Source organism: Brevibacterium sp. 50QC2O2 (assembly GCF_024580675.1).
GTDB classification, from domain to species: domain Bacteria; phylum Actinomycetota; class Actinomycetes; order Actinomycetales; family Brevibacteriaceae; genus Brevibacterium; species Brevibacterium moorei.
The window spans coordinates 230,687-346,029 of record NZ_JANIJZ010000001.1; the positions used below are offsets into that span (position 1 = coordinate 230,687).

Annotated in this window: 81 protein-coding genes, 1 tRNA gene, 2 pseudogenes and 1 CRISPR repeat array (2 of these 85 running past the window's edge); of the genes and pseudogenes, 58 read left to right on the forward strand and 26 right to left on the reverse strand. The window is 67.2% G+C overall.

What is annotated here, in order from left to right; translation table 11 throughout:
- The 3 genes in view from NQ038_RS00970 to NQ038_RS00980 are tightly spaced (each overlapping or abutting the next) and all read left to right on the forward strand, a layout consistent with a single transcriptional unit that may run on beyond the window.
- Positions 1 to 806, forward strand: the final stretch of a protein-coding gene (locus NQ038_RS00970) for an HSP90 family protein (protein ID WP_257061500.1). The gene continues 1,045 nt to the left of window position 1, outside the view; the window shows 806 of its 1,851 coding nt (coding positions 1,046-1,851); the start codon falls outside the window, past its left edge; it ends in the stop codon at positions 804 to 806.
- A complete protein-coding gene (locus NQ038_RS00975) occupies positions 799 to 3,753 on the forward strand; it encodes a hypothetical protein (protein ID WP_257061502.1) in 2,955 nt (984 codons plus the stop codon). Before NQ038_RS00970 ends, NQ038_RS00975 begins: the two co-directional genes overlap by 8 nt.
- On the forward strand, positions 3,750 to 5,372 hold the full coding sequence (locus NQ038_RS00980) for a class I SAM-dependent methyltransferase (protein WP_257061504.1): 1,623 nt from the start codon (positions 3,750 to 3,752) through the stop codon (positions 5,370 to 5,372). The genes NQ038_RS00975 and NQ038_RS00980 overlap by 4 nt, the downstream gene beginning before the upstream one ends.
- A gap of 7 nt (positions 5,373 to 5,379) precedes the next feature.
- Here the strand turns inward: NQ038_RS00980 and NQ038_RS00985 are convergent, their stop codons facing one another.
- Complete coding sequence (locus tag NQ038_RS00985; protein ID WP_257061505.1) at positions 5,380 to 6,744, reverse strand: hypothetical protein; 1,365 nt, start codon at positions 6,742 to 6,744, stop codon at positions 5,380 to 5,382.
- A gap of 85 nt (positions 6,745 to 6,829) precedes the next feature.
- Between NQ038_RS00985 and topA the strand changes: the two genes are divergently transcribed.
- On the forward strand, positions 6,830 to 9,712 hold the full coding sequence (gene topA / locus NQ038_RS00990; RefSeq protein WP_373456758.1) for a type I DNA topoisomerase: 2,883 nt from the start codon (positions 6,830 to 6,832) through the stop codon (positions 9,710 to 9,712).
- Between the two features lie 64 nt (positions 9,713 to 9,776).
- On the opposite strand, the gene NQ038_RS00995 is transcribed toward topA, so the two are convergent.
- Positions 9,777 to 10,532: a lipoate--protein ligase family protein gene (locus NQ038_RS00995; protein ID WP_257047973.1), complete on the reverse strand. Its 756-nt coding sequence runs from the start codon at positions 10,530 to 10,532 to the stop codon at positions 9,777 to 9,779.
- A 68-nt stretch (positions 10,533 to 10,600) separates the two neighbouring features.
- Between NQ038_RS00995 and tmk the strand changes: the two genes are divergently transcribed.
- On the forward strand, positions 10,601 to 13,312 hold the full coding sequence (gene tmk, locus NQ038_RS15525; protein WP_257047974.1) for a dTMP kinase: 2,712 nt from the start codon (positions 10,601 to 10,603) through the stop codon (positions 13,310 to 13,312).
- Complete coding sequence (locus NQ038_RS01005; protein WP_257047975.1) at positions 13,309 to 14,469, forward strand: DNA polymerase III subunit delta'; 1,161 nt, start codon at positions 13,309 to 13,311, stop codon at positions 14,467 to 14,469. Before tmk ends, NQ038_RS01005 begins: the two co-directional genes overlap by 4 nt.
- 30 nt (positions 14,470 to 14,499) lie before the next feature.
- Here NQ038_RS01005 and NQ038_RS01010 read toward each other — a convergent pair whose 3' ends face one another.
- A complete protein-coding gene (locus tag NQ038_RS01010; protein ID WP_257047976.1) occupies positions 14,500 to 15,612 on the reverse strand; it encodes a M20/M25/M40 family metallo-hydrolase in 1,113 nt (370 codons plus the stop codon).
- A gap of 130 nt (positions 15,613 to 15,742) precedes the next feature.
- Here NQ038_RS01010 and NQ038_RS01015 point away from each other — a divergent pair.
- Both NQ038_RS01015 and NQ038_RS01020 read left to right on the forward strand, forming a co-directional pair.
- A tRNA-Thr gene (locus NQ038_RS01015) sits at positions 15,743 to 15,815 on the forward strand.
- A gap of 122 nt (positions 15,816 to 15,937) precedes the next feature.
- Entirely contained in the window at positions 15,938 to 16,801 is an 864-nt protein-coding gene (locus tag NQ038_RS01020; RefSeq protein ID WP_257047977.1) for a universal stress protein, read from the forward strand.
- 50 nt (positions 16,802 to 16,851) lie between these two features.
- Here the strand turns inward: NQ038_RS01020 and NQ038_RS01025 are convergent, their stop codons facing one another.
- Positions 16,852 to 18,645 carry a hypothetical protein gene (locus NQ038_RS01025; RefSeq protein WP_257061507.1) on the reverse strand — a complete coding sequence of 598 codons (1,794 nt, stop codon included), beginning with the start codon at positions 18,643 to 18,645 and terminating at the stop codon, positions 16,852 to 16,854.
- A gap of 153 nt (positions 18,646 to 18,798) precedes the next feature.
- Between NQ038_RS01025 and NQ038_RS01030 the strand changes: the two genes are divergently transcribed.
- From NQ038_RS01030 to NQ038_RS01040, 3 genes are read left to right on the forward strand one after another with little or no spacing between them, the layout of a single operon-like run.
- Positions 18,799 to 20,418: a carboxyl transferase domain-containing protein gene (locus NQ038_RS01030; protein ID WP_257047981.1), complete on the forward strand. Its 1,620-nt coding sequence runs from the start codon at positions 18,799 to 18,801 to the stop codon at positions 20,416 to 20,418.
- 5 nt (positions 20,419 to 20,423) lie between these two features.
- Positions 20,424 to 22,445 (forward strand): biotin carboxylase N-terminal domain-containing protein, encoded by a 2,022-nt coding sequence (locus tag NQ038_RS01035; protein WP_257047982.1) that lies wholly within the window; start codon positions 20,424 to 20,426, stop codon positions 22,443 to 22,445.
- Between the two features lie 2 nt (positions 22,446 to 22,447).
- Positions 22,448 to 23,668, forward strand: coding sequence for an acyl-CoA dehydrogenase family protein (locus NQ038_RS01040; protein ID WP_257047983.1), 1,221 nt, complete (start codon positions 22,448 to 22,450; stop codon positions 23,666 to 23,668).
- A 78-nt stretch (positions 23,669 to 23,746) separates the two neighbouring features.
- On the opposite strand, the gene NQ038_RS01045 is transcribed toward NQ038_RS01040, so the two are convergent.
- The gene (locus NQ038_RS01045; RefSeq protein ID WP_257047985.1) at positions 23,747 to 25,537 is read right to left on the reverse strand and encodes a phosphatase PAP2 family protein; all 1,791 of its coding nucleotides are present in this window, start codon (positions 25,535 to 25,537) and stop codon (positions 23,747 to 23,749) included.
- Positions 25,538 to 25,789: 252 nt separating this feature from the next.
- Here NQ038_RS01045 and cls point away from each other — a divergent pair, with 252 nt between their 5' ends.
- Positions 25,790 to 27,298 (forward strand): cardiolipin synthase, encoded by a 1,509-nt coding sequence (cls, locus tag NQ038_RS01050; protein ID WP_257047987.1) that lies wholly within the window; start codon positions 25,790 to 25,792, stop codon positions 27,296 to 27,298.
- A 19-nt stretch (positions 27,299 to 27,317) separates the two neighbouring features.
- On the opposite strand, the gene NQ038_RS01055 is transcribed toward cls, so the two are convergent.
- On the reverse strand, positions 27,318 to 28,118 hold the full coding sequence (locus NQ038_RS01055; RefSeq protein WP_257048028.1) for an HAD-IIA family hydrolase: 801 nt from the start codon (positions 28,116 to 28,118) through the stop codon (positions 27,318 to 27,320).
- 190 nt (positions 28,119 to 28,308) lie between these two features.
- On the opposite strand from NQ038_RS01055, the gene NQ038_RS01060 reads away from it, so the two are divergent.
- Genes NQ038_RS01060 through NQ038_RS01075 form a run of 4 tightly spaced genes read left to right on the forward strand, consistent with a single transcriptional unit; the run spans position 28,309 to position 32,172 of the window.
- Positions 28,309 to 29,301 (forward strand): ABC transporter substrate-binding protein, encoded by a 993-nt coding sequence (locus NQ038_RS01060; RefSeq protein ID WP_257047989.1) that lies wholly within the window; start codon positions 28,309 to 28,311, stop codon positions 29,299 to 29,301.
- 11 nt (positions 29,302 to 29,312) lie between these two features.
- Positions 29,313 to 30,512 carry a M20/M25/M40 family metallo-hydrolase gene (locus NQ038_RS01065; RefSeq protein ID WP_257061509.1) on the forward strand — a complete coding sequence of 400 codons (1,200 nt, stop codon included), beginning with the start codon at positions 29,313 to 29,315 and terminating at the stop codon, positions 30,510 to 30,512.
- 11 nt (positions 30,513 to 30,523) lie between these two features.
- Positions 30,524 to 31,402: an amino acid ABC transporter permease gene (locus NQ038_RS01070; protein ID WP_257058732.1), complete on the forward strand. Its 879-nt coding sequence runs from the start codon at positions 30,524 to 30,526 to the stop codon at positions 31,400 to 31,402.
- Positions 31,399 to 32,172, forward strand: coding sequence for an amino acid ABC transporter ATP-binding protein (locus NQ038_RS01075; protein ID WP_306427584.1), 774 nt, complete (start codon positions 31,399 to 31,401; stop codon positions 32,170 to 32,172). Before NQ038_RS01070 ends, NQ038_RS01075 begins: the two co-directional genes overlap by 4 nt.
- Before the next feature lie 99 nt (positions 32,173 to 32,271).
- Here the strand turns inward: NQ038_RS01075 and NQ038_RS01080 are convergent, their stop codons facing one another.
- On the reverse strand, positions 32,272 to 34,224 hold the full coding sequence (locus NQ038_RS01080) for a gamma-glutamyltransferase family protein (RefSeq protein ID WP_257061512.1): 1,953 nt from the start codon (positions 34,222 to 34,224) through the stop codon (positions 32,272 to 32,274).
- A 144-nt stretch (positions 34,225 to 34,368) separates the two neighbouring features.
- Between NQ038_RS01080 and NQ038_RS01085 the strand changes: the two genes are divergently transcribed.
- Positions 34,369 to 34,914, forward strand: a complete 546-nt coding sequence (locus NQ038_RS01085) for a type 1 glutamine amidotransferase domain-containing protein (protein ID WP_257061513.1) — start codon at positions 34,369 to 34,371, stop codon at positions 34,912 to 34,914.
- 232 nt (positions 34,915 to 35,146) lie between these two features.
- Here the strand turns inward: NQ038_RS01085 and NQ038_RS01090 are convergent, their stop codons facing one another.
- The 9 genes from NQ038_RS01090 to cas3 all read right to left on the reverse strand — a co-directional run bounded on the left by NQ038_RS01090 (position 35,147) and on the right by cas3 (position 57,225).
- Positions 35,147 to 35,467, reverse strand: a complete 321-nt coding sequence (locus NQ038_RS01090; protein ID WP_257061515.1) for a hypothetical protein — start codon at positions 35,465 to 35,467, stop codon at positions 35,147 to 35,149.
- Positions 35,468 to 35,479: 12 nt separating this feature from the next.
- Positions 35,480 to 47,716: a CRISPR direct-repeat array (repeat unit 28 nt; unit sequence GGATCATCCCCGCTGGCGCGGAGGCAAC).
- Positions 47,717 to 47,771: 55 nt separating this feature from the next.
- A complete protein-coding gene (cas2e, locus tag NQ038_RS01095) occupies positions 47,772 to 48,143 on the reverse strand; it encodes a type I-E CRISPR-associated endoribonuclease Cas2e (RefSeq protein WP_257061517.1) in 372 nt (123 codons plus the stop codon).
- Entirely contained in the window at positions 48,143 to 49,087 is a 945-nt protein-coding gene (cas1e, locus tag NQ038_RS01100; protein WP_257061519.1) for a type I-E CRISPR-associated endonuclease Cas1e, read from the reverse strand. The genes cas2e and cas1e overlap by 1 nt, the downstream gene beginning before the upstream one ends.
- Before the next feature lie 96 nt (positions 49,088 to 49,183).
- On the reverse strand, positions 49,184 to 49,915 hold the full coding sequence (gene cas6e, locus NQ038_RS01105; protein WP_257061521.1) for a type I-E CRISPR-associated protein Cas6/Cse3/CasE: 732 nt from the start codon (positions 49,913 to 49,915) through the stop codon (positions 49,184 to 49,186).
- Positions 49,905 to 50,642 (reverse strand): type I-E CRISPR-associated protein Cas5/CasD, encoded by a 738-nt coding sequence (cas5e, locus tag NQ038_RS01110; protein ID WP_257061524.1) that lies wholly within the window; start codon positions 50,640 to 50,642, stop codon positions 49,905 to 49,907. Before cas5e ends, cas6e begins: the two co-directional genes overlap by 11 nt.
- Positions 50,642 to 51,748: a type I-E CRISPR-associated protein Cas7/Cse4/CasC gene (gene cas7e, locus NQ038_RS01115; protein ID WP_257061527.1), complete on the reverse strand. Its 1,107-nt coding sequence runs from the start codon at positions 51,746 to 51,748 to the stop codon at positions 50,642 to 50,644. Before cas7e ends, cas5e begins: the two co-directional genes overlap by 1 nt.
- A gap of 60 nt (positions 51,749 to 51,808) precedes the next feature.
- Entirely contained in the window at positions 51,809 to 52,462 is a 654-nt protein-coding gene (gene casB, locus NQ038_RS01120) for a type I-E CRISPR-associated protein Cse2/CasB (RefSeq protein ID WP_257061529.1), read from the reverse strand.
- Positions 52,452 to 54,128: a type I-E CRISPR-associated protein Cse1/CasA gene (casA, locus tag NQ038_RS01125; protein ID WP_257061531.1), complete on the reverse strand. Its 1,677-nt coding sequence runs from the start codon at positions 54,126 to 54,128 to the stop codon at positions 52,452 to 52,454. The genes casB and casA overlap by 11 nt, the downstream gene beginning before the upstream one ends.
- Positions 54,129 to 54,165: 37 nt before the next feature.
- Positions 54,166 to 57,225, reverse strand: coding sequence for a CRISPR-associated helicase Cas3' (gene cas3 / locus NQ038_RS01130; RefSeq protein WP_257061533.1), 3,060 nt, complete (start codon positions 57,223 to 57,225; stop codon positions 54,166 to 54,168).
- A 376-nt stretch (positions 57,226 to 57,601) separates the two neighbouring features.
- On the opposite strand from cas3, the gene NQ038_RS01135 reads away from it, so the two are divergent.
- From NQ038_RS01135 to NQ038_RS01160, 7 genes and pseudogenes are all read left to right on the forward strand, one after another.
- Complete coding sequence (locus tag NQ038_RS01135; RefSeq protein WP_257061535.1) at positions 57,602 to 57,895, forward strand: helix-turn-helix domain-containing protein; 294 nt, start codon at positions 57,602 to 57,604, stop codon at positions 57,893 to 57,895.
- A 50-nt stretch (positions 57,896 to 57,945) separates the two neighbouring features.
- A pseudogene (locus NQ038_RS15530) lies at positions 57,946 to 58,161 on the forward strand (HipA N-terminal domain-containing protein); the annotation flags it as partial.
- Between the two features lie 153 nt (positions 58,162 to 58,314).
- Entirely contained in the window at positions 58,315 to 59,175 is an 861-nt protein-coding gene (locus tag NQ038_RS01140) for a type II toxin-antitoxin system HipA family toxin (protein ID WP_257061537.1), read from the forward strand.
- Entirely contained in the window at positions 59,162 to 59,728 is a 567-nt protein-coding gene (locus NQ038_RS01145) for a TetR/AcrR family transcriptional regulator (protein WP_257061539.1), read from the forward strand. The genes NQ038_RS01140 and NQ038_RS01145 overlap by 14 nt, the downstream gene beginning before the upstream one ends.
- A gap of 134 nt (positions 59,729 to 59,862) precedes the next feature.
- Complete coding sequence (locus tag NQ038_RS01150) at positions 59,863 to 61,224, forward strand: hypothetical protein (RefSeq protein ID WP_257061541.1); 1,362 nt, start codon at positions 59,863 to 59,865, stop codon at positions 61,222 to 61,224.
- Positions 61,221 to 62,714 carry a M20/M25/M40 family metallo-hydrolase gene (locus tag NQ038_RS01155; protein WP_257061544.1) on the forward strand — a complete coding sequence of 498 codons (1,494 nt, stop codon included), beginning with the start codon at positions 61,221 to 61,223 and terminating at the stop codon, positions 62,712 to 62,714. The genes NQ038_RS01150 and NQ038_RS01155 overlap by 4 nt, the downstream gene beginning before the upstream one ends.
- A complete protein-coding gene (locus NQ038_RS01160) occupies positions 62,707 to 63,594 on the forward strand; it encodes an alpha/beta fold hydrolase (RefSeq protein ID WP_257061546.1) in 888 nt (295 codons plus the stop codon). The genes NQ038_RS01155 and NQ038_RS01160 overlap by 8 nt, the downstream gene beginning before the upstream one ends.
- A gap of 3 nt (positions 63,595 to 63,597) precedes the next feature.
- On the opposite strand, the gene NQ038_RS01165 is transcribed toward NQ038_RS01160, so the two are convergent.
- From NQ038_RS01165 to NQ038_RS01175, 3 genes are all read right to left on the reverse strand, one after another.
- Positions 63,598 to 65,004 (reverse strand): amidase, encoded by a 1,407-nt coding sequence (locus NQ038_RS01165; RefSeq protein WP_257061548.1) that lies wholly within the window; start codon positions 65,002 to 65,004, stop codon positions 63,598 to 63,600.
- A gap of 102 nt (positions 65,005 to 65,106) precedes the next feature.
- Positions 65,107 to 65,487, reverse strand: coding sequence for a hypothetical protein (locus NQ038_RS01170; RefSeq protein WP_257061549.1), 381 nt, complete (start codon positions 65,485 to 65,487; stop codon positions 65,107 to 65,109).
- A 117-nt stretch (positions 65,488 to 65,604) separates the two neighbouring features.
- A complete protein-coding gene (locus NQ038_RS01175; protein ID WP_257061551.1) occupies positions 65,605 to 66,096 on the reverse strand; it encodes a DoxX family protein in 492 nt (163 codons plus the stop codon).
- Between the two features lie 184 nt (positions 66,097 to 66,280).
- Here NQ038_RS01175 and NQ038_RS01180 point away from each other — a divergent pair, with 184 nt between their 5' ends.
- From NQ038_RS01180 to NQ038_RS01195, 4 genes are all read left to right on the forward strand, one after another.
- On the forward strand, positions 66,281 to 67,252 hold the full coding sequence (locus NQ038_RS01180) for a polysaccharide deacetylase family protein (protein WP_257061553.1): 972 nt from the start codon (positions 66,281 to 66,283) through the stop codon (positions 67,250 to 67,252).
- 88 nt (positions 67,253 to 67,340) lie between these two features.
- Positions 67,341 to 68,951, forward strand: coding sequence for a class I adenylate-forming enzyme family protein (locus tag NQ038_RS01185; protein WP_257061555.1), 1,611 nt, complete (start codon positions 67,341 to 67,343; stop codon positions 68,949 to 68,951).
- Positions 68,948 to 70,297, forward strand: a complete 1,350-nt coding sequence (locus tag NQ038_RS01190) for a beta-ketoacyl synthase (protein ID WP_257061557.1) — start codon at positions 68,948 to 68,950, stop codon at positions 70,295 to 70,297. Before NQ038_RS01185 ends, NQ038_RS01190 begins: the two co-directional genes overlap by 4 nt.
- A gap of 85 nt (positions 70,298 to 70,382) precedes the next feature.
- The gene (locus tag NQ038_RS01195) at positions 70,383 to 71,612 is read left to right on the forward strand and encodes an acyl-CoA dehydrogenase family protein (RefSeq protein ID WP_257061561.1); all 1,230 of its coding nucleotides are present in this window, start codon (positions 70,383 to 70,385) and stop codon (positions 71,610 to 71,612) included.
- An 18-nt stretch (positions 71,613 to 71,630) separates the two neighbouring features.
- Here NQ038_RS01195 and NQ038_RS01200 read toward each other — a convergent pair whose 3' ends face one another.
- The 3 genes from NQ038_RS01200 to kynU form a co-directional block, all read right to left on the reverse strand.
- Positions 71,631 to 73,277 carry an NAD(P)/FAD-dependent oxidoreductase gene (locus NQ038_RS01200; protein WP_257061563.1) on the reverse strand — a complete coding sequence of 549 codons (1,647 nt, stop codon included), beginning with the start codon at positions 73,275 to 73,277 and terminating at the stop codon, positions 71,631 to 71,633.
- A gap of 95 nt (positions 73,278 to 73,372) precedes the next feature.
- Positions 73,373 to 73,948, reverse strand: coding sequence for a hypothetical protein (locus NQ038_RS01205; protein ID WP_257061565.1), 576 nt, complete (start codon positions 73,946 to 73,948; stop codon positions 73,373 to 73,375).
- A 130-nt stretch (positions 73,949 to 74,078) separates the two neighbouring features.
- A complete protein-coding gene (kynU, locus tag NQ038_RS01210; protein WP_257061567.1) occupies positions 74,079 to 75,416 on the reverse strand; it encodes a kynureninase in 1,338 nt (445 codons plus the stop codon).
- A 96-nt stretch (positions 75,417 to 75,512) separates the two neighbouring features.
- Here kynU and NQ038_RS01215 point away from each other — a divergent pair, with 96 nt between their 5' ends.
- The 12 genes from NQ038_RS01215 to NQ038_RS01270 all read left to right on the forward strand — a co-directional run bounded on the left by NQ038_RS01215 (position 75,513) and on the right by NQ038_RS01270 (position 92,468).
- Positions 75,513 to 76,784 (forward strand): M20 family metallopeptidase, encoded by a 1,272-nt coding sequence (locus NQ038_RS01215; protein WP_257061568.1) that lies wholly within the window; start codon positions 75,513 to 75,515, stop codon positions 76,782 to 76,784.
- Between the two features lie 287 nt (positions 76,785 to 77,071).
- Entirely contained in the window at positions 77,072 to 78,739 is a 1,668-nt protein-coding gene (locus NQ038_RS01220) for an L-lactate permease (protein WP_257061571.1), read from the forward strand.
- 161 nt (positions 78,740 to 78,900) lie between these two features.
- Complete coding sequence (locus NQ038_RS01225; protein ID WP_257061573.1) at positions 78,901 to 79,803, forward strand: CoA ester lyase; 903 nt, start codon at positions 78,901 to 78,903, stop codon at positions 79,801 to 79,803.
- 82 nt (positions 79,804 to 79,885) lie between these two features.
- A complete protein-coding gene (locus tag NQ038_RS01230) occupies positions 79,886 to 80,554 on the forward strand; it encodes a peptide deformylase (protein WP_306427585.1) in 669 nt (222 codons plus the stop codon).
- 118 nt (positions 80,555 to 80,672) lie between these two features.
- Positions 80,673 to 82,184 carry an amino acid permease gene (locus NQ038_RS01235; RefSeq protein ID WP_257061574.1) on the forward strand — a complete coding sequence of 504 codons (1,512 nt, stop codon included), beginning with the start codon at positions 80,673 to 80,675 and terminating at the stop codon, positions 82,182 to 82,184.
- A gap of 29 nt (positions 82,185 to 82,213) precedes the next feature.
- On the forward strand, positions 82,214 to 82,735 hold the full coding sequence (msrA, locus tag NQ038_RS01240) for a peptide-methionine (S)-S-oxide reductase MsrA (protein WP_257061576.1): 522 nt from the start codon (positions 82,214 to 82,216) through the stop codon (positions 82,733 to 82,735).
- 79 nt (positions 82,736 to 82,814) lie between these two features.
- Entirely contained in the window at positions 82,815 to 83,930 is a 1,116-nt protein-coding gene (locus tag NQ038_RS01245; protein ID WP_257061579.1) for an Ltp family lipoprotein, read from the forward strand.
- Between the two features lie 8 nt (positions 83,931 to 83,938).
- On the forward strand, positions 83,939 to 84,523 hold the full coding sequence (locus tag NQ038_RS01250; protein ID WP_257061580.1) for a nitroreductase family protein: 585 nt from the start codon (positions 83,939 to 83,941) through the stop codon (positions 84,521 to 84,523).
- A complete protein-coding gene (locus NQ038_RS01255) occupies positions 84,520 to 85,884 on the forward strand; it encodes an MFS transporter (RefSeq protein WP_257061583.1) in 1,365 nt (454 codons plus the stop codon). The genes NQ038_RS01250 and NQ038_RS01255 overlap by 4 nt, the downstream gene beginning before the upstream one ends.
- 220 nt (positions 85,885 to 86,104) lie before the next feature.
- Positions 86,105 to 87,454 carry a family 10 glycosylhydrolase gene (locus NQ038_RS01260; RefSeq protein WP_257061586.1) on the forward strand — a complete coding sequence of 450 codons (1,350 nt, stop codon included), beginning with the start codon at positions 86,105 to 86,107 and terminating at the stop codon, positions 87,452 to 87,454.
- A gap of 128 nt (positions 87,455 to 87,582) precedes the next feature.
- The gene (locus tag NQ038_RS01265) at positions 87,583 to 91,587 is read left to right on the forward strand and encodes an efflux RND transporter permease subunit (protein WP_257061588.1); all 4,005 of its coding nucleotides are present in this window, start codon (positions 87,583 to 87,585) and stop codon (positions 91,585 to 91,587) included.
- Positions 91,584 to 92,468 carry a CPBP family intramembrane glutamic endopeptidase gene (locus NQ038_RS01270; RefSeq protein WP_257061598.1) on the forward strand — a complete coding sequence of 295 codons (885 nt, stop codon included), beginning with the start codon at positions 91,584 to 91,586 and terminating at the stop codon, positions 92,466 to 92,468. Before NQ038_RS01265 ends, NQ038_RS01270 begins: the two co-directional genes overlap by 4 nt.
- A gap of 79 nt (positions 92,469 to 92,547) precedes the next feature.
- On the opposite strand, the gene NQ038_RS01275 is transcribed toward NQ038_RS01270, so the two are convergent.
- Positions 92,548 to 93,198, reverse strand: coding sequence for a VOC family protein (locus NQ038_RS01275; protein ID WP_257058175.1), 651 nt, complete (start codon positions 93,196 to 93,198; stop codon positions 92,548 to 92,550).
- A gap of 149 nt (positions 93,199 to 93,347) precedes the next feature.
- Positions 93,348 to 93,836 (reverse strand): inorganic diphosphatase, encoded by a 489-nt coding sequence (locus tag NQ038_RS01280; RefSeq protein WP_257058177.1) that lies wholly within the window; start codon positions 93,834 to 93,836, stop codon positions 93,348 to 93,350.
- Between the two features lie 169 nt (positions 93,837 to 94,005).
- Here NQ038_RS01280 and dacB point away from each other — a divergent pair, with 169 nt between their 5' ends.
- The 15 genes and pseudogenes from dacB to NQ038_RS01360 all read left to right on the forward strand — a co-directional run bounded on the left by dacB (position 94,006) and on the right by NQ038_RS01360 (position 109,610).
- Positions 94,006 to 95,484 (forward strand): D-alanyl-D-alanine carboxypeptidase/D-alanyl-D-alanine-endopeptidase, encoded by a 1,479-nt coding sequence (gene dacB / locus NQ038_RS01285; protein WP_257061600.1) that lies wholly within the window; start codon positions 94,006 to 94,008, stop codon positions 95,482 to 95,484.
- Positions 95,485 to 96,591: a zinc-dependent metalloprotease gene (locus NQ038_RS01290; protein WP_257048176.1), complete on the forward strand. Its 1,107-nt coding sequence runs from the start codon at positions 95,485 to 95,487 to the stop codon at positions 96,589 to 96,591. It abuts the gene before it with no gap.
- Positions 96,578 to 97,786 carry a tRNA lysidine(34) synthetase TilS gene (gene tilS / locus NQ038_RS15335; protein ID WP_373456759.1) on the forward strand — a complete coding sequence of 403 codons (1,209 nt, stop codon included), beginning with the start codon at positions 96,578 to 96,580 and terminating at the stop codon, positions 97,784 to 97,786. Before NQ038_RS01290 ends, tilS begins: the two co-directional genes overlap by 14 nt.
- Before the next feature lie 41 nt (positions 97,787 to 97,827).
- On the forward strand, positions 97,828 to 98,379 hold the full coding sequence (hpt, locus tag NQ038_RS01300) for a hypoxanthine phosphoribosyltransferase (RefSeq protein ID WP_257048177.1): 552 nt from the start codon (positions 97,828 to 97,830) through the stop codon (positions 98,377 to 98,379).
- Between the two features lie 167 nt (positions 98,380 to 98,546).
- Positions 98,547 to 100,577, forward strand: a pseudogene (gene ftsH / locus NQ038_RS01305) (ATP-dependent zinc metalloprotease FtsH); the annotation flags it as partial.
- A gap of 530 nt (positions 100,578 to 101,107) precedes the next feature.
- The gene (folE, locus tag NQ038_RS01310; RefSeq protein ID WP_257061602.1) at positions 101,108 to 101,671 is read left to right on the forward strand and encodes a GTP cyclohydrolase I FolE; all 564 of its coding nucleotides are present in this window, start codon (positions 101,108 to 101,110) and stop codon (positions 101,669 to 101,671) included.
- Positions 101,672 to 101,763: 92 nt separating this feature from the next.
- Positions 101,764 to 102,609: a dihydropteroate synthase gene (gene folP, locus NQ038_RS01315; protein ID WP_257061640.1), complete on the forward strand. Its 846-nt coding sequence runs from the start codon at positions 101,764 to 101,766 to the stop codon at positions 102,607 to 102,609.
- Positions 102,606 to 103,547: a 2-amino-4-hydroxy-6-hydroxymethyldihydropteridine diphosphokinase gene (gene folK, locus NQ038_RS01320; protein ID WP_257048180.1), complete on the forward strand. Its 942-nt coding sequence runs from the start codon at positions 102,606 to 102,608 to the stop codon at positions 103,545 to 103,547. The genes folP and folK overlap by 4 nt, the downstream gene beginning before the upstream one ends.
- Before the next feature lie 54 nt (positions 103,548 to 103,601).
- A complete protein-coding gene (locus NQ038_RS01325; protein ID WP_257048181.1) occupies positions 103,602 to 104,120 on the forward strand; it encodes a DUF3180 domain-containing protein in 519 nt (172 codons plus the stop codon).
- Positions 104,117 to 104,698, forward strand: coding sequence for a PH domain-containing protein (locus tag NQ038_RS01330; protein WP_257061604.1), 582 nt, complete (start codon positions 104,117 to 104,119; stop codon positions 104,696 to 104,698). The genes NQ038_RS01325 and NQ038_RS01330 overlap by 4 nt, the downstream gene beginning before the upstream one ends.
- A 6-nt stretch (positions 104,699 to 104,704) precedes the next feature.
- Positions 104,705 to 106,522, forward strand: coding sequence for a PH domain-containing protein (locus NQ038_RS15340; RefSeq protein ID WP_306427586.1), 1,818 nt, complete (start codon positions 104,705 to 104,707; stop codon positions 106,520 to 106,522).
- A gap of 42 nt (positions 106,523 to 106,564) precedes the next feature.
- The gene (locus NQ038_RS01345) at positions 106,565 to 107,455 is read left to right on the forward strand and encodes a Rossmann-like and DUF2520 domain-containing protein (RefSeq protein WP_257048184.1); all 891 of its coding nucleotides are present in this window, start codon (positions 106,565 to 106,567) and stop codon (positions 107,453 to 107,455) included.
- A 20-nt stretch (positions 107,456 to 107,475) separates the two neighbouring features.
- The gene (lysS, locus tag NQ038_RS01350) at positions 107,476 to 109,008 is read left to right on the forward strand and encodes a lysine--tRNA ligase (RefSeq protein WP_257058191.1); all 1,533 of its coding nucleotides are present in this window, start codon (positions 107,476 to 107,478) and stop codon (positions 109,006 to 109,008) included.
- Positions 109,009 to 109,060: 52 nt separating this feature from the next.
- Positions 109,061 to 109,303: a hypothetical protein gene (locus NQ038_RS01355; RefSeq protein ID WP_257058193.1), complete on the forward strand. Its 243-nt coding sequence runs from the start codon at positions 109,061 to 109,063 to the stop codon at positions 109,301 to 109,303.
- Positions 109,269 to 109,610: an Lsr2 family protein gene (locus tag NQ038_RS01360; RefSeq protein ID WP_257048187.1), complete on the forward strand. Its 342-nt coding sequence runs from the start codon at positions 109,269 to 109,271 to the stop codon at positions 109,608 to 109,610. Before NQ038_RS01355 ends, NQ038_RS01360 begins: the two co-directional genes overlap by 35 nt.
- Here the strand turns inward: NQ038_RS01360 and NQ038_RS01365 are convergent.
- Both NQ038_RS01365 and NQ038_RS01370 read right to left on the reverse strand, forming a co-directional pair.
- Entirely contained in the window at positions 109,604 to 110,398 is a 795-nt protein-coding gene (locus NQ038_RS01365) for a response regulator transcription factor (RefSeq protein ID WP_257061607.1), read from the reverse strand. The genes NQ038_RS01360 and NQ038_RS01365 overlap by 7 nt on opposite strands.
- Before the next feature lie 64 nt (positions 110,399 to 110,462).
- On the reverse strand, positions 110,463 to 111,722 hold the full coding sequence (locus NQ038_RS01370; RefSeq protein ID WP_257061608.1) for a sensor histidine kinase: 1,260 nt from the start codon (positions 111,720 to 111,722) through the stop codon (positions 110,463 to 110,465).
- 205 nt (positions 111,723 to 111,927) lie between these two features.
- On the opposite strand from NQ038_RS01370, the gene NQ038_RS15535 reads away from it, so the two are divergent.
- The 3 genes from NQ038_RS15535 to NQ038_RS01380 form a co-directional block, all read left to right on the forward strand.
- The gene (locus NQ038_RS15535) at positions 111,928 to 112,044 is read left to right on the forward strand and encodes a PLDc N-terminal domain-containing protein (protein WP_373456762.1); all 117 of its coding nucleotides are present in this window, start codon (positions 111,928 to 111,930) and stop codon (positions 112,042 to 112,044) included.
- A 357-nt stretch (positions 112,045 to 112,401) separates the two neighbouring features.
- The gene (locus NQ038_RS01375) at positions 112,402 to 112,788 is read left to right on the forward strand and encodes a hypothetical protein (protein ID WP_257048193.1); all 387 of its coding nucleotides are present in this window, start codon (positions 112,402 to 112,404) and stop codon (positions 112,786 to 112,788) included.
- Positions 112,789 to 113,016: 228 nt separating this feature from the next.
- Positions 113,017 to 115,343, forward strand: the 5' portion of a protein-coding gene (locus tag NQ038_RS01380) for an ATP-dependent Clp protease ATP-binding subunit (protein WP_257048194.1). The gene runs 211 nt beyond the window's last position; the window shows 2,327 of its 2,538 coding nt (coding positions 1-2,327); it begins with the start codon at positions 113,017 to 113,019; its stop codon lies beyond the right edge, outside the window.

The window sequence follows — 115,343 nt, forward strand, 5'->3', positions numbered from 1 at the left end:
TGGGGCTCAAAGCGGTGGCCGTCCACGACGAGGAACTCGCCGACCTGCTGCTGCCGCACCTGCGGTTCGAGACCTCGGCCGGCCCCGCCCTGCTGACGGACCTGGTGCGCGCCCACCCACGGCTGCGCTACACGACCAGTGTCGACGAATTCCGGCAGCTCAGCCCGCTGGCCGCCCCCGACGCCCCGCTGGTCAACGCCGGCTACGTCTACGACGAGGCCCTGCTGCACCGGCTGCCCGAAATCGTGCCGGGCGCGGTGGTGGTGCCGGCCAGCGCGACGGAGCTGGTCGACGCCCTGGCCGAACCGCCGCTGGCCGAGCGCCCGGCGGTCACCGCCTTCGAGGCCCGCTGCACCGCGGCCCTGGACGATGTGGATACCGGTGTGACGGTCCGCTGCTTCGCCCCGGCAGACGTCGCGGCCGTCTACGTCGTCGACGGCCAGGTGCTCGAACAGACGACCAGGGCCGAGGTGGCCCGGGAGTCCGGCGGCCTGTTCGGTTCCCTGCTGAGCAAGTTGGCCGCGGCCCCGGCCGGGCCCGTGGGCCGCCTGTGCCTGAACTGGCACAACCGGCTGGTGCGCACCCTGGCCGAATCCACCGGACCGGCCTTCGCACCGACGGTGCGGGTCCTCTACGTCCAGGCGCTGATGGCCGGTCGGCGCAGCCTGGAGCGCGGCGACCGGCGGATTCTGGACCGGGCGCTGACCGACATCGTGACGCTGAGCGTCGAGAGCCCGGACCCGACGGGCAACGGGACCGGGGACGGGACCGGGGACGGGACCGTCGAGGGGAGCGGTGATGAGTGAACAGAACATGGGCCCGGCCGAGCTGCTGGCCCGCGTCGACGCGCTGCCCTTCGGCCCGACCGGTCGTGCACTGCTCGACGAGGCGCTGGAACTGGTGCGGGCGGCCGGGGACGAGGAGACCGAATACCGGGTGCGGATGCGCCTGGTGGCCTTCGCCGAAATGGGCGGCGACGTCGACGGCGTGCTGCAGAACTTCGCCTGGTGCGTCACCCACAACGAGTCCGACCCACAGCGCTTCCCGACAGTGGTCGACGACTGCGATCTGCTCTGGTATTACAAGTGGATCCCCGCGACCCTGGCCACCAATCCCGCCTTCCGGCTGGCCGACGTCTCCGATGCGCTGGCGGACATGGAACAGCGCTACCGGCGCGAGGGCGTAGGCCTGTCCGGGGTCTACCAGGCGCGCTTCTCCCAGGCCTACCGGACCGGCGATCTGGACATGGCGGAGGAGTACAGGCAGCTGTTGACCATGACGCAGCGCGATGAGTACAGCCACTGCGAGGCCTGCGAGCGCGCCGAACTGGTCGACTACTATCTGGAGCGCGGCGACGAGGCCAGGGCCCTGGAGTACTACGACGAGATCCTGGCCGGGCAGTTCAGCTGTGGTGAGGAGCCCGAATCCGTGATGGCCTCGGTCCTGGTGCCGCTGCTGCACGCCGGACGCGACGATGACGCGCTGTTCGCCCACCGGGCCGGCTACCGGATGGCCAAGGAGAACGATGCGCTGCTGCCGGTGGTGGCGGCGCACATCGAGTTCTGCGCCCTGACGGGGAACCTGTCCCGGGCCCTGACCCTGCTGGAGCGCCACCTGCCCCAGCTGGGCCACGACGCCCTGGACGTCGGCGGGCACTTCGGCGTGCTGACCCATCTGCTGACCGCGCTGCGGATCATCGCGGCGGCAGGCCACGGCTCGCTGACCGTGCGCGGCTCCGACGACCCCCGTCTGGTGCCGGTGCTCGGCGAGCACTCGGGGCCCTACACGGTGGACCGGCTGGCCGAGGTCGCTGAGGTCACGGCGGATCGGATCGCCACGGCCTTCGACCGTCGCAATGACAACGGGCGCTTCCATGCGCGCCTCGACCTGGCACGGGTTCGCGTGGGGCAGGGCCGGGACCTGCTCTTCGGTATCCAGGTGCCGCCCGCGGCCCCACAGCCGGCCGCCCAGCCGCAGGACGCCGCCGGCTGGGCCGATCTGGTGGCCTGGCGGCTGATCGACGGGGACCTGGCGGCGGCGGACCGGGCGCTGCGGGCCGCATTCGCCCTGGACCCGGAACCCGCTGACCGGCTCTATCTATGGCAGCTGGCCTGCGAACTGCACACAATCGCAGCGGACGCCGGCGCCCTGGACGATGAGTCCCTGGACCTGAGCCGGATGGCGCGCTCGGCCGACATCGCCCACACGGTGACGATGCGCGTCGCCGCCTATGAGGCCCTGGGCCTGCCGGCCGAGGCCGCCTTCGAGCGGGCATACGGGCACCTGGCCCTGGGCGGGCCGGACGAGGACAAGGCGGAGGAGATCGGCCGGATCCTCGAAACGGAGTCGGAGTCGACCGAAACCGGACGGGGCCGGGCACGGCTGCTGCTGGCCCAGGCCAGGAACTTCCGGGCCCGCTCCGGCGACCGCTCACTCGACGACGCCACCCGCGGGCAGATGGAATCCATGGCCTACGAGTTCTACCGCACGGCGCGCCTGGTCGCAGCCGCGGCCGGCGATGCGGATGCGGTGCGCACGGCGCTGACCGGTGCGGCCTGGCTGGTGCCGATCGACGCAGATGAGGGCAGGACCCAGCTCGAACTGCTCGACGCCCTGGCGCAAGCGGACCCCCGCGGTCCGCAGGTCTACGACCTGGTCTATCTGCGCGCGGTCGCAGCGGCGGAGATCGACGGCGATGCCGAGGCGGCGGCCCGCCTGGCGGGCCAGGCCGCGGACGTGGCACTGGCGCACCGTGGCCTGCTGCCCCTGCACCAGGTCACCGGATTGCGCGCCCGGCTGCTGTTCAGCCTCGACCGCGGGCCGCAGGTGGCCGCCGCCCTGCACGTGTTCAATGCCTCGGCCAGGGAGGCCGGGCAGCCGGCGGACAGCCAGATGGTCGTATGGGAGGCCGAGAGCCTGCTGGGGGCCGGAATGGCCGAGGACGCGCTGGACCTCCTGAGCGACCTGGCCGACGGGCTCGAGGCCGATGAGTCGACGCTGCCGGGGGAGACGGCCCTGTCCCAGTACTGGCTGGGGGTGGCGGCGAACGCCTGCGAGTACTACCAGGCCGCCTACACCGCGTGGCTGCGTTCCCTGCTGGTGTCCCAGGCGGCCTCCGAACAGGCCCCGGAGCATCAGGACGCGCAGTTCGCGATCTCCTTCGGCGTCAAATCGGGCAGGCAGCTGATGGACCTGGCGCTGCGCGCGGAAGAGGAGGCGGAGGCCAGGCGGTTCGCCGCCCAGGTGCTCGAGCTGGCCGCCCGCTCGGCCGATACGACCCTGCTGGTGGCGGCCAAGCGCCACGTCGGCCGGGTGCTGGGCGAACTTGGCGATGAGGCCGGACTCGAGCTGCTGCGCACGGCGCTGGAGGACTCGCAGGAGGCCGGGCTGCATCCCTGGTACATCGCCGATGCCCGCGACACCTACGGGCGGACCCTGCTGCGGCTGGGCCACACGGATGAGGCGGTGCCCCAGCTGTTGCAGGCCGCCGATGGCTATCTGGGCACCGGTGACGAGGAGAACGCGGCCTATGCCGAATACGCTGCGGCCCAGGCGCTGATCGCCGCGGACCAACTCGAGGATGCGGCGAACGTGCTCTCCGGTGCCCTGGACAAGGTGGTGGGTGTGCCTGGGCCCGCGCGCACCGCGATCGCCACCGTCTACGCCGGCGTGCTGGCCACGCTGGGCCGCAATGTCGAGGCCGGGCGGATCCGGGCCTATATCGACGTCGACGAACCGATGGAAGAGGCATGATGGCGGAATCGGCAGAGGTCCCGGCGGATAGCACCCCGGCCACCCCCGCGGTGCCGGAGTCGGATAGTGGCACCCTGGCCGCGCTGCGTGGCGTGCTCGCGGACGCGAACTTCACCCCGGCTGGGCTGCGTGGGCACTGGGGCACCCGGATCGAGGCGGCCCTGGAGCGCAACAACGCCGCCCCGGCCCTGTGGTTCACCCGCGGGGCCAAAGCCGGACTGCCCGTGCTGGCCCGGCTGTTCGTGCTCGACGCCGGAGTCGACTGGGCCGCGGCGGAGGCGACCTTCGGCGCCGACCTGCTGCGGGACCTCGGCGGCGCCGGCCTGCTGGTCGAGGGGCCCGACGGCATCCACGCCACCCTGGACCTCAAGCCCTATGCGGTGCCCGTTGGCGTGCCCCGGTACTTCCCCGACGGTCGGCCGGCCGGCGATGTGCTCTACCTGTTCTCCGACCACGGGACGTTGACCCGCGGCGAGGTCGCGGGCGATTTCGTGCTGGGCCTGGGCGGGGCCGGGCGCACCCTGGTCGAGATCACCCCGCGCCGGCCGGTCGAACTGGCGGCCGACATCGGCTGCGGCTGCGGCATCCAGGCCCTGCTGCTGGCCAGGCATGCCCGGCGCGTGGTGGCCACGGACGTCTCCGAGCGCGCCCTGGCGATGACCCGGCTGGGCGCGGGCCTGGCGGGGCTGGACAATGTTCAGACCCGGTTGGGCTCGCTGTTCGAGCCGCTGGACGAACCCGTGGACCTGCTGGTGTCCAATCCGCCCTTCGTCATCACCCCGCAGGGCCACACGCAGACCCTGGAGTACCGCGACGGCGGGAGGCCCGGCGATGAGCTGATGCGCGCGGTCCTCTCCGGCGCGCCGGAGCACCTGCGTCCCGGGGGACAGGCGGCCTTCCTGGGCAACTGGGAGTCCGATCCGCTGGCCTGGATCACCGCCGACGACACCGACGTGATGATCATCGAACGCGAACGGCTCGACGCCGTGGCCTATGCCGAGACCTGGATTCGCGATGGCGGGGTGCCGCGTGCCTCACGGCGCTGGAACGCCGACACGGCCACCTGGCTGGAGGACTTCCGCGCTCGCACAGTGTCCGAGGTGGCCTTCGGCTGGGTGCGCATGCAGCGGGCCGAGGACGCAGAGCCCAGTGGGAGCGCCGAAAGTGCAGAGTCCGGCGAGACAGTCGGCGCGGGCGAGCCGCTGCGCCACCTGGAAGTCATCAGCGGGACGCTGGGCGCGAACAACGCAGGGCTGGCACTGCACCTGGACACCCGGCTGGCCATGCTGCAGTGGCTGGCCGGTGTGGACTTCGCGGAGCTGGTGGGCACGAAGTTCCTACGCGCAAGCGATGTCACGGAGCACCGGCACTTCACCCCGGGCGCCGAGGAGCCGACGATGATCACCCTGGAGCAGGGCACGGGATTCGCGCGGACCTTCGACACGGACACAGCGCTGGCAGGGTTCGTGGGGGTGGCCGATGGGACGCTGACCCTGGGCCAGGTGGGCGCGGCGCTGGCGCAACTGTTGGGCGTGGACGCTGCGGCCCTGACCGCGCAGTTGGCCGAACAGCTGCACACCCTCATCCCCGCCGGCATCGTCTACCCCGCGGGGGAGTAACCCGGAGTCAGTCGCGGACCCAGTGGCCGGGATCGGGTTCGTCGCACCAGCGCCAGGTGACGGTGCGCCCCATCCGCTGGGGTAGGTCGTGCAGCCAGAAGGTCTCATCGGGATTCCAGCCGGCCATGACGGTCGCCTCATTGCCGTGGCCGATCCGCTTGTCACCTGGCAGCCAGCCCATTCCGCCCACGGGCAGGGCGCGCCCCGCGGTGCGCAGATAGCCCGCCAGGCTCACGTGCACGGCATCGTAGTGTTCGGCCACCTGCTGCCAGTCCGGGATGAGCCAGCGGACATCGCGGCCGGTGGCCAGGTACCAGACATTGCGGCGGGAGGCGGAGACGTCCAGGGGGAAGCGCCGGACCAGGACGACCCAGTCCTCGGGCGTGTGGATCTCGTGGATCCGCATGGCCGAACCGACCGGGGGCAGGCAGGCGGTGACCCGTGCGGTCTCCGGGTCGAAGGAATCCTCCACCAGATACAGTTCGCTGGGTCCCGGCGCCAGGGGATACGGGCCCGAGGTGGTGGTCAGGTTGCGCGGCGGGCACGACCACCATTCCCCGCCGGCCATCGCGCCGGGATCGCGTTTGAAGTGTTTGCGGTCCCGTTGTTCGGCGTCGACGGTCTGGGACCACCAGTCCAGGAGGATGGCGGTGGCCGGCTGCGGATTGAGTTCCGACTTGGCAAGGGCCTCGGAGCCGGTGCCCGCTGCGGAGTCCGTGCCGGCTCCGGTTCCGGCCTCGGCCGTATCCTCGTCCTCGATCCAGTCGACGGCGAACTGCTCACCGGGATCGCAGACGGCCTCCCAGCCGTGTAGCGCGCCCGAGTCCACCAGGAGCCCTGCGACCCGGCGCAGGCATGCTGCGACCCGTGGGTTCTCCGCCAGCAGATCGTCCCCGTCGGGCTCCTGCCAGTAGCGGGCGTTGTTGATCGCAATGCCCCAGGCCTCGTCGAGCATTCCGGCGGTCGCCGCCGGGGCGAATTCGCCCAGCAGCCGCAGGGCGCGGCCCAGTGCCGCGCCCGCGGCCGCCGCGGACCGCTGTGGGTCGGGGTCGTCATCCGGGTCGGGGGAGAGGGCCTCGGCCGGCAGCATGCTGTAGAGCAGGCCGGAGCCCGGGCCGAAGAGGCCCCAGTCGCGCGGTTCGCGCGTCGAATACCGGACCACGGTGGAACCGGCGCCCGGATCCAGCGCATATGAGGCCTCGCCCACGGTGGAGAACAGCTCCTTCAGTTCCCTGCCGATGCGATCGAGCGGCTCCCCTGAGCCGTCGGAGTGCGCGGCGAAGACCCGGCCCAAGGCCACCTGGAGGAACTCGAGGACCAGCCTGCGGCCGCGCGGGCCGTCGAGCAGATCCGCACCACTTAGATCAGCCATATGGCCAGCCTACCTGCGTGGAGGGTGAGTGTCCCGCGTTCGCCAAGCGGGTACCTTATATATAGGGTGGGCTGCGGACGCACCAATGCGCACCAATCCGTGTCCAAGAAAAGTCGAAAGGAACGCAGTGCCCACAACTGCTTCTCATCCGCGTCGCCTGGTCATCGTCGAGTCGCCAACGAAGGCGCGCACGATCGTCGGCTATCTGGGCGACGGCTACGACGTCGAGGCCTCGGTCGGTCACATCCGCGACCTGCCGCAGCCCTCGGAACTGCCCCCGGAGATGAAAAAGGGCCCCTACGGCAAGTTCGCCGTGGATGTGGAGAACGACTTCAAGCCCTACTACCGGGTCGACCCCGGCAAGAAGAAGAAGGTCGCGGAACTCAAGCGCCTGCTCAAGGACGCCGACGAACTCTATCTGGCAACCGATGAGGACCGGGAGGGCGAGGCGATCGCCTGGCACCTGCTCGAAGTGCTCAAGCCCAAGGTCCCGGTCAAGCGCATGGTGTTCCACGAGATCACCCCCGAGGCCATCCAGCGCGCCCTGACGAACACCCGCGAGATCGACGGGGCACTGGTCGACGCACAGGAGACCCGCCGCGTCCTCGACCGCCTCTACGGCTACGAGGTCTCGCCCGTGCTGTGGCGCAAAGTGGGATCCGGCCTGTCCGCCGGCCGCGTGCAGTCGGTGGCGACCCGCCTGGTCGTCCAGCGCGAACGCGAGCGCATGGCCTTCGTGTCCGCGTCCTACTGGGACCTGGACGTGGAACTCAAAGCCCCCGACGGCACGGTCGCACCCAAGGACGCCGCACCCTTCCCCGCCCGCCTGACCAGCTACAACGGCACCCGGGTGGCCACCGGCCGCGACTTCGACGACCGTGGCAAGCTCAAGGCCAAGTCGGATGTGGTGGTGCTCGACGAGGCCATCGCCACCGGACTGGCCGAAGCGCTGAACGGCCCGGCCCACGATGCGCTGAGCGTTTCCGGGCTGGAGACCAAGCCGTACTCGCGCAAGCCCGCGGCGCCCTTCACCACCTCGACCCTGCAGCAGGAGGCCGGGCGCAAACTGCGGATGAGCTCGCGCCAGGCCATGCGGACCGCGCAGTCGCTGTACGAGAACGGCTACATCACGTACATGCGTACCGACTCGTCGATGCTCTCAGGGCAGGCGATCAGTGCTGCGCGCAGCCAGATCTCGGAGCTCTACGGCCCCGAATACGTGCCGAACTCCCCGCGCGTCTACGCCGCGAAGTCCAAGGGCGCGCAGGAGGCCCACGAGGCGATCCGGCCCGCCGGCGATTCCTTCCGCACCCCGGCACAGGTGTCCGGCAAACTCTCCGGCGACGAATTCCGGCTCTACGACCTGATCTGGAAGCGCACCGTGGCCAGCCAGATGGCCGATGCCAAGGGCAAGACCGCCACGATGCGGATCGAAGCGCAGCTGCCGGCCGGAGCGGACGGTGCCGAGCGCACCGCCGGCTTCACCGCCTCGGGCACGGTCATCACCTTCCGCGGTTTCCTGGCCGCCTACGAGGAGGGCCGCGACCAGGAGCGCTACGACGCGTCCAAGGGCGAATCCCGCCTGCCCGAGGTCGCCGAGGGCTCCGCACTGTCCGTGGCCCACGCGGCCCCGGCCGGGCACCAGACCGCCCCGCCGCCGCGCTTCACCGAGGCCAGCCTGGTCAAGCAGCTCGAAGAGCTGGGGATCGGCCGGCCCTCGACCTACGCCGCGATCATCTCGACGATCCAGGACCGCGGCTACGTCCGCAACCGCGGCTCCGCCCTGGTGCCCACCTGGGTCGCATTCTCCGTGGTGCGCCTGCTCGAAGGGCACTTCGGCGACCTGGTGGACTACCAGTTCACCGCCGACCTGGAAAGCGACCTGGACCATGTGGCCAGCGGTGAGCGCCGCGGCGCGGACTGGCTGGCCGACTTCTACTACGGCGACAAGTCCGCCGGCCACCCCGGCCTCAAACCCACCGTGGACGATCTGGGCGATATCGACGCCCGTGAGATCAACACGGTGCGCATCGACGACGGAGTCGCCCTGCGGGTGGGCCGCTACGGGCCCTATCTGGAGGTCACGGCACCCGCCGGCGGTTTGCAGGAGGGCGACGATCCCAAGCGCGTATCCGTCCCGGACGACCTGGCCCCGGACGAACTGACGCGCGAGAAGGCCGCCGAACTCATCGCCGGCGCCGGCGACGGGGACCGCGAACTGGGTGTGGACCCGGCCTCCGGGCACACGATCGTGGCCAAGACCGGCCGCTTCGGCCCCTACGTCACGGAGATCATCCCCGAAGCAGAACAGGGCAAGGGCAAGAAGAAGGTCAAGCCGCGCACCGGATCGCTGCTCAAATCCATGGACCTGGGCACCGTCGACCTGGACCAGGCGCTGCAACTGCTGAGCCTGCCCAGGGAGGTGGGCAAGGACGCGGACGGCGTGGCCATCACCGCGCAGAACGGCCGGTACGGGCCGTACCTGAAGAAGGGCACGGACTCGCGCTCGCTGGAGACCGAGGAGCAGATCTTCTCCATCACCCTTGAGGAAGCGGAGAAGATCTACGCCCAGCCCAAGACCAGGGGCCGACGGGCCGCCGCGGCTCCGCTCAAGGAGTTCGGCGCCGATCCGGTCAGCGAGAAGCCGGTGGTGCTCAAGGACGGCCGCTTCGGCCCCTACGTCACCGACGGGACGACGAACGCCACCCTGCGCAAGGACGATTCGGTCGAGTCGATCACCCCGGAGCGTGCCTTCGAGCTGATCGCCGAGAAACGCGCCAAGGGCCCGGCGAAGAAGCGCGGGGCCGCGAAGAAGGCACCGGCGAAGAAGACGACCACCAAGAAGACGACGGCCGCGAAGACGGAGGCCGAGAAGAAGGCCGCCCGCTCGGCCGCCGCGAAGAAAGCCGCCGCGACCCGGAAGGCCAATGCGGCGAAGAAGGCGGCCGAGGCCGCGGGCCAGAGCTGAGCACCCCCGCGCCGGCGGGGTCCGCCCCGTCGGCCCGGGCCCTCGGGTGCCCGCGCGCCGGAACTCAGCCGCGCGGCAGCCGCTGCCGGTCGTTGTACGGCCGCGCGGCGGCCAGCTCCGCCGCGGTGAAGTCGCCTGCGACCAGGGTGTAGTGCTCCCGGTATGCGGCCAGGAGTGATTCGTGCACCTGCTCGACCGTCACCTCCGGATGGATCTCGTCGATCGCCCCGCCAGTGGCCGGATCCCACTCCACACCCAGGGCCGCCTCGATGTCGGTCAGTGCCGCGCGCACCCGGGCGGCGTCCGTGACGATGATCGACGAGGAGAACAGCCAGCCGCGGTTCGTCACCCGCTGGGCCGTGCCGATCGCCTTGATCCGCCCCGCCACATTCACACTGTGCTCACCCGGGCAGTACTCGCCGGGGATCTCACCCATCTGGGCATCCACCCCCACCGCGCGCAGGGCCGCGGCGTACATCAGCCCGAACTGCGTGAACCGCTCCTGCGTGCCGGAGAGCAGATCATCGGCCGGCTCCACATGATCGACCACCAGGGAACCCTCCGTATAGACGGCGACCCGCCCGCCCAGGGTGCGCAGCGCCGGGGTCAGCCCGTGGTCCAGCGCGGCCTCGATCGCGGCGGGGAAGCCCGGCAGGAACCGGTCACGCGCGCCGAACACCGCGGTGGGCGCCGGACGGTAGATCCGCAGGGCGGCACCGCGCTCGCGGGAGCGGACCCGGTCCAGCAGGACACGGGCCAGGGACAGAGCGGTCAGGGGGTCCTGGCTGCCGATAGGCAACAGTGTGAGTTCGGGTAGCACGCTTCAAGCGTACCCATCCGGCGCGCTGTGCGGGCTCTACGTCCGTGCTGCCAAGTAGGCTTGGAGTCGTGAGTACTTTAGAGCCACCGGTGAAGCGCACGACCCTGGGCCATCTTGTACTGGAGACCAGCTCCTGGCTCGTCGTCGTGACGACGGCCGCGCTGTGCTATTGCATCGGCGGAATGATAGGGATCTCAGGGGTGCTGTGGCCGGCGCGACTGGGCGGGGTCTGGCATGCGCAGACCTCCGGCGGATTCGACTTCTCCACCGGCACCTGGTGGCTGCTGATCGCAGCCGTCGTGCTCAGCGTGGGCTTCATCGTGCCACAGAAGGTCTTCGAACAGATGCTGCCGGCGGTGCGTTCGAAGGTGCTGACCGGCTTGGGCGCCGCCACCGGCGTGGTCGCCGGGGTCTTCGCCTTCGTGCCCAGCGCCTGGCTGGGCTGGACGGCCTGCCTGCTGCTCGGCGCGCTGTTGGCGGCGGTGACCCGGCACGTCCCCCAGCTGCATCGCAAGCCGTGGCGCACTGCCGGGATCGGCGTGGGCGTCAGCCTGTTCGTCCTGGCCATCGCCCAGCTGGCGGTCGGCACCGGTGCAGCGGCCGGCACGCTGTCGTGGCTGCTGGCGCTCGGTGCCCTCGGCGTATTGGCTGGTTCGCTCCTGGTGTTCCTGTCCCCGGACGTGAACCCTGCGGATCTGCCCCAGCCCACTGCTGCGATCAACACGCGCCAGGCCCTGCCCGGCACCCGCGCGCCCGTTGACATCGCCAATCCCTGGGTCTGCCATCTGTTGGTCGCCCTGCTTGCCGCGGGCCTGGTGCTGGCCCTGCCGGTGGTCACGGAGAACGGATACGGGCTGGCCGGCTTCGCCCTGGCGGTTCTGGCGATCCTGGGCGGTTGGGCATCCGGCTACGAGGTCGGGCCGACCTTCGCACCGGGCATGTCGCGTCCGCGTCTGACATCGTTGGCACTGGTGGCGGCCGGCCTGGCCGGTGTCGGCACCGGCGTGCTGACCGAGCTCTCCGGCCTGGTGCTGATGAGCTTCCTCGCCGCATTCTGTGTGGGGGTGGGGCTGCGCGCCCAGCCCTACCCGATCAGCCGCCGCTACGGCTTGGCCGCCGGTGGCCTGCTGGGCCTGGTGCTGGCGGCCCTGCTGCCGCGTTTCGACGTGGCCTTCAATGCGGACTTCACCTGGAGCATGACCCCGGCGATGGGCACGCACATCCTGCTGGGCCTGGCCGCGATCGTTGCCGGCGTCATCGCCCTGTTCACCTTCGCCCCGCAGGGCATCCGGGGGATCGGCGTGGACCTGGTCCACGCCTTCACCCCGTTGCGCACGGCGGTGGCGCAGGCCGCTGCACAGAAGACAGGGGAGGCGGGTGTCGATGACACCGCCGATTCCGCCGAGGACGCGGCGACCACCGTGCTGTCGGCCGGGCACGGGTCCTCTGCAGACTCGGCCGCGGGGTCGGCGGCCGGGCCCGCTGCGGGTCCCTCCGCAGGTACGGCGGCTCCGGAACATCCCGGTGTCTTCATCACCTTCGAGGGGATCGACGGTTCGGGCAAGACGACCCAGCTGCGCTTGCTGGCCCAGCACCTCAAGGACAACGGACTGGACGATGTCGTATCCACCCGTGAACCGGGCGGGACCCCGGCCGGGGTGCAGATCCGGCAGGTCGTGCAGGGTGGGGATCCGGTGGCTCCGCGGGCGGAGGCACTGCTCTACGCAGCCGACCGGGCCGACCACGTGGCCTCCCTGGTGCGTCCTGCCCTGGAACGTGGGGCGGTGGTGCTCGGCGATCGCTACACGGATTCCTCCATCGCCTATCAGGCCGCGGGCCGGGAACTGTCCGCCGAGGACATCGCGGGGCTCTCGGAGTGGGCCACCCTGGGGCTCCGGCCCGATCTGACCGTGCTCATCGACGCGGATCTGGCGGCGGCGGGCAAGCGGACTGCCGAACGCGGGGAGGAGAACCACTTCGACCGCGAGGCCGACGACTTCCGCACACGCGTGCGCCGGGCCTTCCGGGAACTGGCCCAGGCCGACCCGCAGCGCTATGTCGTGATCGACGGGACGCGCGGTGTCGAGGAGGTCGCCGCCGATGTGGTGGGTGCCCTGGACCCGCTCATCGCGGCCCGGATCGCCGATTACGAGGCTCCCGTCCCGCTCGGCGATGACGCCGCGGAGCCGGAGCCGGACTCCGAGCAGGTGACCGAAACAGGTTCCGAAACCGATTCCGGGGCCGGGTCTGAAACCGATTCTGAAACCACGGAGGTCGACGAGGAGATCGAGGACCTGGACTCCGACGTCGAACTCGAGGACCTCGAAGCCGAGGTCGACGAGCTCGAGGGTGAAGTCGAACGGGATCCGGACGACGACTATCTGCCGGAGTTCCTGCGCGAGGGCATGGACCCCGAAGAGGTCCACTGGGCCTCGCAGGTGGCCACTGACCGCATTATGGAACGGGGAGAGCGCGCGGCGGGGTCCGAATCCGGGGAACCGGACGGGGCCGATGAGCCGGTGGATGTGGACCCGGCAGACGCGGGCCCGGTGGATGTGGAGCCGGAGGAGGCGGAGCCCGAACCCGCGCAGCAGGCGGGGGAGGCCCCGGCCCCGGAAGAGCCGGAGGAGGCGCCCACCACGGCGCTGCGGCCCCGCTTCGATTCCAGCCGGCTGCGCGCGCAGGCGCAGATCGAACGGCAGGCCAGGGAACGACTGCGCCAGGCGAAGCTGCGCCAGCAGCAGGCCAAGAACACGCGCGAAGACGGTGACCGTCAGTGAGCGTCTGGGGTGAACTCGTCGGCCAGTCCGCTGCGATCGACGTGCTGTCCCACGCCGCGCACGCCGCGGCCACCGGTAGCGCGGGGATGACCCACGCCTGGCTCATCACTGGCCCACCGGGATCCGGTCGGTCGAATGCTGCGCGCGCCTTCGCAGCGGCCCTGCTCACCCCGGACGAGGGTGCCGCGGATACGCCCGCCGCGCGCCGGGCCCTGGCCGGGACACACGAATCGATGACCGTCATGTCCACGCAGAAGGCGCTCATCACGATCGACGAGGTGCGCGAACTGGTGGGCACCGCCCAGACGGCACCGGTCAACGCCGATTGGCGCGTGATGATCATCGAGGACGCGGACAGGATGACGGAGCGCACCTCGAACGTGTTGCTCAAATCCATTGAGGAACCGCCGCCGGCCACCGTGTGGATCCTGTGCGCGCCCAGTCCCGAGGATGTGCTGACGACCATCAGATCGCGCTGTCGCAATGTCAATCTGCGCATTCCCCCGGTCCAGGCGATCGCGGATCTGCTGGTGTCACGCGACGGCGTCGATCCGGAGCGGGCACGGTGGGCGGCCGCCGCGGCGCAGAACCACATCGGCCGGGCCCGGTACCTGGCCAGGGACCAGGACGCGGCGCTGGACCGCGAACACGTGCTGGGCATCCCCGGGCGGTTGAAGTCCGTGGGCGCGACCGTGCGCCTGGCCGCCAAGATGGTCGACCTGGCTCAGGAACGCGCGGCAGCGCGGACCGCGGAGCGCAACGCACAGGAACGCTCCCGGCTGTTGACCACCCTGGGGGTGGAGGAGGGTAAACCGGCGCCTCCGGCCCTGCGCGCCCAGGTCAAGCGCCTCGAAGAGGAACAGAAGCGCAGGGACGCCCGCGCCCGCAGCGATGAACTCGATGCGATGCTGCTGGAGTTGCTGTCGCTCTACCGCGATGTGCTGCTGTTCCAGCTGGGGCGCACCGATGGCTGGATCAACCTGGGCTCGGAGGAGCGGATTCGCAAACTTGCCCAGGACGGGGACGCCGAGTCCACCCTCAAGCGCATCGACGTGCTCGGCCTGGCGCGCCGCCGACTGCAGACGAACACCGCTCCGCTGCTGATCATGGAGGCGGCCTTCATCGGCCTGTCGAATCCCTGGCTCAGCGTGGACTGACCCGCCCGTCCCCGCGCAGGTGTGCGGAGCTCAGCCCAGCAGCTGGTCGACCAGGTGGGCGACCAGTTCGACGCGGCGCGGGATCCACTCGATCAGCGCGTGTTCGGTGTCGGCGTGCGAACCGCCGCCCACCGTGCCCAGCCCGTCCAGGGTCGGCACGCCCAGGCCCGCGGTGAAGTTCCCGTCGGAGCCGCCGCCCACCTCGACCTCGGCCAGGGCCGGATGCCCCAGTTCCCCTGCGATCCTTGCGGCGCGTTTGAACAGGGGCAGGGCCAGGGCACGCTCCAGCGGGGGCCGGTTGATCCCGCCGTAGAGTTCCAGCCCGGCCCCGGGGATCTCCGGGCGCAGCCCGTGCAGCAGGCGGTCGACCAGCACCTGTTCGTGCGCGGTCTGCGCGCGCGAGTCGATTGCGACGGAGGCCTGCGCGGGAATGGTGTTCGTGGTCGTCCCCGAGGTCATGACGGTGGGGGTGACCGAGGTGCCGTCGGCCGTCTGCCGGTCCAGGGCGGCGATGCGCAGCACCTGGGCGGCGACCTCGGTGGTGGCGTTGATGCCCTTCTCCGGTTCGACACCGGCGTGGGAGGCCCGACCGGTGATCTCCAACCGGTACAGGGCAACGCCCTTGCGACCGGTCTTCACCGCGCCCTCCCGGTGGCCTTCGCCGCTTTCGAACACGAGTGCGGCCTCTGCGCCGGCGGCCTCGGCCTCGATGATGCCGCGCGAGGACACCGAGCCGATCTCCTCATCGCCGGTGATGAGCAGGCTGACCCCGTCCAGGTTCCCGCGGTTCGCGCGTACGGCGGCCAGGGCGTGCAGGGCGATGAGGTCCCCGCCCTTCATATCGTCGGTACCGGGGCCTCGGACCACACCGGCGCGAATCGAGAAGGGAATGCGCGCCAGTGTGCCCAGCGGCCAGACCGTGTCGTGGTGACCGATCAGTACGACACTGCGCGGGCCCGAGCCGAAGCGCCAGAGCAGGTGTGGGGCGTCGCCGGGGGTCAGGACCCGGGGCGCGGCACCCAGCAGCGAGGCGCCCACACGTGCCACCAGATGGGCGGAGCGCGACAGTGCTGCGGGGTCCGAGGTGGGGGATTCGCATTCGACCAGGGTCTTGAACTGGGAGAGGAAGAGCTCGAGGTCCATTCGTCCAGTCTACGGGGCACTGCGTCGGTGGGGCATGGCCCCGGCGCGCTGCGCCCGACTCGCCTGTGGTCGACATCTCAATTCGCAGCTTTGACCTGGAGGCAGCTGAGCCGATAGAGTTATCTGCGTTGCCGCTTTAGCTCAGTCGGCAGAGCGTCTCACTCGTAATGAGAAGGTCGTGAGTTCGATTCTCACAAGCGGCTCGGCAATCCGAACCCCGGCACCATGATTCCATGGTGTCGGGGTTCTGTCGTGCCGGCGCCTGTTAGGATCTGTTGCGTAGTGCTCTGCTGCATAGTGCAAAGGCGTAACCGGGAGGCTGTCCGTGGGCAACGGCAAGTTCATCGTCGTCGGAATCGACGGATCGCAGGCATCGCGGGAGGCCGCCTGGTGGGCAATGAAGGACGCCAGGTCCACCGGGATCGAAGTCCGGTTGGTCGCGGTGGTCGACGAATCCCAGCTGGAGCGGGCCGACGCCCGGCTCGAGGAGCTGGCCGACGAACTCTCCACACACGCCCCTGAAGCGGTCTTCACCACCCTGGCCACCACCGGCGATCCGGCCGAGGTGCTGGTCGACCTGGCCGCGGATGCGACCCTCCTGGTGTTGGGCGAACACGGCAAGGACGAGGCCGAGCCCGGCCGTCTGGGCACCGTGGCGGCCGGTATCCCCGGGCATGCTCTGTGCAGTGTGCTGATCCTGCGGCAGACGCCCGGGCAGAAGGCCGAATCCGAGGTTCCCGACGGCCATCCGCGCGACCGCAAGCCGGTGGTCGTCGGCTTGGACACCTCGGTGTACTCCGCGATCGCGACCATCGATGCCGCGATCTACGCCCGGGTGCTCGGCGTGCCGCTGCGGGTGCTGACGGTGATCCGCGAGGACGAACCCGGCGATCTGGTCGCCACGCAGGTCGAATTCGACCTGGCCTGGTTGCGCGCGGAGGTCCCCGGCGCCGTGATCGTGCACGAATACGTGCCGGCCGCGGGCCGCACGCCCGCCGAGGTGCTGGTCGAGGCCGGCGATGAGGCCTCCGGGCTGGCCGTCGGAAAGCGCGGTATGGGGCTGTTCGAGAGCATGCGGGTACAGCTGGGGCGGACCTCGGCCGCTGTGTTGCGCGATGCGCGCTCCAGCGTGCTGTTCGTGCCGTACCGCGAGGACCGACGTTTGGAGACCCGGCGCGAGGTCCGCTGAGGCGATCCCTGCACATCCCAGGCGTCGGCGCGCTGGGATGTGCAGCCCGCTCAGTGACGGGGGTTGCGGCGGGGCCGACGCACCAGGTGTCCCAGCCAGGCCCTGGTCACCGCGTTGACCACCAGCAATGCCACGCAGGCGTAGACCAGACCCGGCACCGCCACCGCGCGGTAGGCGGAGAGCGAGAAGCCGCCGGTCGTCGCGGACACTACGGTGCTCAGGGTCCGCCACCCGAAGTGTCCATGGGGGAACGATCCCAGGAGGTTCCGTGGGAACTGGTCGGAGGTGATCTGCTCGATGAACCACCAGCCGGGCACCAGCGGCAGGATGCCGAAGGCACTGCTGAGTGCGCACATGACCAGGCTGATACTGAGGAACCCTCCGATGGTTCGCCCGAACACCGCGTCGATGGCCAGCACCGACCAGGCCGTGAGCGTGGCGACCACCAGGCACACGATCACGCACAGGAGTGAGGCGATGAGCGGGGTGAAACCGCCCAGCAGTTGTCCGCCGGTGTTCGCGAAGCCCCCGGACCAATTGCCCAGATAGCCCAGCAGAGCCCACACCCCCAGCAGGGCGAGGGTGAGGATGCCGACCGTGCCCAGGCTCAGCAGCTGTTTGGCGCCGAACGCGGTACGCGGATCGACCTGTGTGTCGACCCGCGCGTCGACTGCTGCCAGTTCGCGGGTGGCCGGACCGGACTCATGCCCCGCTTCGAGAGCACCGGGGGCGGTTTCGTGTTCGGGCTCGGAGGCGTCGGGGGCGGCCTCGTACCCACCGTATGTGCGGCGGACCCTACGGCGCACCAGCCAGGCCGAGGCGAAGCCCGCGGTCAGCGCACCGGCCACGAGCAGCAGCGGTAGGGCGCTGCGGAAGGCCAGCGTGAGCGAGTCGGCGTGCTGCTCGGGCGAGACGGTGATCGGTTCGCCGTCCTGTCCCTGCGCACCGGGCGTTACGGTATCGGACGTTTCGGTGCCGGATGTCGTCGTGCCGCTTGTGGGTGCCGCTCTGTGCCCGCCGGCCACGACAGCGGCGTCCGCGCTGGGACCCGTATTCGCACGCGCCGGCCCTGCGACCTTCTTCACCGTGAAGTCATAGGCCTGTTCGAAGGCGTTGTAGCGGGCCGTCCGGTCGGCCTTGCATTCGACGTTCGGCTTGTCGATGACGCCGGCACAATCCCATTTCAGCGCGATCAGGCGGATTTCCTTCTGGCTCTCCCGCAGGGCCGGGGCGATTGTGTCCTTCCGATACGCATCCAGGTCGAAGCCGTCCTCGGCTCGGGCATCCGGCCCGGCCAGCAGGTCCATATGGTGCGTGTAGGCCTGCGGATAACGTTCTTGTCGAGAGACTCGGTCGATCGTCTCCGTCATCGTGTCGGTAAAGCCCTTGGGGAAGACGAGCGCGGCGGCCACACTGCCATCGGCCACCAGCTTCCTGGCCTGCTTCGGCTTGACGACGGTGACCTCGGTCCTGCCCGCCGGCTGGGCCTTCAGCTTATCCGCGAAGGTCTGGGAGAAATTCCTCCACTGGGGCTTCGCATCCATGGTGGACAGCTCCCGCTGTTCATCGTCGATGCCCACCGCGACCCGGTAGTGCCCGGCCGCGTGGTCCTTTCCGCCGGTGCCGTTCCCGCCATCCCGGCCGGCCTGCTGAGTGTGCCCGGCCGCGGCGGCCGCCTGGTCACGGGCATCGTTGCGGATCTTCGCATCGGCCCGGAACGTGGTCAGCGGAATGTAGAGCAGGGCCAGCAACACCATGACGATGAGCGAGGCGGCCAGTGGAATAAGCGCGCTGCGGATACGATTCGCGAATATCTGACGCAGGAGGCCGCTGGATGAACGCATATATCCAACTTTATGTGCTCGTCTCCTGTGTGCTGTTGGCAGCGGTATCGGTCGTCTCCCGACGAACTGGCCTAGACTCGGGACCAGGAGCCCACCGCACGACAGGCACGGGCCCCTGCACATACCTGGACACACCCTCGTACAGGAGAGTCAATGAAGACCCTGGGGACATCGGTGGACACCCACGATCCGGCCGTCAAGGCCAGGCGGGCCGCCCACACCACACTCATCGAAGCACTGCGCACACGCCTGGAGGCCACCGCGCGCGGCGGCGGCGAACGGTCGCGGCAGCGCCATCTGGACCGCGGCAAACTCCTCCCGCGCGAGCGCGTGGAACGGCTGTTGGATCCCGGCGCGCCCTTCCTTGAACTGAGCCCACTGGCCGCCAACGGAATGTACGCAGACGCCTCACCGGGCGCCGGCATCATCACCGGGCTGGGCCGGGTCGCCGGGCGGATCTGCGTGATCGTGGCCAATGACGCTACCGTCAAGGGCGGGACCTACTACCCGATGACCGTCAAGAAGCACCTGCGCGCCCAGGAAGTGGCCCTGGCCAACCGGCTGCCGTGCATCTACCTGGTCGACTCAGGCGGAGCGAACCTGCCCAACCAGGACGAAGTGTTCCCCGACCGGGACCACTTCGGCCGGATCTTCTACAACCAAGCCACCCTGTCGGCCGCCGGCGTCCCCCAGCTGGCCGCGGTCCTGGGCTCGTGCACCGCCGGCGGCGCCTACGTCCCCGCGATGAGCGACGAGACCATCATCGTGGGCGACCAGGGCACGATCTTCCTCGGCGGCCCGCCCCTGGTCAAGGCCGCCACCGGCGAGGACGTCACTGCCGAGGACCTGGGCGGCGGCGCCCTGCACTCGCGCGTCTCCGGCGTCACCGACCACCTGGCGGCGAACGACGGACACGCACTGGAGATCATGCGCGACATCGTCTCCACCCTGGCGCCCCAGGACGCCCCCGCCTGGCAGCGCACCACCCCGCAGCCCCCGGCGGCCGATCCGGAGGAACTCACCGCCGTCGTCCCCGCCGACCTGAAAACCCCCTACGACGTGCGCGAGGTCATCGCCCGCCTGGTCGACGGCAGTAGCTTCCACGAATTCAAAGCCGAATACGGCACCACCCTGGTCACCGGCTTCGCCCACCTGGACGGCCACCCCGTGGGAATCGTGGCCAACAACGGCGTGCTGTTCGGCGAATCCGCACTCAAGGGCGCCCACTTCATCCAACTGTGCGATCAGCGCGACACCCCGCTGATCTTCCTGCAGAACATCACCGGCTTCATGGTCGGCCGCGACTACGAAGCCGGCGGTATCGCCAAACACGGCGCCAAAATGGTCAACGCCGTGGCCTGCGCACGCGTCCCCAAACTCACCGTCATCATCGGCGGATCCTTCGGCGCGGGCAACTACGCCATGTGCGGGCGCGCCTACGACCCCCGCTTCCTGTGGATCTGGCCCCACGCCCGGATCTCCGTGATGGGCGGGGAACAGGCCGCCGGAGTGCTCACCACCGTCAAACGCGCCCAACTGGAAGCCCGCGGCGAAACCCTCGACCCCGCCGCCGAGGCCGCCCTGCGCCAACCCACCCTCGACCAGTACGAACACCAGGGCGACCCCTACTACTCGACCGCCCGACTCTGGGACGACGGCATCATCGAACCCGCCCAGACCCGCCAGGTCCTGGCCCTGGCGCTCGAAGCCTGCCGCCACACCCCACTGACCAGACCGGGCAACGCCCCCGGCTACGGCATCTTCAGGATGTGACCGCCATGTTCCACACAGTGCTCATCGCCAACCGCGGGGAAATCGCCCTGCGCGTCATCACCACCTGCCGCCGCCTGGGCGTGCGCACCGTCGCCGTCTACTCCGACGCCGACGCCGAGGCCGCCCACACCCGGGCCGCGGACCTCGCCGTGCGCCTCGGCCCGGCCCCGGCCAAGGACTCCTACCTCGACATCGCCAAGGTCATCGCCGCGGCCCGGGCCACCGGCGCCCAGGCGATCCACCCCGGCTACGGCTTCCTGTCCGAGAACGCCGACTTCGCCCGCGCCTGCGAAGACGCCGGAATCGTGTTCCTGGGACCCGACTCCACCGCGATCGAAACCATGGGGGACAAGATCGCGGCCAAACAGGCCGTCGCCGCCCGAGGCGTCCCCCTGGTCCCCGGTGTGGCCCGGGCCGGGCTGAGCGATGCCCAACTGGCCGCCGCAGCCATGGACATCGGCCTGCCCGTGCTCATCAAACCCTCCGCCGGCGGAGGCGGCAAGGGCATGCACGCCGTCCACCACGAAGCCGAACTGCTGCCCGCCCTGGCCGCCGCCCGTCGCGAGGCCGCAGCCGGCTTCGGCGACGACACCCTGTTCCTTGAACGCCTCATCGCCCACCCCCGCCACATCGAAGTGCAGATCCTGGCAGACTCCCACGGCACCGTCATCCACCTGGGCGAACGCGAATGCTCCCTGCAGCGCCGCCACCAGAAGGTGATCGAAGAAGCACCCTCGGCCCTGCTCGACCCCGGCACCCGCGCCAGAATCGGCGAGGCCGCCCGCCAGACCGCCCTGGCCGTGGGCTACCGCGGCGCGGGCACCGTCGAATTCATCCTCAGCGCCGATCGGCCCGAAGAGTTCTTCTTCATGGAGATGAACACCCGCCTCCAGGTCGAACACCCCGTCACCGAAGAGGTCACCGGCCTGGACCTGGTCGAACAGATGCTGCTCATCGGCGCAGGCGAACCCCTGCACATCACCCAGGACCAGGTGGACCTGCACGGCCACGCGATCGAGGCGCGCATCTACGCCGAGGACCCCGCCCGCGGCTTCCTGCCCACCGGCGGCCGCGCCCTCGACGTCTGCCTGCCCGCGGCCACCGCCTTCACCCGGGCCTCGGCCCAGTCCCAGGGCAACGGCATCCGCGTCGACGCGGGACTGAGTGCGGGCCAGCCGATCGTCTCCGCCTACGACCCGATGATCGCCAAGGTCATCGCCCACGGCCCCGACCGCGCCACCGCCCTGGCTCGGCTGGACTACGCGCTCGCCGGCTGTGCGATACCCGGCATCACGACCAATATCGACTTCCTGCGCAAGCTGTTGACCAGGGACGATGTCCGCGCCGGAGACCTGACGACGGAAATCATCGACGGTCTTTCCGCTACGGAACTCGAACACGCGCCCGGGCCGATCGACCGCCTGTTCGCGGCCGCCGCGGTGGTGTCCACGGGCGGTGGGGCCGGGGCCGATCCCGCCTGGGACGGGGAACTCGCCCCGCCCGCTCCGGTGAAGGCCGGCGCATGGGACCGGCCCACCGGCTGGCGGTTGGGCCGCCCGCCGCACACCACGGTGCCGCTCCTGGAATCCGGGGAACCGGTGGCGGTCGACTATCCGTACCCGGACCTCGGCGCTGCGACGGCCACCCCCGGCTGGTCGATGACGGTCGACGGGGTGCGCCACACCGCGCGGATCTGGGCCAGGTCCGCCGATCGCCAGATCTGGGTGGCGAGTGAGCGCGGCGTCTATTCCTTCGTCCGGCCCACCGCGGACGCGAATCTTGATCCGGGTACCGTCGGGGCCGAACTCACCGCGCCGATGCCGGGTTCGGTGATCGCCGTCCACGCCGCCGACGGCGCACAGGTCACGGCGGGGCAGGCCCTGCTGGTGGTCGAGGCGATGAAGATGGAACACGTGCTCACCGCCCCCGTGGACGGGGTGCTGGCACTCGAGACGGTGCCAGGGGCCCAGGTGGCCCTGGACGAGGTACTGGCACGGGTCGTGCCGGAAACACAGAGCGAGGAGTAGTCATGGCCATCAGCTTCACCCCGGGAATGCTGCCGGAGGAGTACGAGTCCCTGCGCAGGTCCGTCGCCGATTTCGCGGACGCCGAGGTCGCGCCGGTCAGCGCCGAACTGGACCGGGCACACGCCTTCCCCTACGAACTGGTCGCCAAAATGGGCGATATGGGCCTGTTCGGACTGCCGTTCCCGGAGGAGTACGGGGGCATGGGCGGGGACTACTTCGCCCTGTGCCTGGCGATCGAGGAATTAGCGCGGGTCAACCAGTCCCTGGCCATCACCCTGGAGGCGGGCGTCTCATTGGGGGCGATGCCGATCCACCGCTTCGGCACGGACGCACAGCGCGCCGAACTGTTGCCACAGGTGATCGACGGGCGCGGCCTGGCGGCCTTCGGACTGACCGAGCCCGAGGCCGGTTCGGACGCCGGCGGCACCCGCACCCGGGCGGTCCTGACCCCCGGCTCGGGCGGGCAGGACGGCACGCCCGGTTCACCCACCGGCGGCGGCACGTGGACGATCGACGGGGCGAAGTGCTTCATCACGAACTCGGGCACCTCGATCACGAAGTTCGTCACCGTCACGGCGGTCACCGGCACCCGCACCGCAGCCGACGGCTCCCCGCGCCCGGAGATCTCCACCCTCATCGTGCCCTCCGGCACCCCCGGCTTCACCGTGGAGCCGGCCTACGACAAGGTCGGCTGGAACTCCTCGGACACCCACCCACTGACCTTCGCAGGGGTCAACGTGCCAGAGGGGAACCTGCTGGGACAGCGTGGGCGCGGGTACGCGAACTTCCTGCGGATCCTCGACGAGGGCAGGATCGCCGTGGCCGCGCTCGCAGTGGGCGCCGCGCAGGGCTGCCTCGACGAATCGGTGCGCTATGCGCGCGAACGCACCGCCTTCGGCCGGCCGATCGGGGACTACCAGGGCATGTCGTTCAAGATCGCGCGGATGGCGGCCCGGACGCAGACTGCCCGGGCCGCCTATTATGCGGCGGCCTCGCGGATGCTGGCCGGCCTGCCGTTCAAAACGGAGGCGGCCATTGCGAAGCTGGTGGCGGGCGAGGCCGCCATGGACAATGCGCGCGATGCCACGCAGGTCCACGGCGGGTACGGCTTCATGAACGAGTCCCCGGTCGCCCGCCACTACCGGGACTCGAAGGTCCTGGAGATCGGCGAGGGCACGACGGAGGTGCAGCTGATGTTGATCGGCCGGGAGCTGGGCCTGTAGCCCGCCGCAGGGCCTGGCCGCCGCACGCTATTACCCGCGCCCCGTATTACCGGTGCGCTGGATGAGCGTTGCCCGGTATCACCGGTGCGCGGCGGCCCGGTTCCGGCGCCTGCGGACCGTCAGCAGTACCGTGGCCCCGCCGATCACCAGCACCGCTCCGATGCCCACCGGTAGTCCGAGTTCGGTGCCGGTCGTGGGCAGTGCGCCGGTGTCCTCGCCACCGCCGGCGTTGTCACCCGCGGAGCCGCCGTCCCCGCTTGCGTCCCCGCCGGGAGCGGGCGCCGCGGTCGTCGCACTGGGCGCACTGGGCGAATCGCTGGGCTCGGTCGAGGCGCTCGGCCGGCCGGCGGTCACCACCGAGGCCGCCGGCTGGCCGGGCTCGACCTTCGTGACGGTGCCGGCCTCGTCGAGCGTGACCTTCGCGCTCTGCGCTGCGGGCAGGTCGATCCGGGCCCATCCCCTGGAACTGGAATCGAGCGGGTAGCCGGCCGGGGCCTCGGTCGCGGCCAGCACCGCGGTGCGCTGTTCCTCGTTGAGCTCGGGGAAGGTCGTGACCAGGAGGTTCGCAGCACCCGCCGGCACCCTGGGTGCCTCGTCCGCGGTCCGGGTTCCACCCGTATAGCTCGTCGCCCGGTCGAATCCGTAGGTCATGCGCTCCCTGTACACCTGCAGAGCGCTGCTGCGGTCGGTCACCGGGACGGTGGCGACGGCGTCGGTGAAGGCATTGGCGTATCCGCCGGTGCCATTGGCCTTGGTTGCGGTGATGCACGCGGCCAGAGTGTCCCCGTGGCCGTCGGCCTCGCACCTGTCGGTCAGGTAGTCGACCAGCTGTTTGCGGGCCGGCTGCAGCGTGTTCTCGATGTACTTCGCATCCAGGGTCGCCGCGGTGTGGGCATGGCCCAGGATCCGGCCGCCGATCACATCGAGTGGGTAGTGCACGCCGAGCGCGATGCGGTTGTTGCCGGCTTCCGATCCGCGCGTGGCGATCTCGGGTCCCAGCTCCGGCAACAGGACTGCCAGCAGCAGTGTCTCCTCATAGGCGAATGTGGTGTGCCCGGATGGGAACGCCTGTGAGATGCCCTCGGCCATGCCGTTGTAGTCGGCGGTGTGCTTCCTGCCGTGGGCGTCGGTCCAGTCGGCGATCCGCGCGGTTTCGAGGTCGGGGGCCAACCCACGCAGGTCGTTCTCGTTCTTCTGCCCCGCGAAGCCACGGTCGCTTAAGAATGGGCGCGGATAGTTGAAGTACGGCTTCGCCGCGCCGGTCGACGACTCGGCCAGAACTCCGTCGAACGCCTTCGCGGCCCGGTCCAGTTCGCCGCCTTCGACGCCCTCGCTGAAGTATTCGGCGAGCACGGGTCCGAGCGAGTCCGGCAGGGTCTCTTTCCAGTCGTAGTCGGCATCGACCAGCGCGCGGTGCGCCTGTTCCGTGTCCTTGGCCGCCCGGGTGTTGATCTTCTTGTACAGGTCGTCATTGGCGCCCAGGATCGGGGCACCGTGTGCGGTTACGCTGCCACGGAAGCCGGTTTCCCGCTTGGTGTCGGCGGTGCTGTCGTCGTAGACCAGCGGTGTCCAGTAGTCGTCGAATTCCCGCATGAGTTCGACGTTCTCGTCGACCTTGGCCGCCTTCGCCGTGGGCTCGGCCGGGGCCCCGGCTGTGGACGGGGGCGCGGTGGGCGCCTTCGTCGAAGTGGTGGCGTCGGCCGTCGGAGCGGTGGCGGTGTCCGTCGCCGTGCTCGTGTGCGAGGGCGTGTCGCCGGGCGCGGCGGTTCCCAGTCCGGCGGCAGTGGCGGGGACGGCCGTTCCTGCGAACATGATTCCGACGGTGGTTCCGATGGCCGCGATGCGTTTGGCCGAGTGCGGGGTGAGCATATGAGCATCCTCTTCTGTGGGAGTGGGCCAGCCCGCCGGCCGGTGCACGGCGGCTGCGTGGACACGCTACGACCGGCGGGTTAAGCGCACGGGGAGCACAAGGTGAACCGCGGGTGAACTATAACGTGGGAATACTGTGTGTGGTGGAATCACCATGCATCGGGACTGCCACGGGTGCACGCTTCCGCCCCCTTGGAATGCGAACCTGCGGCCGGGCGCATTCATGGCCGCTGCGGATGCGAAGATAGCAGGGTGGATCTCTTCGCTCTGCTGCCGTCCGGCCTCGAATCCGCCTCGATCTTCACCATCACGACCCTGATAGCGGAATACGTGGTCAAGATCGTGGCGATCGGCGTCGTTCCCGAAGACCGCAAACCGGGTTCGGGGACCGCCTGGCTGCTGGTCATCCTGTTCCTGCCCGTGGTGGGAATCCCATTGTTCCTGCTCATCGGCAATCCGTACATCAACCGGCGCCGGCAGCGGATCCAGGCACGGTCGAACGCGATCATGAAGCTGGGCACGGAGGACGTCCCCGACTATCCGGTCCAGCTGGAAGCCGCGATGCGCGCGGACCCGGCCCTGGCCTCGATCGTGGGGATGTCGCGCAGGTTGACCAGCCTGCCGATGGTCGCGGGAGTCAACCACGGACTGTCCGGGGACTACGAGGGCAATATCCGCCGGATGGCGGCGGCCGTCGACGCGGCAGACGACTACGTCTTCTGCGGAATCTACATCATGGCCCGCGATGCCACGACCGAAGTCTTCTTCGCAGCGCTGGAGCGGGCGGCGGCCCGCGGGGTCGAGGTCAAGGTGCTGTTCGACCACATCGGTTCGCGCAAGTACCCCGGTTTCAAGCAGTTGGGCCGTTCGCTGTCGGCCGCCGGCATCGAATGGCATCTGACCCTGCCGTTCATCCCGTGGCGCGGGCATCTGCGGCGGATCGACCTGCGCAATCACCGCAAGCTGCTGGTGGTCGACGGGCAGCGGGGCTTCATGGGCTCGCTCAATATGATCGATTCGAGCTATCTGCTGCAGAAGAACGTGCGGGTCGGCAGGCATTGGAACGACGTGCTGGTCGAGCTGTCGGGGGAGATCGTCGCGGAACTCGAAGCCGTGTTCGCCACCGACTGGTTCTCCGAATCGGGCGAGGAGATCGGGATCCGCGAGTACCGTCCGACCCAGGGCGCCGAGGCCGCCATGGGCGGGCAGGACAACGCCCTGCAGCTGATCCCCTCGGGACCGGGCTACCGGACGGAGCCCAATCTGCGGGCGTTCACCGCGCTGATCAACAATGCGCTGGACAATGTCAGGATCGTCAGCCCCTACTTCGTCCCGGATGAATCGATCCTGGCCGCGATCGTCACCGCCTGCTACCGCGGTGTGCGGGTGGAACTCTACGTCAGCGAAAAGGCCGATCAGTTCATGGTCGATTACGCCCAGTCCTCGTACTATCAGGCGCTGTTGGACGCGGGCGTGCACATCTATCTGTTCCCCAAGCCCGCGGTGCTGCACACAAAGGCCTTCACGATCGACGACCGAATCGCGGTTGTCGGATCGTCGAATATGGACATGCGCTCGTTCGGGTTGAACTATGAGATCAGCCTGCTGGCCTTCGCCGGCGATCTGGTCGCGCAGACCGTGGAGATCATCGACGGCTACCAGGCGAAGTCACGGCGCCTGATGCGGCCAGAATGGCACCACCGGCCCTACTGGCGGCGTTACCTGGAATCGGTCTTCCGGCTCACCTCGGCCCTGCAGTAGGGACTACCTCGAATCGGGACTACTGCGCAGCCGGTGGTGCGGCCGCCAGGGCCTGGGCCAGTTCGTCTACCCCGCCGACCACATGATCGGGACGGAAGGGGAAAGTGTCGACGTCGCGGCGGGAGCTGATGCCCGAAAGGACCAGGAAGGTGTGCAGTCCGGCCTCCATGCCGGCCATGATGTCTGTGTCCATCCGGTCGCCGATCATCGCGGTGGACTTCGAATGGGCCCCGATCTTGTTCAGGGCCGAGCGGAACATCATGGGATTGGGCTTGCCCACCACATAGGGCTCGGCGCCCGTGGCCTTCGTGATGAGACTGGTGATCGCGCCGGTGGCCGGCAGGATGCCCTCGGGGGAGGGGCCTGTGGCATCCGGGTTCGTGGCGATGAACCTGGCGCCGCGGGAGATCAGACGGATCGCCTTGGTGATCGCCTCGAAGGAATAGGTGTGCGTCTCCCCGACGACTACGAAGTCGGGATCCGCTTCGGTCATGATGAAGCCGGCGTCGTGCAGGGCGGTGGTCAGTCCGACCTCGCCGACGACGAAGGCGGAGCCGCCGGGGGCCTGATTGGCCAAGAAATCCGCGGTGGCCAGAGCCGAGGTCCAGATCCGTTCCTCCGGAACGTCCAGGCCCATGCCGTGCAGGCGGGCCGCCAGATCACGCGCGGTGTAGATCGAATTGTTCGTCAGCACCAGGAAGGGCGTGTCGTTGACCCGCCACTGCGCCAGCAGTTCGGCCGCACCCGGCAGTGCCTGTTGTTCGCTGACCAGGACCCCGTCCATATCGGTCAGCCAGCATTCGATGTTCTCGATCCCCATAGTCCCCATGGCCTCCAGCCTAGTGGACGTGCGCCACCGGTGGATTGCCCACGGGTGAATGCCGGGTGGACTGGTGAGCGTCGGATGGACCGCTGGGCGGGCGCGGGAGTGGACAAGTGCGCGGGCCGAAACATTGTCCGAGTAACATTTCCCGTGTCCCTCTCCATATATTCAACTCTTCAGGGGTGCCATGTTCACAACGCAGCGTTTCAGCCGTCCGTCCGACCGCGTCGCCGGTCGTCATCATCGGTCGAACCGCCGACACGCGATGAGCCTGGCAGCCGTCGTGGCAGCCGGCTCTCTGCTGCTGACCGCCTGCGGTGGTTCCGAGGGCGACAGCGGTGACACCAGCGCCGGCGACTCCGACATTCCGAAGGTCGAGTCCCTGGACAAGGTCGCCAAGGACGATGCGCTGGCCAAGCGCCTGCCCAAGAAGATCGCCGACCGCGGCACGCTGGTCGTCGGTTCGGATACGACCTTCCCGCCGGCGGAGTTCCTGGCGGGCAAGGACGGCCAGACCGCAGTGGGCAACGAGGTCGACATGTCCAAGGCGATCGCGGCCAAGCTGGGTCTGAAGCTTGACTTCCAGTCCTCGAGCTTCGACGCGATCCTGCCGGGCATCGGCAGCAAGTACGACCTGGGCTATTCGTCGTTCAACATCACCAAGAAGCGCCTGCAGGCCGTGGACTTCGTGTCCGCCTCCCAGGGAGGCACGACCCTGCTGGTCAAGAAGGGCAATCCCGACGGGCTGAAGTTCGACAATCTGTGCGGGCACAACATCGCCGTGCAGATCGGGACCACGCAGCAGGACGACACCGAGAAGATGAGCAAGAAGTGCACGGACGCCGGTGAGAAGGCCCTCAACGTCACCCCGCTCAAGATCACCACGGATGCCGTGACCCGCCTGTCGGGCGGCACCGTCGACGGCGTGCTGTCGGGGACCTCGACCCTGGGCTATGCCGCGACGCAGTCGCATGGCGCGCTGGAGACCATCGACGATGTCTACGCCACCGCGCAGACCGGCATCGCGGTGGATAAGAAGGACAAGGAATGGTCCAAGCTGTTGGCCGACACGATGAACGCGCTGATCAAGGACGGCACCTACGGTGACGTCATGAAAGCCTGGGGCCAGGAGGCCTCCATCATCAAGAAGTCCGAAGTCAACCCGGCGACGGACCTGTGATGGGGGAGCCGATGACCGAAACGAATCCGGCAGCACTGCCCGAGGTCGCCACTGAGCTGACCGCGATCGCGCAGCGCGAACCGCAGACCCTGGCCCAACAGATCGCGTTGAGCGAGATCCCAGCGCCCTCCTTCGCAGAGGGCCCCCGCGCCCAGGAGTTCGCCCGCCTGTTGGCCGCGGCCGGGGTGCACGACATCGAAATCGACGCATCCCACAATGTGATCGGCCGGCTGGGTCCGGCGGACACCAAGCTGCTGCTGACCGGCCACCTGGACACCGTGTTCGACCAGGACACGGATGTGCACGTGACGACCGATGAGGCCGGCGTGCTGCACGGGGCGGGCATCTGCGATGATGCCCGCGGCCTGGCCGCGGTGCTCAGCGCCGCCAAATCCCTGGCCGCCCTGGAGGACGGCCTGGAGACGGGCATCCTGATCGGCGCGAACGTGCTGGAGGAGGGAAAGGGCAACCTGGGCGGGATCACCGGCCTGCTCGACACCCTGGCCGGGCGCTTCGAGGCCTTCATCACCGTCGACGGCGCGAATCCCGAACGCATTGTGACGATCGGGCCGGCCTGCCACAGCTTCCTCGTGACCTTCACCGGCCCCGGCGGACACGCCTACGGGGATGCCGGCCGGGTCTCCGCCGTGCACGCGGCCGGCAGGGCCACCGTGGCCGTTGCCGACCTCGAGGTCGCAGCCGTTCCGAAGACCATTGTCAACGTGGGTGCGATCCGCGGCGGGGTCACGGAGACCTCGATCGCCTACCAGTGCACGGTGGAGATCGACATGCGCAGCGATGAACAGCCCGTGCTCGACGACCTCGTCGCCCGGGTGCGCCAGGCGATCGAAGCGGCAGTGGCCGTGGAGAACGACCGGGCGGACACCTCGGCCGGGGAGATCACCTATGAGATCGCCACGACCTGCGACATCCCCGGCGGCACCCTGCCCGAGGACGCGGAACTGGGCCGGGCGGCACTGGCCGGCTACGGCGCGGTGGGCCTGGAGCCCTACCTGGGGGCCGCTGCGACCACGGATGCGAACGTGCCGCTGAGCCGCGGCATCCCCGCCCTGTGCGTGGGCGGCGGCGGCGCGGCCGGGAACAACCATTCGACGAATGAGTACTTCGACCCGACCGACAGTCATCTGGGGCCGCAGGGCATCCTGTTGACCGCTCTGAGCTTCGCGGGATACCGCGCAGAGACCGTCTGAGGAGGGACACGATGGCATTTCCCGCCTCATGGCGCACACCCCGGCAGAAGGACGGGGTGGATCTGATCAATGCGCGTCCCGTCCGCCACCCGTGGCGGTACGTGATCGCGATCGTCATCCTCTACATCGCGGTGTGCGTGGTCGACGGCTTCCGCACCAATGAGAACTTCCACTGGGACGTCGTCGGGGAGTACCTGTTCGACCGGATGGTCATCAAGGCGCTGGGCTGGACCCTGCTGCTGACCGTCGTCGCGATGGCCCTGGGCATCGTCCTGGCGGTGGCGCTGGCGCTGATGCGGCAGTCGGCGAACCCGTTGGCCAAATGGGTGGCGAACCTGTGGATCTGGTTCTTCCGCGGCACACCCGTGTACACGCAGCTGCTGTTCTGGGGCCTGGTCGCGACCCTGTACCCCACGTTCACGATCGGCCTGCCGTTCGGCGGACCCACCTTCGTGTCCTTCGAGACGCAGAAGTTCTACTCGGCCGCCGTGGCCGCGATCCTGGGCCTGGGCCTGAACGAATCGGCGTACCTGGCGGAGATCTTCCGCGCGGGCTTCCAGTCCCTGCCCAAGGGGCAGTTCGAGGCCGCGGCCGCGCTGGGCCTGCCGCGGCGCCGCACCATGTGGAATGTGATCCTGCCGCAGGCCATGCGCGTGATCATCCCGCCGACGGGCAATGAGCTCATCGGCATGCTCAAGTCCACCTCGCTGGTGTTGGCCGTGCCGTTCACGTTCGAACTGACGTACGTGACGAACTCCGTGGCCAACCGCCTGTACCTGCCCGTGCCGATGCTCATGGTCGCGGCGATCTGGTACATCATCATCACCTCCGTGCTGATGGTCGGTCAGCACTTCCTGGAGAAGAAGTTCGGAAAGGGCGTGTCCGTATGAGCGGGGCTGAGAAGATGGTCGAGCTCAAGGGCGTGCACAAGTTCTTCGGCGAGCACCATGTGCTGCAGGGCATCGACCTTGCGGTGGCACCCGGCGAGGTCGTCACCCTGATCGGGCCTTCGGGCTCCGGCAAGTCGACGGTGCTGCGCTCGATCAACCTGTTGGAGCACGTGGAGGCCGGCGAGATCTACGTCGACGGCCAGCGGATGGGCTACAAGACGTTGGCCGATGGGACCCTGGCGGAGCTGACCGATTCGGAGATCGCCCAGCAACGGCGGCCGATCGGCATGGTGTTCCAGCGCTTCAACCTGTTCCCGCACCTGACGGTGTTGAAGAACGTGGAGCTCTCCCCGCGGCTGACGCAGAAGCGCAAACCGCGTGAACTCCGCGAGCAGGCGCTGGCCCTGTTGGAGCGGGTGGGTCTGGCCGACAAGGCCGAGGCCTATCCCGAACAGCTGTCCGGCGGGCAGCAGCAGCGCGTGGCGATAGCCAGGGCACTGGCGCTGAATCCGGACCTTATGCTGTTCGACGAGCCGACCAGCGCGCTGGACCCGGAATTGGTGGGCGATGTCCTGGAGGTCATCCGGGAACTGGCGGCCGACGGCATGACGATGCTCATCGTCACGCACGAGATCGGCTTCGCCCGCAGCATTTCGGACAAGGTGTTGTTCATGGACGGCGGTGTGATCCAGGAGCAGGGCAAGCCCGCCGATGTGATCGGCAATCCGCAGAACCCCCGCACCCAGGAGTTCCTCTCCAAGGTGCTGTAGGGCTGCCCGGTTGGCATTCGCAAACACGCCTTTGGCACGGAAACACGTCACTATACAGACGTGTTTCCGTGCCAAAGGCGTGTTTAGGCGTCTTACAGCTCAGCGGCCCGCGGCGTAGCCCTGAGCACCACGTGGATTGGCCGCGGCCTGCAGGTCACCGGTGGCGGGATCGCGGGTGATGGCGGACAGCCTGCCCAGCGCCCAGTCTCCGGCGCACGTGACCCGGTGGCCCCGGGCGCGCAGGCCGTCGATGACCGCTTCGCCCAGCCGGTCCTCGACCACGGCCGAGGCCGGGTCCCAGGTCCGCGGATAGAACGAGGCCGGCATCGCGTTCGTGTGGAAGGCAGGCGCGTCGATCGCCTGCTGTGGTTCGTACTCGCCCACCAGCAGCCGCAGCACCAGGAGCAGCTGCCACTGATCTTGCTGGTCCCCACCCGGAGTGCCCAGCACGGCGACGGTCTGCCCGTCCTTCTGGATCAGCGTGGGGCTCAGCGTGGTGCGCGGCCGTTTGCCCGGCGTCAGAGCTGAGGGCGCTGATTCGTCCAGCCAGGTCATCTGCAGGCGGGTGCCCAGACAGAAGCCCAGACCCGGCACCGTGGGGGAGGACTGCAGCCAGCCGCCCGATGGCGTCGCCGAAATCGCATTGCCCCAACGGTCCACCACATCGATATGGCAGGTGTCGCCGCGGTGCGTGCCGTCGGCGGCGGTCTGCACTGCGGGGTCGTTCGTCTGCATGGTCGGTTCGCCCGAACCCTGGCCAGCACCCGGAGCATGGGCGGCGGCGTACTGTGCCCACTCGTCCGCGGTGATCAGGGGCGGCGCGAAGGCACTGCCGCCGGGCAGCAGGGACAGGAGCTCCGCGGGCAGGGTGCCAGGGCGGAACTCGGCACTGGCGGTATCGGTGATGAGCGCGCGGCGTTCGGCCGTGTACTCGTCGGAGAGCAGGTACTCCAGCACCCGGCCGGTGGCGTCCGTGTCCGCATCGCCGTAGTAGACGTCGCGGTCGGCCAGGACCAGTTTGAGGGTTTCCAGGATCGTGTGCGCGCCCAGTTCGCTCGACGGGTCGAGGTGGTCGTCGGGGAATCCGTCGAGGATCTTCAGAGCCTGCAAGAGGATGGGGCCCTGGCCCCAGGCGCCGATCTTGGAGACCGTGTAGCCGCGGAACTCGACGCTGGCCGGGGCCTCGAAGGTGGAGCATTCGCGTGCCAGGTCAGCGGCGGTGATGACGCCGGCGTAGTCGCCGCCGTCGGCGTGGCGGTGCGGGGTCTTGACGAACTCGGCGATCGTCTGTGCGACCCGGCCGGTGTGCCACAGGTCGCGGGCGGCCTGGATGCGAGCGGCACGGGAGGTGGCCTCGGCCCCGGCGGAATCGGGCGCCGAGGCCGCGGCCAGTTCGCGCAGCACCTGCGCGTATTCGGGATTGCGCACGGTGGTGCCGGGCGCGGGGACCTGGCCGTCGGAAGTCAGCCACAGGTCCGCCGAGGACGGCCAGTGTTCGGTGAACAGGTCCTTGACCCTGGCGATGGTGGCGGTGGCCGAGGCGAGGATCGCATGTCCGTGTTCGGCGTAGTGGATCGCGTAGGCCAGGATGTCGGGCAGCTCCCAGCTGCCGTGGGTGATCAGCAGGTTCAGCCACATGTCGACCGAGGTGGGGATGGCCGCGGCCAGTGCGCCCGCGCCGGGCACGAAGTCCAGGCCGAGTGCCTTGTACGCCTCGACCGAGGCGCCGGCCGGTGCATCGCCCTGGCCCATCATGATCTGGGGTGCAGGGTGCGGTTCCGCGGCGGTGGGTGCGGTGGTGAGGACACCGGTCATGTCCCCTGCTGGGCCGTTGAGGTGCGGTTCGACCACGTGCAGGACGAAGGCGCCTGCGGCAGCGGCGTCGAAGGCGTTGCCCCCGCGTTCCAGCACGGACTGGGCGATGGCGGTGGCCAGCCAGTGGGTGGAGGCGGCCATACCGAAGGAGCCCTGCAGGCTGGGGCGTGTGGTGTGGGTGGCGGGTGGCGTGAACTGGGCGTTGGCGGGCGAGGCCAGTGCGTGGAAGAAACTCATGGTCAGAGCCTATAGGCAGGGTGTGACACGGGTGTGTCCGGTGTCACGATGTGGGTGGGGAATAGAGAATTCGGGGACCTTGCGTCTGTGGTGCGATGGGTGTTCCATGGTGGGACATACGAAACCGCGTGAAAGGAGTTCGTCATGGCAATCGCCGATAAGAAGGTGGCCTTCCTGCTGACCCGCGGGGTTGAAGAGGTCGAACTGACCGGACCGCTCAGTGCCGTGCGCGGGGCCGGAGCCCAGGCGGTTATCGTGTCGCCCTGGGACGACGGGCCGCTGACCGCGCTGAACAGTGATTGGCACAAGGGTGAGGACTTCGAGGTCGACGTGCCCGTGATCGCCGCGAAAGCGGAGGACTACGACATGCTGGTCATGCCGGGCGGCACGCTCAATGTGGACAATTTGCGGACCTCGGCACCGGCGGTGGAGTTCGTCAAGGCGTTCTTTGAGGCCGGAAAGCCGGTGGCCGCGATCTGCCACGCGCCGTGGATGCTGGCCGAGGCTAAGCTGGCGCAGGGCCGGACGCTGACCAGCTACCACTCGATCAAGCAGGACCTGCTCAACGCCGGGGCCAACTGGGTGGACCAGGAGCTGGTGCGCGACGGCAACCTCATCACCTCGCGGAGCCCCGACGACCTGGCGGTCTTCGATAAGGCCATCGTCCAGGAGCTCGAGTCGCTGGGGTGATGGGGTTGGTTGTGGGGTGACGCTTGAGAGAGCCTCGGCCGCGGGAGTTCCCGTGGCCGAGGTTTTTGGTGGGTGGGTATCCCCGCTGGCGCGGAGGCGGCGCGGCCAGCAAAGTCGCTGAGATCATTACCCATGGATCATCCCCGCTGGAGCGGGGCAGACAAAATCGACCGGGGCAACGAAGAGGAATCAGACAACGACGATCCCAATGGAACGTTGACCTACCTGAAGTTCAGTCATAAGTACGGGCAGACCTACGAAGTTCGCTGAGGATTTGTTCTAGCTTTCGGATGATGATTCCGCTGACGATCAACCCGATCGAGAACAACATCATTCCGATGCTGGGTTCGCCCGACGTTGACACTCCGATGATCGTCAACGCGATGCCGACGAGTCCGAGTGTCGTTATGACGCGCCCGGACCACATTTCCCGGGAGCGTTTGGCCCGTGCCTGTTTTGGCACTTTGCCTCGTCCTGGCGCTTGTGTGGCTTCGGTGCGTTCCTGCCTGCGCTGTGCCCGTTGACCCGCCTTGCGTGTTGCGCTTGTATCCATACCTTTGATTATGGATTATCCCCGCTGGCGCGGAGGCAACGACCGCGGCGATCCGGAAGAGTCTCAAGATCCAGGATCATCCCCGCTGGCGCGGAGGCAACTGGACCTACGAGCAGGCCTATAACGCCGGCCTGGGATCATCCCCGCTGGCGCGGAGGCAACCATGAAGTCGCTCTCCCGGATCGCGTGGAAGCAGGATCATCCCCGCTGGCGCGGAGGCAACTCATAGACGTTCGGGATGAACGAGCCCATGCCCGGATCATCCCCGCTGGCGCGGAGGCAACATCATCGAGACCGCGCTGCCGCCGTTGTCCCACGGATCATCCCCGCTGGCGCGGAGGCAACGCCTGACCCCGATGCAGTCCATGGCCCAGGTCGGGATCATCCCCGCTGGCGCGGAGGCAACTAGCCAGCCGCCTTCCGTCTAGCGGCCAGCCGCGAATCATCCCCGCTGGCGCGGAGGCAACTCGCCCCAGTAGTGAATGGTGATCCCGGTGGGCGGATCATCCCCGCTGGCGCGGAGGCAACCGTCGAGACGTTCGAGGAGGGCGCGGACGGCTAGGATCATCCCCGCTGGCGCGGAGGCAACGACCGGGGCGACGCTAAACCTGCCAGTTGGGAGGGATCATCCCCGCTGGCGCGGAGGCAACGCCTAGCCCGGATGGCGGCCGCCGCACACGCCCGGATCATCCCCGCTGGCGCGGAGGCAACCACCACCCCACGCGACCTCACCCGCCGCGTCCAGGATCATCCCCGCTGGCGCGGAGGCAACCCGAACCTCGGCCTGGGCGCCAACATCGAATCGGGATCATCCCCGCTGGCGCGGAGGCAACACGCCACCGCGTCCCACGGACCCCGGAGAGGTGGGATCATCCCCGCTGGCGCGGAGGCAACGTGCCGACGGCGTTCAGCGCCGGGCGGAGGACGGGATCATCCCCGCTGGCGCGGAGGCAACACTGCTTGCCGTTCGTACTTGCGAGCTCTGCCCGGATCATCCCCGCTGGCGCGGAGGCAACACCCTCGACGGCCTCAAGGTGTCGAAGGACGTCGGATCATCCCCGCTGGCGCGGAGGCAACTTAATCTTTGTCCTGATCCGCATGGCTCAGACGGGATCATCCCCGCTGGCGCGGAGGCAACAAGCCCATGGACTACGGGCGCAAGCCCGCGAGCGGATCATCCCCGCTGGCGCGGAGGCAACAAGCCCATGGACTACGGGCGCAAGCCCGCGAGCGGATCATCCCCGCTGGCGCGGAGGCAACGCTACACGTCTACCGCCCCGCGATGTGCGGGACGGATCATCCCCGCTGGCGCGGAGGCAACCGAAGGATAGGAAAAGCCCGTGTTATCACAGCGGGATCATCCCCGCTGGCGCGGAGGCAACTAGAGGTCGAATCCGTCGACGACCATGCGGCGGGGATCATCCCCGCTGGCGCGGAGGCAACTAGAGGTCGAATCCGTCGACGACCATGCGGCGGGGATCATCCCCGCTGGCGCGGAGGCAACGCGTCTCCGATGGGCTTCATCATCGGTGCGAGCGGATCATCCCCGCTGGCGCGGAGGCAACTCGGCGGGGGGGCCGGTATCCGGCGGGTATCGTGGGATCATCCCCGCTGGCGCGGAGGCAACCCGTTGCCGGGCCGTGGTGGCCATAGCTCTCCAGGATCATCCCCGCTGGCGCGGAGGCAACCTCGGACCGGTACTGGATATCTGCCCACATGACGGATCATCCCCGCTGGCGCGGAGGCAACTCTCCACGCCGAGCTGGCGGACGGGATTGCAGAGGATCATCCCCGCTGGCGCGGAGGCAACGCATATTTAGCGAGGCGTCGATTCGAGAACCCCGGATCATCCCAGCTGGCGCGGAGGCAACTGGGTGCCGCCTAGACGCTGGCCGGGCTGCGTAGGATCATCCCCGCTGGCGCGGAGGCAACAGCCCACTGGCACGTCGGCGGCCGTGGGCGCCAGGATCATCCCCGCTGGCGCGGAGGCAACTGGTTGGCGAGTGTGTCGAGGATCCGTCGGCGCGGATCATCCCCGCTGGCGCGGAGGCAACTAGCCGCGTTCGCTGGGCTTCGCGTGCATGAGAGGATCATCCCCGCTGGCGCGGAGGCAACGCTATCCGCTGCCCTGCTCGAACACGTCAACCAGGATCATCCCCGCTGGCGCGGAGGCAACATATGCCAGCGCGCTACGGGTGCGACTAAATGGGGATCATCCCCGCTGGCGCGGAGGCAACCGCCGCCTGGTTCGCCTGGTAGCGCTTCGCCAGGGATCATCCCCGCTGGCGCGGAGGCAACCACGCCGGCAGCACGCAGGGCAACGGTGCGACGAGGATCATCCCCGCTGGCGCGGAGGCAACGCCAGGTTCGGGCTCTTGAGTAGTCCGTCATGCGGATCATCCCCGCTGGCGCGGAGGCAACTCCCGCGTCTCGCGGGGTGACGCTACGCCGGCGGGATCATCCCCGCTGGCGCGGAGGCAACCGTAGTTAGCCCATCCAGATGCCCATGACACCGGGATCATCCCCGCTGGCGCGGAGGCAACCGCGAATGGGCTCTCGCCGCGTAGCACGTTCACGGATCATCCCCGCTGGCGCGGAGGCAACCTGTCCCGCTCGTCCGACTCGCGTTTGAGATGCGGATCACCCCCGCTGGCGCGGAGGCAACTACACGGCCCCAGCATGGAAGGTCGCCGCGGTAGGATCATCCCCGCTGGCGCGGAGGCAACGGGGCCACATCACAGGTCGCCAACGAGCAAGTGGGATCATCCCCGCTGGCGCGGAGGCAACCCCACCGGTTCCGTCCTGGTGTCCGAAGCGCAGGGATCATCCCCGCTGGCGCGGAGGCAACCATAGTGCAGACTCCAAGACGGTTAGGGTTGGCGGATCATCCCCGCTGGCGCGGAGGCAACACGGAATCGAGCGCGGGGCGGGCCATTTCCCGCGGATCATCCCCGCTGGCGCGGAGGCAACAGCGTCGAGGTAAGGCGTCCGAATACAGATGTAGGATCATCCCCGCTGGCGCGGAGGCAACCAGGGATTCCAGGGCGACGATACCCAACCGCCGGGATCATCCCCGCTGGCGCGGAGGCAACCGATTGCTCTTGATGCCTATCACGTCTGGCTTGGGATCATCCCCGCTGGCGCGGAGGCAACGGTTCAGAAGAGACCAAGGTATGGAAAGGAGACGGATCATCCCCGCTGGCGCGGAGGCAACTGGTCGATGCAGCAGCAGCGTTCGCTGCCGAACGGATCATCCCCGCTGGCGCGGAGGCAACGCGGCGCAGATCATGCGCCACCGGTCGTGGAGCTGGATCATCCCCGCTGGCGCGGAGGCAACTACTTGACCTTATGCCGGAATATAAGCGCGGCCGGATCATCCCCGCTGGCGCGGAGGCAACGATCCGCCGCTGCCACACATCCAGGGCCGAGGCGGATCATCCCCGCTGGCGCGGAGGCAACCCCTGCAATGAAATCAACCCGGTCAACGAGTTCGGATCATCCCCGCTGGCGCGGAGGCAACTGCTGGACGCGATTGGAGACTCCGGTGACGCCGGGATCATCCCCGCTGGCGCGGAGGCAACTGCGTGGGGTCGTATCCTCTGCCGATCAAAGCCGGATCATCCCCGCTGGCGCGGAGGCAACTCGTCTCCCGTGATCGGCTTGGACGCTGCCGTGGGATCATCCCCGCTGGCGCGGAGGCAACCGCGGGTCGGTAGCTCGCACGAACGGATCAGAAGGATCATCCCCGCTGGCGCGGAGGCAACGCAGTCGGTGGTATCAACTGGGCGGTCAACAAGGGATCATCCCCGCTGGCGCGGAGGCAACCAGAGATCGGCCTGTCCGCGGTGGCCGGTGGCGGGATCATCCCCGCTGGCGCGGAGGCAACTTGGTAATCTGCCGAGTATCGGCGCCGGCAGCCGGATCATCCCCGCTGGCGCGGAGGCAACCGTGGCGCAGTCTGGGGTTTTTGGCGATAGACAGGATCATCCCCGCTGGCGCGGAGGCAACCCGGGTCATACGCCGGGCCGGGACATTTACACGTGGATCATCCCCGCTGGCGCGGAGGCAACCACCGGACGCTGTTGATCACAATGTCCGTGCAGGGATCATCCCCGCTGGCGCGGAGGCAACCCGGGTGGCGGTGATTCCGGCCTGGTAGGCGTCGGATCATCCCCGCTGGCGCGGAGGCAACGTGTGGCTCATGGTCGGCCTGTACGACGTGGAGGGATCATCCCCGCTGGCGCGGAGGCAACGCCTCTTGACAAAGGTGACGACCGGGATCGGCAGGATCATCCCCGCTGGCGCGGAGGCAACTTAGTTGCGATCTCCGGAGGCGTCACGTACGGGGGATCATCCCCGCTGGCGCGGAGGCAACCAGCTGTTCTTCACCTCGCCCGTCCGCAAAGTGGGATCATCCCCGCTGGCGCGGAGGCAACGTCAGTCACTGGCGTGCTTCTTTCGGTAGGGCGGGATCATCCCCGCTGGCGCGGAGGCAACTTGCTGGCTCTGCCGCTGGTTTCTCGCATCCAGGGATCATCCCCGCTGGCGCGGAGGCAACCCCGTAGCGGACGACGTGCCGCCCGTGGACTTGGGATCATCCCCGCTGGCGCGGAGGCAACGTATTGGGCGATGCTGGCGGCGTAGTCGAGCTGGGGATCATCCCCGCTGGCGCGGAGGCAACATGGCTCCGCTGGGGCAGAAGGCCGCGGGCGCGGGATCATCCCCGCTGGCGCGGAGGCAACTGCGTGGGGTCGTATCCTCTGCCGATCAAAGCCGGATCATCCCCGCTGGCGCGGAGGCAACGGATCGGACTGGCTGCCGTGATGCCACCCCACCGGATCATCCCCGCTGGCGCGGAGGCAACTCGGGTATTTGCCGCCATAGAAAGCATCGTTGTAGGATCATCCCCGCTGGCGCGGAGGCAACCTTCGACTCGCCCTAGGAATCCCTGCCGGACAGGGATCATCCCCGCTGGCGCGGAGGCAACGCGCCGTAATCGCGGAACCCCTCGGGGTTAATGGGATCATCCCCGCTGGCGCGGAGGCAACTCGCCATGTCATCCACTCTCGCCCACGAGGCGGGGATCATCCCCGCTGGCGCGGAGGCAACGGCCTGCAGGCTATTACGTCGGCAGGTGGACGGGGATCATCCCCGCTGGCGCGGAGGCAACTATTCTTGAAGATTCCATGGCAGCTCCATCGGCGGATCATCCCCGCTGGCGCGGAGGCAACTATTCTTGAAGATTCCATGGCAGCTCCATCGGCGGATCATCCCCGCTGGCGCGGAGGCAACGTGAGGATCGCACGAACGGCAAGGGTGACCCTAGGATCATCCCCGCTGGCGCGGAGGCAACCCACCGTCAAGGAGAAGGAGAGCTTGGCTGCTGGGATCATCCCCGCTGGCGCGGAGGCAACGCGGCCAGGTATTCCCGGTCGCCCACGCGGGCCGGATCATCCCCGCTGGCGCGGAGGCAACTCGATATAACCACACCGGCCATCTTCCCCGCCGGGATCATCCCCGCTGGCGCGGAGGCAACTTGCCCTCGTGCGAGGCAATCGCGAAGTGGCGCGGATCATCCCCGCTGGCGCGGAGGCAACTTTACGGACGGGAAGGTGGTCCGGTTGTCGCCGGGATCATCCCCGCTGGCGCGGAGGCAACCAGACTGGGATGCAGGGCGAGACGAAAGCCTCCGGATCATCCCCGCTGGCGCGGAGGCAACTCACTGCCGTAGTTGAGCAGGCCGTTGGGCACAGGATCATCCCCGCTGGCGCGGAGGCAACTCAACGTCCTGCACGCGGCCCTTGGCGGCTGCCGGATCATCCCCGCTGGCGCGGAGGCAACAGTGATTCTCATGTGGGACGGTTTCCTTTCTACGGATCATCCCCGCTGGCGCGGAGGCAACCGCGGTCAGGTCCACCTTTTCGAGGACGATTCGGGATCATCCCCGCTGGCGCGGAGGCAACGAGTCGAGGGATTCGACGGCAGCCTTGACGTTCGGATCATCCCCGCTGGCGCGGAGGCAACGCGGGCTTCCAGCCGGGCTTGCAGGGGTCCGCGTGGATCATCCCCGCTGGCGCGGAGGCAACTCCACCTCCTGCAGGCTCTTAACTCCGGAGGTCGGATCATCCCCGCTGGCGCGGAGGCAACCTCGACAAGCTGGCGCGAGCCCTCGGAGACGCCGGATCATCCCCGCTGGCGCGGAGGCAACTCGTGGTCCTACGAGGAAGCCGCCAAGATCATGGGATCATCCCCGCTGGCGCGGAGGCAACCGCACCGGCGATGCGAAAGCCGTCATCTCCGGGGGATCATCCCCGCTGGCGCGGAGGCAACCGCTCGGATCGCTCATCCCACTGCGCAGCGATCGGATCATCCCCGCTGGCGCGGAGGCAACTTGATCGCCTCAGGCGTCAGGCGCGGCTCCGTCGGATCATCCCCGCTGGCGCGGAGGCAACTCCGGCACGCCCTCGGTGAAAGACACCCGGAAAGGATCATCCCCGCTGGCGCGGAGGCAACCGCAGCCGCAGGTGATTGCGCCGTACTCGTCCGGGATCATCCCCGCTGGCGCGGAGGCAACTGTCCAGGGTGTTTCCGGGCGGGACGGGAGCGGGGATCATCCCCGCTGGCGCGGAGGCAACGGTTTGGAAGTATGCGCTCCAGTCCGTGGGGCCGGATCATCCCCGCTGGCGCGGAGGCAACGCCTCCAGTCTGGAAAGACATACACGGCAGGTGGGATCATCCCCGCTGGCGCGGAGGCAACCCATCGTCTGCCCCTACGACCCCACGACGGGCGGGATCATCCCCGCTGGCGCGGAGGCAACCCACTCAACAATTTCTAGGCCCGTCTAGGGCCGGGATCATCCCCGCTGGCGCGGAGGCAACCCTGAGCGGCAGCGTATTGGTGGCCCGGTCCTGGGATCATCCCCGCTGGCGCGGAGGCAACGGCGGGTGGTTACGCCTTGGCGCGTTCCATCAGGGATCATCCCCGCTGGCGCGGAGGCAACCCTCGAATTCCACGGCCCGGTGTCTCAACCAGGGGATCATCCCCGCTGGCGCGGAGGCAACAAGCGTGCCGCTCAGATGCAGGCCGAGTTCGACGGATCATCCCCGCTGGCGCGGAGGCAACGCTGTCGAGCTGCTGATCGCCGATGGTTGGCCGGGATCATCCCCGCTGGCGCGGAGGCAACATGTGTCTGGTTGCGGGTCTGTCGAGAGACGCCGGATCATCCCCGCTGGCGCGGAGGCAACGCTCACTGATGTTCTCCGTTCAATCCTGCAGCCGGATCATCCCCGCTGGCGCGGAGGCAACTGCGGTGAAGTGAATAACATCACCTGCTTTTACGGATCATCCCCGCTGGCGCGGAGGCAACACGACTCCACCTGTATTGCGACCCGACAGTGCGGGATCATCCCCGCTGGCGCGGAGGCAACGGACGACGAGGACGCAGGGCATGTAGATACGTCGGATCATCCCCGCTGGCGCGGAGGCAACAGGAGGCCGGCCTGCAGGAGGTTTTTCAGGGCGGGATCATCCCCGCTGGCGCGGAGGCAACACTCTCGCCCACGGCGGCTGGAACAACCGCGCGGGATCATCCCCGCTGGCGCGGAGGCAACGCTGATGCATGGCAGGAGCTGGGACCGGTCCAGGGATCATCCCCGCTGGCGCGGAGGCAACTCTTTGATGGTGGCGACGTTGACGTTGACGATGGGATCATCCCCGCTGGCGCGGAGGCAACTTCCAATCCATCGGCGACTACCTCGGCCAAGGCGGATCATCCCCGCTGGCGCGGAGGCAACGCGTTCTCCAACATGTGGGCCGCCGTCGGCCGCGGATCATCCCCGCTGGCGCGGAGGCAACCGGGCTGCGTTGGGTCGGGCTCATCACAACCTGGGATCATCCCCGCTGGCGCGGAGGCAACCGAACCTTCCCGATATTGCCCTTGAATCCGACGGGATCATCCCCGCTGGCGCGGAGGCAACCTATGTTTTGTGTCGGGAATTACTTATCCGTGGGGATCATCCCCGCTGGCGCGGAGGCAACCGATATGCCGTCGTCAGTTCCGGCGTCGTCTGCGGATCATCCCCGCTGGCGCGGAGGCAACGTGGCCCGACATCACCGCCGGCCAGATCATCGAGGATCATCCCCGCTGGCGCGGAGGCAACTCCACGCCCTCCACCTCGTTGCGCTTGAGGAGCGGATCATCCCCGCTGGCGCGGAGGCAACAGTGCCCAGCACTGCCCGTCCTGCCACGAAACGGGATCATCCCCGCTGGCGCGGAGGCAACCCTAGCGTCGGGTCATACAACGCCGTAATGTTCGGATCATCCCCGCTGGCGCGGAGGCAACTTCCCATGGGAAAGATATGCCGTGCTTGACACCGGATCATCCCCGCTGGCGCGGAGGCAACTCCGGATCGATCCACCAGCCGACAGCGTTACAGGGATCATCCCCGCTGGCGCGGAGGCAACACAGCTTGCGCAAGCACTCGTTGAATGTAGGCAGGATCATCCCCGCTGGCGCGGAGGCAACGCGCTCAACCTGTTCAATACGCAGATCGGGCAGGGATCATCCCCGCTGGCGCGGAGGCAACTCTCGCTGGGAGCCGCCGTTGCCTGGGCTAGTGGGATCATCCCCGCTGGCGCGGAGGCAACAGGACGACCCGGTCGATGCGCGGGTTGGTGGCGGGATCATCCCCGCTGGCGCGGAGGCAACCCGAAGGTATCGAAGAAACCGAGGGGCAAGAGGGGATCATCCCCGCTGGCGCGGAGGCAACCCGGTCAGGGTTGGCGAACGCCCACGGCAGAGACGGATCATCCCCGCTGGCGCGGAGGCAACCCGGCCCGCACGGTCGCCCTCCCGGCGCCACAGGGATCATCCCCGCTGGCGCGGAGGCAACCCGACCACTGCAGTCCCGATAAACGTCAGGCTGGGATCATCCCCGCTGGCGCGGAGGCAACGACGCCGAGCTGCTAGCTGAGATTGCCCGCCGGGGATCATCCCCGCTGGCGCGGAGGCAACTCGGCCCTGAAAATCCACTCACCATCCCGAGTGGGATCATCCCCGCTGGCGCGGAGGCAACCTGGGTGCGATCTTCCTCAGCCCGGTGGCGAGCGGATCATCCCCGCTGGCGCGGAGGCAACCCAGGGCCGGCCCATCGGCTCGCCCTTGCCGTAGGATCATCCCCGCTGGCGCGGAGGCAACCTGACCGAGGTCGACAAGCCGCAGGTCATCGCGGGATCATCCCCGCTGGCGCGGAGGCAACCCGTGCCCGTTGACCGCGGTCGTCACCTCGGGGGGATCATCCCCGCTGGCGCGGAGGCAACTGCGGCCGTCGCAATGGAGCTACTGGGCTGTCGGGATCATCCCCGCTGGCGCGGAGGCAACCTTGGAGCCGGCCGCGGCCGGTGCACGCTGAAAGGATCATCCCCGCTGGCGCGGAGGCAACGGGAAGATGGCCGGTGTGGTTATATCGAGGTCAGGATCATCCCCGCTGGCGCGGAGGCAACGTCCAGTTGCAAGCGAACCTGGGCGGGATGCGGGGATCATCCCCGCTGGCGCGGAGGCAACTTCAGCGGCGCCGCCGCCAACGTCAAGAACACGGGATCATCCCCGCTGGCGCGGAGGCAACCTGAGTGAAGCCGTCCGTCATATCCTTGGACGCCGGATCATCCCCGCTGGCGCGGAGGCAACGCGGAGGCGTTGAGCATGGCTCACCACAACCTGGGATCATCCCCGCTGGCGCGGAGGCAACCCGAACAGGATCGCCGCGGCGGCCTCCTGCGGCGGATCATCCCCGCTGGCGCGGAGGCAACCGTAGGATATTGACTCGTTGTGGGGTCGTCAGCGGATCATCCCCGCTGGCGCGGAGGCAACGGTAGGGCGAGGTTACCCGTGTAGTTCCCGACGGGATCATCCCCGCTGGCGCGGAGGCAACTCCGATGGGCACGTGGACGCAGTGTTCGCAGCCGGATCATCCCCGCTGGCGCGGAGGCAACCGCGCTGGGGTGGACCCGGAGGCCGACTATCACGGATCATCCCCGCTGGCGCGGAGGCAACGACAAGTTCGCCCGCCGTACCACGGTGCGGGACGGATCATCCCCGCTGGCGCGGAGGCAACAGGCGGGATGGTCGATTAGCCCTTACTGAATCCGGATCATCCCCGCTGGCGCGGAGGCAACTTGCCGAAGATGCCCAGCACCCGGTTGAGGTTGGGATCATCCCCGCTGGCGCGGAGGCAACGTAGGCACACGCCCAGGCCCAGAACCGTCTCCGGGATCATCCCCGCTGGCGCGGAGGCAACAGCAGTGCCGGTGTCGCGATCTGCTTTCAGTGGGGATCATCCCCGCTGGCGCGGAGGCAACCCCGTACTCAATAGCCATACTGCACCCCTCATCGGATCATCCCCGCTGGCGCGGAGGCAACATGAACCCGAAGGATGCCGCATTTGCTGCCATGGGATCATCCCCGCTGGCGCGGAGGCAACAACGACACCGACGCCAGACGGTTTGGCCGCGACGGATCATCCCCGCTGGCGCGGAGGCAACTTCTTCGCAGCAGCATCCGAAGCCTTCGCAGACGGATCATCCCCGCTGGCGCGGAGGCAACGTCGGTGATGGTTACCGATCTCAGCGAACCGGAGGATCATCCCCGCTGGCGCGGAGGCAACATCGCGGGCTTGGATATCAGGGACAAGTCAACCGGATCATCCCCGCTGGCGCGGAGGCAACACACGGATTTCCACTCAGCAAACTGCGTGGCAGGGATCATCCCCGCTGGCGCGGAGGCAACTAAGAGCGAGCAATGATCACAAAGCTGAGAGAAGGATCATCCCCGCTGGCGCGGAGGCAACGCCGTCTACATGCACCCGAAGCCTGATGATCCGGGATCATCCCCGCTGGCGCGGAGGCAACTCTCGCTTATAGACGATATTGCCGTCTTTGTCCGGATCATCCCCGCTGGCGCGGAGGCAACGGATTCGTAGCCGACCGTGCGCCATGCCCGTACGGATCATCCCCGCTGGCGCGGAGGCAACTCTGTCTTGTGTCAGGCTTTACGTTACCAAGTGGGATCATCCCCGCTGGCGCGGAGGCAACCAATCAGCAAACTACAGAACCTCGCTGATCAACGGATCATCCCCGCTGGCGCGGAGGCAACGGGGCGTGAAAAAGGCCCCGGTGAAGGGGCCTCGGATCATCCCCGCTGGCGCGGAGGCAACTCCTTCAGGGCCGACGACTGCACCAGGCGCGGGGGATCATCCCCGCTGGCGCGGAGGCAACCGCGGTAACCGTGGCCTATGGACACGATACCCGGGATCATCCCCGCTGGCGCGGAGGCAACTCCAGCTCCGCCGGCGGACGCAGGGAATCATCGGGATCATCCCCGCTGGCGCGGAGGCAACGGCCTGGCCGGCTTCGAGGCTGGAGCGGCCGAGGGATCATCCCCGCTGGCGCGGAGGCAACGTGCTTCGGCTCGCTGGGTCATGACTGCCAGCCGGATCATCCCCGCTGGCGCGGAGGCAACGGCTAGGCGGGCTTTCCCGTAGGTGGCGTTGTGGGATCATCCCCGCTGGCGCGGAGGCAACAGCTACACGGCAGAGGACTTCGCTAAAGCGCGGGGATCATCCCCGCTGGCGCGGAGGCAACCAAGACTGCGGCCGCCGCTACCGCCATGATTCGGGATCATCCCCGCTGGCGCGGAGGCAACGGCTGGTGGAGCCTGTCGGAAAACGCGGAGCACGGATCATCCCCGCTGGCGCGGAGGCAACCTCGCCGGCGGGGGATACCTCAGTGCCGATGACGGATCATCCCCGCTGGCGCGGAGGCAACGCCCACGCGGTGTCGTTCCAGCGTTTCGGCGTGGGATCATCCCCGCTGGCGCGGAGGCAACCGATGAGCAGGCGGACCCTGTCCACGTCAGTTGGGATCATCCCCGCTGGCGCGGAGGCAACGCCCATGAGCTGATCGTGTGATGCAGCGCCACCGGATCATCCCCGCTGGCGCGGAGGCAACCTCGACTACGGCACCAGCAAATGGCTCTCCCAAGGATCATCCCCGCTGGCGCGGAGGCAACTACTCCATCGCCACGCCACAGTTGTCCCGGCAGGGATCATCCCCGCTGGCGCGGAGGCAACCCGGCGACCTGGCTGAGCTGGGCAACCGTGGTGGGATCATCCCCGCTGGCGCGGAGGCAACGCGTTGAGGATGCTGGCGGCCTGGCGGAACACGGGATCATCCCCGCTGGCGCGGAGGCAACACTTGCTGACCTGCAAGTTTGATCCTCAATACCCAGATTCTAGATGAGTTTGATCTCATATCCGGTTTCTGGACGCGAAGCTCCAACCGGTCTGCAGGCCGCCCTTGTCGCTATCGGCCAAACGCTCGCCGCGGCGTCGGATCTCCGTTTGTCCCGGGTCCGGGCGGGTGATGAGCTTAAGACCGTCGAAGTCGGTGACGGCCCAGGTATTGCCATGGGTTCGGAATTCCATTCCCTGCTCGTTTTGCGCAGACCACACCATCGACGCCCGGCCGGTTCCCACCCCGTCCACGATTCGATCCCAGATCTTCTCTCTGACTCGTGAAGATGCCTTGCCGACAAACGTCCCGGGCGATATCTCCAGGAGCCATCTAGTCAGTTCACCCCGGAGCCCGGCTGGGCACGCTGCTACCACCACGACCAACATCAGATGTCCTCGTCGTAGTTGGCCCCGCCCGCGACGATCCCCTTGGGGTCCCACAGACTGATGACATTGTCATCACGGCCCAAGGAATCCAGAGCGGCCGGTGCTTCCTCGGGCTTGAAGAACAGAGTGGTGATATCACTGATCATGCGGCTGATGATGTGCCCGGTGTTGATTGCGTCCCTGGCCCTGTGCCGAACGGCCGAACCGATGTCCGGCGGGTCCTCGGCCGCGACGTCGAAGGCAAGCGGGATGGTTATCTCCGCCTTATACAAATCCGCGATGTCGTAGACGAATGCCCTCTCATGCCCATTGTGGACGAACCCCAATCCAGGCGATGCACCGATTGCGGCGATCACAGCATGCGTCAATCCGTACAAACAGGTGTGGGCCGCGCTGAGCGCCGCATTGATTCCGTCAGAGGCATCGAAATCCATCGCATCGAAATCACGACGCCTCCACGGCACTCCAGTCCGTTCGGATTCTTCTTTGTAAATGCGTTTCACCCGAGCGCCCTCGCGTCCTCGCAGCTGCTGCATGCTCAAGCCGGAGACATCCTCGTCCGGGAATCGCATGGCATACATGGCCCGGGCCACGGCGACTCTACCGCGGACGTTCGACACCAGCTCAGCCTGCTTCACCAAGTATCGGGTCGACGATGCCAAGGACCGGCCATGGGCGTAGTACCGTATCCCGCGCTCGCCGACCCACACGGTGGAAACTCCGCATTCGCCCAGCAGGCTCATGCCCTGATGGGTGATTCGGGTTCCCGGCCCCACCATCAAACAGGCGAGCCCAGCGCCGGGAGCATATGTTGTGCCTTCTTCGGTACGGATGGTCAGGGCGTTGCGGTCCCGGGCAATCGTTGCCCTTTCCACATAGAGGAAGGAAAGACGATCGCGCACCCGGGTAAGTTCATACCGTTCCAGAGGTTTGGAACCTTGCATAGAAGGCCCCTTTCAGTGATGAGGAATTGTGTAGAGGCGTGTGGCCGGGCAGAACCCAGGTGCCGCCCGGCCACACGCAGGATAGGAACCTCGGCGTCAGGACTGGGGGACTGGGGCCAGAGTCAGCAGACCACAGCCGTAGCCCTTTGCCGGGCCGATGCCCTGTACCAACGCCCTCCGCAGCGACTCCGGGTCCGTGACCCGCAATAGCCCGTCGAACCGGGCCCGGGTAATGGCCACCTGTTTGGCCTTTCCTTCTCCGGATTGTTTCCTTCGCGCGAATCGCAAGACATTGCGTTCTTCGATACGGAATGACGGAGGCGAGACCGCTGGATCGAAACCTGCTCTCGGTGAGCCTGCAGCGGGGGATTCCACATCGAATGCAACTCCAATCTGGTCCGCCTTGCCCAAGAGCCACTCCTCCTGATGCGCCACGGTGACATGGGGGACCCGTTTACCGCGGGTTCCCCGTGCGCCGGCGACGTTGTGCACGGGATTGGCTGCCAGCCGGAACTGCCAGATCTGACCCTCCGCCAATCGATCGAGCAGTGGTGCATAGTCGGCCACTCCCCACGAGACCTTGGTCGGCCAGCCCGCCTGTTCGACGATGTGGGTGAAATCCGGGGTCTCCGGACTCACCACATAGACCACGGGATTGTGACTGCCGGCGTCCACCCGCCACAGGATTCGGGCACCGGTGCCGGCGGCATCGACCGCGTCCTCGGCCGGGAACGAAGCGGCCACTGCCGCGTGCATTCGCTGGGGCGAGGCGAGGAGACGGCCGGTGCCACGCCTGGCACCGTTGAGCTCTAGCTTGCTAAGAAACAATCTGGCCTCCCAAATAGCTGAAGGGATCGTGTTTGTCGAAGACCGGTTCCGGGGCCGAGGTCCCGGGCGGCTGCGCTGGAACCGCTGGGTTGACGATGTCTTCCCAGTCCTCGACAACCTGCCGGATGCCGAAGACCCGGCGGTCGGGGTCGAAGCTCACGGGCTCGTCCTCGTAGGTTGCCGTCGGGGTTTCACCTGGTAACAGGTCCCGGACGATGCGAACCTTCACCACATGATTGTGGTTGTCTTTCATGACCCGAGGGCTGGCCTTCCACGGAGTGGCCCGGAGCAGTTCTGGCATCGATTCCCGATGGACCCCCAGGCTCAGCTGCCCTGCTGGTGGGAAGGCCCTGCGGCCCAGGTACAGGGGGAAGACCGGGCTGGCCATCGCGGCCTCCAGACTCTGTACGAAGTCGTCGGGACCCCCGACCGCGGCCAAGAAGACGGCATCGCTCAGATAGTAACGGTAGGACAGTGGCGCCGTGACCCCCGTGCGCTGCGCTGTTTGGAAATCGCGCATGAGCTTGCCCGACTGCTCGACTCGCACGCCCAAGGACAGCTGTGCGAGGTCCTCGATGGGATCGGTGCGTCGGCGCCCCAGCGCCGCGGCCAGGAGCCCGACGACGCCGGACTTGGTCGGTTGCATCTCCGTGGTCCGGCGGGTGAAACGGCCCCTGACTCCCCACGATTGCATGGGGCCCGCGAGCCGTAGCAACAGGGTGCTCATCAGGCCCCCTGGGATTCCCGAAGCGCGGAGACCGCGAACGCCACCGCATCGCTCGCCGCCTGGTCCAGGGTGGAACGCCGAGCCAGGGAGTCGAGCTCAGCCGCTTTATCGCCCAGCCCAGCGGTCCAGTAACCGCGTGCGGCTCCGTAGGTCTCGTCGACGTCCTGTGCATAGGCGACGAGCCTTTCGACTGCCGGCGCGACATATCCGTGGCCCGCCCCAATCGGCTCTTCGAATGCCTCGACCAGGCTGATGGGGCGGTCGGTACGCACGGAGTACACGATGGCGGCCGGGACGGTCTCGTTACCGAAAGTATTGATCTTGCCGGTGGGCAGACTCAAGGCGAAGGCCTTGGCAAAGGCTCCCAACGCCTGTTCGACGGCCTCGGCCGTGCCCAGGTTCTCTTGCAGCTGGGCGAGGTTGACCGTGGCATAGCGGTACAGGGTCGAGGAGTTGAATTCGACTGTGCCGATCATTCCCGCGCCCGCGTCGCGGTCCGGGTCCGCTGCCTTGGCATCGTCGACCGCGGTGAAATAATCGGCTTCGGATTCGACCGCGTGCACGGAGATCGCATGGGCCACCTGTGCGGCGGCGTCGACGCCCAAATCGGTGAGGTCGGCGATCATCCGGCCGAACAGGGCGATGTCCAGGGAATTGTCCGCGGCGAGGATCTCCTTGTACGTCTTCTTGGCGAACTTGACCCCGTTGTTGTGGTCCTCGGCCGCTTGGCGGGCGGCCTTTGCGATCTGCAGATGGCTGAAGAACAGAAGGTAGGCTGCCTCGGTCTTGGACTTTTCGACCTTGACCCCGATCGCCTTGACGACGTCTTCGGCCAGTTCCTCCGCGCTGTCTTCCAGCGTCGGATCGACAGCGGTGATCTCCCTGGCCAGCAATTCGATGATGCGCTTCGTGCGGATTCCGAGTTCGTCCTTGTCCACATACTGGCCGAAGGCCGTGCGGGTCGCCCGCTTCCACGCTTGGGAGGATACCCGGGCCCGGCGGACGCCGCCGTAGAAGGCTGTCTTGGGCGCACCGGTGTCATCCCGGTTGAGGTTGCTGGGCGGAACGGACTGCAGGACGTGGACGTCGAGGAAGGTGTTGGACATGGTGTTCTCCTAATAGGGAATTCGGTTATCAGTGGATGGATGGTGTGTGCGTGAAGCGCCTCAGGCTTGGGATGGGGCTACGGTTGCCGAATCCGAGTCCTTGCGGTATCTGAAGAAATCTCGGCTCCAGTTCCGTTGGACATTCGCCCTGGTCGGACGGTTCTGCCAGAAGTACAGGTCTTTGGCGAGGATGCCGAAGTCCAGTCCGATGCCACGGCGTTCGAACAGGCCCACGAGGTTGCGCAACTGCCGCTGCAGCCCGGCAACGGATTCCGCTTGGGCGACTTTCGCCAAACGTTCCCATACCGCACCGCGTTCCATATGCTCATTGGGATCGTCGGCCAGCTTTCGTGCTGCTTCGCCCAGGCCACGCCCTTGGACGTGCATGGGAACACCCTTGGACTGCTGCAATTGAGCGAAGCTGGTCATCGCGATGTGAACGGCGATCTCCACCCTGTCGTACCTGTTCTGGCCGTACGTTTCCGTGTCTGGATCATTGTTCGGCAGGAAGTCCGGGATGAGGTATTCGCCCACCTTCCATGCGGTTCCGGGATCGGCAGATGTCGCGTGTCGGAGCTGGGCCAGGGCAGCACGGGCCGATGGATCGCCCTCAAGGTAGTGGCTCTGCAGCGACGCAGCGCGGGATCGGACGAATCCCTCTGCTTTCTCCGCAGAGGACTCCGCTCTGGTCTCTGTTTCAGGATTAGCCGTCATGATTCTCCTCTTCAAAGGCGAGGGTGAGCGTTTTGGCCAACCCCCTGCGCAGATAGATCAGGGCCAGCTCGGTATTGAGCCAGGATTTGTTCTCAACATCGATCAGGCGTCCGATGTAGGATTCCTCACCGGCCTCATCGGCCATGGTCTTCGCTTGGTTGAATGCCGCGACTTTGACTGCCTTCTGCCAGTGTGTGCGGGCCTCGGACCAGGCGGTGTTCTCCTCCAAGAGTGTCAGCCACTGTTTGAAGAGCTTGCCAAAGACTAGATACGCTTCCTCCCTGGCCTCGGTGCGTGGTGTGTCGGCCGCGTCGATCCCCCGTGCCTTGGCCAAGTTCACGGCATACGTCCCCAGATACCAGGCGACGGTGTCGGCGTCGTCGATCGCGGCCAATACGGTGCTCGCGGCGTCGACCGCGTCCTCTGCAAGGAGGAAAGGAGGCACTTTGAGGCTGTCGTCTGCGACCTCGGCGAAGGTCGCGCTCTGGGGTCCGTACTCCACTCCGAATGTCGAGATGTCCGGCATGAAGTTGTTATCCAGCATCTCTGCGCTGGCCAGCTTGCCGATCCACTGGAGAACTCCAGGTTCTTTGAACTGTGGTTGTTCCTCGACACGCGCTTGTGCCTTGGTCGGCAGCCAGGCGGCTAAGCTTCGCCACACGGCCTTGCTGGGGTCGACCATGCCCGGCATGAACACTGTCGTGTCGAGCTTCTTCGACTGCGGTTTGCTGTAGCGCCAGGTCATCATGGGATCCAGGTTGCGTCGGTTCTGCTCAGCCAGCGGGTCGCCGTAGCACAGTACGACCCGGACGACCGATTCGCCGTCGAAGACCAGGCGTAGGCGCCGGGCCTGCCAGGTGTAGACCTGGAGGAAGCCCCGGGGCCTGGCAGGGGTGTCGAACTCCGCCAGGGGTCCGGGATGGGGACGCTCCCATGGAGGGAGGTCCTCCGGCCCGCTGATGGCCTCGATGCTCTCCGGGGCAATGTAGTTCAGCCGCAGGGTGAAAGCGAGGTTCTCGCCTGAGGCGATGAGGATTTCGCCTTTGCCTCCCCACGCGGTTCCCAGGGGATAGACCTTTCCGCCCTTGGCCCGGGGGTCGCGGCGGTCCGGGGTCTTGATGCCGGAGGTGTCGTATGCCTGGGTGTGGATCAACCAGCGTGCGGCTTCGGCTGGGGCCATGCGTTCGAGGCTATCGGGACCGCGCTGGGTGAACATCTGCACATTCGCGGGGTAGTCGGCCACGAATGCGCCCAGGCCCTTGGGCTCCCCCTTGGCCGGGCCCAGGTCTGCCACCTGGAAGAACGGTTCGTTGGGGTGCCGTAACCAGAAACGCTCGCGATGCTTCGCCAGGTAGCCTTCGACCTTGGTCGTGACCGTTTCCCAGTCGGCGACTCGGCCGGCCCAGTCGTCGGGATCCTTGGGGAGCCCCAGAGCTCTTGACATGACGGCGATGAGGATGCGCAGAATGGTCGGCCGCATGGTGGGGAGTTCCCCATTGAGCCGACGGATCGACTCCGCGCGTTCGAAGACCTGGATGATGGACAACTCGGCATCAGTGCCATCGGTCAGCAGGACCGGGATCCACGGTTCGTCGACGAGGTTGAAGAAGGGTGAGTTCATCTGGGTGGTCACCTCCTCTGCGTGGATGGTGGGGGATGTGGACATGGGATGCCTTTCCGTAGGTGACTTGTGTGGCGAGTTCTTATCGGCGGAATGCCTGGAGACCATCGTCCACGTCATAGGTGATGGTCCAATCTCCGACCCGGCCCGTGCAACGGTGCGTACTCGCCTCATCGGTGTGCAGGGGCAGGATCAATTGCCCGCGTAGGAGTGGTGCGAGTTGTAGGTTCGAGCGTCCCAGTTTCTCCAACTCGCCGATCACGGCATCGCCTACCCTGCCCTTCGACATATGGAAGGGGAGACGGATCGATGAGTTGGCCACCGCCTCGGCAACGGGCCAGGGCACGGGGCCTTCGTCCGGGATGACAGCGCTGCCGTGTTCGGGCAGCCAGTCCAGGGTCCGCCATCCGGTGCCATCGGTGAGAACGAGCAGCACCTCGATGGATTCGGAGCCGTCACGGACCCTGCCGTGGGCGCGGTTGTACGGATCGGGGTCGTCTGCCTCGCCGTCGTTTTCCTGCAGCCAACCGTCCAGGCCGCCGGCTGCCAGCTTGGGGACCATCGCCCAGCGATTCGCCAAATCCTCAGTATCCCTTTGCTTGTCCGCATCCTTCTTGGCGGCTTCGGCCATCTTCGGTTGCCAGTCCGCCGGACCGATGGGGTCGGTTCCGTAGACGGTGTGGACTAGTGTCGGAACGTCGGCCGGCGTTGTAAGGGTGCCGGGCACCCCGCACACCTGTTGTAGTGCAGCGAGCGAGCGGAGCAGAACATGCTCACCGTAGATGGCGACGCTGTCCCCGTTGATCTTCGGCGGGACGGCGGTCGGTTCTGCAATGCCCGTGATGAAGCAGCGAGGATCGCTCAAGGGCTGTGGGCGCGTCCGGCCCGCATGCCGGTGGACGCGGCCGAGCCGTTGAATCAGCAGGTCGACGGGACACAGGTCGGTGATGACCGCGTCGAAATCGATGTCGAGGCTCTGTTCGACAACCTGGGATGCAACTACGATGGCCCGTTCGGGGCGTGCACCGGTCTTGCCGAAGCGGTCCAACAGATTTTGGTCCAACCGGGCGCGGTCACTGGCTGCGAAGCGGGCGTGTGCGACATTGACGATGTCGGCGCCGAAGGCTTCGCGGAGCAGCTGTGCGGTGTGCTGAACGCGTTTCACGGAGTTCCGGATCACCGCAATGCAGCCGCCTTCCGCGATGAGTTCGCGAACTGTTGCCACCAGGGCCGAATCATCGTCGGCCAGTTCCTGCAATGCGACCGACCGGTTCGGCCTGCCGGGGAATTCCGTCTCCGTGACCGAGGTCCCGGTCGCCACGGTGAGCACCGGGTACTTGGGCGCTGCGGTGGGCGCCGAAGGGGCCGCTGCGGTATCGTCGCCGATATTGTCTGTTTCTCCGGCCAGGGCCAGCTTCTGGGCCGCTGCCCTCTGCCGCAGGCCTCGACGGTATGCCTCGAGGAGCTCGGTTTTCTGTGCCGGGGGCAGTGTGGCGGTCAGGATGATCGTGGGAGCGCCGAGGCGGCCCAGCCATTCCAGGGAACCCCGCATGAAGACCTTCATCGTGGTATCCGCGGCGTGTGCCTCGTCGATGATGACGACCTTATTGGCGAACCCGCTGTGCCGCAGCATGACGTGACGCGCCTTAAGGGAGGCCATGAGCAGTTGGTCGACGGTTCCCACGACGAAGTCGGCCAGGATGCGCTTCTTGCGACCGGATAACCAGTCGTGGGTTCCTGGCCGGAGGATTTTGGTGCGCTGATTGCCGCTGGGCGTGTCTTGGCATTCGGCGGAGGTCTGGGGCGGTGGGTCCTGGAAATCCAGGGCGTCTGACAGTTCGGCCGTATCCGAGGCGTCCTTGGGTCTGATGCGAGGCATGTTCCGATAGGTCCGATTCAGCAGCGATTTGCCATGGGCCAGGGCGACGGACACCTGGCTGTCGGCGGAATACGATTCAACGTGGCGCAGCCATTCGGCGACGCGGGTGAAGATCGCATTCGTGGTCGCTTGAGTGGGCAGACCGATGAACACACCGGTGGCGCCGGTGGCCTGGGCCAGGTTCTCCGCTGCCAGAAGTGCTGCCTCGGTCTTGCCCGCGCCTGTTTCATCTTCCAGGATGAGCAGTGCGGGCTCCGTGATGTCCTTGGTCGCGTTGAAAGCAGCTGATTGACCGGGCCGCGGTTTGGCGGCATCGGGCAGGTCGAACCTGTGGTGCAGCGCCGCATCCGCTGAGGGCACCGATGCCGGCCGCCATTGAGCGGGGAGCCGCAACTGTCTCCAAGCATGGTCGACTCGCTCCTGTGTCGGTGCGCAGAAGTCGATGTCCTCCTCCAGCTCGATCAAGGGGAAAACGTCCTGGTTCGATGCGATCCAGTCGGCCTGGATCACCAATCCTGTCAACAGTGATAGGACCGCCTGGTCAAGGGTGAAATCCGGGTCCTTCCACACGGGGGATGCGAAGTCGGTGCCCGAAGTGTCGATGATGCGGTGGGCAAGAGCCCTTTGCACATGTGGCCAAGGGGAGCCCGCAAGACCGAGTCGCGTCGGCCATGGCTTCTGCCGGATTTGTTTTCTTGTGAATGCCTCGGGCGTGCTCATCCCGTGGTGGGCCCCGGCGATGCTGGACAACTGATGGTTGATGTCCACCTCGACGGGTTGGACTCCCTGCTTTTTGAGCGGCGAGACCTTTCCCCTCCGTTGCAGTCCATAGTCTTCGCCGAGGACCCTGGCCAGGATGATCTCCGAGGCCAGGGAGTGTGGGAATTCGCCCTGGCTTGCGACGGGTTCGGCATCGTGGGTGTTCAGGGCCAAGTCCGGGTCGTCGAAGAGGTCCTGAGTGCGCCTGAGGACCTGTCCTGCCATCTGGTCCACCTGCCCCTGGAAAGCCGGCCCTGACTTCCCCAGGTCGTGCGATGCACCGAGGAACCGGACTAGGCATTCGAGTTCGACGTCAGCCGGCAGTGATGCGGTGAGGACCCTGCGCTGTTGTGGGGAGACCCGGTGATGCAGGAGCCGCACCGCCACTTCTCCCGTATCGAACAGGTGAGTGGGGAGTGGAAGCCAGTGGGTGATCTCGTGGGTGTCGGGATTGCGTCCCGTCTTCGCCCACAGATGGTCGGCAAGGGTGAGGTAGTCGCGCATAGTGGGGGTCCTCCTCGGTGAGGCTCTAGTGGTTCATTCGGTGGGGATCGTTCTTGTGATGATCATATGGTGGATCGAGATACACGTCAATGTCTACTAGAGACAAAAAAATGTAGAGGGATGAGCCGCTGTTTCCCGGTACGTCTACATTTGCAACACTAGATGGTGGCACTGACATGGCATGGCGGATTCGCACACCGCCGCCGGCGTCAGTGCTGCTCGGAATCCGAGATGACCCGGTCTAGTAGAGATGGGTTGAGTTGGCCCTGCGATGCGGGGATGAGGGCGGCCGTGGAACTTCTGCGGTTCGCCCTAGTGCCCGTAATTACGGAAGTTATCTGTATTAGCGTGTTGGATCGCAAACATAAGGATGACGATGCCGCTTAAGAGAAGCGTTCAGCGCCAGGCCAAGGAGATAGGCGAACATCTGCGGAACTGGCGCAAGCTGCAGATGCTCAAAGCAGACGAGGTCGCTACCCGGGCTGGGATTTCTCGGTCCACGTTGTACAAGGTGGAGTCCGGGGACGTCGGTGTGTCTTTCGGCGCGGTCGTCGCGGTGGCGGATGCGCTGGGTCAACTGCCGCACATCGTGGGAGCGTTCGATCCGCTCGGCACGGACCTTGGCAGACTGCGGTCGAATCAGAAGTTGCCGGAACGGGTGCGGCGATGAGCGATATGACGGTGGGAGTCTTCATTGAGACGACGGGAGCTGGAACTGGAATGGTTCGGGTCGGAACCGCGTACTTTCACGTTGTTCGCGGCCGGGTTTCGACCACGTTCACCTATGCGAGTGAGTATCTGAGTAGCCCTGCCGCCTATGCGATAGATCCTCAGTTACCCTTGGGGGCGGCGCCGGCTTCGACGGCCGGAATGCCTCGGGTGTTTCAAGATGCTTCTCCTGATCGGTGGGGTAGAAATCTGGTGGCGAAGCAGTTCCGACGCTCGGTCGAGTCCGGGCTGGAGCGAGGTCGGCAGCTCACTGATGTGGACTTCCTTCTAGGTGTCAGCGATGAGACCAGGCAAGGTGCTTTGCGATTCGGCAGGTTGCCCGATGGGCGGTTTTTAGCGGCTCATACGGAGGTTCCGCGCTTGGTCTCTCTGCCGCGCTTGCAGCACGCCGCCGATCTGGTGGCTGCCGGTGACGACACGGCAATCAAAGAGCTGTTGTCGGCCGGTACAGGTTCACTCGGTGGAGCTCACCCCAAGGCTGCCGTGCGAGGGGACGACGGGCGGCTGCTCATGGCGAAGTTCACTCGTCCGGGCTCCTCCACGTCCTCAGTCGCATGGGAACACGTGGCGCTGCAGCTGGCGGCCGATGCCGGTATCGCGGTGTCGGGTCACCGCCTGGCCCGGCTGTCCCATCGACCGGTCCTGCTGTTGGACCGATTCGATCGAGGTCCCGGTGACGAGCGGATCGGATATATGAGCGCGATGACTGCGACAGAACGTTCCGACGGGGAGCTCGGCGACTATTTGGATATCGTCGACGCGATCGAGGACCTCAGCGCGGACTGGGTAGCGGACAAAGCCGGATTGTTCCGGCGGGTCGTCTTCTCCGTGCTCATCCACAACACCGACGACCATCTGCGAAATCACGGCTTCTTGCGCAGCGCGCCCGGCTGGCGGCTGAGTCCCGCCTTCGACATCAATCCGAACCCCGACCTCGGGACCGGGCGCCAGACTGCGATTCTGGGTGCGGTGGACATCGCCGACGAACCCGCCGCCGTGCTCGAATTTGCCGGGCTCTGCGGTTTGGACCGGCCCCGGGCCGCCGGGATCATCGTTGAGGTCGCCCGGGCAGTGGCTGGATGGCAGCGGGCGGCCGGCGAGGCGGGGATCAGCGTGGCCGAACAAAGGCGCTTTGTCCCAGCCTTCGAAGCGCAGCGGGACGCCTTCTCTCGCCTGCTGGAGGATTTGGAGCCGAAGGGAGGCGGGAGTGCCCAAGCGTGATGCGGCGTTCATGGCGGCGCGGCGGAGCGGAATCCTGGAGGCCGCCGCCACTGTCCTGGTGGATTCCGGTGCGGTTGGATTCTCGACGACCGAAGTCTGCCGAGTCGCGAGTGTCAGCATGGGCAATCTCTACGCGTACTTCCCGTCGAAGGCCGAACTCCTGCTGGCCCTGGGACGTGAGCTGCTGACCAAACGCGACCGGATGTTTGAAGCGTCTACCTGGCGGGTCCTGCGGGGTTCGATCGTGAACCTGATCGATTTTCTCCGCACGGACGACGGCCACCGGGCGGCTCGACTGGACATCGAATTGTCGATCCTGGCCTGTAGTCAGCCCCGGTTGGCGCACGAGCTCGCAGAGCAGCGGCTGGACATGATGCTGGAACGCACCGTGCGAAACCTAGGCGCATCGGTTGCCGAAGCGGAACAGTTGGTGGGCGGCCTGACATCGTTGATCGCAGGCTGGACCTATCTGGTCGCGATTGGGCAGGGTATGCCCGCCGGTGCCATTGGCGCGGTCGATGCGATATTGGGACAGCGATCCTGCCCGGAGTAAACCGATTGAGCACACAGCGGTTTGAGCTCACAACGGTTTGGACATTGACACAGTGAGACTGGAGGCTTCTAATAAAATGAGAGGTCTCTCGGTTTATTGAGCGGACCGATCCAGCGTCCATGTGGAGGTTCACCATGTCACCCGAGCACACATCATCCGAACTTCAATCGGACCACCCGGTCGGCCTAACCCTGCTGGCCTACGAATCGGCCCTCCAACAGCTGCGAGAAGCTGCTGCGGACGCCGGCGCCGTCGAAGTCCACGTGGGTGAATCGCGGGAGGGCCGGACCCTATCCCTGTTCCGGTTTGGGAACGCACCAGTGCGCAGCTTCTGGTACGCCGGCCCGCATGCCAATGAACCCATCGGGGTGACGACCCTTGTCGCCCTGGCCCAACGTCTAGTAGCCGAACCCGAACTGCTCGAGGAGGCAGGATTCGACCTGCTGCTGTGCATCGACCCCGATGCCCATGTGCGAAACGAGCGTTGGTTGACCGGGTTCACGGGAACTAGCCGTGAGTACTTCACCGGATTGTTCCGACCGGCCAGCTCCGAATACTGCGACTGGGACCTGCCAGTCGAACTGCACACCGCAGCCGGCGATTTCCGGCGCGAATCCACCATGCCCGAGGGCCGGGCACTGCAACGCGCCCTGGAAATCAGCGCGCCCAGAGTGGTCATGGCGCTGCACAATGCAGAAATCGGCGGCTCGTATCTGCACCAGATCGGCGGCGACGCGGACATCGCGCGGGCCCTGTCCGGTATCCTCCCGGCGCACGGCCTGACCGTCGAGCCCGCGCCCATCGACGACCCCAGCGCTCAGGCGATCGCCCCGGGTATATACCCGCTGCCTGCGATTACGGACATGTACGCCCCACTGTTCGCCCAGGCCCCCGATGATCCCCTATCCGTGCTGCCCATGGGGGAGTCCGCTATGACGTGGTCCCTGCGTTTCGGAGCGGTGTCCATCGTGACCGAGGTGTCGATGTGGGAACCCACCGAATCCGCCGACGCCGGTACCTACACGCGTGCGCAGGCGGCCCAACGGTCCGCTGCGGCCCTGGACGAAGATCGGCAGTGGCTAACCGATTTCCTCACGGTCCATTCCGACTACCTGCCGGACACCGACCCCTATGTCAGATCCATTGCCGAAGGGCCGGGCGTGCTGGGCGGGCTCAACGCGCTCATGCTAGCCACGGCTCAGGCCGAGGGAATGGACGAGCCGGCCACCGCTGCAGACATTCGGCGCTGGATCGTCATGTTGGCCCACAGTGTCCCGCAACGTTACGCCGGCATGCTGCTCCAGGCCCTGCGTCGGCACGCGGCCCCGGAAGATGTCGTGACGGCTGCGCTCGCCCGCTTCGAGGCCGGACAGGCCTGGCTGGACGGATGCGGACTGCAAGCCACCGGCATCGGTACGGTCGTTGACGTGCAGATCGATATCGGAATGGCGGCGATTCGACAGATTCTCTTCACGGAGCGAGGCGATACGAAGTGACAACGACACAATCCACTGCTCGGAACAGCGCGGAACGGCGGATGCTCTCGGACCTGCAGCGACTCGTTGAAGTCCCCTCCATAAGTTCCGCACCGGAACGTGCGGAACAGGTTGCGGCCTCGGCCCGATTGGTCGCCGAGATGTTCACGGAAGTGGGCGTGCCCTGCTCCGTCGTGACCGAAGGTGGGGCTCCAGCAGTGATCGGTCGGCGAGAAGGGCCCGAGGGGGCTCCCGCCGTTCTGCTCTACGCCCACCACGACGTACAGCCCGTGGTGGCCGACGAATGGGAGGGTGACCCCTTCGAACTCACGGAATGCCCAGCGGATGAGGCCGGTCGGGGCACTCGGATGGCTGGGCGCGGAGCCGCTGATGACAAGGGAGGCATTGTCGTCCACCTGGAGACCCTGCGCCGGCTGATGGGGTCGCTCCTGGTGACCGTGGCGGTGCTCATCGAGGGCGAAGAAGAAGTCGCCTCTCCCTCTCTCGAGCGGATCGTGCACCGGCATCGTGACCTCCTGCGAGCAGATGTCGCGCTACTGCCCGATGCGGTGAACTCCGATGTGGGCGTGCCGTCGCTGACTGATTCCCTTCGGGGCATTTTGGGGATCAGGATCGGGGTCCGTACTGCCGAACGAGCCGTGCACTCCGGCATCTTCGGCGGTGCCCTGCCCGATGCGCTGGGAACGCTGGTCCACCTGCTCGACTCCCTCGTCGATGAGGATGGCAGGGTTGCGGTCCCCGGCATCGTAGCCGATCCGGCCCCTGCCAACCCCAGTGCTGCCGCAACCATGGCCGAGGTGGCCGCGGCCGCGGGGACCGTGCCGGGATTGCGTCTGGCCGGCGGTGCGCCCGAAATAGGCGGCCAAGCCCAGGGCGGTGCGGGCACGGATGGCATGGCCTCGTCCTCGACTGCAAAGGCAGACGGGCGGCGGCTTGCCGCTGAACTGTGGACCCAACCGTGCTTGACCGTCCTGGCCATCGACGCACCGCGCGTGGCCGAAGCGACGAATATTCTGACGCCCACCGCGCAGGCGGTTGTGAGCCTCCGATTGCCGCCTTCGCTGGATCCTCAGGTGGCTTTGGAATGCGTGTCCGAGCATCTGGCGCAGCACAATCGTGCGGGCGCGGAGCTCGACATTGTTCCGGTCAACGTGGGCAGAGGATGGAGCGCAGGGTCCGGGGGCGGGGAGTCCGCCGATGCAGTCATCAGGCTCGCCCTTGCCGAGCTGGGGCAGGCGTACTCGCAGTCCGCCGTCACCATGGGTGTGGGCGGTGGCATTCCCTTCGTCGATACGCTGACGACCGAGTTCCCCGGCCTAGTGCCGTTGATCACCGCAGTGCAGGACCCTGAGTCCAACGCCCACGCTGCCAATGAGTCGGTGGCTGTGGACACCCTTCACTCCGCAGTCGAGGCTCAGGTGGGCATCCTGCGCCGGTTGGGAGAGTCCGGCTTTCGTGATGTAGCAGGCGTGAGGACCACGCATGACTGATGCGCAGCTTATGACGCTTCCCGATGGACGAACACTGGCCTGGGCATGGTACGGGGACCCATCGGGACGGCCTGCGTTCTTCCTCCACGGCACACCGGGTGGCCGGCTGAGCGGAGCGGCCTATGCCGACTTCTTCGAACGTAACCGGCTCCATGTCGCCTGCCCCGACAGGCCAGGATACGGCGGAAGTTCCAGCCGGCCGCCGGAGCCGCACCGCCCGGTATCCGGCGGGGGACTGATGCACTTCTCCGCTGATCTGCACGAACTGTGGGAGCGCATTCGTCCAGCAGAGGACGCTCGGGCTCTTGTCATCGCCGGGTCCGGAGGTGCGCCGTACGGGCTGGCCTTCGCCGCCGGATATCCGCAGGACGTGGATGCGGTAGGAGTCTTCTCCGGAATCGCTCCGATGGAACCGGACGAGGCGGAAACGCTCATCGACGTGAACCGACGGCTGCACACCGCCGCGAATCACCTTGCGGCGTCAACCGTTACCGCTGGAGGAAAGCTCCCGGTCAGTGGGGACGCCCTGGAAGGATTGGTAGCTGATGTACGGTGGGCGATCCTCTCAGGTGAGCTCATCGGTGAGCCCGACGCTGCGATCCGCGATGCCCTGGTGCCAGGCGCTGATGGGATGGTGGTCGACTACAGCAGCGTTTTCGCCAGGAACTGGGGGTTCGATCCGGGAGACGTGCAGGCGGATGTCCGTTGGGTCCACGGAACTCAGGACGTCAACGCTCCGCTATCCGCCGCACGACGCTATGCCGGCCTGATTCCGAACTGCGAATTTCATCCGGTGGACGGCGGTGGTCACCGACCTTCATCTGCAACGCTCGACTGGCTGTTCGCTGAACTGCAGGGTTCTGCTCGGCCCGATAGGTGACGATCAGGATTCCGGATTGTCGAGTGCCGGGTGGCGTCGATGGTGGTCCGTTGCATGCTGGAAGGCGTCCCCTGCGGCGAGCAGCTTGTCCTCGGAGAACTGGGGTCCTACGAACTGGACTCCCAGGGGCGTGCCCCGTTCGGTGAAACCGGAAGGCAGCGTCAGCGATGGCAGTCCACACATGTCGATGGGTGCAGTGGGCCCCGTGACCCGGGTGAAGAGCTCTGTGCCGGCCTCTAGACCGTCCATTTCAGCGATCGTTGGGGACGCTGTGCCGACGGAAGGCAGCAGCAGAATATCGATATCGTCCATCAGTCGGTTCATAGATCCGGAGAACTTCCGCCGTCGTTGGGACATGCGTTCTAGGTCCACGGCGCTGAGCGACCTCCCCAGCTCAATGAGGTCGGCCAGTACTGGACCGTACTCGCTCTTTCGGTCGGGGTACGTGGCTTCATGGACGAGCGCGGCCTCGGCCCCGCACATAGCCGACCAGTCGTCGGCGACGGCGGAGAAATCGGGGGTCGTGATCTCGACAATGCGCCATCCCAGATTGCTCAGTGCCTGTTCGACGGCAGCGAGCATCTCTTGGGATTCCGAGTCGAAGGTTGCATTCAAGACTCTGTCGACACCGACCACCGGGAGGGAATCAAGGCGCAGGCTCTGTGAATAGGCGGGCACTGCCTTCGTCGACGTTGTCGCATCGGCGGGATCCCAACCGGCAATCGTTTCAAGGATGACGGCGGCATCACGTGCGCTGCGAGTCATCGGCCCGATGTGATCCAAACTGGGAGCTAGGTCGAAAATGCCTGCTCTGCTGACACGTCCCCATGTGGGTTTGAGGCCGGTGACTCCGTTTGCTCCGGACGGGAGGCGGATCGATCCACCAGTGTCCGACCCCAGGGCACCGAATGCCAGTCCGGCGGCAACGGCTACGCCAGATCCGCTGGACGATACGCCGGACCACGTATCGCGGTCCCACGGATTGACCGGGGTCGGCAGATCGGGATGATGAGCGGAGAATGCTCCTTCGGTCATACGCAACTTGCCCAGCAAGACGGCACCGGCAGCGCGCAAGCGAGCGGCTACTGTCCCATCGCGATCGGGAACGAAGTCCTGGTAAACCGTTGTGCCGGCCGTCGTGGTGATTCCGGCGGTGTGAACAAGATCTTTCAAAGCGATTGGCACCCCGTGCAGGGCACCTCGATAGTGCCCGCGGTCGATCTCTGCATCGGCCGTCGCAGCGTCCGACAACGCCCGGTCACGGGTTACTGTCGCATAGGCCTGTAACTGCGGATCAAGGGCGGCTATGCGCTCCAACAGCACATTCGTTACTTCTGTCGAGGTCACCCGTCGTGTCCGGATGAGTTCTGCGATTTCAGTGAGCTCCAGGTACGCGATGCCCTTGTCCATGCCGCCCTCTCCTATGTGGTGACTCAAGTCATAGTTGTCTTTTAGGCTAACAGTCCTGACAAGGCGGGCCGTTTCTGGCGCTCATCGCTTTACGGCTTTGTCCTAGAACTCCAATTCCTCCGGCTCCGGCAGCTCCACCGGATCATCTTCGGTCGGGTAGACCTCCAGGTACGACAGGCGGTCCCCGTCGATGAATAAGAGGATGCCTCTGGTGGGATTGCGTGCACCGGCGGATAGGACGACTCGGGGGCCGGCATCATCGGGAACCGGATTGCCGGCCGCATCGCCCAGCTCAACGGACGGGCAGGTGCCGCAATCGCAGTGGCCGGTCACTGTGCAGTTGGCGACCTGCCGCAACCACCGGCTGCGCTGATCATCGGTGACCGCACCACCATCAGTGGTTCTCGCCCGCTCAGCCATCGCGCGGATGACGGCGCGTTCGGCCGGTGATGCAGGGCGGGGGAGAGGGGCCTCGGGAACCATGGGGCAAGTCTACGAAGGTGCCCTCAAGCGCCGCTTAACGTGTGTGATCGCGGTCGTTACAACATATACCGACCGCGATCGCACACCATACTAAGGACCCCTGCCGAGGCCCTGTGCTCAGGCCTTCCGCACGAAAGCCCGGTCCAGGCTGAGCCGGCCCGGGCCCACCGCGGCGAAAGCTGCTGCGGCCAGGGCGATCACGGCGACCAGTTCCCAGCCGCCGCTCGAGACGAAGATCCCCGCTCCGGCGTGGACCAGGGCGAAGGCGCCAATCATGTCGAGCACGACCAGCAGGCCGACGATCGGTGTGAACAGCCCCAGGATCATCAGTGCGCCGCCCACGTATTCAACGGCCAGGGCGAACACCAGTGCTACTGCCGGGGCCGGCACGCCCATGCCCGCGAACATCTCGACGCCGTCGGCGAATCCCTGCATGCCCCACTTCTGGTAGCCGTGGGCGATGAGCACGACACCCAGCAGGACTCGGGCGATGAGCAGAACCCAGTCCCGGACGGCGGTCGGCAGTGTGAAGAGCCTGCGGTCGGAATCCGCCGAGGTCCCGGCTGGACTGGTCTTGGTCGTTTCGGTCGGCATGCGGTCGGTGGACATCGATGCTCCTTCGAGATTTGGGATCCGACGGCGGAGGCCGCCTGTCGTCGGATCGATGATTGCTGGTCCCGCAGACTCTAGGAGAAATAGTTGAGTTTTAAATTAATGCCCGGATGGTATGGGCTGAGAGTCTGCCCACCCCACCTCAGTTGAGACTCCTCACCGGCTGTGCGAGGATCGAAGGATGAAGACCAGCCCCCGCTCTGTCGCACGCTCCGTTGAGCGCTCTGCAGCCTCTCGTCACCGCGCCACGCTCGCCAAGACCCTGACCACATCAGCCCTGGCGGTGACACTGGCGCTGACCGGCTGCACCTCGGGCACCAGCTCGAACGACAGCGGCAACGACGCTGCCAACGCGACGAACGGCACCGGCGGCGCCCAGGCCTCGGCCGCGGCGGAGCCCACTGAAACCCAGGACCCTACGGCCCTGAAGCCGGGCACCAACCACAGTTATGCGGCGGACGAGGCCGGCTACGTCTACAAGTCCAAGGACGTCCACGACTGGCTGTGGGGCAAGAAGAAGGAATCGAAGACCTACCCGAAGAAGAAGATCGCCTTCCTGACCTTCGACGACGGCCCCACGAACACCACCCCCAAAGTGCTCAAACAGCTGAAGAAGAATGACGTGCCCGCCACCTTCTTCGTCATCGGCGGGGAACTGGGCGTCGAGCGCAAGGGCAGCCCCGCCCACCTCAAAGACGAGATCGCCGCCGGCCACTCCGTCGCGATCCACAGCTACAGCCATAACTTCCACAAGCTGTACCCCGGCCGGGTCGCCAAGCCCAAGGCCATCGTCAAGGAATACGAGAAGACCCTGGCCAATCTGCGTGAGGCCGTCGATCCCGAATTCAACACCCACACCTGGCGCTACCCCGGCGGCCACGGCTGGAACGGGATGAAGCCCGCGGACAAGGCCCTGAATGCCAAGGGTATGAGCTGGATCGACTGGAACTCGGAGAACGGCGACGGCACGGATACCGCCTCCTCGACCGGATCTGGCCGCGCCCAGCGGGCCTTGTCCACGATCGGCACGGACACGCGCGTGGCCGTCATCCTGATGCACGACTACAAGGACAATGAGCCGACCGTCGATTCGATCACCCCGGTGGTCAAGCGCTTGAAGAAGTTGGGCTTCGAATTCGGCGTGATGGACTGAGCTGTTGGATGGGGCAAAGGACCGAGGGGGCGTGCTGCGGTGATGGACTGGTGTGACGCAGGTCAGTGCCGGGTGGTTGACTAGAGATATGCCCATAACGCGCAAAATCCTCGAAGTCGCAGACAGCACCCCCGATCTGCCCGCCATCGTCGGCCCCGCCCCAGGCGAATCCCTGAGCTATGCGCAGCTCGTGACCGATTCCGCGCACATGTTCAAATCCGTGTCCATGCTGCATGCCGAACAGTCCGATCCCCCTGCCCCCGCTCCCGAAACCGGCGGCATCCCCATCACCGCCGTCAGCCTCAAATCCGCCTACCACTCCGCGCGCATCGTCGCCGGCCTGGCCGGCTTCCGCGCGGTCTCGGCAACGGTGGACCCGCGCTGGCCCATGGATCACCAGGTCCACGTCATCACCTCGACCGGTATCGGCCTGGTCATCACGGACAGCCCCGACCTGCCCGCGGCCCTGGCCAATGCCGGTTGGACCGGCACTGCGATCAGCCTCAAGGAGTTCCACTCCCACGAATCCCAGTGGGTCGACGGATTCGACGACCTGGCCCAGCCCACGGTGCGCGACGGCGCCGAGCCCTTCCTCATGCTCTTCTCCTCCGGCACCACCTCGGCGCCCAAGGCCTTCCTGAAGACCAGAGAACAGTATCGCAACAACTTCGCCGTGTCCTCGGCGTATCTGGAACCGGACCCACAGGTGCAGACCCTGGCACCCGGCCCCATGTCCTACAGCCTGACGCTCTACGCGCTGATCGAATGCCTGGCCTCGGGCGGCAGCATCCACGTGGCCGACGAATTCGCACCCATCGAAATCGGCACGCGGATCGCCCAGGAGAAGATCTCCCGGATCGTCGCAGTCCCCGCCGTGGTTCAGGGCCTGGCCGCCGCCGCCCTGCGCGATCCTGAGCGCTTCACCAGCGTCAACCTCATGGTGGTGGGCGGGGCGAACCTGTCCGCCCGCACCCGCGACCTGGTGGGCGCAGCGCTGCCCGACGCCCGCCTCGTCAGCTACTATGGCGCTGCCGAACTGGGCTTCATCGGTGACTCCCGCGACGGCGACGGCACGCTCATCAGCATCTACGACGGCATCAAGGTGCAGATCCGCGATCCCAAACTGGCCCTGAGCGACGGCCCCGCAGCGGTCCTGCCGGACGGGGAACTGGGCGAGATCTGGATCTCCGGCGGCGCCGTGTCCGACGGCTACGTCTCCTCGACCAGCTCCGAACACCTGCGCGACGCCGCCGGCTGGGGCACCGTGCACGATATGGGCCGGATCGTCGACGGCAAGATCAGCCTGGCCGGGCGCGCCGGCGACATCATCGCCACCGGCGGCCACAAGGTGTCCCTGCCGGAAGTCGAGCGGGCCTTCGAAACCCTGGCAGACCTCAACACAGTGTGCGCGGTCGCCCTGCCGAGTGAGTCCCTAGGCCAGATCGTGGCCCTGGCGATCGAGGAACGCGTATCCCACTCCAAGGTCGGCAAGTCCTCGACCTTCCCCTCGAAGTCCGAGCTCATCATGCACGCGCGCGCCAACCTGGCCCCGCAGTTCGTACCGCGCCGCTGGTACAAGATCGACAAACTGCCGCGCACCGTGGGCGGCAAGATCCGCCGCGGCGCCACCGCCGAACTCATCGTGCTGGCCGAATCCGGCGGCCACGATGCCGACCAGCTGGGGGTGCAGCGGATTTGAGCGAACTCCGCGAAGTCGTCGTCACGGGCCTGGGGGCCATCACCCCCTCGGGCACGACCCCCGGTGCACTGTGGGACGCCGTGCGCTCCGGCCGCAGCGCGATCACCCGGCTGGACGACGATCCGGAATTCGCGGATCTGGCCGTGCGGATCGGCGGCCGGGTCACCGGCTTCGACGCCGAGGCCGTGCTCACCCGCCAGCAGGCCCGCCGGGTGGACGCCGTGGTCGCCTGGGCCGTGGCCGCCGGCGATCAGGCACTGGCACAGGCCCTTTCGCGGGCCCTAGGTCCGGGCGATCGCCCGAACTCGAAAGCGTCGGACGGCGCCGCCGAGGCCCCGTCCGGGTCTGCGCCGCTGGGCCCCAAACCAGCCCTGGACCTGCCCTGGGACCCACAGCGCATCCAGGTCACGGTGGGCACCGGCTCCGGCCCCGTGCGCGCCATGCAACAGGCCACCCGACTCCTCGACGCCGAAGGCCCCCGCCGCGTGCCGCTGAGCCTGGCAATGCACGGCGCCCCCGATTCCGCCGCCGCCGTCATCAGCCAGCGCCACGGAATCCAGGGCCCGGCGGACTCGGTCAGCGCCACCTGCGCATCGGGAACGGTGGCCCTGGGCCGGGCACTGCGCACTATCCGCCACGGCTACGCCGATGCCATGCTGGTCGTGGGCATGGAGGACTGCCTGGGCCCGGTCAACCTGTCATCGAACGCGAACCTGCGGGCCCTGGCCAGCGGCTGCGAGGACGACCCCGCCGCCGCCAGCCGGCCCTTCGCCGCAAACCGCCGGGGCTTCGTCATGAGCCAGGGAGCTGCCGCAATCCTGGTGGAATCCGCCTCATCCGCAGCCTCCCGCGGCGCCCGCGCCCTGGCCCGGATCACCGGCTTCGGCGACAGCTCGGACGCCTTCCACCCGACGGCCCCGCACCCCGATGGCCGGGGTGCGGCCCAGGCGATGCACCGTGCCCTCGCCGATGCCGGCCTGGTACCCGCGGCAATCGGGCACATCAACGCGCACGGGACCTCGACCGCGGCCGGGGATGCCGCAGAACTGGCCGCCGTGACCACCGTGTTCGGTACAGATGCACCGCCGATCAGTGCGACCAAGTCCTCGACCGGCCATCTGCTGGGTGCCGGCGGCGTGGTCGAGGCGATCATCGCCATCGCCACCCTGGAAGACCAGCTGCTGCCGCCGACGATCAACCTGGCCCAGCCCGATCCCGCCTTCGCGGATTTCGACCTGGTCACCGCGGCCCGGCGCGTCGAGCACCTGGACCATGTGCTGTCGAACTCCTTCGGCTTCGGCGGGCACAACGCCTCGCTTGTGGTCTCGCGAATGCAGCCCGAGTGAGAATGCTGCGTGAGTGAGAGCACAGCGTGAGCGAACCCCGACCGCCACATCCCCGATCAAACCCCTCAACAGTGAAGGAAACGCCATGACCGACCGCGAAGCCCGCCACGCGGAACTCGCCGAAACCTACCTGCCCGACGAGCTGCTGGAGACCCTGCGCTCGCGCGCTGCGGACTACGACGCGCAGAACACCTTCTTCTTCGCCGACCTGGACGATCTGCGGGCCCAGGGCTATCTGACCCTGTTCGTGCCGGAGGAATTCGGCGGTCCCGGCCTGAGCCTCAACCAGGTGGCGCGCCTGCAGACCCGCCTGGCCACCGCCGCGCCCGGCACCGCCCTGGCCATCAACATGCACCTCATGTGCACGGGCGTGGCCCATGCGCTGCGGGCCCGCGGCGATCACTCCCTGGACTGGGTGCTGCAGGATGCGGCCGCCGGCGAGGTCTTCGCCTTCGGCATCAGCGAACCGTCCAACGACTGGGTGCTCCAGGGCGCCAATACGCGCGCAGTCCCCATCACCGAAGGCCCGGACGAAGGCGGCTATGCGCTGTCGGGCGTGAAGATCTTCACCTCGCTGTCGCCGGCCTGGACGCGGCTGATCGTCCACGCGACCGACGACTCCAACCCGGACGATCCGCGCCTGGTCTACGGTTTCCTGGACCGCCCCGGCGCGCTGGGCGGCAAGCTCTCGGGCACCGCGGACTCCCTGCCGGGTGTGACGACCTCGGACGATTGGGACGTGCTGGGTATGCGCGCCTCGCAGTCGCGCGCCACCATCCTCGACGGCGCCGTGATGCGCCCCGACCGGATCGCGCGGACCATGGAGCCGGGACAGGCCGCCGCCAAGGACCTGCTGGTCTTCGGGATCACCGTGAACTTCCAGCTGCTCATCGCCTCGGTCTACGCCGGGGTGGCCCGCCGCGGCCTGGAACTGGGCGCGGCAGCGCTGCGCCGTCGCAAGTCCGCCAAGGGCGGCACCACCCTGGCCGAGGTCGGGGAATGGCGGGTGCGCCTGGCCGATGCCGCGATGGCCCAGATGCCGGTGAATGCGCAGATCGATGCCTATACGCGCGACTTCGACGAACTGACCGACCACGGGGCGGGCTGGCCGCAGCGCCTGCTGACCGCGCGGATCAACGCCGGCACCCAGGCCCGCCGGGCCACGGAGACCGCGCTGATCTTGGGCGGTGGCGCCTCGTTCAACGCCTCCGGCGAGGCCGCGCGCCTGTACCGGGACGCCGCAGCCGGGATCTTCCACCCGGCCCCGGAGGATTCGGCCCGCGCGCTCTTCGCCGCAGCCTGGCTCGACGACTGAGTGCTGAACTCTGCCGGCTCAGTCGGCAGCGGCTCGGGCCCTGCGCGCCCGCACCCGCGCCGGCCCCAGCCGCAGATGGGGTTCGGCCGTGGGATCCCCGCGCAGGATCCGCCTGTCGTCCGTGTAGTCCTCGGGCACTGACCACGGGAATTCCAGCCCGGCCCGCGGCATGGTGTCCTGTGCCCGCTGCACATAGCCGGCGGCGAAGGTGTTCATCGGAGTCAACTCGGCACCTGCGGCCGGCGCATCGGGTACCGCCACATCGGCCCCGCGTTCGTCCATCGCCGCCAACAGGCGCAGCCAATAGCGGCACAGCGGCCCCAGCTTGAGCGTCCACGAATTGTTCAAATACCCCATGGCGAACAAGAAGTTCGGTACCCCGCTGAGCATGCAGCCGCGGTAGACGACGGTTGCGGGCAGATCCACGTCCTGCCCGTCGACGCTCATCCGGATCCCTCCGAACTGCAGGAGTTCGAGTCCGGTCGCCGTGATGATGATGTCGGCCGGCAACACCCTCCCGGAGGATAGCCGGATGCCCTCGGGGACGAAGGTCTCGATCGTGTCCGTGACGACATCGGCGGCGCCGGCGCTGATCGCCCGGAACATATCGGCGCCCGGCACGAAGCACAGCCGTTGCTCCCACGGGTTGTAATCGGGGCTGAAGTGCTCATCGATCGGATAGTCATCCGGCAGGGCCTCGGCATTGGCCGCGCGGATGTAGGCGCGCATCTCATCTGGATGGTCCTGGGCGTTGCGCCACACCATGCGCTGGGTGACGATGTGCCGGTAGCGCGTCGCTCTGGCTGCCAGCGGCGCGGGCAGCCAGCGCTGCAGGCGGACGTCGGCGGGGTCCTCGGTCATGGTCGGCAGGACGAAGGTGGGGGAGCGCTGCAGCATCGTCACGTGCGCCGCCGCCCCAGCGCGAACGCCCGACGCGGCACTGTCCGCCGCGCTCGCACCCGACGGGCCGGTGGCACCTGCCGGGCCCGTGGCACCTGCCGCAGCTGCGTCATCCCCGGCCGAGGCCTCGGCCCCGGTATCCGCGCTGTAGCCGGCCAGGGCGGGTACCAGGGTGACGGCGGTGGCGCCGCTGCCGATCACCACGACCCGCTTGTCCGCGTAGTCCAAGTCCTCCGGCCAGTCCTGCGGATGGACGATGGTGCCGGAGAAATCGTCCTGGCCGTTGAAGACCGGCGTGTGCCCGCGGTCGTGGTCGTAGTAGCCGGAGGCGCTGACGAACCAGCGGGCGGTGACCGTGATGGTCTGCCCGGCGCGTTCGGCGGTGATGGTCCAGCGCGCGCTTTCGGAATCCCAGTCGGCCGCCAGCACCTTGGTGTTGTAGACGATGTGCTCGTCGATGCCGTATTCGGCGGCGGTGTCGCGGATGTAGCTGCGGATCAGCCCGCCGGCGGCGATCGCATTGGACCGGCTCCAGGGCCGGAACTCGTAGCCGAAGGTGAACAGATCGGAATCCGAGCGGATGCCGGGATAGCGGAATTTGTCCCAGGTTCCCCCGGATTCCGCCCGTGCCTCGAGGATCAGGAAGTCGTCTTGGGGGCGCTCGCGGGTCAGATAGCAGGCGGTGCCGATCCCGGACAGGCCGGCGCCGACGATGAGGACGTCGACGGAAACGGGGATGGGGACAACGTCATTGTTGTGAGTCATCTCACGATTGTATCCGGTGTTCGGGGGACGCCGCCCGGCCGGACCGGGCTGGACCGGACTGGGCCATACAGGCCCGGCCCGGGCGGCGGCTGCGCTCAGTCCTTGTACTCCACCGGAGTGCGCGGGGTGTACTCCGAGCGGTCGGTGTCCACGGTCAGGGTGACGGAGGAGTCCCGGTTGGGCACGCAGAAGCCGATGGTCTTCGACTTCTTCTCACCGGGCTCCATCGGGTCGATGTCCTGCAGCCCGTTGATCTTGTGGTCCTCATCGTGGGTGTCGGTCACCTCGGTGGCGGTGTCGTCGAGCCCATCGGAGTTCTCGTAGGTCAGGCTGTAGGTCGTGTCCTCGGCCGCATCGTAATCATCGTCCGTGTCGTTGACATAGGTCAGCTTGTACAGGCGGACCGGATCGCCGGTATGGCAGTCATCGGCCTTGCCCTTCTTGTGCAGCTTCTCGGTGCCGTTCGTCTTCACCGTCAGTTTGAGCCCATCGTCGAATTCGACCGTGTCGCCGAACTTCGCCTTGTGGTCATCGCCGCGCGAGACCGTGGGTGCGGGGGTCAGGTCATCGCCGGTCTTCGTGGGCGAGGTACCGGTACCGCAGCCGGCCAGGACGAGTGCCAGGAGGCCCGTGGCGGCGAGGGGGAGGACTGACAGAGCGGACTTCTTCAAACCGGCTGACTCCTGATAGCAGATGATAAGCAGATGGGGTTCGATACAGAACTGTATTTCAATACAGAAGTGTATCGAACCCCGAGCACTACGCGGAATCCCGGGTTCGCCGGGTGGTGCAGTGGATACCTCAGGTGACGGCGCCGCGCCTGCGGTACTCTGGGGCGTCCCACAGTTTGTCGTCGAGCACCTCGCGCAGCACCTCCACCGCGTCCCAGACATCCGCATAGCTCAGGTATAGCGGAGTGAAGCCGAAACGCAGCACCTCGGGCTCGCGGTAGTCCCCGATCACCCCACGGGCGATCAGGGCCTGCATGACGGCGAAGCCCTCCGGATGCGCGATGCTCACCTGGCTGCCGCGTTCGGCGTGCGCCTCCGGGGTGACCAGGGTCAGCGGATGGTCGGCCAGGCGCTCGCGGACCAGGCGGATGAACAGGTCCGTCATCGCCAGGGACTTCTCCCGTACAGCCGCGATGTCCGAGTCGGCGGCGATGTCCAGTCCCAGCTCGGCCACCGACATGGACAGCATCCCCTGCGTTCCAGTCAGATACCGCCTGACGTCATCGGCCGGGGTGTACTCCGGGGACATTGCGAACGGCGCATTATGACCCCACCAGCCGGACAGCGGTTGGGAGAACCTGCCCACGTGCTCCGGGGAGACCCACAGGAACGCGGGTGATCCCGGGCCGCCGTTGAGGTACTTGTAGGTGCATCCGACGGCGAAGTCGGCGCCGTCTGCGCGCAGGGCGATCGGCAGGGCCCCGGCCGAATGGCACAGGTCCCACACCGTCAACGCACCGGCTGCGTGCGCGGCTCGGCTCACCTGGGCCATCGGGAACAGCCTTCCGGTGCGGTAGTTGACGTGCGTGAGCACGATCAGTGCCGCGTCCTCGGGAACCGGGCGGGAACCGTCGCCCCAGGCCACGACCTCGGCATCGTCGACCAATTCGACCCGGTAGGGTGCTGCGTCGGCCGGTACCGACTCCCAGGTGTCCAGTTCGCCGCTGCCGCCGGTCCGGCCCTGGTTGAGCTGTTCGGCCAGCCCGGTCAGGATGTAGATATCGGAGGGGAAGTTCTCGCGCTGGGTGTAGATGGTGCGCTTCTCCGGGTGGTCGGCCGCCTGGATTCGCAATGCCGCCGCCGCGGTCTTGAATAGGTTGACCGAGGTCGTGTCCGTGACCACGGCCGTCCCCTCGGCCCCGCCCAGGAGTCCCGCCACCTTGTCGCCCAGGCGCGCGGGCAGCTCGAACCAGCCGGCGTCGTTCCAGGAGCGGATCAGGCCGGTGCCCCATTCCCCCTCGATCACCCGGCGCGCCACCTCGAGTGCGCCGGCTGGCTTGGGCCCCAGGGAGTTCCCGTCCAGGTAGATGACCCCGGCCGGCAGCTCGAAGGCGTTCCGTACGCCCGCCAGCGGGTCCGCCGCGTCGAGGGCCAGCAGATCCGCGCGGGTCAATGGCGTGTTGTTCATAAGAGTCCTTTCGCGTGTCTCACCTCACTCTATGCTGTCGGTACGATTGTTCTGGGCCGTCCACGGCCCGATATCGCAAACTTTGAGAGGACAACCGTGTCTGTCAGCCCGGAGACAACCAGCAAGCCCAATCCGATCGCCCAGTACGCGGCCGCGGAGTCCTCCGCCGGCGCCGCGTTCAAGGACACCGCCCGGACCAAGGCGGAAGCGCTACGCGAGGCGACGGTGGCATTGAGCCACGCGATCCACGCGGAGCCGGAGACGGCCTATCAGGAGTTCAAGACCGCGGACAAGCTCGTGGCCTATATCGAGGGCCAGGGCTTCACCGTGGAGCGCGGCGTCGCGGACCTGGACACCGCCTTCACCGCGACCAAGGGCACCGGCGAGCTGGTCATCGGAATCTGCTCGGAGATGGACGCCCTGCCCGAGGTGGGCCATGCGTGCGCGCACAATATGATCGGCTCCTCCGGTGTGCTGGCTGCGGCGGTTCTGGGCGGCCTGGCCGATGAACTGGGGATCACCGTCAAGCTGTTCGGCACTCCGGCCGAGGAGCTGGGCGCGGGCAAGGTCTTCATGCTTGAGCGCGGGGCCTTCGACGGGGTGAACGCGGCGATGATGGTCCACCCGGGCACCGATGAGGAGTCCCGCCACTTCACGCGCGCCATCAACGACTACGAGGTCCTCTACCACGGCAAGACCGCGCATTCGGCCGGTGCGCCGTGGAACGGCATCAACGCCGGTGATGCGGTGACGGTGGCCCAGGTGGCGATCGGCCTGTTGCGCCAGCATCTGCGTCCGGGCAATCTGCTCCACGGCATCGTGACGAAGGCCGGCGAGGCCCCCAACATCGTCCCCGGCGAGTCCAGCATGTACTACAACGGCCGGGCCAATACGATCGAGGAGCTCGAAGAGCTCAAGCTGCGCCTGTTCAAGTGCTTCGAGGCAGGGGCCACCGCCACCGGCTGTTCGTTCGAGATCAAGGAGGACTGGCCCGCGTACTCGGAGTTCCGCAACGACTACCCCTTCTCCGCGACCTATCAGCGCAATGCCGAGGCCCTGGGTCGGACCTTCGACAACGCCGATGAGGCGTACCTGAAGGAGAAGGCCGGGTCCACGGACATGGCGAACATCTCGCTGCTCATCCCGACCATCCACCCCTCCGTGCGACTGAACGCCGGCGGGGCGGGCAACCACCAGCCGGAGTTCGCCGCCTACACCGTGACCGAGGAGGCCGACGAGGCGATGTGGGAGTCCGGGCTGGCGATGGCCTGGACCGCGATCGATCTGGCCCTGGATCCGCAGCAGCGCGCGCGCCTGCTGTCGACTCGGATCGACCACACGACGGATACGGGTGTATCCCACAGCTGATCCTTTCGGCTCCACTACCCGGGGAATTCCACGGTAAGAGAAGCGCTCGTTATTCTCGAAAACTCGTGGGATACCCCGGGTATTTATCTTGTATCTATGCATAACCCCAGGTCAGGATGGTTGCGAAATAGAATGTGAGCGTTCACACTAGTTCTCGGTTAAGTGTTTCATGTGTGCTGGCTGTATCGTCGCTTAACGTTTTAGTCGGATATCGGCGACCCCGGTATCCGATCACGTCAGTGCGGCACATCCGCACATATGGACACATGAGGACATAGGAGTCACGTATGCACACATTCGCCCCGGAGGTGGCGCCCGTCGGAGACAGTCTGTTTCTGTCCGCCCTGGTCGGCATCATCCCCCTGTTGGTCTTCTTCGTCATGCTCGCCGTCTTCCGCACGCGCGCGCAGACCGCCGGCGCTGCGGCACTGGTCGTGGCCATCGTGGTCGCGATCTTCGGTTTCAAGATGCCGGCCGATTTCGCCCTGCTCTCGGCCACCCAGGGTGCGGCCTTCGGCCTGGTCCCCATCCTCTACATCGTCATCATGGCGATCTGGCTCTACGGCCTGACGGTGCGCTCGGGCCGGTTCGAGGACCTGCGCTCGATCTTCGACCTGGTGGGCCACGGCGACATCCGCGTCCAGGCGATCCTCATCGCCTTCTGTTTCGGCGGCCTGCTCGAGGCCCTGGCCGGCTTCGGCGCCCCCGTGGCCATCACCGCGACCATGCTCATGGCCCTGGGCGTCAAGCCCCTGAAGGCGGCCACCACCGTGTTGGTCGCCAACACCGCACCCGTGGCCTTCGGCGCGATCGCCACCCCGATCACCACGGCAGCCCAGCTGTCGGGCCTGCACGCCGAACACATCGGCGCGATCGTCGGCCGTCAGTCCCCGCTGCTGGCCTGGTTCATCCCGTTCCTACTGTTGTTCCTGCTCGACGGCATCAAGGGCATCAAGCAGCTGTGGCCGCTGACCCTGGTCGTCGGCGTGTGCTTCTCCGTGGCCCAGTACTTCTGTGCGAACCACTTCTCCTATGAACTGACCGACATCGTCGCCGCCCTGGTCGGCATGGCCGTGGCCGTGATCTTCATGATGTTCTTCAAACCCAAGGGCGCAGACGAGGCCCGCGAGCGCATGGGCATCGAGAAGCCGAAGGCCGCCGAGAAGCTCTCCGGCGCGCGGATCTGGCTGGCCTTATTCCCCTATATCCTGCTGGTCGTCGTGTTCGGCGTGGCCAAGCTGGTGCCGGCAGTGGCCGCGGGTCTGAAGGCCACCGATGCGCATATCCCGTGGCCGGGTCTGGCCAAGGGGCTGGTGGATGCCGACGGCAATCCGTTGAAGTCCGGTGTGTTCGAACTTCCGTGGCTGTCCTCTCCGGGTTTCCTGCTGTTGCTCACCGGTGTGATCGTCACGATCGTGTACTCCGTGTGCAGCTCCGGCGATAAGTTCACTCTGACGCCTGCCGAGGGCGTCAAGGAGCTGGGCGCGACCATTGTGAAGATGGGCGGGGCGATCCTGACGATCGTGCTGGTGCTGGCGCTGGCCTATGTCATGAACTTCTCCGGCCAGACGAAGTCGGTCGGCGTGTTCCTGGCCCAGACCGGCCCGATGTTCGCGCTGCTCTCGCCGGTGCTGGGCTGGATCGGTACGGCGGTGACCGGTTCGGACACCTCGGCCAATGCGCTGTTCGCCTCGCTGCAGAACACTGCGGCGACCGGTGCGGGGATCGATCCGAACCTGACGGTGGCCGCGAACACCACCGGTGGCGTGGTCGGCAAGCTGATCAGCCCGCAGAACCTGGCGATCGCCGCGACCGCGGTGAACCTGCCGGGGCAGGAGGCGACGATCCTGCGCAAGGTGCTGGGTTGGTCTGTCGGCCTGTTGGCACTGTTGTGCGTCATCGTCTACCTGCAGTCGACTCCGGTGCTCAGCTGGATGATCTCCGGGTTGAACTGAGGGGCTGAGGCGGACCGCCCCGCGGGCGCACCTCCTGTCGTAGGCTGGGCGTGCGGGGCCATCGACCATCCGGTGGGAAGCCACCCGGCCGGCGGCCCCGCGGGCTATCACGCGACACCCTGCAACACGACGAAGTGCAAGAACAATGAAGGAGGACGCCTGTGAGCTTCCGATTCCGTCCCGCCTGGCTGTTCGTCCCCGGTGACCGGCCGGACCGTTATGCGAAGGCCGCCGACCGCTCCGATGTCACCATCATCGACCTCGAGGACGCGGTGGCGCCGGCCGATAAGCCCGCCGCCCGCACTGCCCTGCGCGAGGCCGTGGCGGCGGAGACGCAGGCCGCGCTGGCAGCGCAGGCCTCGGGCGACAAGCAGAAGGCGGCCGTCACCGCAGCCGGCCTGGTCTACCCGGCCGGCTGTCTCTCGCCCGAGCGCACCGTGATCAGGGTCAATGCGCGTGACACCGAGTTCTTCGCCGCAGACGCACAGCTGTTGGAGGAACTGCCCTATACGCACGTGATGCTGCCGAAGACGGAATCCCCAGCGGATGTGCGCGCCCTGGCGGACTATCAGGTGGTGGCGATGATCGAAACCGCCGCCGGCGCCCTGCGCGCGTCCGAGATCGCTGCCGAACCGAACGTCATCGCCCTGTTCTGGGGTTCGGAGGACCTGGTCGCGGGACTGGGCGGGACCTCGAGCCGGGGGCCCGACGGCGGCTATCGTGCAGTGGCCACGCACGTGCGCAGCCACAGCCTGCTGGCGGCCAAGGCGGCCGGCAAGCTGGCACTCGACTCGATCTGGTCGGACATCGAGGACCTCGACGGTCTGCGCGCGGAGGCCCTGGACGCGGCGGAGTCGGGCTTCGACGCGAAGGTGTCGATCCATCCCGCGCATGTGCCGGTGGTGCGCGAGGCATTCGCCCCCACCCCCGCGCAGCTGGAGTGGGCGCGGGCAGTGACCGAGCTGGCGGCGTCCTCGCAGGGGGCCTTCGCCTATCAGGGCAAGATGATCGACGCGCCCCTGCTCAAGCACGCCGCGCGGGTGCTGGAGCGGGCGGGGGAGTAGGCCCGGGCGCGGCCGGCCGGGGCACCGGGGCGCGTGCCGCCTCGGCCCCTGGCGCCGCGGGCTCCTCCTCTATTCTTGAAAGATGATGAGAGCCCGCGACCGCGCCGTGTCCGAACAGATCGAAATCGCCCTGGAGGCCGCGGATCGCGGTGACGGCACCATCCCCATCGTCGAGGCGGGCGACCCGATCCTGCGTCAGTCCACTGTGCCCTTCGACGGGCAGGTCGACGACGATGTGCTGCTGCAGCTGCTGTTGGCCATGCGCTTGACCGTCAGGTCCGCGCCCGGCGTCGGCCTGGCCTGCCCACAGGTGGGCATCGGCCTGCGCATGGCTGTGGTCGAGGACCCGGCCACCGTGCCCGCAGACGTCGCCCGGGTGCGCGAACGCGAACTGCTGCCCTTTACCCCGCTGATCAATCCGGAGTACCGCGACGCCTCCGGCGAGCTCGCGTCCTTCTACGAGGGCTGCCTGTCGGTGCCCGGATACCAGGCCGTGGTGCCGCGCCACCGGAAGATCATCCTGTCGGCCCAGGACAATGAGGGCACCGCCTACGAGCGCGAGGTCACCGGCTGGTCGGCGCGGATCGTCCAACACGAAACCGATCACCTCGACGGGATCCTGTACCTGGACCGGGCCGAGATGCGCTCGCTGGCGACGAATGAACAGGTGGCGCGCTGGTGGAACCAGCCCGACGCGCAGGCCGCCGCCCTGGCTCTGGGCTTCGAACTGCCGGACACCCCGATCATGTGACCTGGCCTACCCCTGGTGCGGTTCCGTGGGTAGCCTGGGGCATACAATCCTGTCCTACACACTTTCGGCGTCCGACTCCAACGGTCGGGCAGTCGCGACCCCATGGAAAGGCTTCCCCATGTCCTCACTGTTTCGCACCAAGACGGTGGAACAGAGCATTGCAGAAACCGAGGAGCCGGAACACGCGCTGAAGAAGAACCTCTCCGCTTTGGACCTGACGGTCTTCGGGGTGGGCGTTACGATCGGCGCCGGTATCTTCGTGCTCACCGGTACGGCCGCCGCGACCAAGGCCGGGCCCGCGCTGGTCCTGTCCTTCGTCATCGCCGGCATCGTCTGTGCCCTGGCGGCCCTGTGCTACGCCGAACTGGCCTCGACGGTGCCGGTGGCCGGTTCCGCCTATACCTTCGCCTATGCGACCCTGGGCGAGTTCATCGCCTGGATCATCGGCTGGGATCTGATCCTGGAGTTCACCCTGGGTTCGGCCGCGCTGGCCACGTCGTTCAGCCAATATCTGGCGATAGTCCTGGAGAAGACTCCGTTCGCAATACCCGAGGCGATAGCCACGGTCGAGGGCGGGTTCGTCAATCTGCCCGCCGGGCTGCTGATCATCGGCCTGATCTTCGTCCTGGTCTCCGGGGTCAAGCTCTCCAGCCGGATCAACCTGGTCATCACCGGCATCAAACTGGTGGTTGTGGCGATCGTCGTGATCGCCGGGCTGTTCTTCGTCAAGGCGAGCAACTGGGTGCCCTTCATCCCGCCGGCCGAGGCGCCGGCCGCCGCCGAGGGCGGGCTGATGCACCAGCCCATGGTCCAGGCGCTCTTCGGCATGCAGCCCAGCACCTTCGGGGTCGGCGGCATCTTCGCCGGGGCCGCGATCGTGTTCTTCGCCTTCATCGGCTTCGACGTCGTCGCCACCACCGCCGAGGAGGTCAAGAACCCGCAGAAGGATCTGCCGCGCGGCATCATGGCGTCCCTGGCGATCGTCGTGTTGCTCTACATCTTCGTCACCTTCGTCATCACCGGGATGCAGAGTTACAAGGACATCGACGCGGAGGGCGGAGCGCCCATGGCCGCGGCCTTCCAGGCCGTCGGGATGGATTCGATGGCGACGATCATCGCGATCGGCGCCTGCATCGGCCTGATCGTCGTGGCGATGATCCTGTTCATGGGCCAGACCCGCGTGGGCTTCGCGATGGCGCGCGACGGCCTGCTGCCCCAGTGGTTCTCGAAAACAGGTGCGAAGGCCAAGACCCCGTACCGGCTGACCATCTGCACCGGCATCATCATCGCCATCATCGCGGCCTTCGTACCGCTGTCCACCCTGTCCGAGATGGTCAACATCGGCACCCTGGCCGCCTTCGTGGTCGTGTCGATCGGCGTGATCGTGCTGCGCCGCACCCGGCCGGACCTGCAGCGCTCCTTCAGGGTCCCGTGGGTTCCCGTCCTGCCGATCCTGTCGGTCATCGCCTGCCTGTACCTCATGATGAACCTGCCGATGGACACCTGGCTGCGCTTCGTGGTGTGGCTGATCATCGGTGTCGTCGTCTACTTCACCTGGTCGCGCGGGCACTCCCGCCTGGGCCGTGCGGAGAAGGCCGGGAAGGCCGCGCGGGCCGGGAAGGCGGAATAACCGGGCCCGCCCGCGCCGTTGACCTGCACGTGAGAACTCTGACTTTGGCCGCAGGCTGTTTCTGGTGTTTGGACGCCGTCTACCGCAACACGGTGGGCGTGATGGACGTGGAATCCGGCTACATCGGCGGGACCCTGCCGGACCCGGACTATCGTGCCGTGTGCACGGGGGCCACCGGGCACGCCGAGGCCGTGCGCGTGACCTTCGACGAGGAACAGGTGCCAGAGGACGTCATCCTGGGCGAGTTCTTCACCGGGCACGACCCGACGAGCCTGAACCGGCAGGGCAACGACGTGGGCACGCAGTACAGGTCCGCGATGTTCTATGTAGACGAGGCCCAGCGCGAACACTTCCAGGCCGCGATCGACACATGGCAAGAACTCTACGAGCGCCCCATCGTGACCAGCCTGGAACCGATGAGCACGTTCTACCCGGCCGAGGAATATCACCAGGACTTCTACAACCGCAATCCGTTCAACGGCTACTGCACCTTCATCATCGATCCGAAGGTCGCCCACGCCCGCCGGCAGTGGGCCGACTGGATGAGGTGAGTACTGCCCCCGGTACGATGGATCCGCCCCACCTCCAGATCCATTCCATCCGGCCGCAGTGCCCGAAAGGACCATCGTTTTGTCCAGTGTCCCCCCTCCTCCTCCCCACGACCCGTCGAATCCGAACCAGTTCCCCACATCGAATGACCCGGCAAGCTACCCCGCAGGCGGCTACCCGGCCGCACCCGTAGCCGGTGGTCCCGTAGCGCAGGGTGAGAAGTCCTTCGTCGTCACCTGGCTGCTGGCGCTGCTGCTGGGCAGCTGGGGCATCGACCGGTTCTACCTGGGCAAGATCGGCACGGGCATCGTCAAGCTCATCACCGCCGGTGGTCTGGGTATCTGGACCCTGGTCGACATCATCCTGGTGCTGTGCGGCAAGACCCGCGACAGCCGGGGCGGCGAACTGGCCGGCTACCAGCAGAACAAGCGGATCGGCTGGATCGTCACCATCATCTGGTGGGGACTGGGCGTCGTGATCGGCATCGTCACCTCGATCGTCGTTGCCATCTCCATGGCGGCCGCGGTCAGTGAGCAGTCGTCCGGCTTCGACGATCCCATCGCGCCGGCCAGCCAGGACCAGGCGGTCGGCGAGGACTCGGCCGACTCCGCCTCCGACGGCTACTCGGACACGGCGGCCGAGGACGCGGCAGGTGCCGACGCCGGTTCCGATGCGGCAGCCGATGCTGCCTCGGACGAGGCCGCTGCCGACGCCGCCGGCTCCGACACGGGCTCCGACACGGGCTCCGATGGCGCGGCGGGCACCTCCTCGCAGCAGACGGCCCTGGACCGTGCGAACTCCTATCTGCGCACCGCGGCATTCTCCAAGAAGGGCTTGATCAAGCAGCTGGAGTTCGAGAAGATCTCCACCAAGGACGCCACCTGGGCGGCCAACCACGTGAACGTCGACTGGACCCAGCAGGCCGATAAGAAGGCCGCCGAATATCTGGACAGTATGGCATTCTCCAAGCCGGGGCTGCTCAAACAGCTGAAATTCGAGGAATTCACCGATGCCGAGGCCGATCACGGGGTGAAGTCCGTGGACGAGACCACGGACTGGAACGAGCAGGCTGCGAAGAAGGCGTCCGAGTACCTCAAGAGCACGAAGATGTCGCGTGAGCGGCTGATCGACCAATTGGAATTCGAGGGTTTCACCTCGGAGCAGGCCAAGTACGGTGCCGACAAGGCCCTGAAGTAAGGACTCACATGGGTATCTTCGAAAACCCCACCCTGGCCACGATGGCCGCCCGGCGTTCGGTGTCCAAGGTCGGACCCGGTGCGCCGAGTGACGAGGAGCTGCGCGAACTCCTGGCAGCGGTCACCCCGGTGGCCGATCACAAGTCCCTGCGACCCTGGCGCCTCATCACGCTGCGCGGCGATGAACGCCTCGGCCTGGGCCGGGCCCTGGACGCGGCCTCGGGTACGGAGCGGAAAGACGGCGAGGTCAATACCAAGCCCTTGCGCGCCGACCTGCTGATCGCGGTGGTGGCCCGCCATACGGAGAACCACAAGGTTCCCGAATGGGAGCAGCATGCGACCGCTGCGGGTGCGGCTCATCTGCTGGAACTGGCCCTGTGGGCCGCCGGCTGGGGCGTGATGTGGCGCAGCGGCCTGGCCGCCAACGCCCCCGAAGTCCGCGCCTACCATGGCCTCGACGACGATGAACTGCTCATGGGGTGGCTCTACGTGGGCACCATCGATCCGAAGTTCAAGCAGAAGCTGGCCGCCTCCAAGCGGGGGCCGCTGGATCCTGATCGGTTTCTGGGCCACCTGCCCGGCAGCGGGAAGTGAGCCCCAAGCCGGCCCGCAGTGCCAGGCCCCCGCTGCCGCCGCGCCCGCCGAAGGCGCCGTTGCCCCACCAGATCTGGGTGCTGGTGTCCGCGGCGTTCATCGTGGCCTTCGGGTTCGGCTTCGTCGCCCCGGTGCTGCCGCAGTTCGCCGCGTCCTTCGACATGGGCATCATGGCCACGACGGTCGTCGTCAGCGCCTTCGCCCTGTTCCGCCTGGTCATGGCCCCGGCCTCGGGCCGTCTGCTCAACCGCTACGGTGAGCGCACCGTCTACATCGTGGGCATCGGGATCGTCGCGGTCTCGACGTACGCCTGCGGGTTCGCGCAGGACTACTGGCAGTTGTTGGTCTTCCGTGCGCTGGGTGGGATCGGCTCGTCGATGTTCACGATCTCGGCCACCGCGCTGATCATCCGGCTGGCCCCGCCCGCCGCGCGCGGGCGGGCCACGGGGATGTACGCGACCTCGTTCCTGCTGGGCAATATCGTGGGCCCGGTGGTGGGTGGACTGCTGGCCGGGTTCGGCATGCGGGTGCCGTTCTTCGTCTACGGCACCGGCCTGGTGATCGCGGCGGTGATCGTCCGGGTGCGCCTGGGCGACATCGGCGCCAAGCCGCGCCGGCCGCGCGACAGGCGGGTCGACATCGACGCCGAGGCTCCTGCCGGGGCTGCGGCCTCGGGGCCTGTGGCCGCCGATCAGACGGCGGAGCGGCGGGAGGGAGCTACGGCCGCGGCGCCCCTGCCGCCCATGCGCATTCACGAGGCCTGGCGCAACACCGCCTACCGCGCTTCGCTGGTGGGCGGGCTGGCCAACGGTTGGGCCGCACTCGGCGCCAGGACTTCGCTGTACCCGCTGTTCGTGGTGCAGGTGCTGCACGCGGACCATTCCGCGGCGGGTCTGGCCCTGACGATGTTTGCCATCGGCAACACGGCATCGGTGACGATGGTCGGCCGCTGGTCGGACCGGCATGGGCGCAAACCCTTCGTGGTGGTGGGCCTGGCGGTGCTGGCCGCCACGACCATCGCGATCGGATTCTCCGGCGTGCTGTGGGTGTTTCTGGCCCTGAGCCTGGTGGGCGGGGTGGGCGCGGGCATGCTCAACCCGGCACAGCAGGCGGCCGTGGCCGATGTGGTGGGTTCCAAGCGCGCGGCCGGCCGGGTCATCTCGCGCTTCCAGATGGCCCAGGATGCCGGCTCCATCTTCGGACCGATCGTCGCCGGCTGGTTGGCCGACACCTTCGGCTATGCAGCGGCCTTCGGCGTCTCCGGCCTGATCGTGGTGGTCGCCCTGCTGGCCTGGGCACCGGCACGTGAAACGGCCCCACAGGTGGTGGGTGAAGCCCCGACCGTGACCCCTCCGAAATAACCCCGCCCTTCCGCTTGAGTTCCACTACTTACCGAAATGTTGAAAACCCCCTATGGGACCGTTCCCAATCAACATTTCGGTAAGTAGTGGAACTCTGCAAGGTGGGGCGGGCGGCGCGCGGGCGGTGAGGGAATTCACCGCCCGCATGGGTCCCGGCCGTTAGACTTCCCGTGTGCCCGGGGACTCCTGGCCGGGCCACTTCCCACGCAAGGAGACATCAGTGAACCTCGACCGCCGCAGGGCCCTGCGGCTGTTCGGTTCCGCGGGCGTGCTCAGCGCTGCCCTGGGGACCGTTCTGGCCGTCCGACCCACGTCGACCCAGCCCGCAGAAGCGGCCGGCACCCAATTCCGGGGCCTGTGGTTGTCGACGGTGGAGAACGTCGACTGGCCGGGGGATACGGGCCTGTCCGTATCCCGGCAGAAGTCGCAGCTGCGCGGCATTCTGGACCGTGCGCAGGCATACAGGTTCAACGCGATCATCGGCCAGGTGCGGCCCAATGCCGACACTTTCTGGCCCTCGAAGCTCGAACCCTGGTCCAAGTGGCTCACCGGGAAGGCGGGAAAGAACCCCGGCTACGACCCACTGGCCTACCAGATCGACCAGTGTCACAAGCGCGGCCTGGAATTCCATGCCTGGTTCAATCCGTTCCGGATCTGCTCGAGTGCGGATTTCAAGAAGCTGCCGGCATCCCATCCGGGCAAGAAGCACCCGTCGTGGACTGTGCGCTATGCGGGTTCCGTCTATTACAACCCCGGTCTGCCCGAGGTCCGGCGCCATGTCCGCAGCGTCGTCCTGGAGGTTGTGGGCCGCTACAAGATCGACGGGGTCCACTTCGACGACTACTTCTACCCTTATCCCGTGGACGGGAAGAAGTTCGACGACGACAAGGCCTTCAAGAAGCACGGTGGGGGCAAGAGCCGAGGCGCCTGGCGGAGGGCCAACATCACCTCCTTCGTCGCCGACATCCACAGCAGCGTCAAGCGGGTGCGCCCCGGAGTGCGATTCGGCATCAGCCCGTTCGGCATCTGGCGGAACAAGGAGAACGACTCACGTGGGTCGAACACCCACGGCGGCGAGTCCTACAGCGATAACTACGCAGACACATACGCCTGGATCAAAAAGGGGTACGTGGACTACGTCGTCCCGCAGCTGTACTGGAAACAGGGCTTCAAAGTGGCCGATTACAATACCCTGGCACGCTGGTGGGCAGGGGTGGTCAAGGGCACGAAGGTCCGTCTGTTCATCGGCCAGGGGGCCTATCGTCTGGGCGAGGAGTTCGGGCGCAATGAGCTGGACAACCATCTGGGCTTCGATGCGAAGATCCCGCAGATCACCGGTGAAGTGTTCTTCTCCGCCCACGACATGATGAAGAACAAGTGGAAGGTGTTCTCGCGGATAGCCAACGGCAAGTGGAAGAGCAGGGCCGTGCCGTGGCCGGCTACCAAGCCGCCGAAGAAGCCCTCGCCGCCTGCGCAGAAGCCGCAGATGTCCGGTGGCGCGGTGGACATGTCCGGCGGAGTCGTCCAGGGCAACGGCGGGATGAGCGGCGGCGTGACTCCCACGCACTGACCAAGCTGCGGCCCAGGTGGCCGTTGCACAGCCGGGACGCGCCTCGGAGGTTGCCCCGAGGTCCGCAGCATGCAGGGGTGGGGAAACCTGCATAGACCGTGTCAGACGGTGCCGGTAGCCTTGGGCGCGTGAACCTCCTGACGAAGCTCAGCCTGAAGAACCGCGCACTCATCGCACTGATCTGCGTGTGCGCGGTGCTCTTCGGCGTGATCGCAGCATCGACCCTGAAGAAGGAGCTGTTTCCCAGCTTCGAACTGCCTCAGGCCGTGGTCGTCACCCAGTACCAGGGTGCCAGCCCCGAAGCCGTGGAACGCGAGGTCACCGATCCGCTGGAAACGGCGCTGACCGGTCTGCAATCGGTTGAACACGTGGATTCCCAGTCCTCAACCGGCTCCTCGCAGATTACGGTGCAGACCAAATACGGCACCGATTCCGACGATATCGTCCGCGAACTCCAGCGCGCGGTGTCCCAGGTCCAGTCCCAACTGCCCGACGGCGTCGAACCCAATGTCATCAGCGGCGGCATGGGGGACCTGCCCGTCCTGGTGGTCTCCGCCAATCCCGCTGCCACAGGCGGTGACGCCACAGCAGCGGACACCGAACGGCTGGCGAGCGATCTGCGCGACGTCGTCGTCCCCGAACTGAAGAAGGTCGACGGGGTGCGCTCGGCCACGGTCTCCGGCGGGCGGACCAAACAGGTCGACATCGTCATCGACAAGGACGACCTCAAAGACGAGGGCGTTTCCGTCGAACAGCTCGCCGGAGTCCTACAGGCCAACGGGGTCCCGACCTCGGCCGGTGACCTGGCCGACGGCAAGCAGAACGCGCCGGTCGAAGTGGGCAAGCGCATCGCCTCGGTCAAACAGATCCGGAACCTGGTCGTCACCGGAAGCGACGGCCCGGTCAAGGTGTCGAAGGTCGCCGACGTCGCGCTGAAGGACGCGCCGGTAACCAGTGTCTCGCGCACCAACGGGCAACCCAGCCTGACCCTGTCGGTGACGAAGAAACCGGATGCCAACACCGTGGACGTGGCCCGTGCGGTCAACGATGCACTGCCCGGCCTGGGCGCTAAGGTCGGCAATCCGGACTTCACCACTCTGTTCGACCAGTCGCCATTCATCGACGATTCGATCAAGGACCTCATGACTGAGGGCGTGCTGGGTCTGATCTTCGCGGTCCTGGTCATCCTGGTCTTCCTGTTCAGCGTGCGCGCGACCGTCATCACCGCGATATCCATCCCGATGTCGCTGCTCATCGCACTGATCGCGCTGTGGCAGGGCGGGCAGACGCTCAACATGCTCACCCTGGCGGCACTGACGATTTCGATCGGCCGGGTGGTCGACGATTCGATCGTCGTCATCGAGGCCATCAGACGCAGGCAGGCCGCAGGTTCAGACGGCACCACGAAGTTCTCCAATATCCTGGCGGCCGTGGGCGAAGTCGCCGGCGCCATCACCGCCTCGACCCTGACAACGGTGGCCGTGTTCGCCCCGCTCATCTTCGTCTCCGGGCAGACCGGGGAGCTCTTCCGCCCCTTCGCCCTGACCGTGACGATCGCACTGCTGAGCTCTCTGCTGGTGGCACTGACGATCGTGCCGGTGCTGGCCTACTGGTTCCTGCGCGCCCGCGAGTCCCGGGTGCGGCTCAGCGGTGACCAGAAGCGGGAGATCCGTGCAGAACAGCGCACTGCCGTGGCGGCATTGCGCCGGCGTCACCGGGCCGAGCGCAACGGCAGGCATTCGGCCGAAGCCGGTGAGCCCGCACAAGACGAAGCCGGGGAACCGAGCACTTCGGGGGAGGACACCGTGCCGCTGCGCGCGGCCGGCGGTGCTACCGGCCGAAGTGCCGCGGCCCTGGGCCCGCTCGGCGGTGCCGCTACCGGGACCTCGGCGGCCGAGGCCCCCGCAGCAGTCGACGAACTCGCGGGCCTGCGCGCGCCTGCGACCCGGCTGCAGCGCACCTACCTGCCGGTCATCGGCTGGACCACCAAGCACCCGCTCATCACGCTCGTCGCGGCCGTGGTCGTCCTGGTCCTGACCTTCGCCATGGTGCCCAAACTCAAGACGGAGCTGCTGGGCGATACCGGCGAGGACTCGCTGCAGGTCCAACAGACCTTCCCCGCCGGCCTGAGCATCGAACAGGCGGCTGACCGGGCCAAGCCCGTTGAACAGCTGCTGGCCCGCGACCCCGGCATCGAATCCTTCCAGTTCAGCGTGGGCGACGATCAGTTCGGCTTCGGATCGTCCGGCGGCAGCCTGTTGGGCAGCTACCTGATCAACGTGCGCGAGGACGCGGACCCGGCCCAGGTCGGGGACCGGATCCGGGAGGCCACCGCGAAGCTCGACGACGCGGGCGAGGTCACTCTGGCGGACGGGCAGTCCACGGTCGGCGGTTCGACGATCGATGTGAACCTCACGGCGAATTCCACCGAGGACCTGCGCAAAGCCGCCGCGACCCTGAGCAAGGCCCTGGGCGGCGCGGATGGCGTGCAACAGGTGGAGAACGACCAAGCCGCCACGAAGGAGGTCGTGCGCGTCGACGTCGACCATCGCAAGGCGGCGAAGAAGGGCCTGAGCGAGGCCGCGATCGGCCAGGCGGTGGCCCGCGCGATGGACGGCCAGACGATCGGCAACGTGGTCTTCGACAATGTCACGCACAAGGTGCTGCTGTTCGACGGCCAGGTGACCGACGTGGACGAACTGAAGAACCTCAAGATCACCGTGGCCGGCGGGGCATCCGCCGGGGGAACCTCCACCGGCGGTGCGGCTGCCGGCGGTGCGGGTGCCTCCGACGGTGCGGCTCCGCAGGCTGGGGGCCAGGTGGCGCGCGCCGGGGGATCCCTCCGGCCGCTGGCCGCTCCGGCCGAGGACCCGAAGGGTAGCGAGAACACCGGCGAACCCACCTGCGTGCCCACGACCGACGACGAAGGCAATCAGCTGCCGCCCAGTGGACCCGACTGCCAAACCACAGCGCCCCCGACGACGGATGCGCCCCGCGATGAGCCCACCGCGACCAAGACCTCGGCGCCTGGTGAAGATCCGACCAAGACCTCGGACCCCACACAGCAGCCCACCGGCCCCGGGCAGCCCACCGGCCCCGGGCAGCCCACCGGACCCGGACAGGAGATCCCCGGCGGCGGGCAGATGCCCAATGTCCAGGTGCCCGGCAGTTATCCGCAGGCACCGGGCGGACAGTACCCAGGGGGCCAGATGCCGTCGGGCCAGGTGCCCGGTGGCTATCCGTCCTCGGCCGATGCACAGCCGAAGGCCAAGACCGTCAAGCTCAAGGACGTGGCGAAGGTGCGTACGGTGTCCACCCCACCGGTGATCTCGCACTCCGATGGTCTGCGTTCGGCCAAGGTCAGTGTCACCCCGTCCGGTGACGATCTGGGCGCGGCCAGTGCCGCAGTGCAGAAGGTCGTCGACGAGACGCACCTGCCCTCGGGCGTCAGCGCGGACATGGGTGGCGCGACCCAGGAACAGACCGACGCCTTCGCCCAGCTGGGACTGGCGATGTTGGCGGCGATCCTCATCGTCTTCGTCATCCTGGTCGCGACGTTCAAATCGCTGGCCCAGCCGTTCATCCTGCTGGTGTCCATTCCGTTCGCCGCCACCGGGTCGATCGGGTTGCTGTTGGCCACCGGAACGCCCCTGGGGCTGACCGGGATGATCGGCATGCTCATGCTCATCGGCATCGTCGTGACCAATGCGATCGTGCTCATCGACTTGATCAACCACTTCCGCGCCCACGGGGTGGGACTGCGCGAGGCCGTGGTCCAGGGTGCCAGGTTGCGCTACCGTCCCATCATCATGACGGCGCTCGCGACGATCTTCGCGCTGACCCCCATGGCCCTGGGCCTGACTGGCGGCGGGGTGTTCATCTCGCGGCCCCTGGCGATCGTGGTGATCGGCGGTCTGGTGTCCTCGACCCTGTTGACTCTGGTCCTGGTCCCCGTGCTCTACATGTTGTTGGAAGGGATGAAGGAACGCAGACGTGATCGGCGCGAGGCCAGGGAGGCCGCGCGCGCCAGGGTCCTGGACCGGGTCGAGGCCGGAGGTCCGGCCGCGCCCGGGCCGGGCGACAGCGGTCCCGCCGGTGAACTCGGCGCCGACCGGCCGGGTCCCGGGGAGTGAGCACTCCGCCGGCACCCGGGCCGCGCTATGGTCTCCAGCTCGCGCTCGTCGCGCTGCTGTCCTTGGGGAAGTCCGCCGTCTACGCCGTCGTGGACCTGGCGGATACGCTCAGCCGCGGGCCCCTGGCCGATGCGCAGGCACAGCTGAACACCTCGGTGTCGTCGCGGCCCTGGTTCGATCTGCTCTATCAGCTGCTTGGCATCGGCTTCACACTGGTGCCGGTGGTCCTTGCCCTGTACTTCATGAGCCTGGACCGGCTGCCGGGGCACGGCAGCCCACAGCCCGGCACGCTGCAGCCCGGCAGCCTGCGTGCGGTGTGTGGGCGGATCGGGTTCGATGCGCGCCGGCCCGGCGGGGACCTCGGGCGAGGAGTCCTGCTGTTCATCGTGATCGGTGTGGGCACCCTGGGCGTGTACTTCCTCGGACGGTCATTGGGCGTCACCGCGGAGATCCAGACGAACAACCTGGGCGCGAACTGGTGGACGGTGCCGGTCCTGATCCTGGCCGCGGTGAAGAACGGCGTGCTCGAAGAGGTCCTGCTCCTGGGGTTCTGCGTGGACCGACTGCGCCGGATGGGGGCGGGGCCGTGGACGGTCATCCTGGCCCTGGCGGTGTTCCGCGCCAGCTACCACCTGTACCAGGGGATCGGGCCGTTCGTGGGCAATGTGGCAATGGGCGTGATCTTCGGCTGGCTATACCTGCGCAAACTGCGGGCCGTCGAGGTCGCGGGCGGCTTCAACGCGGCCGTGGGTGCCGCGGGCGCGCCGCTGGGGGTCCCGACGGGCTGGGGCCGGGTCATGCCCTTCGTCGTGGCGCACACCCTCATCGACGCGGCGGGCTTCCTGGCGCCGGGCATCCTGGCCGCGGTCGATCCGCGCTGACCCGGTACGGGCACGGGGTCGGACTGGTGCCGGCACAGGGCCGTCCTGGTGCGGCCTCGCGCCCGGCCGGTCAGATGACTCAGATGACGACTTCGCCGCGGGCGGTCTGGAAAGTCACGTATTCGATGCCGGGCAGGCCGTCCGGCGCCGTCCAGTCGATGCTGATCTCCGGGATGGGCTTGGGGTCCTGCGAACCCAGCCAATTGCGCAGCCGGTCACGGGAACCCGCGATCGCCAGTGCGATGATGGCGGTTTTCGCCACTGCCAGGCGGATGCGCGCAGAGGGGTGCTGTTCGGCGGGGGACTCCCAGTGGATGAAGTACGGCAGCTGCGGATCGGCGATCAGGCCCTTGACCCCGATCTGCTTCCAGTGGAGCTCTTCTCCGCCCTCGGGTGTGCGGTTGCCGGGCACCCAGGGGCGTTCGAGGCGTTCGGAGACCGAGTCGGTGTCGTCCACGGCGACGCACCAGCCCATCCAGCCGCCGCCTCGGGCCGACTGCGCTCTGACGGCCTGGCCGAAGGGCGTGATCTGGGCGGCCGGGTGTTCGAGGGCCTCGACCACTTCGAGGTAGTGGCCGTCGTCCAGGGGGAAGATCATATTGCGCGTGCCGAAGCGCGGATGCAGGCCGCCGTCATAGGGCTTGATCCCCAGCTGCTCGGCGATCCGCTCGGCAGTCGCGGCACAGCCGTCCGGCTGAGCGGCGAACGAAACATGGTCGAGGCGGAGCATGTCTCCAGCGTGGCATAGAGCACAGGAAAACGAGACTTAGGCAGTCCTAATCTCCACCTGAATGCACGGGTGGCTCCACTCATGCTCGCGTGGCTCGAAACCCCATGAGTTATCGAGCCACACATGCATGAGTGGAGCCACTCGGCAGGTCAGTGGCCTTCGGTCTTGGCGCGTTCGATCGACTCGTTGACGATGCGCTCGGCCTCTTCGCGGCCGGCCCAGGTCGAGCCCTTGACGAACTTGCCCGGCTCCAGGTCCTTGTAGTGGACGAAGAAGTGCTCGATGGCGTCGAGCTGGTGCTGCGCGATGTCCTTGACGTCGACGATGTCCTCGAAGCGCTTATCCCCGCCCAGGACCGCCAGGATCTTGTCGTCGCCGCCGGCTTCGTCCTCCATCTTGAACACGCCGATGGGGCGGGCGTCGACCTGGCAGCCGGGGAATACCGACTCGTGCAGGATCACCAGTACGTCGAGCGGGTCGCCGTCCTCGCCCAGGGTGCCCTCGAAGTAGCCGTAGTCCGTGGGGTAGGCCATGGAAGTGTAGAGGTAGCGGTCCAGCTTGACGCGGCCGGTTTCGTGGTCGACTTCGTACTTGTTCCGCGAGCCCGCGGGGATTTCGATCGTGGCAAGGAGTTCCATGAGTGCCTCGAGTCCTATCTGTCTGTTCGTTGGATCGTCTCGATGCCCTCCGCCCACGAGCGGATGCGCCGGCGGCGGGCATACTCCTCTAGCATAGAGAAGGATGTCGGCGAGTCGATACAGAGCCGATCCGGAGTCGACGCAGCCGGGTACCTGAGAGGACTGAAGAGTGACGAAGAGGCAGAGCGGAAAGCGGCGCCATCCGATTCTGCGGGCCTGCGCCTGGGGTGCTGCCGCGGTCGTCATCGTGGGTGCCGCCTATGGCGCCGGTGACGCCTACGACATTCTGCCCGGCCCCCTGACGACCCAGCCGGCCCTGCTGCTCGATCCCCTGCCCGAACCGACCCCGGGCATCGACAAGGTCGCAGCTCCCCGCGCGCTGGCCGATGACGCCCCGGTGCCGGAGAATCTGGCCAGGTTGCTCGGAGGGATGAAGTCGGACAAGGCGATGACCGGTAAGTTCGGCGCCGAGGTCCGCGATGCACTGAGCGGGAAGGTCCTGTACTCCACCGCGGCGGACTCTCAGAAGACGCCCGCCTCGGTCACCAAGGTACTCACGGGCACGGCCGCCCTGGGCGTGCTGGGCGGGGAGACGAGGTTCACGACCAGTGTGGAGCTGGCCGGTGGCCCCGCGGCCGAGGCGACTTCCGCGGCCGAGGCGGCAGGCGCCTCGGGCGGGCAACCGCACCTCTACCTGGTGGCCGGCGGGGACGTCATGCTGGGCGCAGGGAAATCCGATGCGGGATCCGTGATGGGCCGTGCGGGACTGGCCGACCTGGCCGAGCAGACAGCCGCACAGCTGAAGGAACAGGGTGTGAAGAAGGCGAGCGTATCGGTCGACCTCTCGCGCTACTCCGGCCAGCGGTTCTCCTCCGCCTGGTCGCGCGCGGACATCGCCACTGGCGCGATCAACCCGATCACCCCGCTCATGCTCTCCGCCGGCAAGACTGGCCAGGGGGAACACGCCCCGCGCATGTCCGATCCGGTGGCCCCCGCCCTCAAGGCCTTCACTGCGGCACTGGACGGCCACGGCATCGCGACGACCACTGCCAAGCCCCAGAAAGCCCCGCAGGGTGCCGAACGGGTCGCCGCTGTCGCCAGCGCCAGCGTGGCCGAACAGACCAGGTACATGCTGGAGAACAGTGACAATGTCATGGCGGAGGTGCTGGGCGTCGAGGTCGCGAAGAAGATGGGCAAGGGCGACTCGATCGACGCAGGACCGGCCGGAGTCATCGCAGCGCTGACGCAGCTGAAGGTGGAAACCGGTTCGATTCACCTGGGCGACACCTCCGGCCTGGACTACTCCAACCGGATCAGCCCACACGAAATGGCCGATGTGGTACGCACCGTCGCGACCAGCCGGGGCGACCTGTCCCAGCTCATTCCGAGTCTGCCGGTGGGCGGACTGTCGGGCACGCTGGCCGAACGCTACCGGGATCCGGCCAGTAAGGACGGGGCGGGCAAGGTCAGCGCCAAGACCGGCACCCTGTCCACCGTGACCTCGCTGGCCGGCACTGTCGTGACCAAGGACGGCAGGCTCCTGGCATTCGCATTCATGGCCGACGGGATCAAGCCGGGCTCCGCCGATGCGGTACGCAAGCTCTACGACGCCAATGTCACCAAACTGGCCGACTGCGGGTGCAGCTGAGTGCGCTCGCACAAGGGCGGTGAGGACCGGCTCCACCCGGCACTGCGCACCGTGCGCGAACTGACCCCGGCCGGGCCCCGGCTGAGCCGCTATGCGACCCGGGCCCTGGTCGCGGATCTGCGCAATGCCGCGCAGACTGCTCCCGACCTGGTGCTCGGCGTTATGCGGCTGGCACCCGGGGCCGACACCCGGGCTCGGCGTGCCCTGGCCGGACAGGGCCCCGCACTGGTCGTCGACCGCCTGGGCTGGGCCAAGGCGAATATCGAGGCCACGGCGGGGCTGGGCGGCCTGCTGGCGGCTGTCGGGACCGAACGCGGGCTTGACGATCTGGTCCAGGCCGGCCGCACCCTGGCGCAGGACCCCGTCGCCCATCCGCGCCTGCAGGGGCTCGACGACCTGGGCGCGGCCGCGGAACTGGGTGCCGCGCTGTCGGTACTGGCGCCCCGGGTGCTGGGACAGTACCTGCCCTTCGGCTCCCGCGGCCATCTGCTACTGGTCGCCCCGAACGTCGCGGCGAACGAGCAGCGGCTGCAGGTTGTGCCCCGGGACTTCCGGCTGTGGGTGGCCCTGCACGAATCCACCCACCAGGTGCAGTTCGCGGCCGCACCCTGGCTGCGCGAATACCTGGAGGGGCTGATCGTGGAGCTCGCGGTGTCCGCCGAGGACGAATCGCCCGGTGTCCTCGACACGATCCGTGCGGTGGTACGCACGATCACCGGCCATGGCAGCCTGCTCGACATCGTCTCCACCCCCGCCCAACGGGAGAAACTGGAGCGGATCACCGCCATTATGAGCCTGCTCGAGGGCCACGCGGACGTCGTGATGGACGCTGTGGGCCCACGCGTCATCCCCAGCGTGGCGCAGATCCGCGCGCGCTTCGACACCCGCAGGGACGATTCCGGGGCGGGCTTCGGTGCGATCGTGGCCCGGGCCCTGGGACTGGCGGAGAAAATGGAACAGTACCGTTCGGGTGCCCGCTTCGTGCGCGGGGTGACCGGCCGGGTGGGCCATGCGGGACTGGCCGCCGTCTGGGAATCCCCCCAGGCGCTGCCGAGCCCGTCCGAGATCGCAGCCCCGGGGGAGTGGGTCGCCCGTGTCCTGGGCTGAGGGTGTGGCCGGCGGGCCGGCCGAGCAGCGCCCCATGCCCGCCGCTGACGGATCCACCGAGCGGCGGGACCTGGTCGGGGCGCCCGCCACCCCGGCCCGCCCGCGTCTTGACCCCGCCACCGCCGAGGTGCGCCGCCGGCTGCGCGAATTCCTCGCCTCGCACCTGCCGGAGCCCTCTGGGGCCGAGCCCGGCGAGCACCCCGGCCACACCTTCCTGCTGGGCGTCTCCGGTGGTGCGGACTCCATGGCACTGGCTACCGCCGCGGCCTTCTTGCAGAACTCGTCCAAACGGCCGGGGCCCACGCGCCCGCCCCTGCGCTTCGCCGCGGTGGTCGTCGACCACGGCCTGCAATCCGGCTCGGCCGCGCACACCGCCGGCGTGGTCGCCCGGCTGCGCGCCTGGGGCCTGGAGGCCACCGGGGCGCGCGTCACAGTGGCGGCGGACGACCCCGCCGGGCTCGAGGCTGCGGCCCGGACCGCCCGCTACTCCGCCCTGGAGGCGCGCCGGCTAGAACTGGGTGCGCTCGCCGTGCTCACCGCGCACACCCTGGACGATCAGGCCGAGACCGTGCTGTTGGGCCTGGCCCGTGGCGCGGGTGCTCGCAGCCTGGCGGGGATGCGGCCGGTCACGGGCACCGTGTGGCGGCCGCTGCTGGGATGCGCGCGCAGCGTCACCCGTGCGGCCTGCCTGGCCCAGGGCGTGCAGGTCTGGGACGACCCGATGAATGAGGACCCGCACTATGCCAGGGTCCGCGCCAGGCGCACCGTGCTGCCACTGCTCGAACGGGAGTTGGGCCCGGGCATCGCACGCGCTCTGGCCAGGACCGCAGACCAGTTGGCGGCCGATTCGGACCTGCTGGAATCCCAGGCGGCCGAGGCCGCGCACCGCTTGGGCGCGGACCCGGCCGGCAAACCGTCCGGGCACCCGGGGGGACTACCGGGTGATCTGCCGGCCGCGGCCTCGGCCGAACCGGCGGCGCTGCGCCATCGGATCATCCGCGACTGGCTGGCCGCCGCCGGCGCCCGCCAGGAGGTGACCCACCGGCACGTCCTGGCCGTAGACGAACTGCTCATGCGGGTGCGCCACGGCGCGGTATCGGTCCCGCCGGGGGTGTCAGTGTCCCGGGTGCGCGGACCGGACACGGAGCGCGGCGCACTGCGCATGACCCGTGTCAGTGCTCACACGGTAAGCTGAGAAGAGCGCAATCGCAAAGGCATCGAAGGGGAAGAGGCACCGTGGATCAGCAGGATCTGGGCACCGACATCGAACACGTCCTCGTGACGGAAGCACAGCTGAAACATCGGCTGACGGAAATGGCCGCGCAGATCGACCACGACTACCAGGGGCGCGACATCCTGATGGTCGGCGTGCTCAAGGGCGCCGTCATGGTCATCGCGGACCTGGCCAGGGCCCTGCACTCGCACATCACCATGGACTGGATGGCGGTGTCCTCCTACGGCTCCGGCACGAAGTCCTCTGGTGTGGTGCGCATCCTCAAGGACCTCGACACGGACCTGCACGGCGCACACGTGCTCATCGTGGAGGACATCATCGACTCCGGCCTGACCCTGTCATGGCTGCTGGCCAATCTGCGCTCGCGCGGGGCCGCCTCGGTGGAGATCTGCACGATGCTGCGCAAGCCAGACGCCATGAAAGTCGATATCGACGTGAAGTACATCGGCTTCGATGTGCCGAACGAATTCGTGGTGGGCTACGGTCTGGACTATGCGGAGAAGTACCGCAACCTGCCCTTCGTCGCCACCCTGGCCCCGCACGTCTACAGCTGAAACCAAACTTCGCGCACTAGACTGCCCGTCGCACCATCCCATCGTCGCCGAGAGGACCCATGGCCGACTCCGATAAGAACCGTCCGGACAAGCAGGACGGGCCGTCATCCGATTCCAAGTCCGGTGGCAAGAGCGCCAAGACCGGGCTCTCCAGCGGTCAGGCGCGTATGAAGAAGATGGCCAGGGGCCCGCTGTCCTGGGTCATTCTGGCGATCATCGTCATCTCCATCGCGACACTCCTGCTGTCAGGCGGGGGTTTCCAACGCATCGACACCAGCCAGGGCCTGAGTCTGCTCAAGGACGGCAAGGTCGAACAGGTCAAGGTCGTCGACGGCGACCGGCGCGTGGACATGACCCTGAACGAGGACTTCAAGGTCGACAAGAAGGACTACGGCAAGAAGGTCCAGTTCTTCTACGTCGAACCACGCGGTGAGACCGTCGTCAAGGCGGTCTCCGACGCCAAGCTGGAGAACGGCTACACCGACGAGGTCCCCAAGCAGTCGTGGGTCACCAGCCTGCTGATCAATCTGATCCCCTTCATCATCATCGGTCTGATCTTCTGGTTCCTGCTGTCCCAGATGGGCGGTGCCGGCAAGGGCATCATGAACTTCGGGAAGTCCAAGGCCAAGCTGGTCAACAAGGAGCACCCGGACGTCACGTTCAAGGACGTGGCCGGTGTCGACGAGGCCCTGGAGGAACTGCAGGAGATCAAGGAATTCCTGCAGGAACCCAAGAAGTTCACCTCGGTCGGGGCGAAGATCCCCAAGGGCGTGCTGCTCTACGGCGCACCCGGTACCGGTAAGACGCTGCTGGCCAAGGCCGTGGCGGGCGAGGCCGGGGTCCCGTTCTACTCCATCTCCGGTTCGGATTTCGTGGAGATGTACGTGGGTGTCGGCGCATCGCGTGTGCGCGACCTGTTCGAGCAGGCCAAGCAGAATTCCCCCTGCATCATCTTCATCGACGAGATCGACGCGGTGGGTCGACAGCGCGGTGTGGGCATGGGCGGCGGCAACGACGAACGCGAACAGACCCTCAACCAGCTGCTGGTGGAGATGGACGGTTTCGACGCGAACACGAACGTCATCCTGATCGCGGCGACCAACCGCCCCGATGTGCTCGACCCCGCCCTGATGCGGCCGGGCCGTTTCGATCGGCAGGTCACGGTGGAGGCCCCCGATATGAAGGGCCGCCAGCGCATCCTGGAGGTCCATGCGAAGAACAAGCCCCTGGACTCCAGCGTGGACCTGGGCATGGTCGCCAAACGGACCCCCGGGTTCACCGGCGCGGACCTGGCCAATGTGCTCAACGAGGCCGCGCTGCTCACGGCGCGGACCAATCAGCACGCCATCACCAATGTCATCATCGACGAGGCGATCGACCGCGTCATCGCCGGTCCGCAGAAGCGCACCCGCCTGATGAACGACAAGGAACGCCTGGTCACCGCCTATCACGAGGGTGGCCACGCCCTGGTGGCTGCCTCGATGAACAACACGGATCCGGTCACCAAGATCACGATCCTGCCGCGCGGGCGCGCCCTGGGCTACACCATGGTGATGCCCGATGAGGACAAGTACTCGACGACCCGCAACGAATTGCTGGACCAGCTGGCCTATGCGATGGGCGGGCGCGTGGCGGAGGAACTGGTGTTCCACGATCCGACCTCGGGTGCCAGCAATGACATCGAGAAGGCCACCGGAACCGCGCGCAAGATGGTCACGCAGTACGGCATGAGTTCGCGCGTGGGCATGGTCAAGATCGGCGATGAGAACTCCGATCCCTACGCCGGCCGGAACGCGGACGAACACTATTCGGACGAGACGATGAACATCATCGACTCCGAGGTCCGTGAACTCATCGACACCGCGCACGCCGACGCCTACTGGGCGCTGACGACCAACCGCGCAGTGCTCGACCGCTTGGCCCACGAGCTGCTGGAGAAGGAGACCCTGGACCAGCACCAGCTGACCGACATCTTCGCCGATGTCGTCAAGGCTCCCAAGCGCGACATCTGGTTGGCCGATCCGGACCGTCCCGTCTCCGACATCCCGCCGATCGAGGTTCCGGAACGCCAGGTCGTGGACCTGGGCGGTTGGTCCGGCCTGGCCTCCGAGGGACCCGACGGCAACGGTGGACCGGCGGATCATCCGCAGGCCGGCGGTCCGCAGGCCGGGCCCGGGCAGCCCTATCCGGGCCCGCAGGGTCCCTATGGCGATCAGCCCACCCAGGTGTTGCCGCCGGTCGGACCGGGCCAGCCGGGCCAGTACCCAGGGCAGCACGGTCAGCCGGGCCAGTACCCGGGACAGCAGCAGTACCCTTCGGCCGGCCAGCCCTACCCCTCGCAGCCGGGCCCGTACGGCCCGCAGTCGGGCCAGCCCGGTCAGCACCCGGGCCAGAATCCGCAGGGCGGACAGGGCCGGCACCCGGGACAGGGTTACCCGGGCTCCTACGGTTCGCAGCCGGGATCGGGCTACCCGGGTCAGCCGGGTCCTTACGGTTCGCAGCCCGGATCGGGCTACCCAGGGCAGCCGGGGCAGGGCTACCCGGGAGGTCCGTACCCCTCGCAGCCGGGTCAGCAGTACCCGCCGCAGGAACCTGGTTCTCAGCCCGGCCCGCAGCAGCCCGGCCACCCCGGGCAACCCGGTGAACCGGGCCAGGGCCCCACGGGTCCGCAGCACTGAGCCACCCGGCCGCCCGTTCACTCCTCCCAGCCGAAACCGAAGAAGGCAGCATGGTCGATCAGCCCCGCATCGAAGCAGCAGTCCGCGAAATCCTCTACGCGATCGGGGAGGACCCGGATCGCGATGGGCTCCTCAACACCCCCGGCCGGGTGGCCAGGGCCTATGAGGAGATGTTCGCGGGCCTGAGCAAGGACGCCTCCGAAGTCCTGGGCGTGAACTTCGATGTGGGCTACGACGAGATGGTGCTCGTGCGCAATATCGAGATGTACTCGACCTGCGAACACCATCTGCTGCCCTTCCACGGGGTCGCCCATGTGGGCTACATCCCCGGCAAGGAGGGCAATGTCACGGGGCTGTCCAAACTGGCACGGCTGGTGGAGATCTATGCCAGGCGCCCCCAGGTCCAGGAGCGCCTGACCAGCCAGATCGCCAACGCCCTGGTCGAACACCTCAACCCGCGCGGGGTGATCGTCGTGATCGAGGCCGAACACCTGTGCATGTCGATGCGCGGAGTGCAGAAGGCCGGCGCCACGACCACCACCTCGGCCGTCCGCGGCCAGCTGCGCGATCCCGCCAGCCGGGCCGAGGCCATGAGCCTGATCCTGGGCAAGTGACGGTGGGCGACAGCACGGGTTCCCGGCCCGGCGAGGCGACCGCGACACCCCAGCCGGGCAAGGCGGCCACGGCGGCGGGGCGGACCCAGATCATGGGCGTGCTCAATGTGACGCCCGATTCCTTCTCCGACGGGGGTCGCTACTTCGACCAGGCAGCGGCGATCGCGCACGGCCTGGAGCTCATGGCCGGCGGCGCTGACATCATCGACGTGGGCGGCGAATCGACCCGGCCGGGTGCGGCACGGGTGGACCCGGACGAGGAGATCCGCCGGGTCGTCCCCGTCGTGCGCGAACTGGCGGCGGCCGGGGCCGTGATCAGCATCGACACGATGCGCGCGGCCACCGGCGCGGCCGCCCTGGAAGCCGGCGCCACGATCCTCAACGACGTCTCCTCCGGCCAGAGCGAACCCGCCATGTTGCCCCTGGCGGCCCAGTCCGGCGCTGACCTGGTGCTCATGCACTGGCGCGGGTACTTAAGCGATAAACACGCCGTCTACACTTACCGGGACGTCGTCGGCGAAGTCCGATCCGAGTTGCGCGAACGCGTCACCGCCGCACTGGACGCCGGGGTATCGGCGCAGCGGATCATCCTGGATCCTGGACTGGGGTTTGCCAAGCACGCCGAACACAACTGGCAGCTGCTGGCCGGCCTGGACGAGTTCGTCCAATTGCCCTACCGGCTGTTGGTCGCAGGATCCCGCAAACGCTTCCTGGCCCGGCTGATCGACCCGCAGGACCCGGGCTCGGTCAGCGAGGCGGACCGAGACGCCGCCACCGCCGCCATCACAGCCGTGTCCGCGCGCGCGGGCGCCTGGGCGGTGCGCGTGCACGAACCCAGGGCCTCGGCGATCGCGGCCGCAGTGGTGCACGCGATCGACCTGGCAGGGCGCGATCAGGTGCCCACCACCTCCCACCACGATGAAGGGACCGCCCGATGAACCAGCCCCTGGACCGGATCGAGCTCACCGGCCTCAAGGTCTTCGGCTACCACGGCGTATTCGACCACGAGAAGCGCGACGGCCAGGACTTCATCGTCGACGTCGTGCTGCATGCGGACCTGGCCCCAGCCGCCGGCAGTGACGACCTGGCCGACACCGTGGACTACGGCGGCCTGGCGGAGGAGGTCGCGGCGATCGTCGAGGGTGAGCCCTTCGACCTGATCGAGACCCTGGCCGGGACCATCGCCGAACACTGCCTGACGAAGGCCGAACGCGTCGAGGTCACCGTCCACAAACCGCACGCCCCGATCCAGCGCAGCTTCGACGATGTGGCCGTGCACGTGGAGCGGACCCGGCGCGCCGTTCGCCCCCAGTTGATCCGCGCAGTGCTGTCGCTCGGGTCGAATATGGGCAGCTCCGCCGACACCCTGGACGCTGCCCTTGAGGCCCTGGCCGAACACCCGCGGATCAGCGTCGAGGCCATCAGCTCGAAGTACTCCACCGCACCGGTCGGCGGAGTGGAACAGGACGACTTCGTCAACGCCGCCGCACTGGTGACCAGCTCCCTGAGCCCGCGCGAACTCCTGGCGGTGTGCCAGGGGATCGAACTGGCCCACGGCAGGCGCCGCCTGGTGCACTGGGGGCCGCGCACCCTGGACATCGACCTGATCCGGGTGACCGACGCCTCGCAGGACATCGACGACCCGCTGGTGCAGATCATGAGTTCCGATCCGGTGCTGACCCTGCCACACCCGCAGGCCGCGGGCCGTGCCTTCGTGTTGGCCCCCTGGGCCGAACTGCGTCCGGCCGCACGGCTGCGCGCCGCGGCGATCACTCGAACCGATGCGAGCGACCCCGACACTGCTACCGTGGAGGTGACCAGGCGGGCCGCTGAGCTGGCCGGTCAGGGCATTCGCCGTCTCAACAGAACCGTCTGAACTGATAGGACCACAGACCGCAGGACCATAACCCGAAGGACCCGAGAAGGACCGATGAACAAGATCCGCCCGCTTTCCCTGGTGCTGTGGGGACTCGTGGGCCTCGTGGCCGGTGGCTGCCTGTGCTACGTGCTGGAATCGACCGGACGCCAACTGCCCCCGGCACCGTGGCCGGCGATCGGCGGGATGGTGCTGCTCTCCCTGGTCCTGTTGATCCTGGGCCTGCCGATCAAACGCTGGAACGACGGGGACCGCAAAGAGGTGATGGACCCGTTGCGCGCGGCCCGGGTGGCGATCATGGCACGCGCCGCGGCCTTCGCCGGCGCGATCCTGACCGGCTTCTACGGCGGCCACCTGCTCTACCTGCTCATCAGCACCGATGTGCTGCGCGTGCATCTGGCCATACCCTACGCAGCGGCATTCCTGGCGGCCGTCGTCCTGCTCATCGTCGGTCTGATCGTCGAATGGTTCTGCCGCCTGCCCCCGGACGACCCCCGGGAGATCGAACGCAAACGCCGGGAGTCCCAGGGTCGTGACACCGGTCTGAGCGGTCCGGAGGCCGATCCAGCATGAATGAGACGAATATGCCCTCCCACAGTTCCCCCTATGATCCCTCTGCTGCGGTGCCGGGCAGGCCCTCCGAGCCGCCGGTGAACACGCTGGAGCGGGAGGAGCAGAACTTGGAGCCGCTGAGCCGTCGCCTGGTCGGCCTGCGGCTGATCGGCCTGGCGGGCTGGCTGCTGCTGCTGCCGCTGGTGGTGATCGCCGCGACCATCGTGCTGGCCGTTTGGCAATCCTGGGCCTGGCCGATCGTGGCCGCCGAGGCCCTGATCACCGTGGTGCTGTTCGGCTGGCTGGCCGTGCTGATCCCCCGCCAGGTGCGCCGGATGGGATTCCGGGTGGGCGAGACCGACCTGCTGATCCAGCGCGGCATCATGTTCCAGCGCACCACGATCGTGCCCCTGGGCCGGCTGCAGTTCGTCGATGTGGGGCAGGGACCGCTGGAGCGGCTGCTGGGCCTGGCGACGGTGGAACTGCACACGGCCTCGGCGAAATCCGATGCCGTCATCCCCGGTTTGACCAGGGCCCGCGCGGATGCGCTGCGCAATGAGCTGGCAGCCCGTGGCGAGCACCGCCTGGCAGGGTTGTGATCGACGATGACCGAGCACGCGGATACCAACGGTTGGCGCCACGTCCACCCGCTGACCCCGGTGGTGCGCACCGTGATCGTCGCCGTGGCGATCGTGGCGGTGGCCGTGGCGAACGCCCACCAGCTCATCCAGGACCAGGTGGAGGCCTATCTCCAACACGATGAACCGCCCACCAAGGCGATCTGGCGCTGGGCGGCGGACAATCCGCTGTACCTGCTGGCCGGCCTGGCCGTGCTCGTGGTGGTGCTGGCGCTTGTGGTGGGCGGCAACTGGCTGACCTGGAAGTACACCCGGTTCCGGCTGGGCAGTGACGCCGTCTACCTGCACCAGGGGGTGCTGTCGAAGAAACAGCGCTCCGCCCGGCTGGACCGGGTGCAGGCGATCGACGTCAACCAGCCGCTGCTGGCGCGGATCGTGGGCCTGGCGACCCTGAACTTCGATGTGGCCGGCGGCAAGAACTCGAACATCGCCATCGGCTATCTGCGCCGCGCCGAGGCCTTCGAACTGCGCGATGAGATGCTCGCCAGGGTGCGCGCGGCCAAGGCCGGGGAACAGCCGGCAGTCGGCACAGCCCAGGGCGCTACTCAGCCGCAGGGCACGAGACCGGGGCCGGGCGGGCCCGCGGTTCCGGATCCGGGACCCGGCACCGGTCCCGGTGCGGCTCCGGGCGCTGCCCCGCGCCTCAGCCCGGGTGCGGGCGCACAGCCGGGTGGCGCCTCGGCCCCGGGCGCTCAGACCTTCCCCGGCGCCACGCAGTCCGCCGGACCGGCCGACGCGACGGGGGAGCGCGGCACTTCGGTGGGTTCGCGCCTGCTGGCGGGGCTGGCGCACACCGGCCAGGCCGTCGGCCAGGACATCGAGGGCACCCTGCGCGAGGCCCTGGCCGCTTACACCGTCGACCCGCGGGTCGACGCCGCCGGCCGGCTGCTGCGGATCCCGGCCCATCAGGTACTGCTCTCCCAACTGCTGAGCGCGGGCACGATCGTGGGTGTCCTCTTCATCCTGGCAGTGATAATCGGTGTGATTATCGCGGTGTCCATAGCCGGCGGTGAGGCCCTGGGCGCCTTATTGAGCGCGGCGATACCGATCGTGATCGCTTTCGTCTCCGTGTTCTATGCGCAGGCCAAATCCGGCCTGCAGTACGCGAACTTCTCTGTGGCCCTGACCGCCGACGGGCTGACCATCACCACGGGACTGACGACCACCGTGCGCCGCGTCATTCCGCTCGACCGGATCCAGGCGGTGCGGGTGAGCCAGCCCCTGCTGTGGCGTGGCCCGGACTGGTGGAAGGTCGAATACAACTTCGCCGGTGGTAGCGATGTCGCCGATGCCAAGTCGATCCAGACGGTGCTGCTGCCGGTGGGCAGCAGGGAACAGGCGCTCATGCTGCTGGGCCTGGCGCTGCCGGACCCGGGGCGCGCCGACGCTCGTGAGTTCATCTTCGACGCGATGGATTCGACCGACCACCGCAAGCCCGGCAATACGGGCTTCGGGGCATCACCTGCGGTGGCCCGCTGGCTGGATCCGCTGACCTATAAGCGCAACGGTTCGGCGCCGCTGGAACACATGGAGGTGATCCGGGGCGGCAGACTGCACCGCTGGGTCGTCTTCGTCCCCTATGCCAGGGTGCAGTCGCTGCGCCTGGAACAGGGGCCGCTGCAGCGGAGGTTCCACCTGATGACGATCGAACTGCATTCGACCGCGGGTCCCATCCAACCGCGGATTCTGCATGTGGACCCGGTTTCGGCGCAGAACATGTTCATGGCCCTGGGCGCGCGCACCCAACGGGCCCGCGATCTGATGGACGGGCGGGCACGTATATGAGGGAATGCAAGTGAAACGAGTATCTGTGAAGGGGAGTCGGGGATGAACCACGAGGACGAGACCCGCCTGGGCGTGGGCATTGTTGGTGCGGGCCGGGTCGGAGTCGTCATGGGCGCGGCCCTGCGCGGGGCCGGGCACGCGGTGATCGGAGTATCCGCCGGGTCCCAGGCCAGCCGCGACCGAGCGGATGCGATGCTGCCCGAGGTGCCGCAGTTGGACGTGGAGACGATCGTCGAACGCGCCGAACTCGTGCTGTTCACGGTTCCCGACGATGAACTGCCCGGCCTGGTCGCGGGCCTGGCCAAACTGGGTCGCTTCAAGCCCGGACAGATCGTCATGCACTGCGCCGGCCGCTACGGCACCGAGGTGCTCGAACCGGCCCGCGCGGGCGGTGCGATCGTGCTGGCCCTGCATCCCTCACTGACGTTCACGGGCACCTCGATGGACCTGCCCCGGCTGCGGCAGGCGACCATCGCGGTCACCGGCGCCAAGACGGTGCTGCCGATCGGCCAAGCGCTGGTCGTGGAGATCGGGGCGGAGCCGATCGTGGTGGCCCAGGCCGACCGGGCGCTCTACCACGCGGCGATCACCCATGCGGCCAACCACACCTCGGTCGTCATCGCGCAGGCCCTGGACATCCTGGGTCAAGTCGGTGTCGAGGACCCCGCCAGGGTGCTGCACTCGCTGGTCGACGCTGCGGTCTCGAACACCCTGCAGACCGGTCCCAGGGCGTTGACCGGTCCGGTCAGCCGCGGGGATGTGGACACTGTGGCGGCCCACCTGCAGGCCCTGGACGAACTGGCGGTGACACAGGGGTCGACGACCATCGCCTCGACGTACCGGGCATTGGCGCGTGCGACGGTGGCCAGGGCGCTTTCCAACGGCACGATCGGCGACGAGACGGCGCTCAGGCTCACAGATTTGCTGGAGTGACCGGCTGGTAGCCTTATACCATGCCTGAGAACGACCAGCACGGCACGAATGTGCCCACGGACACCCCCGAACACCTGGACCCAGAACAGCTGCGCATCCGCAAGGAGAAGCGCCAGCGCCTGTTGGATTCCGGGCAGCAGGCCTATCCGGTCTCCGTCGGGCGCACGCATTCGCTGGCCCAGGTCCGCGCGGCCCACCCGGATCTGGAACCGGGGCAGGAGACGGACGACGTGGTGGGCGTGACGGGCCGTGTGGTCTTCGTGCGCAACACCGGCAAGCTGTGCTTCGTGACGCTGCAGGAGGGCGACGGCACCCGGCTGCAGGGCATGCTGTCCCTGGCCGAGGTCGGCAAGGCGCGGTTGGACGCTTGGAAGCAGGACGTGGATCTGGGCGATCATGTGTTCCTGCACGGCCGGGTCATCGCCTCCAAGCGCGGGGAACTGTCCGTGATGGCCGATGAGTGGGCGCTGGCCGCCAAGTCGCTGCGCCCCCTGCCCACCATGCACACGGAACTCAGTGAGGAGACGCGGGTGCGCCAGCGCTACGTCGACCTCATCACGCGTCCCGCTGCACGGGAGAATGTGCGGACGCGCGCCAAGGTGATGGAATCCCTGCGCCACACCTTCGCGGGACACGATTTCATGGAGATCGAAACCCCCATGCTGCAGGTGATTCCCTCGGGAGCCGCGGCTCGGCCCTTCTCCACGCATATGAATGCCTATGACATGGAACTGTTCCTGCGTATCGCGCCGGAACTGTATTTGAAGCGGGCAGTGGTGGGCGGTCTTGAACGCGTGTTCGAGATCAACCGCAATTTCCGCAATGAAGGCGCCGATTCCACGCATTCGCCGGAATTCGCAATGCTGGAGGCCTATCAGGCCTATGGCGATTACAAGTCGATCGGCGCCTTGACGAAGGAACTCATTCAAAACGCCGCAATGGACGCAACGGGTTCGCACAAGGTGACTCTGGCCGATGGCACGGAATACGACTTCGGCGGGGAATGGGCCGTTGTCAGCATGTACGATTCGCTGTCGGAGGAATCCGGTCACACCGTGACCCCGGAGACCACGGTTGACGAACTCGCAGCGATCGCCGCGGAACACAATGTGGATATGGGCGGGGTATTCCGTTCGCACGGCAAATACGTCGAGGAATTGTGGGAGCACTTCTACTCCGACCGGCTGTGGGCGCCCACCTTCGTCATCGACTTCCCCGTCGATACCTCGCCTCTGACACGCGAACACCGCTCCAAGCCCGGCGTGGTGGAGAAGTGGGACCTGTACGTGCGGGGCTTCGAGCTGGCCACGGGCTATTCGGAGCTGGTCGACCCGGTGATCCAGCGTGAGCGCTTCGTCTCCCAGGCCAAGGACGCGGCCCAGGGCGATGATGAGGCGATGCGTTTGGATGAGGATTTCCTCACCGCCATGGAATTCGGTATGCCGCCCACCGGCGGTATGGGTATGGGTATGGACCGCCTGCTCATGGCGATTACCGGCCTGGGAATCCGCGATACGATTCTTTTCCCGCTGGTCAAGCCGATCGAGAACTGATGTCATCTGATCACCGGATTTGTTTTAATCCGCTGCCGATCTGGGGTAGGGTATGGAATACATCAAGGTAATTCTTCCTTCGCTCTGTGTGGGGTTGGTCTTCTGGTACGTTCTGCGCAGCGTCATCAAGGCCGACAGTATTGAGCGCAAGGAAATGGAGAAGTACTACGATCAGATGGATGCAGGCGCCGGTGCACAGGATGTGCCGGCTGAAGCCTCCGGACAACCAGACGTAGCAGACAAAGCAAAGGACGGTGCCCATGGCACGCGAAATGAAGCTGGTCCTGACCGATGATATGGACGGCAGCAAGGCGGCGGAAACTGTAAGCTTCTCGGTGGACCAGGGCGATTATGAAATCGAACTGTCCTCGGAGAATGCGGATAAGCTGCGCGAGGTCCTGGCCCCGTACATTGCAGCCGGCCGCCGCGTGACGCGTCAGCGCCAGTCCGCCGGTCGCGCCCGCAACAGTGGCGTGACGACCTACAAGACCGGTCCTGACACCAAGCTGGTGCGCAAGTGGGCCAAGGAGAACGGCTACGACGTGTCCGACCGCGGCCGTATCGAGGCCTCGATCCTGGACGCCTACAAGGCCGCTCACTGAGGTAGTCCCTCGTAGAACGCCAAAGCGATCCCGGCATTCCACAGCTTAGAAGAGCTGTGGAATGCCGGGATCGCTTTGTTCTTCGGTAGGGGCGTGGCGCGGGTCAGACGGAGAGGAAGCGGTAGCGCAGGCCGGCGGTGATCAACTGCAGTTGATTGTTCACATTGAACTTCGCCATCATGCGCTTGGTGTAGGTCTTCACCGTTTCCAACCCCACGCATTTCCTCTGCGATCTGCCGATAGTTCTGGCCCTGGTAGAGCAAGGTGAGCACCTGGCGCTCCTGATCCGACAGCGGCGGAATCCCGATGGGGGCCTGTGGGAGGAAGTCCATGCTGACCATCAGCGAACGGCCCAGGGAGTGGAAGTCAGTGGGCTGGCCGCCGCGGGCCAGGGTTTTGACGGCGGTGACGATGGATTCGGGGTTCATGTCCTTGTCCAGTGTGGCCCTGGCGCCGGCGTCGATCGCGCGTGCCAGGCCCGGGCCCGGGGTAATGGTGGTCAGCAGCATGACATTGGCCCAGGGGTCGGCGGCCATGATCGCAGCGGTGGCGTCGATGCCGTTGAGCGTGTCCAGGCCGAAGTCCACGTCCATCAGCACCACGCTGGGGTGGTGCCGCTTGTACGTGTCGATGCCGTCCTGCGCGGTCCGACAGGGTTCCAGGACGGTGATTTCAGGATCCGCGGCCAGGATATTGGATACGCCACGGCGCACCCAGCCGTCGTTGTCGACGACCATGGCGGTAATGGGCTGCCCGGGCCCCACGATCCGGCCTGGTTTCGCAGTCACTTGCAGTACTTCTGGCGTGAAGCTGGTAGCGGATGGGTTGATAAGGCGAGGATGATGGAAATGATCATGCGCATGTATCCATCTGAGCACGAATCGGCTTGCCGCTTGTCCCTTGATCGGGGGACATTTCATTGTCATTCCTCGGCACGGGCAGATCGATTCTGACTCGAAACAGGCCACCGGGTTCTACCCACGCGGAACAGACACCATTCCAAGAGGTGGCCCGCTGGGCCAGGGTATAGGGCTGTGCGGCCTCGCTCTGTGTGGTGGTGGGATTACTGGCCTCCAGGCGAAGCACGTGCCGCCCGGCCGAATCGTTGAGTCCGACGCTGATCAGACAGCGTTCATGGTCAGCCGCGTGCTTGACGGTGTTCGTTGCGAGTTCGTGGACCATGAAGATCACTGCCTGGGCGAACGGGGTGCTGCTGTATTCGGGAATCGTGCCGGTGGAGATCTGTACGGAGAATCCTGCAGTACGGGTTACCGATGCAATGGACGCCAGCGCATTGTGAACCTCTGCCCTCAGCTGTGCCGGTTGGTCCTGGACCGTGTCGCCTTCTTTGAGTGTGGTCAGCATCTGCGAGAGTTGCTGGCGGCCCCTGGCTGTGATCATGGACAGCTCAGTCAGTAGCCGAGGATCAACGGCTTTCGTGTCCCCACCGGCCAGTTCGCGAATCATTGCTGCCTGGGCGGACAGGACGTGTGAGAAGGTGTCATGGGTGTCGATGGCTATCCCGATTTTCATGTCGGCGATCTGCTGCGCATGAGCGGCAGCTTCCTCGCGATTGATTCGGATCAGTTCCGCTATTCGCTTGTCCATGTACCAGGCGACCCAGCCTGCTATGACGAATAGCAGCGCCATAGCAATCGAGTATATGTCGATGCGGCCCTCGAACTCCGGGTTTCCCAGCGCTGACGCAAACTGGTAAAGAGCCAGAGTCACCGCAGTGGCAATCGCCGTCCACACCCAGCGACCGCGGCTGGCGAAAACCACTACTGCCAGGGACAGAGGCATGTCGTAGCTGCAGAGGAAATCGGGATAGACAGCGACACTGATGATGTAGCCCAGGGCGCTGAAAATCACTGTCGCAGTCGGACAGAACGCAGCCAACACCATAAAGAGCGGAAGAGCCGACCTCAGAACGACATAGAGAAGATCGTCGGACTCGGCTCCTCTGTCGGGCAGGGCAAAGAAAATACTCTCACTGAAGATGGCCATCCGAATGGGGAAGTCGACAGTGCGCGGGCCCCGGAGGAACCGCCAGACCTTCTGTGCGATGGTGCGAACGTGGGGATTGAGCAGGACCTGCTTGGGGTGTCTCACGGATAGATTTTGGCACGTACCTGCAGCGGCTCCAAATGTCCCCCGATCGGGGGACACGGGAGCAGCTTGCATCTAGAAGACTGGCGCTGAGGTCTGTTAGACCCCAGTAGATACTTGAGCGAAAGTAGTTGAAGTGAATCCGTTGGAACCTGGTGGTTCGGGCATCTTAATCGCATTGTTGACACTTGCAATCACGGTCCTCGCTGTGTGTGCATTCATATCGATCGCGCGTTCAAGAAGAAGTTCTATTCTAATTCGTTCTGCCTGGGTGTGTGCGGTGGTGTTTGTTCCAATCGCCGGCCCTGTTGGTTGGTTTATCTGAACTGGACTCTACAAGTCCAGAGTCGGTTTCGAATAGGCGACCATACGGTGTCGCACGCAAGAGCAAGAGAGACAGGGAATGTAAAGAGTGAATAAGCAGACGATAGTAGGCCTGTGTGTGACCGGAGTCGGAATCGTTGGCGTCGTGGCCGCGTGCGTTTACCTCGTGGCGTTGGGGTATCAGGCTGATGCCTCACTTGAAGGCGGAGGCGCCTCACAGGGATGGTGGGAGTTGGGCCTGGCCCTGCTCGCCGTCGTGATCGGCCAAGTGCTGGCGATTTGGGGTGGTCTGAAAGGCAATCAGGCGAAACGGGTGCGGCCCCGACATGGATGACTTTTCTGCGAAAGCAGCTCGGTAGTGGTAATGCTCAGAGGCCTGTCGTTTACGATCGCAGGGGTTCTTGCCCTGACCTTCTTCCCGGTGGACGGCGCCGCTGATGTCAGCCAGCCTGGTGGATATCCGGTGTTCCACGTCGTGGGCTGCCTCGTGCCGGGCCTCCTGGGATCAGGAGTCTCATGTGCTTTGCGAAAGGGTGCTGGAATCATGGGTCTGGCCCTGGGCAGTGTGACAGTACTTGCAGCCAGCTTCCTCATCGGATTCTTGCTCGAGCCGTCGGAAGAAGCCGGTTCGGTCTGGGCCGGATATTCGACCTTCGGCTCGTTGGGTGTCCCCCTGGCCGCCATCGGGGTGGTGCTGTACTCCGTGTTCTGGTTATTGGCGGATGCCAGACAGCCGCGTGTGTGATGGCCGTGAGCGCTGCAGCGGTCCCGCATGAGGTCGAACTGAAACGCAAACCCACATGGGAATGGCCGCTGCTGTGCTGCGTCGCGGCTCGTGCAGGGCTCTCACACCCCTGCATTTCGCCCCTGGCTGAATCGCCTTCGGCCCAGGGCGAAATGGCAATAAAACCCGGGGTCACCTGGTTTAGAGTCGTAGAAATCAACGGACTCTCAACTGACTCGAGGAGGGCTCATGTTTGAGCGGTTTACAGATCGTGCCCGTCGCGTCGTGGTCTTGGCGCAGGAAGAAGCCAAGCTTCTGAAGCACAACTACATCGGCACGGAGCACATCCTGCTGGGCCTCATCCACGAGGGCGAGGGAATCGCGGCCAAGGCCCTGGACGGTATGGGTATCACCCTGGACAAGGTCCGCGAACAGGTCGTCGACATCATCGGCGAGGGGCAGCAGGCCCCCACCGGCCACATCCCCTTCACCCCGCGCGCCAAGAAGGTGCTGGAGCTGAGCCTGCGCGAAGCGCTGCAGCTGGGCCACACCTACATCGGCACCGAACACATCCTGCTGGGCCTGATCCGCGAGGGCGAGGGCGTGGCAGCACAGGTCCTGGTCAAGCTCGACGCGGACCTGGGCCAGGTGCGCCAGGAAGTCATCAAGCTGATCTCCGGCTACCAGGGCAAGGAACCCGTGGCCGCCGGCGGTCGCGAAGAGGGCACGCCCTCGGGCTCGCTGGTGCTCGACCAGTTCGGCCGCAACCTCACCGCCGCCGCGCGCGAGGGCAAGCTGGACCCGGTCGTGGGCCGCAAGGAACAGATGCTGCGCGTGATGCAGATCCTGTCGCGGCGCACCAAGAACAACCCCGTGCTGATCGGCGAACCCGGCGTCGGCAAGACCGCAGTGGTCGAGGGCCTGGCACAGGCGATCGTCGCAGGCGACGTCCCGGAGACGCTCAAGGACAAACAGCTCTACACGCTGGACCTGGGCTCCCTGGTGGCCGGCTCCCGCTACCGCGGTGACTTCGAGGAACGCCTGAAGAAGGTGCTCAAGGAGATCCGCACCCGCGGGGACATCATCCTGTTCATCGACGAGATCCACACCCTGGTGGGCGCGGGCGCGGCCGAGGGCGCGATCGACGCGGCCTCGATCCTGAAGCCCATGCTGGCCCGTGGCGAACTGCAGACGATCGGCGCGACGACGCTGGACGAGTACCGCAAGAACATCGAGAAGGACGCGGCCCTGGAACGCCGCTTCCAGCCGATCCAGGTACCCGAACCCACGCTGGCCGATGCGATCCAGATCCTCAAGGGCCTGCGCGACAAGTACGAGGCGCACCACAAGGTCACCATCACCGATGGCGCCCTGGCAGCGGCCGTGAACATGTCCGATCGCTACATCAACGACCGGTTCCTCCCCGACAAGGCGATCGACCTGATCGACGAGGCCGGCGCCAAGCTGCGCATCCAGCGCCTGTCCGAGCCGCCGGAACTCAAGGCCATGGACGAGAAGATCGCCGATGCGCGCCACCGCAAGGAGGCCGCGATCGACGCCCAGGACTTCGAGAAGGCAGCCGAGGGCCGCGATGCGGAGAAGCAGCTGACGGAGGAGCGCGAGAAGCTGGAGCGCGATTGGCGCAACGGCGTCCAGGGCTCCGCCGTGGTCGACGAGGAACTCATCGCGGAAGTCCTGGCATCTGCCACGGGCATCCCGGTGTTCCAGCTGACGGAAGAGGAATCCGCGCGCCTGCTGCGCATGGAGGACGAACTGCACAAGCGCGTCATCGGGCAGAACGAGGCGATCAAGTCGATCTCGCGGGCCATCCGCCGCACGCGCGCCGGCCTGAAGGACCCGAACCGCCCATCCGGTTCGTTCATCTTCGCCGGCCCCACGGGCGTCGGCAAGACCGAGCTGGCCAAGGCGCTGGCGGAGTTCCTGTTCGGCGATGAGGATTCGCTCATCAGCCTGGACATGAGCGAGTTCTCCGAGAAACACACGGTCTCGCGTCTATTCGGTTCGCCCCCCGGCTACGTGGGCTACGAAGAGGGCGGCCAGCTGACCGAAAAGGTCCGCCGCAAGCCCTTCAGCGTGGTCCTGTTCGACGAGGTGGAGAAGGCCCACGCGGACATCTTCAACTCGCTGCTGCAGATCCTCGAAGACGGACGTCTGACGGATTCGCAGGGCCGCGAGGTCGACTTCAAGAACACGATCATCATCATGACGACGAACCTGGGCACCCGCGACATCAACCGCGGCACACCCCTGGGCTTCCAGTCCGGTGAGAACGTGGACACGAACTACGACCGGATGAAGCAGAAGGTCAACGAAGAGCTCAAGCAGCACTTCCGTCCCGAGTTCCTCAACCGCGTGGACGACACCATCGTCTTCCCGCAGCTGCAGAAGCCGGAGATCCTGCAGATCGTCTCGCTGTTCCTGGACCGCGTGAACAAGCGCCTGGCCGATCAGTCCATGTCGATCGTCGTCTCCGACGCCGCCAAGGAACTGCTGGCCGACCGTGGTTACGACCCCGTGCTGGGCGCCCGGCCGCTGCGCCGGACCATCCAGCAGGA

Bases quoted from the DNA above. Each gene is read 5' to 3' on its own strand.
- NQ038_RS00975 (WP_257061502.1), top strand. From the start codon at position 799: ATGAGTGAACAGAACATGGGCCCGGCCGAGCTGCTGGCCCGCGTCGAC.
- NQ038_RS00980 (WP_257061504.1), top strand. From the start codon at position 3,750: ATGATGGCGGAATCGGCAGAGGTCCCGGCGGATAGCACCCCGGCCACC.
- NQ038_RS00985 (WP_257061505.1), bottom strand. From the start codon at position 6,744: ATGGCTGATCTAAGTGGTGCGGATCTGCTCGACGGCCCGCGCGGCCGC.
- topA (WP_373456758.1), top strand. From the start codon at position 6,830: ATGCGCACCAATCCGTGTCCAAGAAAAGTCGAAAGGAACGCAGTGCCC.
- NQ038_RS01010 (WP_257047976.1), bottom strand. From the start codon at position 15,612: ATGGACCTCGAGCTCTTCCTCTCCCAGTTCAAGACCCTGGTCGAATGC.
- NQ038_RS01025 (WP_257061507.1), bottom strand. From the start codon at position 18,645: ATGCGTTCATCCAGCGGCCTCCTGCGTCAGATATTCGCGAATCGTATC.
- NQ038_RS01030 (WP_257047981.1), top strand. From the start codon at position 18,799: ATGAAGACCCTGGGGACATCGGTGGACACCCACGATCCGGCCGTCAAG.
- NQ038_RS01035 (WP_257047982.1), top strand. From the start codon at position 20,424: ATGTTCCACACAGTGCTCATCGCCAACCGCGGGGAAATCGCCCTGCGC.
- NQ038_RS01040 (WP_257047983.1), top strand. From the start codon at position 22,448: ATGGCCATCAGCTTCACCCCGGGAATGCTGCCGGAGGAGTACGAGTCC.
- NQ038_RS01045 (WP_257047985.1), bottom strand. From the start codon at position 25,537: ATGCTCACCCCGCACTCGGCCAAACGCATCGCGGCCATCGGAACCACC.
- NQ038_RS01055 (WP_257048028.1), bottom strand. From the start codon at position 28,118: ATGGGGATCGAGAACATCGAATGCTGGCTGACCGATATGGACGGGGTC.
- NQ038_RS01060 (WP_257047989.1), top strand. From the start codon at position 28,309: ATGTTCACAACGCAGCGTTTCAGCCGTCCGTCCGACCGCGTCGCCGGT.
- NQ038_RS01065 (WP_257061509.1), top strand. From the start codon at position 29,313: ATGACCGAAACGAATCCGGCAGCACTGCCCGAGGTCGCCACTGAGCTG.
- NQ038_RS01070 (WP_257058732.1), top strand. From the start codon at position 30,524: ATGGCATTTCCCGCCTCATGGCGCACACCCCGGCAGAAGGACGGGGTG.
- NQ038_RS01075 (WP_306427584.1), top strand. From the start codon at position 31,399: ATGAGCGGGGCTGAGAAGATGGTCGAGCTCAAGGGCGTGCACAAGTTC.
- NQ038_RS01080 (WP_257061512.1), bottom strand. From the start codon at position 34,224: ATGAGTTTCTTCCACGCACTGGCCTCGCCCGCCAACGCCCAGTTCACG.
- NQ038_RS01085 (WP_257061513.1), top strand. From the start codon at position 34,369: ATGGCAATCGCCGATAAGAAGGTGGCCTTCCTGCTGACCCGCGGGGTT.
- NQ038_RS01090 (WP_257061515.1), bottom strand. From the start codon at position 35,467: ATGGATACAAGCGCAACACGCAAGGCGGGTCAACGGGCACAGCGCAGG.
- cas2e (WP_257061517.1), bottom strand. From the start codon at position 48,143: ATGTTGGTCGTGGTGGTAGCAGCGTGCCCAGCCGGGCTCCGGGGTGAA.
- cas1e (WP_257061519.1), bottom strand. From the start codon at position 49,087: ATGCAAGGTTCCAAACCTCTGGAACGGTATGAACTTACCCGGGTGCGC.
- cas5e (WP_257061524.1), bottom strand. From the start codon at position 50,642: ATGAGCACCCTGTTGCTACGGCTCGCGGGCCCCATGCAATCGTGGGGA.
- cas7e (WP_257061527.1), bottom strand. From the start codon at position 51,748: ATGTCCAACACCTTCCTCGACGTCCACGTCCTGCAGTCCGTTCCGCCC.
- casB (WP_257061529.1), bottom strand. From the start codon at position 52,462: ATGACGGCTAATCCTGAAACAGAGACCAGAGCGGAGTCCTCTGCGGAG.
- casA (WP_257061531.1), bottom strand. From the start codon at position 54,128: ATGTCCACATCCCCCACCATCCACGCAGAGGAGGTGACCACCCAGATG.
- cas3 (WP_257061533.1), bottom strand. From the start codon at position 57,225: ATGCGCGACTACCTCACCCTTGCCGACCATCTGTGGGCGAAGACGGGA.
- NQ038_RS01135 (WP_257061535.1), top strand. From the start codon at position 57,602: ATGCCGCTTAAGAGAAGCGTTCAGCGCCAGGCCAAGGAGATAGGCGAA.
- NQ038_RS01150 (WP_257061541.1), top strand. From the start codon at position 59,863: ATGTCACCCGAGCACACATCATCCGAACTTCAATCGGACCACCCGGTC.
- NQ038_RS01160 (WP_257061546.1), top strand. From the start codon at position 62,707: ATGACTGATGCGCAGCTTATGACGCTTCCCGATGGACGAACACTGGCC.
- NQ038_RS01165 (WP_257061548.1), bottom strand. From the start codon at position 65,004: ATGGACAAGGGCATCGCGTACCTGGAGCTCACTGAAATCGCAGAACTC.
- NQ038_RS01170 (WP_257061549.1), bottom strand. From the start codon at position 65,487: ATGGTTCCCGAGGCCCCTCTCCCCCGCCCTGCATCACCGGCCGAACGC.
- NQ038_RS01175 (WP_257061551.1), bottom strand. From the start codon at position 66,096: ATGTCCACCGACCGCATGCCGACCGAAACGACCAAGACCAGTCCAGCC.
- NQ038_RS01180 (WP_257061553.1), top strand. From the start codon at position 66,281: ATGAAGACCAGCCCCCGCTCTGTCGCACGCTCCGTTGAGCGCTCTGCA.
- NQ038_RS01185 (WP_257061555.1), top strand. From the start codon at position 67,341: ATGCCCATAACGCGCAAAATCCTCGAAGTCGCAGACAGCACCCCCGAT.
- NQ038_RS01195 (WP_257061561.1), top strand. From the start codon at position 70,383: ATGACCGACCGCGAAGCCCGCCACGCGGAACTCGCCGAAACCTACCTG.
- NQ038_RS01200 (WP_257061563.1), bottom strand. From the start codon at position 73,277: ATGACTCACAACAATGACGTTGTCCCCATCCCCGTTTCCGTCGACGTC.
- kynU (WP_257061567.1), bottom strand. From the start codon at position 75,416: ATGAACAACACGCCATTGACCCGCGCGGATCTGCTGGCCCTCGACGCG.
- NQ038_RS01220 (WP_257061571.1), top strand. From the start codon at position 77,072: ATGCACACATTCGCCCCGGAGGTGGCGCCCGTCGGAGACAGTCTGTTT.
- NQ038_RS01230 (WP_306427585.1), top strand. From the start codon at position 79,886: ATGATGAGAGCCCGCGACCGCGCCGTGTCCGAACAGATCGAAATCGCC.
- NQ038_RS01235 (WP_257061574.1), top strand. From the start codon at position 80,673: ATGTCCTCACTGTTTCGCACCAAGACGGTGGAACAGAGCATTGCAGAA.
- NQ038_RS01250 (WP_257061580.1), top strand. From the start codon at position 83,939: ATGGGTATCTTCGAAAACCCCACCCTGGCCACGATGGCCGCCCGGCGT.
- NQ038_RS01275 (WP_257058175.1), bottom strand. From the start codon at position 93,198: ATGCTCCGCCTCGACCATGTTTCGTTCGCCGCTCAGCCGGACGGCTGT.
- NQ038_RS01280 (WP_257058177.1), bottom strand. From the start codon at position 93,836: ATGGAACTCCTTGCCACGATCGAAATCCCCGCGGGCTCGCGGAACAAG.
- folE (WP_257061602.1), top strand. From the start codon at position 101,108: ATGGTCGATCAGCCCCGCATCGAAGCAGCAGTCCGCGAAATCCTCTAC.
- folP (WP_257061640.1), top strand. From the start codon at position 101,764: ATGGGCGTGCTCAATGTGACGCCCGATTCCTTCTCCGACGGGGGTCGC.
- folK (WP_257048180.1), top strand. From the start codon at position 102,606: ATGAACCAGCCCCTGGACCGGATCGAGCTCACCGGCCTCAAGGTCTTC.
- NQ038_RS01325 (WP_257048181.1), top strand. From the start codon at position 103,602: ATGAACAAGATCCGCCCGCTTTCCCTGGTGCTGTGGGGACTCGTGGGC.
- NQ038_RS01330 (WP_257061604.1), top strand. From the start codon at position 104,117: ATGAATGAGACGAATATGCCCTCCCACAGTTCCCCCTATGATCCCTCT.
- NQ038_RS15340 (WP_306427586.1), top strand. From the start codon at position 104,705: ATGACCGAGCACGCGGATACCAACGGTTGGCGCCACGTCCACCCGCTG.
- NQ038_RS01345 (WP_257048184.1), top strand. From the start codon at position 106,565: ATGAACCACGAGGACGAGACCCGCCTGGGCGTGGGCATTGTTGGTGCG.
- lysS (WP_257058191.1), top strand. From the start codon at position 107,476: ATGCCTGAGAACGACCAGCACGGCACGAATGTGCCCACGGACACCCCC.
- NQ038_RS01355 (WP_257058193.1), top strand. From the start codon at position 109,061: ATGGAATACATCAAGGTAATTCTTCCTTCGCTCTGTGTGGGGTTGGTC.
- NQ038_RS01360 (WP_257048187.1), top strand. From the start codon at position 109,269: ATGGCACGCGAAATGAAGCTGGTCCTGACCGATGATATGGACGGCAGC.